The 112445-nt window shown below is 45.0% G+C and carries 136 protein-coding genes (1 of these 136 running past the window's edge); 26 read left to right on the top strand and 110 right to left on the bottom strand.

The features are described 5' to 3' along the window. Positions 1-165, top strand: partial view of a hypothetical protein gene (locus VKA52_RS16875; protein WP_326316539.1) — the 3' portion only. The gene continues 39 nt to the left of window position 1, outside the view; only the last 165 of its 204 coding nucleotides appear in the window; its start codon lies off the left edge, out of view; its stop codon occupies positions 163-165. An 11-nt stretch (positions 166-176) separates the two neighbouring features. Here the strand turns inward: VKA52_RS16875 and uvsE are convergent, their stop codons facing one another. The 9 genes from uvsE to VKA52_RS16830 form a co-directional block, all read right to left on the bottom strand. Continuing rightward, on the bottom strand, positions 177-1145 hold the full coding sequence (gene uvsE / locus VKA52_RS16870) for a UV DNA damage repair endonuclease UvsE (RefSeq protein WP_326316538.1): 969 nt from the start codon (positions 1143-1145) through the stop codon (positions 177-179). 135 nt (positions 1146-1280) lie between these two features. Continuing rightward, entirely contained in the window at positions 1281-1445 is a 165-nt protein-coding gene (locus VKA52_RS16865; RefSeq protein WP_326316537.1) for a hypothetical protein, read from the bottom strand. 113 nt (positions 1446-1558) lie between these two features. Further along, the gene (locus tag VKA52_RS16860; protein ID WP_326316536.1) at positions 1559-2197 is read right to left on the bottom strand and encodes a class D sortase; all 639 of its coding nucleotides are present in this window, start codon (positions 2195-2197) and stop codon (positions 1559-1561) included. 60 nt (positions 2198-2257) lie between these two features. Beyond that, on the bottom strand, positions 2258-3166 hold the full coding sequence (locus VKA52_RS16855) for a DUF6612 family protein (RefSeq protein WP_326316535.1): 909 nt from the start codon (positions 3164-3166) through the stop codon (positions 2258-2260). A gap of 338 nt (positions 3167-3504) precedes the next feature. Next, positions 3505-4185: a DUF421 domain-containing protein gene (locus VKA52_RS16850; protein WP_326316534.1), complete on the bottom strand. Its 681-nt coding sequence runs from the start codon at positions 4183-4185 to the stop codon at positions 3505-3507. A gap of 127 nt (positions 4186-4312) precedes the next feature. Beyond that, on the bottom strand, positions 4313-4576 hold the full coding sequence (locus VKA52_RS16845; protein WP_326316533.1) for a hypothetical protein: 264 nt from the start codon (positions 4574-4576) through the stop codon (positions 4313-4315). 11 nt (positions 4577-4587) lie between these two features. Then, entirely contained in the window at positions 4588-5037 is a 450-nt protein-coding gene (locus VKA52_RS16840) for an NUDIX hydrolase (protein ID WP_326316532.1), read from the bottom strand. 149 nt (positions 5038-5186) lie between these two features. Beyond that, a complete protein-coding gene (locus tag VKA52_RS16835) occupies positions 5187-5471 on the bottom strand; it encodes a hypothetical protein (protein WP_160915807.1) in 285 nt (94 codons plus the stop codon). Between the two features lie 63 nt (positions 5472-5534). After that, on the bottom strand, positions 5535-6371 hold the full coding sequence (locus VKA52_RS16830) for an alpha/beta fold hydrolase (protein WP_326316531.1): 837 nt from the start codon (positions 6369-6371) through the stop codon (positions 5535-5537). Positions 6372-6577: 206 nt separating this feature from the next. Here VKA52_RS16830 and VKA52_RS16825 point away from each other — a divergent pair, with 206 nt between their 5' ends. After that, complete coding sequence (locus VKA52_RS16825) at positions 6578-7216, top strand: FusB/FusC family EF-G-binding protein (RefSeq protein ID WP_160915803.1); 639 nt, start codon at positions 6578-6580, stop codon at positions 7214-7216. A gap of 44 nt (positions 7217-7260) precedes the next feature. Here VKA52_RS16825 and VKA52_RS16820 read toward each other — a convergent pair whose 3' ends face one another. Further along, positions 7261-8694: an MDR family MFS transporter gene (locus tag VKA52_RS16820; RefSeq protein ID WP_326316530.1), complete on the bottom strand. Its 1434-nt coding sequence runs from the start codon at positions 8692-8694 to the stop codon at positions 7261-7263. Positions 8695-8733: 39 nt separating this feature from the next. Beyond that, positions 8734-9276 (bottom strand): GNAT family N-acetyltransferase, encoded by a 543-nt coding sequence (locus VKA52_RS16815; RefSeq protein ID WP_326316529.1) that lies wholly within the window; start codon positions 9274-9276, stop codon positions 8734-8736. Positions 9277-9405: 129 nt separating this feature from the next. Between VKA52_RS16815 and guaC the strand changes: the two genes are divergently transcribed. Beyond that, positions 9406-10389: a GMP reductase gene (guaC, locus tag VKA52_RS16810; protein WP_326316528.1), complete on the top strand. Its 984-nt coding sequence runs from the start codon at positions 9406-9408 to the stop codon at positions 10387-10389. Positions 10390-10420: 31 nt separating this feature from the next. Here guaC and VKA52_RS16805 read toward each other — a convergent pair whose 3' ends face one another. From VKA52_RS16805 to VKA52_RS16750, 12 genes are all read right to left on the bottom strand, one after another. Continuing rightward, positions 10421-10891: a GyrI-like domain-containing protein gene (locus VKA52_RS16805; RefSeq protein WP_326316527.1), complete on the bottom strand. Its 471-nt coding sequence runs from the start codon at positions 10889-10891 to the stop codon at positions 10421-10423. A 107-nt stretch (positions 10892-10998) separates the two neighbouring features. After that, entirely contained in the window at positions 10999-12420 is a 1422-nt protein-coding gene (locus tag VKA52_RS16800) for a glycosyltransferase family 2 protein (protein ID WP_326316526.1), read from the bottom strand. Next, positions 12417-13466 (bottom strand): HEAT repeat domain-containing protein, encoded by a 1050-nt coding sequence (locus VKA52_RS16795; RefSeq protein WP_326316525.1) that lies wholly within the window; start codon positions 13464-13466, stop codon positions 12417-12419. The genes VKA52_RS16800 and VKA52_RS16795 overlap by 4 nt, the downstream gene beginning before the upstream one ends. A gap of 209 nt (positions 13467-13675) precedes the next feature. Continuing rightward, positions 13676-14053, bottom strand: a complete 378-nt coding sequence (locus tag VKA52_RS16790; RefSeq protein ID WP_326316524.1) for a hypothetical protein — start codon at positions 14051-14053, stop codon at positions 13676-13678. A gap of 228 nt (positions 14054-14281) precedes the next feature. Next, complete coding sequence (locus tag VKA52_RS16785) at positions 14282-15145, bottom strand: cupin domain-containing protein (RefSeq protein ID WP_326316523.1); 864 nt, start codon at positions 15143-15145, stop codon at positions 14282-14284. A 120-nt stretch (positions 15146-15265) separates the two neighbouring features. Beyond that, positions 15266-15724: an SRPBCC family protein gene (locus VKA52_RS16780; RefSeq protein WP_326316522.1), complete on the bottom strand. Its 459-nt coding sequence runs from the start codon at positions 15722-15724 to the stop codon at positions 15266-15268. Further along, the gene (locus VKA52_RS16775) at positions 15721-16065 is read right to left on the bottom strand and encodes a MerR family transcriptional regulator (protein ID WP_326316521.1); all 345 of its coding nucleotides are present in this window, start codon (positions 16063-16065) and stop codon (positions 15721-15723) included. The genes VKA52_RS16780 and VKA52_RS16775 overlap by 4 nt, the downstream gene beginning before the upstream one ends. 48 nt (positions 16066-16113) lie before the next feature. Then, complete coding sequence (locus VKA52_RS16770; protein ID WP_326316520.1) at positions 16114-16563, bottom strand: GyrI-like domain-containing protein; 450 nt, start codon at positions 16561-16563, stop codon at positions 16114-16116. A 56-nt stretch (positions 16564-16619) separates the two neighbouring features. Continuing rightward, positions 16620-17072, bottom strand: coding sequence for a GNAT family N-acetyltransferase (locus tag VKA52_RS16765; RefSeq protein WP_326316519.1), 453 nt, complete (start codon positions 17070-17072; stop codon positions 16620-16622). A 13-nt stretch (positions 17073-17085) separates the two neighbouring features. Next, complete coding sequence (locus tag VKA52_RS16760; protein ID WP_326316518.1) at positions 17086-17385, bottom strand: hypothetical protein; 300 nt, start codon at positions 17383-17385, stop codon at positions 17086-17088. Between the two features lie 24 nt (positions 17386-17409). Next, positions 17410-17589, bottom strand: a complete 180-nt coding sequence (locus tag VKA52_RS16755) for a hypothetical protein (RefSeq protein ID WP_326316517.1) — start codon at positions 17587-17589, stop codon at positions 17410-17412. Positions 17590-17603: 14 nt separating this feature from the next. Beyond that, entirely contained in the window at positions 17604-18029 is a 426-nt protein-coding gene (locus VKA52_RS16750; RefSeq protein WP_326316516.1) for a DUF4871 domain-containing protein, read from the bottom strand. A 279-nt stretch (positions 18030-18308) separates the two neighbouring features. Here VKA52_RS16750 and VKA52_RS16745 point away from each other — a divergent pair, with 279 nt between their 5' ends. The 4 genes from VKA52_RS16745 to VKA52_RS16730 all read left to right on the top strand — a co-directional run bounded on the left by VKA52_RS16745 (position 18309) and on the right by VKA52_RS16730 (position 22042). Next, positions 18309-18809, top strand: a complete 501-nt coding sequence (locus VKA52_RS16745; RefSeq protein WP_160915785.1) for a peroxiredoxin family protein — start codon at positions 18309-18311, stop codon at positions 18807-18809. A gap of 115 nt (positions 18810-18924) precedes the next feature. Then, entirely contained in the window at positions 18925-20766 is a 1842-nt protein-coding gene (locus VKA52_RS16740) for a terpene cyclase/mutase family protein (protein ID WP_326316515.1), read from the top strand. Positions 20767-20911: 145 nt separating this feature from the next. Next, on the top strand, positions 20912-21139 hold the full coding sequence (locus tag VKA52_RS16735; RefSeq protein ID WP_160915783.1) for a YuzF family protein: 228 nt from the start codon (positions 20912-20914) through the stop codon (positions 21137-21139). Positions 21140-21151: 12 nt separating this feature from the next. Beyond that, the gene (locus VKA52_RS16730; RefSeq protein ID WP_326316514.1) at positions 21152-22042 is read left to right on the top strand and encodes a manganese catalase family protein; all 891 of its coding nucleotides are present in this window, start codon (positions 21152-21154) and stop codon (positions 22040-22042) included. 28 nt (positions 22043-22070) lie between these two features. Here VKA52_RS16730 and VKA52_RS16725 read toward each other — a convergent pair whose 3' ends face one another. The 5 genes from VKA52_RS16725 to VKA52_RS16705 all read right to left on the bottom strand — a co-directional run bounded on the left by VKA52_RS16725 (position 22071) and on the right by VKA52_RS16705 (position 26549). Further along, positions 22071-22547, bottom strand: coding sequence for a DMT family transporter (locus VKA52_RS16725; RefSeq protein WP_326316513.1), 477 nt, complete (start codon positions 22545-22547; stop codon positions 22071-22073). Positions 22548-22558: 11 nt separating this feature from the next. Then, positions 22559-23254 (bottom strand): Crp/Fnr family transcriptional regulator, encoded by a 696-nt coding sequence (locus VKA52_RS16720; protein WP_326316512.1) that lies wholly within the window; start codon positions 23252-23254, stop codon positions 22559-22561. Between the two features lie 16 nt (positions 23255-23270). Continuing rightward, on the bottom strand, positions 23271-23696 hold the full coding sequence (locus VKA52_RS16715) for a DMT family transporter (protein ID WP_089652086.1): 426 nt from the start codon (positions 23694-23696) through the stop codon (positions 23271-23273). 285 nt (positions 23697-23981) lie between these two features. Then, entirely contained in the window at positions 23982-25496 is a 1515-nt protein-coding gene (locus VKA52_RS16710; protein WP_160915779.1) for a potassium/proton antiporter, read from the bottom strand. A 162-nt stretch (positions 25497-25658) separates the two neighbouring features. Continuing rightward, positions 25659-26549: an NAD(P)/FAD-dependent oxidoreductase gene (locus VKA52_RS16705; RefSeq protein ID WP_326316511.1), complete on the bottom strand. Its 891-nt coding sequence runs from the start codon at positions 26547-26549 to the stop codon at positions 25659-25661. Between the two features lie 109 nt (positions 26550-26658). On the opposite strand from VKA52_RS16705, the gene VKA52_RS16700 reads away from it, so the two are divergent. From VKA52_RS16700 to VKA52_RS16690, 3 genes are all read left to right on the top strand, one after another. Next, on the top strand, positions 26659-28215 hold the full coding sequence (locus VKA52_RS16700) for an ABC-F family ATP-binding cassette domain-containing protein (protein ID WP_326316510.1): 1557 nt from the start codon (positions 26659-26661) through the stop codon (positions 28213-28215). Between the two features lie 146 nt (positions 28216-28361). Then, a complete protein-coding gene (locus VKA52_RS16695) occupies positions 28362-29000 on the top strand; it encodes a YczE/YyaS/YitT family protein (protein WP_326316509.1) in 639 nt (212 codons plus the stop codon). Positions 29001-29073: 73 nt separating this feature from the next. Further along, complete coding sequence (locus VKA52_RS16690) at positions 29074-29748, top strand: NAD(P)H-dependent oxidoreductase (RefSeq protein ID WP_326316508.1); 675 nt, start codon at positions 29074-29076, stop codon at positions 29746-29748. Between the two features lie 52 nt (positions 29749-29800). Here the strand turns inward: VKA52_RS16690 and VKA52_RS16685 are convergent, their stop codons facing one another. The 11 genes from VKA52_RS16685 to VKA52_RS16635 form a co-directional block, all read right to left on the bottom strand. Further along, entirely contained in the window at positions 29801-30208 is a 408-nt protein-coding gene (locus tag VKA52_RS16685) for an NUDIX hydrolase (RefSeq protein ID WP_326316507.1), read from the bottom strand. Continuing rightward, a complete protein-coding gene (locus tag VKA52_RS16680; RefSeq protein WP_326316506.1) occupies positions 30159-30953 on the bottom strand; it encodes a metallophosphoesterase family protein in 795 nt (264 codons plus the stop codon). Before VKA52_RS16680 ends, VKA52_RS16685 begins: the two co-directional genes overlap by 50 nt. A gap of 316 nt (positions 30954-31269) precedes the next feature. Then, entirely contained in the window at positions 31270-31983 is a 714-nt protein-coding gene (locus VKA52_RS16675; RefSeq protein WP_326316505.1) for an alpha/beta fold hydrolase, read from the bottom strand. A gap of 10 nt (positions 31984-31993) precedes the next feature. After that, positions 31994-32347 (bottom strand): VOC family protein, encoded by a 354-nt coding sequence (locus VKA52_RS16670; protein WP_326316504.1) that lies wholly within the window; start codon positions 32345-32347, stop codon positions 31994-31996. A 22-nt stretch (positions 32348-32369) separates the two neighbouring features. Then, positions 32370-33167, bottom strand: coding sequence for an SDR family oxidoreductase (locus tag VKA52_RS16665; protein ID WP_326316503.1), 798 nt, complete (start codon positions 33165-33167; stop codon positions 32370-32372). A gap of 70 nt (positions 33168-33237) precedes the next feature. Next, positions 33238-34251, bottom strand: a complete 1014-nt coding sequence (locus VKA52_RS16660; RefSeq protein WP_326316502.1) for an NAD-dependent epimerase/dehydratase family protein — start codon at positions 34249-34251, stop codon at positions 33238-33240. Further along, complete coding sequence (locus tag VKA52_RS16655; RefSeq protein WP_326316501.1) at positions 34248-34673, bottom strand: NUDIX hydrolase; 426 nt, start codon at positions 34671-34673, stop codon at positions 34248-34250. Before VKA52_RS16655 ends, VKA52_RS16660 begins: the two co-directional genes overlap by 4 nt. Then, entirely contained in the window at positions 34666-35169 is a 504-nt protein-coding gene (locus VKA52_RS16650; protein ID WP_326316553.1) for a GNAT family N-acetyltransferase, read from the bottom strand. Before VKA52_RS16650 ends, VKA52_RS16655 begins: the two co-directional genes overlap by 8 nt. Then, a complete protein-coding gene (locus VKA52_RS16645; protein WP_326316500.1) occupies positions 35159-35656 on the bottom strand; it encodes an NUDIX hydrolase in 498 nt (165 codons plus the stop codon). The genes VKA52_RS16650 and VKA52_RS16645 overlap by 11 nt, the downstream gene beginning before the upstream one ends. 12 nt (positions 35657-35668) lie before the next feature. Further along, positions 35669-36058: a VOC family protein gene (locus VKA52_RS16640; protein WP_326316499.1), complete on the bottom strand. Its 390-nt coding sequence runs from the start codon at positions 36056-36058 to the stop codon at positions 35669-35671. A gap of 444 nt (positions 36059-36502) precedes the next feature. Continuing rightward, positions 36503-37363 (bottom strand): AraC family transcriptional regulator, encoded by an 861-nt coding sequence (locus VKA52_RS16635; protein WP_326316498.1) that lies wholly within the window; start codon positions 37361-37363, stop codon positions 36503-36505. 232 nt (positions 37364-37595) lie between these two features. Between VKA52_RS16635 and VKA52_RS16630 the strand changes: the two genes are divergently transcribed. Then, positions 37596-38165, top strand: coding sequence for a DJ-1/PfpI family protein (locus VKA52_RS16630; protein WP_326316497.1), 570 nt, complete (start codon positions 37596-37598; stop codon positions 38163-38165). Positions 38166-38206: 41 nt separating this feature from the next. Here VKA52_RS16630 and VKA52_RS16625 read toward each other — a convergent pair whose 3' ends face one another. The 13 genes from VKA52_RS16625 to VKA52_RS16565 form a co-directional block, all read right to left on the bottom strand. Further along, positions 38207-39073 carry a LysR family transcriptional regulator gene (locus VKA52_RS16625; RefSeq protein WP_326316496.1) on the bottom strand — a complete coding sequence of 289 codons (867 nt, stop codon included), beginning with the start codon at positions 39071-39073 and terminating at the stop codon, positions 38207-38209. Positions 39074-39088: 15 nt separating this feature from the next. Further along, on the bottom strand, positions 39089-39370 hold the full coding sequence (locus tag VKA52_RS16620) for a putative quinol monooxygenase (protein WP_160915739.1): 282 nt from the start codon (positions 39368-39370) through the stop codon (positions 39089-39091). 61 nt (positions 39371-39431) lie between these two features. After that, positions 39432-40100: a type 1 glutamine amidotransferase domain-containing protein gene (locus tag VKA52_RS16615; protein WP_326316495.1), complete on the bottom strand. Its 669-nt coding sequence runs from the start codon at positions 40098-40100 to the stop codon at positions 39432-39434. A gap of 191 nt (positions 40101-40291) precedes the next feature. After that, positions 40292-40636: a hypothetical protein gene (locus VKA52_RS16610; protein ID WP_326316494.1), complete on the bottom strand. Its 345-nt coding sequence runs from the start codon at positions 40634-40636 to the stop codon at positions 40292-40294. A 106-nt stretch (positions 40637-40742) separates the two neighbouring features. After that, a complete protein-coding gene (locus VKA52_RS16605; RefSeq protein WP_326316493.1) occupies positions 40743-41297 on the bottom strand; it encodes a hypothetical protein in 555 nt (184 codons plus the stop codon). A gap of 282 nt (positions 41298-41579) precedes the next feature. After that, entirely contained in the window at positions 41580-43163 is a 1584-nt protein-coding gene (locus tag VKA52_RS16600) for a BCCT family transporter (protein ID WP_326316492.1), read from the bottom strand. Between the two features lie 362 nt (positions 43164-43525). Beyond that, positions 43526-43729 (bottom strand): hypothetical protein, encoded by a 204-nt coding sequence (locus VKA52_RS16595; protein ID WP_326316491.1) that lies wholly within the window; start codon positions 43727-43729, stop codon positions 43526-43528. A gap of 156 nt (positions 43730-43885) precedes the next feature. Then, positions 43886-44920 (bottom strand): HAAS signaling domain-containing protein, encoded by a 1035-nt coding sequence (locus VKA52_RS16590; RefSeq protein WP_326316490.1) that lies wholly within the window; start codon positions 44918-44920, stop codon positions 43886-43888. Continuing rightward, positions 44907-45251, bottom strand: coding sequence for a PadR family transcriptional regulator (locus VKA52_RS16585; RefSeq protein WP_326316489.1), 345 nt, complete (start codon positions 45249-45251; stop codon positions 44907-44909). The genes VKA52_RS16590 and VKA52_RS16585 overlap by 14 nt, the downstream gene beginning before the upstream one ends. Positions 45252-45407: 156 nt before the next feature. After that, a complete protein-coding gene (locus VKA52_RS16580) occupies positions 45408-46352 on the bottom strand; it encodes a ribose-phosphate diphosphokinase (protein ID WP_326316488.1) in 945 nt (314 codons plus the stop codon). 91 nt (positions 46353-46443) lie between these two features. Beyond that, a complete protein-coding gene (locus VKA52_RS16575; RefSeq protein ID WP_326316487.1) occupies positions 46444-47214 on the bottom strand; it encodes a putative hydro-lyase in 771 nt (256 codons plus the stop codon). A 95-nt stretch (positions 47215-47309) separates the two neighbouring features. Beyond that, positions 47310-47963, bottom strand: a complete 654-nt coding sequence (locus VKA52_RS16570) for a DUF429 domain-containing protein (RefSeq protein WP_160915726.1) — start codon at positions 47961-47963, stop codon at positions 47310-47312. Positions 47964-48314: 351 nt separating this feature from the next. Then, the gene (locus VKA52_RS16565) at positions 48315-49685 is read right to left on the bottom strand and encodes a copper amine oxidase (RefSeq protein ID WP_326316486.1); all 1371 of its coding nucleotides are present in this window, start codon (positions 49683-49685) and stop codon (positions 48315-48317) included. A gap of 346 nt (positions 49686-50031) precedes the next feature. Here VKA52_RS16565 and VKA52_RS16560 point away from each other — a divergent pair, with 346 nt between their 5' ends. Further along, positions 50032-50367 carry an S-Ena type endospore appendage gene (locus tag VKA52_RS16560; protein WP_326316485.1) on the top strand — a complete coding sequence of 112 codons (336 nt, stop codon included), beginning with the start codon at positions 50032-50034 and terminating at the stop codon, positions 50365-50367. 26 nt (positions 50368-50393) lie between these two features. On the opposite strand, the gene VKA52_RS16555 is transcribed toward VKA52_RS16560, so the two are convergent. Beyond that, on the bottom strand, positions 50394-51602 hold the full coding sequence (locus tag VKA52_RS16555) for a hypothetical protein (protein ID WP_326316484.1): 1209 nt from the start codon (positions 51600-51602) through the stop codon (positions 50394-50396). A gap of 231 nt (positions 51603-51833) precedes the next feature. Between VKA52_RS16555 and VKA52_RS16550 the strand changes: the two genes are divergently transcribed. Both VKA52_RS16550 and VKA52_RS16545 read left to right on the top strand, forming a co-directional pair. Continuing rightward, entirely contained in the window at positions 51834-52202 is a 369-nt protein-coding gene (locus tag VKA52_RS16550; protein WP_326316483.1) for a DUF3992 domain-containing protein, read from the top strand. A gap of 29 nt (positions 52203-52231) precedes the next feature. After that, positions 52232-53068, top strand: a complete 837-nt coding sequence (locus VKA52_RS16545) for an S-Ena type endospore appendage (protein ID WP_326316482.1) — start codon at positions 52232-52234, stop codon at positions 53066-53068. Positions 53069-53122: 54 nt separating this feature from the next. On the opposite strand, the gene VKA52_RS16540 is transcribed toward VKA52_RS16545, so the two are convergent. The 3 genes from VKA52_RS16540 to VKA52_RS16530 all read right to left on the bottom strand — a co-directional run bounded on the left by VKA52_RS16540 (position 53123) and on the right by VKA52_RS16530 (position 55083). Then, positions 53123-53638, bottom strand: coding sequence for a DNA topology modulation protein FlaR (locus VKA52_RS16540; protein WP_326316481.1), 516 nt, complete (start codon positions 53636-53638; stop codon positions 53123-53125). Between the two features lie 18 nt (positions 53639-53656). Continuing rightward, positions 53657-54472 (bottom strand): lipid II flippase Amj family protein, encoded by an 816-nt coding sequence (locus VKA52_RS16535; protein WP_326316480.1) that lies wholly within the window; start codon positions 54470-54472, stop codon positions 53657-53659. Between the two features lie 119 nt (positions 54473-54591). Further along, complete coding sequence (locus VKA52_RS16530; RefSeq protein WP_326316479.1) at positions 54592-55083, bottom strand: GyrI-like domain-containing protein; 492 nt, start codon at positions 55081-55083, stop codon at positions 54592-54594. 253 nt (positions 55084-55336) lie between these two features. Between VKA52_RS16530 and VKA52_RS16525 the strand changes: the two genes are divergently transcribed. Continuing rightward, positions 55337-56056, top strand: coding sequence for a DUF4386 domain-containing protein (locus tag VKA52_RS16525; RefSeq protein ID WP_160915722.1), 720 nt, complete (start codon positions 55337-55339; stop codon positions 56054-56056). Here the strand turns inward: VKA52_RS16525 and VKA52_RS16520 are convergent. Further along, positions 56036-56623, bottom strand: a complete 588-nt coding sequence (locus VKA52_RS16520; RefSeq protein WP_326316478.1) for a Crp/Fnr family transcriptional regulator — start codon at positions 56621-56623, stop codon at positions 56036-56038. The genes VKA52_RS16525 and VKA52_RS16520 overlap by 21 nt on opposite strands. 285 nt (positions 56624-56908) lie before the next feature. Between VKA52_RS16520 and VKA52_RS16515 the strand changes: the two genes are divergently transcribed. Then, positions 56909-57076, top strand: coding sequence for a hypothetical protein (locus tag VKA52_RS16515; protein WP_160915718.1), 168 nt, complete (start codon positions 56909-56911; stop codon positions 57074-57076). An 11-nt stretch (positions 57077-57087) separates the two neighbouring features. Here the strand turns inward: VKA52_RS16515 and VKA52_RS16510 are convergent, their stop codons facing one another. The 14 genes from VKA52_RS16510 to VKA52_RS16445 all read right to left on the bottom strand — a co-directional run bounded on the left by VKA52_RS16510 (position 57088) and on the right by VKA52_RS16445 (position 70590). Further along, positions 57088-57621, bottom strand: coding sequence for a phosphatidylserine decarboxylase (locus tag VKA52_RS16510; RefSeq protein ID WP_326316477.1), 534 nt, complete (start codon positions 57619-57621; stop codon positions 57088-57090). Positions 57622-57633: 12 nt separating this feature from the next. Continuing rightward, entirely contained in the window at positions 57634-57873 is a 240-nt protein-coding gene (locus VKA52_RS16505; protein WP_326316476.1) for a hypothetical protein, read from the bottom strand. A 40-nt stretch (positions 57874-57913) separates the two neighbouring features. Then, positions 57914-58408, bottom strand: a complete 495-nt coding sequence (locus VKA52_RS16500) for a GNAT family N-acetyltransferase (protein WP_326316475.1) — start codon at positions 58406-58408, stop codon at positions 57914-57916. A 194-nt stretch (positions 58409-58602) separates the two neighbouring features. Beyond that, complete coding sequence (locus tag VKA52_RS16495) at positions 58603-59346, bottom strand: L,D-transpeptidase family protein (RefSeq protein WP_326316474.1); 744 nt, start codon at positions 59344-59346, stop codon at positions 58603-58605. Positions 59347-59493: 147 nt separating this feature from the next. Next, complete coding sequence (locus VKA52_RS16490) at positions 59494-60297, bottom strand: anti-sigma factor (RefSeq protein WP_326316473.1); 804 nt, start codon at positions 60295-60297, stop codon at positions 59494-59496. Next, positions 60290-60856 carry an RNA polymerase sigma factor gene (locus VKA52_RS16485; protein WP_326316472.1) on the bottom strand — a complete coding sequence of 189 codons (567 nt, stop codon included), beginning with the start codon at positions 60854-60856 and terminating at the stop codon, positions 60290-60292. Before VKA52_RS16485 ends, VKA52_RS16490 begins: the two co-directional genes overlap by 8 nt. A gap of 167 nt (positions 60857-61023) precedes the next feature. Next, positions 61024-61344, bottom strand: a complete 321-nt coding sequence (locus VKA52_RS16480; protein WP_326316471.1) for a hypothetical protein — start codon at positions 61342-61344, stop codon at positions 61024-61026. Positions 61345-61442: 98 nt separating this feature from the next. Beyond that, a complete protein-coding gene (locus VKA52_RS16475) occupies positions 61443-61685 on the bottom strand; it encodes a hypothetical protein (RefSeq protein WP_326316470.1) in 243 nt (80 codons plus the stop codon). 116 nt (positions 61686-61801) lie between these two features. Further along, entirely contained in the window at positions 61802-64765 is a 2964-nt protein-coding gene (locus VKA52_RS16470) for a carbohydrate binding domain-containing protein (protein WP_326316469.1), read from the bottom strand. A 216-nt stretch (positions 64766-64981) separates the two neighbouring features. Then, entirely contained in the window at positions 64982-66328 is a 1347-nt protein-coding gene (locus VKA52_RS16465) for a GH1 family beta-glucosidase (RefSeq protein WP_326316468.1), read from the bottom strand. A 30-nt stretch (positions 66329-66358) separates the two neighbouring features. Continuing rightward, positions 66359-67372 (bottom strand): LacI family DNA-binding transcriptional regulator, encoded by a 1014-nt coding sequence (locus VKA52_RS16460; RefSeq protein ID WP_160915704.1) that lies wholly within the window; start codon positions 67370-67372, stop codon positions 66359-66361. An 81-nt stretch (positions 67373-67453) separates the two neighbouring features. Next, positions 67454-68287: a carbohydrate ABC transporter permease gene (locus VKA52_RS16455; RefSeq protein ID WP_326316467.1), complete on the bottom strand. Its 834-nt coding sequence runs from the start codon at positions 68285-68287 to the stop codon at positions 67454-67456. Continuing rightward, on the bottom strand, positions 68284-69192 hold the full coding sequence (locus VKA52_RS16450) for a carbohydrate ABC transporter permease (protein ID WP_160915849.1): 909 nt from the start codon (positions 69190-69192) through the stop codon (positions 68284-68286). Before VKA52_RS16450 ends, VKA52_RS16455 begins: the two co-directional genes overlap by 4 nt. 111 nt (positions 69193-69303) lie before the next feature. Then, entirely contained in the window at positions 69304-70590 is a 1287-nt protein-coding gene (locus VKA52_RS16445) for an ABC transporter substrate-binding protein (RefSeq protein ID WP_160915701.1), read from the bottom strand. A 318-nt stretch (positions 70591-70908) separates the two neighbouring features. Between VKA52_RS16445 and VKA52_RS16440 the strand changes: the two genes are divergently transcribed. Continuing rightward, a complete protein-coding gene (locus tag VKA52_RS16440) occupies positions 70909-71094 on the top strand; it encodes a hypothetical protein (protein ID WP_326316466.1) in 186 nt (61 codons plus the stop codon). 40 nt (positions 71095-71134) lie between these two features. On the opposite strand, the gene VKA52_RS16435 is transcribed toward VKA52_RS16440, so the two are convergent. From VKA52_RS16435 to VKA52_RS16415, 5 genes are all read right to left on the bottom strand, one after another. Beyond that, entirely contained in the window at positions 71135-71530 is a 396-nt protein-coding gene (locus VKA52_RS16435; RefSeq protein WP_326316465.1) for a hypothetical protein, read from the bottom strand. Positions 71531-71716: 186 nt separating this feature from the next. Then, positions 71717-72445 carry a P-II family nitrogen regulator gene (locus tag VKA52_RS16430; RefSeq protein WP_160915695.1) on the bottom strand — a complete coding sequence of 243 codons (729 nt, stop codon included), beginning with the start codon at positions 72443-72445 and terminating at the stop codon, positions 71717-71719. Then, the gene (locus tag VKA52_RS16425; RefSeq protein ID WP_160915693.1) at positions 72399-73169 is read right to left on the bottom strand and encodes a DUF1538 domain-containing protein; all 771 of its coding nucleotides are present in this window, start codon (positions 73167-73169) and stop codon (positions 72399-72401) included. Before VKA52_RS16425 ends, VKA52_RS16430 begins: the two co-directional genes overlap by 47 nt. After that, on the bottom strand, positions 73166-73858 hold the full coding sequence (locus tag VKA52_RS16420; RefSeq protein WP_160915692.1) for a DUF1538 domain-containing protein: 693 nt from the start codon (positions 73856-73858) through the stop codon (positions 73166-73168). Before VKA52_RS16420 ends, VKA52_RS16425 begins: the two co-directional genes overlap by 4 nt. A gap of 173 nt (positions 73859-74031) precedes the next feature. Next, a complete protein-coding gene (locus VKA52_RS16415) occupies positions 74032-74514 on the bottom strand; it encodes a hypothetical protein (protein WP_326316464.1) in 483 nt (160 codons plus the stop codon). Between the two features lie 158 nt (positions 74515-74672). On the opposite strand from VKA52_RS16415, the gene VKA52_RS16410 reads away from it, so the two are divergent. Next, the gene (locus tag VKA52_RS16410) at positions 74673-75671 is read left to right on the top strand and encodes an LLM class flavin-dependent oxidoreductase (protein WP_326316552.1); all 999 of its coding nucleotides are present in this window, start codon (positions 74673-74675) and stop codon (positions 75669-75671) included. 188 nt (positions 75672-75859) lie between these two features. On the opposite strand, the gene VKA52_RS16405 is transcribed toward VKA52_RS16410, so the two are convergent. Then, entirely contained in the window at positions 75860-76336 is a 477-nt protein-coding gene (locus tag VKA52_RS16405; RefSeq protein ID WP_326316463.1) for an HIT family protein, read from the bottom strand. A gap of 67 nt (positions 76337-76403) precedes the next feature. Further along, on the bottom strand, positions 76404-76598 hold the full coding sequence (locus VKA52_RS16400; protein WP_326316462.1) for a hypothetical protein: 195 nt from the start codon (positions 76596-76598) through the stop codon (positions 76404-76406). Positions 76599-76722: 124 nt separating this feature from the next. Between VKA52_RS16400 and VKA52_RS16395 the strand changes: the two genes are divergently transcribed. Beyond that, on the top strand, positions 76723-76860 hold the full coding sequence (locus VKA52_RS16395) for a hypothetical protein (protein WP_160915682.1): 138 nt from the start codon (positions 76723-76725) through the stop codon (positions 76858-76860). A gap of 33 nt (positions 76861-76893) precedes the next feature. Here VKA52_RS16395 and VKA52_RS16390 read toward each other — a convergent pair whose 3' ends face one another. From VKA52_RS16390 to VKA52_RS16335, 12 genes are all read right to left on the bottom strand, one after another. Then, entirely contained in the window at positions 76894-79971 is a 3078-nt protein-coding gene (locus VKA52_RS16390; RefSeq protein ID WP_326316461.1) for a hypothetical protein, read from the bottom strand. A 183-nt stretch (positions 79972-80154) separates the two neighbouring features. After that, complete coding sequence (locus tag VKA52_RS16385; RefSeq protein ID WP_326316460.1) at positions 80155-81159, bottom strand: LacI family DNA-binding transcriptional regulator; 1005 nt, start codon at positions 81157-81159, stop codon at positions 80155-80157. 201 nt (positions 81160-81360) lie between these two features. After that, entirely contained in the window at positions 81361-82083 is a 723-nt protein-coding gene (locus VKA52_RS16380; RefSeq protein WP_326316459.1) for an exonuclease domain-containing protein, read from the bottom strand. Then, complete coding sequence (locus VKA52_RS16375; protein ID WP_326316458.1) at positions 82080-83045, bottom strand: DUF294 nucleotidyltransferase-like domain-containing protein; 966 nt, start codon at positions 83043-83045, stop codon at positions 82080-82082. Before VKA52_RS16375 ends, VKA52_RS16380 begins: the two co-directional genes overlap by 4 nt. 26 nt (positions 83046-83071) lie before the next feature. Continuing rightward, complete coding sequence (locus tag VKA52_RS16370) at positions 83072-84337, bottom strand: ammonium transporter (RefSeq protein WP_326316457.1); 1266 nt, start codon at positions 84335-84337, stop codon at positions 83072-83074. Between the two features lie 204 nt (positions 84338-84541). Further along, positions 84542-85297 carry a polysaccharide deacetylase family protein gene (locus VKA52_RS16365; protein WP_160915675.1) on the bottom strand — a complete coding sequence of 252 codons (756 nt, stop codon included), beginning with the start codon at positions 85295-85297 and terminating at the stop codon, positions 84542-84544. Positions 85298-85402: 105 nt separating this feature from the next. Next, complete coding sequence (locus VKA52_RS16360) at positions 85403-85702, bottom strand: hypothetical protein (protein ID WP_326316456.1); 300 nt, start codon at positions 85700-85702, stop codon at positions 85403-85405. Positions 85703-85803: 101 nt separating this feature from the next. Continuing rightward, a complete protein-coding gene (locus VKA52_RS16355; RefSeq protein WP_326316455.1) occupies positions 85804-86166 on the bottom strand; it encodes a rhodanese-like domain-containing protein in 363 nt (120 codons plus the stop codon). Positions 86167-86178: 12 nt separating this feature from the next. Beyond that, positions 86179-86559, bottom strand: a complete 381-nt coding sequence (locus tag VKA52_RS16350; RefSeq protein ID WP_326316454.1) for a rhodanese-like domain-containing protein — start codon at positions 86557-86559, stop codon at positions 86179-86181. A 221-nt stretch (positions 86560-86780) separates the two neighbouring features. Beyond that, positions 86781-88355: a long-chain-fatty-acid--CoA ligase gene (locus VKA52_RS16345; RefSeq protein WP_326316453.1), complete on the bottom strand. Its 1575-nt coding sequence runs from the start codon at positions 88353-88355 to the stop codon at positions 86781-86783. A 181-nt stretch (positions 88356-88536) separates the two neighbouring features. Beyond that, positions 88537-89463, bottom strand: a complete 927-nt coding sequence (locus VKA52_RS16340; RefSeq protein WP_326316452.1) for a ferritin family protein — start codon at positions 89461-89463, stop codon at positions 88537-88539. A 191-nt stretch (positions 89464-89654) separates the two neighbouring features. After that, positions 89655-90290, bottom strand: a complete 636-nt coding sequence (locus tag VKA52_RS16335) for a putative glycolipid-binding domain-containing protein (protein WP_326316451.1) — start codon at positions 90288-90290, stop codon at positions 89655-89657. Between the two features lie 242 nt (positions 90291-90532). Between VKA52_RS16335 and VKA52_RS16330 the strand changes: the two genes are divergently transcribed. After that, positions 90533-91669, top strand: coding sequence for a DUF2515 family protein (locus VKA52_RS16330; RefSeq protein ID WP_326316450.1), 1137 nt, complete (start codon positions 90533-90535; stop codon positions 91667-91669). Here the strand turns inward: VKA52_RS16330 and VKA52_RS16325 are convergent. From VKA52_RS16325 to VKA52_RS16255, 15 genes are all read right to left on the bottom strand, one after another. Next, positions 91666-91863 (bottom strand): hypothetical protein, encoded by a 198-nt coding sequence (locus tag VKA52_RS16325; protein ID WP_326316449.1) that lies wholly within the window; start codon positions 91861-91863, stop codon positions 91666-91668. The two genes, VKA52_RS16330 and VKA52_RS16325, sit on opposite strands and share 4 nt — an antisense overlap. 33 nt (positions 91864-91896) lie before the next feature. Continuing rightward, on the bottom strand, positions 91897-92031 hold the full coding sequence (locus VKA52_RS16320; protein WP_326316448.1) for a hypothetical protein: 135 nt from the start codon (positions 92029-92031) through the stop codon (positions 91897-91899). Positions 92032-92065: 34 nt separating this feature from the next. Then, positions 92066-92392 (bottom strand): YnfA family protein, encoded by a 327-nt coding sequence (locus VKA52_RS16315; protein WP_160915660.1) that lies wholly within the window; start codon positions 92390-92392, stop codon positions 92066-92068. Between the two features lie 75 nt (positions 92393-92467). Next, positions 92468-92869 carry a VOC family protein gene (locus VKA52_RS16310; RefSeq protein ID WP_326316447.1) on the bottom strand — a complete coding sequence of 134 codons (402 nt, stop codon included), beginning with the start codon at positions 92867-92869 and terminating at the stop codon, positions 92468-92470. Positions 92870-93371: 502 nt separating this feature from the next. Continuing rightward, entirely contained in the window at positions 93372-93581 is a 210-nt protein-coding gene (locus VKA52_RS16305; RefSeq protein WP_326316446.1) for a DUF3951 domain-containing protein, read from the bottom strand. Positions 93582-93591: 10 nt separating this feature from the next. After that, positions 93592-94353 carry a class I SAM-dependent methyltransferase gene (locus tag VKA52_RS16300; protein ID WP_326316445.1) on the bottom strand — a complete coding sequence of 254 codons (762 nt, stop codon included), beginning with the start codon at positions 94351-94353 and terminating at the stop codon, positions 93592-93594. A 59-nt stretch (positions 94354-94412) separates the two neighbouring features. Further along, positions 94413-94808, bottom strand: coding sequence for a hypothetical protein (locus VKA52_RS16295; RefSeq protein WP_326316444.1), 396 nt, complete (start codon positions 94806-94808; stop codon positions 94413-94415). Between the two features lie 58 nt (positions 94809-94866). After that, a complete protein-coding gene (locus VKA52_RS16290; protein WP_326316443.1) occupies positions 94867-95130 on the bottom strand; it encodes a hypothetical protein in 264 nt (87 codons plus the stop codon). Between the two features lie 7 nt (positions 95131-95137). Continuing rightward, a complete protein-coding gene (locus tag VKA52_RS16285; protein ID WP_326316442.1) occupies positions 95138-95440 on the bottom strand; it encodes a TIGR04104 family putative zinc finger protein in 303 nt (100 codons plus the stop codon). After that, entirely contained in the window at positions 95430-95603 is a 174-nt protein-coding gene (locus VKA52_RS16280) for a hypothetical protein (RefSeq protein WP_160915648.1), read from the bottom strand. Before VKA52_RS16280 ends, VKA52_RS16285 begins: the two co-directional genes overlap by 11 nt. A 196-nt stretch (positions 95604-95799) precedes the next feature. Next, positions 95800-96024 carry a YqkE family protein gene (locus tag VKA52_RS16275; RefSeq protein ID WP_160915646.1) on the bottom strand — a complete coding sequence of 75 codons (225 nt, stop codon included), beginning with the start codon at positions 96022-96024 and terminating at the stop codon, positions 95800-95802. Then, a complete protein-coding gene (locus tag VKA52_RS16270) occupies positions 96021-96353 on the bottom strand; it encodes an iron-sulfur cluster biosynthesis family protein (RefSeq protein ID WP_160915644.1) in 333 nt (110 codons plus the stop codon). The genes VKA52_RS16275 and VKA52_RS16270 overlap by 4 nt, the downstream gene beginning before the upstream one ends. A 61-nt stretch (positions 96354-96414) precedes the next feature. Then, on the bottom strand, positions 96415-97689 hold the full coding sequence (locus VKA52_RS16265) for a Y-family DNA polymerase (RefSeq protein WP_206945634.1): 1275 nt from the start codon (positions 97687-97689) through the stop codon (positions 96415-96417). Between the two features lie 201 nt (positions 97690-97890). Beyond that, positions 97891-98685: an SDR family NAD(P)-dependent oxidoreductase gene (locus VKA52_RS16260; protein ID WP_326316441.1), complete on the bottom strand. Its 795-nt coding sequence runs from the start codon at positions 98683-98685 to the stop codon at positions 97891-97893. A 5-nt stretch (positions 98686-98690) separates the two neighbouring features. Continuing rightward, positions 98691-99656 carry an MBL fold metallo-hydrolase gene (locus VKA52_RS16255; RefSeq protein WP_326316440.1) on the bottom strand — a complete coding sequence of 322 codons (966 nt, stop codon included), beginning with the start codon at positions 99654-99656 and terminating at the stop codon, positions 98691-98693. A 223-nt stretch (positions 99657-99879) separates the two neighbouring features. Between VKA52_RS16255 and VKA52_RS16250 the strand changes: the two genes are divergently transcribed. Beyond that, positions 99880-101403, top strand: a complete 1524-nt coding sequence (locus VKA52_RS16250) for an AbgT family transporter (protein ID WP_160915636.1) — start codon at positions 99880-99882, stop codon at positions 101401-101403. A gap of 50 nt (positions 101404-101453) precedes the next feature. Here VKA52_RS16250 and VKA52_RS20805 read toward each other — a convergent pair whose 3' ends face one another. From VKA52_RS20805 to VKA52_RS16240, 3 genes are read right to left on the bottom strand one after another with little or no spacing between them, the layout of a single operon-like run. Further along, on the bottom strand, positions 101454-101648 hold the full coding sequence (locus VKA52_RS20805; RefSeq protein WP_442788856.1) for a hypothetical protein: 195 nt from the start codon (positions 101646-101648) through the stop codon (positions 101454-101456). A 55-nt stretch (positions 101649-101703) separates the two neighbouring features. Then, positions 101704-102018 (bottom strand): RNase adapter RapZ, encoded by a 315-nt coding sequence (locus tag VKA52_RS20800; protein WP_442788855.1) that lies wholly within the window; start codon positions 102016-102018, stop codon positions 101704-101706. Then, complete coding sequence (locus tag VKA52_RS16240) at positions 101990-103615, bottom strand: M20/M25/M40 family metallo-hydrolase (protein ID WP_160915632.1); 1626 nt, start codon at positions 103613-103615, stop codon at positions 101990-101992. Before VKA52_RS16240 ends, VKA52_RS20800 begins: the two co-directional genes overlap by 29 nt. A gap of 82 nt (positions 103616-103697) precedes the next feature. Here VKA52_RS16240 and VKA52_RS16235 point away from each other — a divergent pair, with 82 nt between their 5' ends. The 5 genes from VKA52_RS16235 to VKA52_RS16215 all read left to right on the top strand — a co-directional run bounded on the left by VKA52_RS16235 (position 103698) and on the right by VKA52_RS16215 (position 109025). Beyond that, positions 103698-104444: a glycerophosphodiester phosphodiesterase gene (locus VKA52_RS16235; protein ID WP_160915630.1), complete on the top strand. Its 747-nt coding sequence runs from the start codon at positions 103698-103700 to the stop codon at positions 104442-104444. A 1-nt stretch (position 104445) separates the two neighbouring features. Then, positions 104446-105606: a glycosyltransferase gene (locus VKA52_RS16230; RefSeq protein ID WP_326316438.1), complete on the top strand. Its 1161-nt coding sequence runs from the start codon at positions 104446-104448 to the stop codon at positions 105604-105606. After that, positions 105603-106619: an NADPH dehydrogenase NamA gene (gene namA / locus VKA52_RS16225; RefSeq protein ID WP_326316437.1), complete on the top strand. Its 1017-nt coding sequence runs from the start codon at positions 105603-105605 to the stop codon at positions 106617-106619. The genes VKA52_RS16230 and namA overlap by 4 nt, the downstream gene beginning before the upstream one ends. Positions 106620-106724: 105 nt before the next feature. After that, positions 106725-107648 (top strand): ribonuclease Z, encoded by a 924-nt coding sequence (gene rnz / locus VKA52_RS16220; RefSeq protein ID WP_326316436.1) that lies wholly within the window; start codon positions 106725-106727, stop codon positions 107646-107648. Between the two features lie 15 nt (positions 107649-107663). Further along, positions 107664-109025, top strand: coding sequence for an aldehyde dehydrogenase (locus VKA52_RS16215; protein WP_326316435.1), 1362 nt, complete (start codon positions 107664-107666; stop codon positions 109023-109025). Between the two features lie 113 nt (positions 109026-109138). Here the strand turns inward: VKA52_RS16215 and VKA52_RS16210 are convergent, their stop codons facing one another. Continuing rightward, positions 109139-111376 (bottom strand): ABC transporter permease, encoded by a 2238-nt coding sequence (locus VKA52_RS16210; RefSeq protein WP_326316434.1) that lies wholly within the window; start codon positions 111374-111376, stop codon positions 109139-109141. Beyond that, positions 111373-112074, bottom strand: a complete 702-nt coding sequence (locus VKA52_RS16205) for an ABC transporter ATP-binding protein (RefSeq protein WP_160915619.1) — start codon at positions 112072-112074, stop codon at positions 111373-111375. Before VKA52_RS16205 ends, VKA52_RS16210 begins: the two co-directional genes overlap by 4 nt. Between the last annotated feature and the right edge of the window lie 371 nt (positions 112075-112445).

Below are 112445 nucleotides of genomic sequence, written 5' to 3'. Positions count from 1 at the left end.
GAAGTCATCGTTCTGACACCGGAAGAAAGACAGGAATTCGCTCACCTGACTTATGAACTGATGAAAGAAGACCGACTCATCCCTTTTCTAAGAATCAAACGTCGTCTGAAAAAATTGATTAAACGGGGCCTTGAACGTGCGAAACACCAGGATTCTCATAAGTGAGTCTGGTTCAGTTATCCTTTCCAAATAAACGAACTATCATCCTGCATCTCAACTTCCGGATGCTGCTTCAACTCTTCCACAAGTCGGAATAACGCTTCATCCTTCTGCTTTGCTTCAATCATACAGTCGATTTGGTCTGTGGAGCCATTCGTTTTCTTTACAAACTCGAGGAACATTTCTGCATCCACAAAATCCGCATGACTTTTGAAATCCTTTTCGCTTTTCGGACTGGAAATATGCATTTTCACAGGAAGGGGTGAATGACGCCAAGTATCCACGACACGCGCCCAATGATCCTCCCATTTCTCCCCTTCATGGTTGGCATAATGATGATGGAGATCAAAGACGAGAGGGATGTTCAACTTTTCACAGACATAAAGACCATCCGCTAACGTGTAGGAGGTATCATCATTTTCAATCATGACGGTCTTTTGAATGCCTGAAGGGACCAGGGCCCAATTTTCAATGAACCGCTCCAGCGATTTTTCCTTATCCTTGTATCTGCCTCCGAGATGGAAAACACAACGATGAGTTGGATCTAGACCCATATGATGAAGCAGCAGGTAATGATACTTCAGCACGCCCATCGAAGCTTTGAAAATTCCCTGATCCGGAGAATTGATGACAACGAAGTGATCGGGATGAAAATCCAGCCTCATCTCATTATCCACCGCATACGCTCCCAATTCCCTCAAATCTTCCTTAATCGGATTCAAATAATCCCACCCCTGTAGCTCTTCATGTGTAGCAAGAGGCACAAGCCGTGAACTCAATCTGAAAAAGTGGATATCATGAGCTTTATTATGTTTCAGTAACCGCAGACAGTTGTGAAGGTTGGATTTCGCAATCCGTTCCAGCTTCCGTCTGGCCGCCTCCTCATCACGAATCTCTGAAAATCGTTTATAGGTCATCGTTTGAGATGGCGAAGCGTTTTGCAAATGGACACTCATCGCTACATAACCGAGCCGGTACAAAGTCATGATTTCACCTACTCCCCGTTTTCCTTAGCTTGTGCGAAAAGCCTTTCGCTTATGTAGGTAAAGGAGTTAGTCTTGTTCACCTCTCACAAACAGATCCGTATTCGTCCATTCAGATGTGCTGGACATGATACATTGCTAAAAAGATAAGGAGAGGCATAACCCCATGACCAACAAAGGCAGGAATACAAAAAGCACGATCCATAACTTCACATTCCGCTCATCAGAGAAAAAGCTTTTTCTTGTGATATAAATGTAAACAATCAACCCTAGGATACCTATGAATAGAAATAATGCAGACATTTACAAACCCTCTTTCTTCACTAATGATCACTAAGGTTTATAAAGGACCCGCGTTGGACCCACAGGAAAAGTTCGATTATGTTAAGTACTGATGAGCTTCAGTTACTGCCAAATCACTCGATTTCCTGCACATCGACTAATCTTGACTGTACAATAAACCTTTCCGGGGCACTCCCTATGAAATCAAAAGGATAACAGGTCGTTAATGTAAGCGTCGGATCCTCATGATCAACGATGACCGAGCGGTCGTCTTCATCCGTCACCCATGTTTTCTCCACCTCATACTTGTACCTTTTCCCTTCATATTCATAAAAAAGCGGGGCGCCTTTTTCAATTTCCCCAAGCTCTGTGAAAACGGTCTCACGGTGTCCGCTCAGGACGGTATGACGCTTCTCATCAGGTGTCGTTGTCCACTTGCTTATGAACATCCCTACCCCTTGATGAAGCGACTGTTCATCCGTGCCCCAATAGGTGGCATAGCCTTTATTCAAATGAGGAATGACCAGTCGCCCCACTTTTTCACCATCGTCAAACATATGTAGTTCATTCGAATATCGAGGGGTTTTCGTTTTCTCTTGTTTTTTAACAACCACAGGTTCAGGTTTCTCTGCCTGTCCCTGGGAGTGCCATTCGTTGATTTCCTCTTCGGTCACCTTTTCAACAGCCTTCGTAGAGTCCCACCATTGAAAGGTGAAATATGCAGTGCACGACAAACCGATCACGACAAGCATGTAAAGGACTTTGTTCAGCATGATGGCCTCCTCATCTATGGAAAGATTGAAAGAGCCAGGCCTGAGCCCGACTCTTATTTTTTACTGCAAGGATCTCTTTCTCACGAACAAAACACTTCCGGCAAGCAATACTACAGTTGCGCCAAGTAAAGCATACATCAAATCCGGACTTGCGGTATCAGGCATTTCGCCTCCGATGGCATCTTCAATCGGTTGAGCCTCATCCAGCACCTCTTGTGGAATTTGAATTTCTCCGACACCATTAAAGTTTTCCAGTGTCATTTCAGTTTCCTGAGTGATCGGCATCGGCTGGCCCTCTTCGGTTTCGATTTCCATTTCCAAATGAACGTAGCTGGAAGTTAAATAGTGATTTTCTTTGTCGATCGTCATTTTATAGGTCACATCATTGATGGTCATTTTATCAAGGATTTCTTCACCCAGTTCTTTTAACCCCTGCTCACCTTCACTGGAACCCATACCTTGCTGCAGCATTTTCATCGACATTTTCAAAAGTTTCTCCCCGTCACCCTCATAATGGAGGACGTAGGAATCGTCACTTTCTTCCACACTCATATCCTCAGCTAATGGAAGCGCCTGTGCCATCTGCCCTTCCGCAAGCATCGACTGCATCATTTCCTGACTGGAATCGTCAGAGAGCTGGACCCACCCTTTTCCTGGCAGTTCACTGTAGTAGCCTTCTTCTGTAAAATAAGACTCCGTCGTCTCTCCTGCCAATTCTGTTTTCAAATAGATGGCGAAAGGATCCATAGTCACATCGGACATCGTTGTGGTTTCCATTCCTTCTCCTTCATTCATCATCGGCATTTTCGCCTTGGAGACTTGTTTCATAGAGTAGCTGTCCAGGTTTTTCATCGCTTCATTCGATTTCTTCAACACGTCTTCTGCTGACATGTCCGCAGCGAATACCTGAAGAGGAAACAGGAACAGCACCAGAAAACTCAACAACAACAGGTTACACTTTTTTAACATCCAAACACTCCCGAATTTTATTCGGTAAAAAAAGAGGCTGGTCTATGTAATGACAAAAGCTGACTTCCACATCCCACTATTTTCCACCTAACTCCCTATATCCTTTCTCCCACAAAATTAAACACATTTTTCCAAATTCCTGCAAAAGAATGGCCCTCCTCATTTTGACGAAGGTTGACCATAAAAAAGCAGACAATCGCTCGTATTGTCTGCTTAAGTCCTGTTATTCTCCGGCTGGACTATCATTCTGAAGGACGGATGGCTATGGTTTCTTCCTGCTTCTACCGGCGACATGCGCATTCTCTTTGCAGTAAAAAGCTTCTCAAAAAAACATAGACCTATTCTACTGTTTCTACAAAGATCGTCCCATCAGGATTGACCTGTGCAACCAGCACTTCCTTCACATTGGAAATCCCATGCGCCTGCAGTTGATCCTGCAGCCAGGCTTCACTGTAACCACTGGCATTCAATTGGTGACGGAGAATTTTCCCCTGGACCATGACCACGTGTGAATATTTTGCAGGGGCTGTTTCTAACTTCATATCACGAGAGGTGACAGGGGTTGCCTCTGATTTTCTTAGAACACTTACAGAACCATCCGTTTCCAAGATCGCTGTCTGAACATCACTGAACTGGAACACTCCCGCTTTTCTTAATTCAGCAATGAGTTCATCGACATTGAATCGCACTTTTTTCATATTCTTTATAAGAATTTTCCCATTGTCCATCAGCAGCGTAGGTTGACTGTTCACAAGCTTTCGGATCGTCAAACTTTTAAGTGTGAGATAGTCAATGACAAGAACAAGGGCTGCGAAGGTCAGTAATCCAAGCGCACCTCTGGAGAGCGTCACATTATCAGCAAGGAAGGTGGTAGCAGTCATTGATCCCAGCGTGATGCCTGCGATGAAGTCAAAAAGCGTCATTTGGGAGATCAGCTTCTTGCTTAGAATTCTCGCTAAAACGTACAATATAATAAAAACGATGATACCTGTTCCGACGAATTCCAACCACTCATTCATAAGCGTCCTCCTACTCTTCTCTTATTATTTCATTTTCCCGTCACAATTATGTTGAACAGGAGAGTATAAGGGATACATTTCCAAAATAAAAAAACAGCAACCTTGAATGGTTACTGTCCTGTGTCCGTCAGCCTCCTTTCGGCTCCGGCAAATATTTTGTGAAAAATGCTCCGGTAATAAAGCAAACACCAAGGATGAACCAAGTGGCAATGCCTCCGAATTCAAATAGATAGGAAAACAAGGCCACTAATGGTGCAATAACAAAAGCCCCCGGCGTCACGTAGCTCTTCCAGCCATATTCCTTCTTCAAATTTTTCCTCTTCTTGTAAATCAAATAAATATAACCCGCTACTAAAACAACGGTTATGACCAGCATCAACAGTTCAAGCATCGAATCCCCCGTCATCTATGTTTTTTCAAATATGGTTCCAAATAATCACGGTATTCCCTGGTTAGATCTGCGGGTAGATGATTGATAGAAAAGAAATTGATTTGATGGGATTCTTCCTCATCCACCTCTACCTTTCCTTTGTACTCGTCCGTCCTGTAGACCGCCGTCACCGAGTACAGTTCATCTCCATTGGAAATCTTAAAAAAGTAGTCTTCTCCTGAAAAGATATCCAGTAGTTCAAGTTCCCCTACATGGAGGCCGGTTTCTTCTTTCACTTCACGTCGCGCCGTTTCCTCCAAACTCTCGCCGAGCTCCATTAAACCCCCAGGAAGTCCCCACCCGCCATCTTTGCGATGTTGGAGTAGAATCTTCTGCTGATCATTGACGATAATCACAACAGCCCCGGGTAGAATTAACGGTCTTGTTCCTACTTCTTTTCTAAGCTCTTTGACATACTCCATTTAGAATCCCCCCTTAATGGGTCTCTTTCCTTTGAAACCTCTGTGCTATCCCTTCATTCATTCAAATCGAATCATCGTTTATGTATGTGTGCCCTATCAAAATGGAAGAAACGAAACTTTCATCCCCATGATCCCCTCTCCCTTTTCCTTTATGGGATCAATAACGCGCCGAGCACGAAGACACCAGCAATGTAAAAGCCGATCAGCGATCCCCAGGACAATGGTTTTCTCATGAACACGACGACCTTCCGCAGCCAGCGGAACAAGGTATACATCACCAGAAACAAGAGGCTGTAGCCGATGAAGCTCCACCCCTCACCGATAAGGATGACCATCGTGTTATGAAAGAGTGTAAACAAAAGCATGAACAATAGAAACCACAGCTCTTTGAACTTCGCGAAGTCACTTCTTCTTTGTTGTTTATCCTGCTGCATCCCTAATCTCCTTCCTTGTTAAAACGCTGTCATCATGAGTAACTTTACCACTCTCCGTTTGTGCTAGTCAAAGTAGTCGGTAATCATTTGCCTGTATTTCAGTCGCTCTTCAAGATGAGGGTAGTGATTACTCTCTAGAAACCTATGATGGACAGCACCGGGAATAGCTTCGGCGATTTCTTCCGAATAAGAAGGTGGACACTGGACATCATGCGCACCAGATACAACCATCACCTCGGCATCTATGAGTTTCAGCTTCCTTGTCACATCAAACGTGTGAAGCTCTCGGGAAAAGAAGTTCATGCGGACGGCTGACATCTCCTTTTCAATCCCTTGATTAAAATAGCGTTCATAATTTTGAGGCTTCCATAAGGAAAGTTTTGTTCGTTCAACGGTTAATTCTTTTCTTGCTTCAGAGGAAAGGTCTTCTTTTTTCAACCCCTCGATCATTGACTGCATGTTATGGAATTCCGGGTGGGATTCATTATAAATACAATCCTTTGAAAACGTCATATACTCTCGTGCAGCTGCATTAGCAATGATAAGTGTGTCCAGGCTCCCCGAGAAATAGATCCCATACACACAAGCAAGCATGCCTCCCGTAGAGTGACCGGCAAAGTCCCAGGATTCATACCCTAATGTACTTCGGATGGCTTCAAGATCGAGGACACTTTCAAGCATTGTCAGTTCGTGAGGGGCCGAAGCCTTATCAGAGCTTCCACACTCTTTCAAGTTTATTAAGTAGACGTGATGGCTCTCTACAAAAGCTCCTGCAAAATAGTCTCCCGTTTCGTTGAACTCTGAATACAAATGAGTGACCGCAAGCGGGCGCCCCTGTCCTTTTTCAAAAACTTCGAAAGTACCGCGGCTGGTTTCTACCATCGTTCGTTTCCAAGTCATCTTCCTCCCCCTCCCATGTCTTACAGGTACTTCTACGATTCCCCACGGGTAAATGTTTCATCATTTCAGCTTTTGGTACTGGTATCTAATCAAAGAATCCAGGTGTCAGGTTTACTGCTCCCTTATGAACCTGGGAGGCTTAACGTTTGATTGAAAAGACGCGCTCTGAAATAATAAGAAGAAAATCAATGAACGGGGGTTTCTTTATGGAACGATTTATCCGCTCCGATCAGTATCATTTTATAAAAAATCAGGCTCATAACCTGTTGAACAGTCATATGACAACGAACGATGCCTCAGTCACTCAGGCCTTACAATCGATCACGCAGGAAAAGGTGCTGGATTTGTTTACAGAGCTTTCATCAGAACAGGAACAAATGATTGCACAAGCCAGTGACGTCAAAGACGAAACCGATGCGATCCTTTACTTTTCCCGCCTGAAGCAGTACGTGGTCCCTTTTCCAAAACTGTCAGAAGCTGATATTCAAAAATTGTTCCCGAAAGTGAAAAAGCTGAGGGTGCCGGCAATTCCGAATGAAGAATGGACCGAGCTTTCTTATATTGGATGGAACGATGTATCAGCAAACAGAAAATACATCATTACTACCGTGGACGGTGAACTTACAGGGTTGTACGGTCATTACAAACCATTAAGACAGAAAAGCATTTGTTCGCTTTGCCATGAGCATGAAAAAGTGGGCATGTTCACAGCTACCTTCAAAGGGGAAAATAAGGAGGAAACAATCAGCCGCGGGAACTATATCTGCCATAACAGCCAGAAATGCAATCAGAACATCCAGTCCCGTCAACCACTTGAATCCTTCATCAAACGGATGCAGGCATAAAAAGAAGCAGGACCATTCCTTCTTGGAATGGTCCTGCTTCTTTTTTATTGCTGTTCTGCTGAATAATCCGGTGCGACCGCTTTTCTGATGAACAAAGCCACCACAAAGGTGAGGACGGCAAGCCCTAAAGCGAACCAATACGCCTGATGGACCCCTGCTGTCATCGCCTGTTCCATGACTTCGCCTGTCACGTCTCCTGATACATCATTCAAATAGCTTCTCTCTCCCTGAGTCATGATGCTTACGAAAATGGAAACGCCAAGGGCTCCACCAATCGGCTGCAAAGTATTTGCGATCGCCGTTCCGTGCGGGTATAAATGCTTCGGCAGTTCATTCAACGCATTCGTCTGAGAAGGCATGAGCACCGCTGAAACGGCCAGCATCAATAACACATACGCCAGAATAAAGGACCATACAGGAATGGAAGGCCCGATGTTGCTGAAGAAGATCATGACTCCTACCAGCACTAGTGTACCCGGGATGATTAGTTTCCTTGGACCGAATTTATCAAAGAGCGTCCCCATCACCGGAGACATCAAACCGTTCAATAAGGCACCGGGAAGCAGCAGCAACCCAGCTGTCTTCGCTGAAAACCCTAAAGGTCCCTGCAGATACATCGGCATGACGATTTCAGAAGCGAACATCGCCATGATGACGATCACGAAGATCGTAATCCCTTTTGCATAACTTTTATACGTAAAGACACGAACATCCAACAAAGGTTCTTCCAATTTCAATTGCCGGAGGACAAAAAGAGTCAAACTGAGAAAAGCCACGCCTAAAATGATGAGGATGTTGAGAGAAGAGAATCCTTCTCCACTTTCCCCTGCGCTGCTGAACCCATAGACGATGCCCCCGATCCCGATCGATGACAGGACAATCGAGAATAGATCCGCCTTCGGACGCGTCACTTCCCCAACATTCTCCAAATACTTCACGGCAAATAATATCGAAAATAAGGCAAACGGAATGACGGTGATAAACAACCATCTCCAGCCCAGGAAGTCTACAATGACGCCTGAGAGCGTAGGCCCGATGGCTGGGGCAAACATGATGACAAGACCGAACGTCCCCATGATCCGGCCACGGACTTCCGGTTCATAAAGCAGTAATAAGGCATTCATAATGACAGGGATCAATAGCCCCGTCCCGACCGCCTGAATCATCCGTCCTGTCAATAGCATCGGAAAATTAAAGGCCGACGCTGCAATGATTGTTCCTGCTAAGAACACAGTCATCACACCGATGAACATCTGTCTTGTTGTGAACCATTGGATCAGCAACGCAGAGACCGGCATCAACACACCCATGACGAGCATGAACCCGGTGGCCATCCATTGGACCGTAGGCGCATCGAGACCGAACACCTCCATCAGCTCCGTAAGTGCAATATTGAGCAGCGTCTCATTCAGGACGGCAAAAAATGCCCCGATCATGAATGTCACGAGTATGATTTTTCTATTGTATTGCGTTTCCATCTTTATCCCTCTACTTTTCTTTATTTATAATCCAACCATTTACTTCTTCCATTCTTCCGCCAGGATTCCATAGATGGTGTGATCGACATAATGGTCGTACAGCCATTCCGCACCCCTGATGGTGCCTTCCTTCTTGAATCCAAGACGCTTCGGAATCGCCGCGCTTTTTTCATTGCCTTCCGCTACACGGATTTCCACTCGGTTCATGTTCAGTTCCAAGAATGCATAGTCCGTCAACGCCTGGGCCACACGTGTCATGATTCCTTTCCCTTGGAATTCCCGACCGAGCCAATAACCGATTTTCACGATTCTGTTCGTGTGGTCGATTTCATTGAAACCTGCCGTACCCGCAATGGCACCATTATAGAGTACCATAGTTGTCATGCTTTTGTTTTCTGAAAAGCCTTGCCTTCCTGATTGAATGAATGATTTCGTGTCTTCCACAGTTTTCGTTGAATCCAGCCATGGCAGCCATTCACGCAAATGCTCACGGGATCCATCCGTCAGATGAAAGAGCGCATCCGCATCTTCCGGACCTGCAAGTTTGAGTGACAGCTCACGATCGATCTTATGTACAAACATACTTCCCCCCCCTTTTTTCATCATTTTACCATGAACCTTTGACAACAGAACAAAGATAAGGTAAATTACTAATGTACGAACAATAATTTTAATTAACCTTTTAAATATTCGGTTTTAGGAGTGAAATCCATGGAAAATGTATTTGATTACGAAGATATCCAACTAATTCCCGCGAAATGTGTCGTAAACAGCCGTTCGGCCTGTGACCCATCGGTTAAACTCGGCAACCATACATTCAAACTGCCTGTCGTACCCGCGAACATGCAGACGATCATTGATGAAACCATTGCTGCTCAGTTAGCACAGGAAGGTTACTTCTATGTGATGCACCGTTTTGAGCCTGAAACTCGTTTGTCTTTCGTAGAAAAAATGCACAGCGAAGGATTGATCGCTTCCATCAGCGTCGGTGTGAAACCTGAGGAATACGAATTTGTCCAGATGTTGGCTACGAAAGAACTGGTGCCGGAATACATCACGATTGATATCGCCCACGGACATTCCACGGCGGTCATTGATATGATTCAGCACATTAAACAGCACCTGCCGGAAACATTTGTGATTGCTGGTAACGTCGGAACGCCGGAAGCCGTCCGGGAACTCGAAAACGCTGGTGCGGATGCCACCAAAGTCGGGATCGGTCCAGGGAAAGTTTGTATCACGAAGATTAAAACCGGCTTCGGCACAGGAGGCTGGCAGTTGGCAGCCCTAAGGTGGTGCGCGAAAGCAGCAAGCAAGCCTGTCATCGCTGATGGCGGCATCCGTACACACGGGGACATCGCCAAATCCATCCGTTTTGGAGCCACGATGGTCATGATCGGCTCTCTGTTCGCAGGCCACGAAGAGTCCCCTGGTGACACAGTAGAACGAGACGGTAAGCTTTACAAAGAATACTTCGGTTCCGCTTCTGAGTACCAAAAAGGGGAAAAGAAAAACGTTGAAGGCAAGAAAATGTTCGTGGAACATAAAGGCGCCCTTCAGGATACGTTGACGGAAATGGAACAGGACCTGCAATCGGCCATCAGTTACGCCGGCGGCACGGATCTTGACAGCATCCGCCACGTCGATTATGTCATCGTCAAAAATTCCATTTTCAATGGAGATAAAGTCTATTAAAAAAGAGCCCCGTGAGGGCTCTTTTTCTATTCTATGCTTTGATCGGAATGTAAATATCAAAATGGGGGTCCTCGAAATCCCGGTCAACCGGATACTTTTCGAATTTCAACGGCAGTCCATCAAAATATTTCGTACCAGGTTCAAGGTAGGGCTCCCCATTCCCTTCCCGAAACCATTGGTAAATGGCAGCGTAGGTTTCACCGATGTCTCTGCCTTTCGGGTGATGGACGTTCAAATATGTGTGTGGCGGTACGCTCATTTCTTCATACACTGCCTGACTGAGCCCGAGGTCCACCTCGAATCCGCTGAAATGGACAAAACCATTTTCAACTGTATGAATCGATAAACCCCACTGGAATTCTGGGTCTACAGGCTTTATTTCTTCTTTTTCGTTCTCTACCTTTTTAATCACTTCTTTTAATACAGGGACTTCTTCATACTTTCCTTCCCATTTACGTCCCCGGACCTTAAACGCGGGTAAATCAAGAATCGTGACTTCCACGACATGACCTCCTTTACTTATCCATAGATTCTCCATGTCTGAAGTCATTTCCTTCAGAAATCTGTTCATAGAACGATGGATTTTAAGATTCAGGCCAAGGAGGCTACCTAATAGTCCTGTGATAAACCCTTCCGGTTCATATTCCCCCAGGAACTCTTTCTTTTTGATAGAAACAGGAATAAACCTTCGCACCTCCACCATACCAGGAGTGGCCGATACCAAAAGCTTTCGGAGAGAGCCCACCCATATAACAATAGGACACTTTTCGGATCAGGGTTTTTATGATAGGTCCACTCCTCCAGTAAAACGGCGAGAGAGGAGATCATAGAACCATAGAAGACGGTCAACAAACTGACGACGATGGTTATTTCGATCGATACAAATGAAAAGAAAATCCCGGAAATGATGATGAAGTATCCGATCATTTCAAAAATCGCACTCAATAGTTCGACGAAAAGATAATAAGGGAGCGAGAACATGCCGATCCCCTTGTATTTTGGATTGAAAATCATTTCTCTATGCTTCCAAAGGGTTTCCGCAAGCCCTTTCTGCCATCTCTTCCTCTGCGCTCTCAAGGAAGAAAATGTAGACGGAGCTTCTGTCCAGCAGACGGGATCCTGGATATACTCAATCCTCTGCCGTGACTTTTCATCTTTCAACGACCGATGGATGCGGACAATGAGTTCCATATCCTCCCCGACGGTATTCGAATCATACCCTCCTGCTTTAATGACTCGATTTTTTTCAAAAACACCAAAAGCCCCCGAGATAATTAACAGGATGTTCAGTTTGGAAAGTCCTAGTCTGCCAATTAGAAAGGCGCGGAAATATTCCACGATCTGCATCAGGAGCATCGGCTGTTTCGGTAAACCGATCCGTTCGACAACCCCTTTGATGATTTTGGAACCATTAGCGATTCTCACTGTTCCGCCGGTCGCTGCAACGGCACCGTTCGAATCGATGATCGGTTTCATCGTCTTCAACAGTGCATCACGGTCGAGGATCGAATCCCCATCGATCGCTGCGAAATAAGGATATTTGGAAAAATTGATCCCTGCATTGAGGGCATCCGCTTTTCCCCCATTCTCTTTTCTCAACAGGTAGAGATTCGGATGGGTCGTCGATTGATAGCCTTCCAGGATGTCCTGGGTTTTGAAATGCCGCCGGACGGCGAGTTCCATTCGTTCCATAGCAAATGTATCGATCATACGCTTGGCTGTTTCATCCTTCGAACCATCATCAATGACGATCACCTCGGACTGAGGGTAATTCAGGGCCAACATTGACCGGGCCGTACTGACGACACCGACCTCTTCATTATAAGCAGGCACCAGGACGGAGACCGGAAATGTATCTGTATTGATCGCGGTATCCTCAATGAGTTCCTCCCTATGAAGCCCCCGCTCTTTCCTGATATTAGGACTTGCGATCAAAAATAAAGCGAGGTAGACGACGGCAACGACGATCATATAAATAATGACGAGGTACCCCATCATTTCCAATGTGGTATAGAACAGATCAACATTCATATCGTATCCCCTACTTTCACTGTCAAATGCTGCCTTGCCATGGACCGTGCGAATTTATCCTCATGATGCTTGTGTGTATAATCCAGCAGCCGTGTTCCATCCGGGAGGTTTTTCATCGCTTCGCACGCCGAATACCTTACCCACCAGTGAGAGTCTCCCGCCAGTTTAAGCAAGGCATCCTGGGCAGATGCCAATTTTAGACTGCCCGCTATTTTAGCTGCATACATCCGCTCCTCCCAAACGTCTGACTCGTAGAACTTCTCCAGCTGATGGTGATCAGTGCAGGCCCTCAATTCCATGAGACTTCGAAGAGCTTTGAGACGTATTTCTTTTGAAGGGGATAGAAGCATCCCTTCAATGAATGGAAGATAATCCAAAGAGCCCTTCTCTCCACAGAATGAAACGATCGCCAGATGCACAGGGGCAGGCACTCTTCCTGGTTCATCTTCTACCACCTTCACCATCTGTTGAAAGAGGTCCTCTTCGAAACGACGCAGGACTTGCTTGACAAGACGTTGAGGAACCGTTTCCTGTTCCAGCAACCATCGAATGATACGCTCGTCCTGGAAGGAAGCAAGCACCCTCACCGCCTGCCTGTATTCTTCGTCCATTACCGTGAGACGTTTAAAATAGTCCCAAACTTCGATTTTCATATCCATCATGCCGAAATCTTCTATATAATGAAGGGTGTTCACCCGTTGGGACCAGCTTCCTTTTTTCAAATAAAGACGATAGGCCTGAGAAAGATACGTCCGCGCTGTTTCGCGCACTCTCGTATAATCGGTCCGCCCCTTCGCCTGGTCCACAAAGTGATTCAACAGCCGCTCGACGAGCCGAACGCGGTAGCGGATGTCGCTTGGAAGCTCAGGACACTCCTCTGTTTCCCTCTCCAAGTATTGAAAGAATGGCTTTTCGCAGGTTTCTATGTACGTTAAAATCAATCGTTCATCCTTCAAACTATGGATCTTGGAAAGGACCAGGCCTCCCAACAGAAACAGTTGAATGATGAATAGTAGAATCACAGTCCATATGACAACAGAGACCAACACAATCCCTCCCTAACCGTTCATAGGCGATTATAATGAACACGCAAGCAATCATCTTCCGTATAAAGACGCCCGCTATCCCTAGTATGACAGGACCATTGCTTTTTTTCTATCTATATCCTGGGGAATTCACCTGAGAATCTCCCTTTGAAAAGCCAAGCTTTGAATCTATCATTCCTCTCATTTTCCAAGAATAACAAACAGCCTTATCAACCATTCAAAGCCGTGAGCAGAAAACAAATGGCTGTGATCAACGATAAGGGTGTCATGATCATTTTTTCCTTCTTACTTCTGGAAAAAGCATTCATGATCGTATTGAAGAATAAATAAACCGCGAAGAAGTAGCACACGCCTTTTGCCATAGGGGCCAGGAAATCAACGGAAATGATATTGCCCATCTGTAAGAGGAACAAAATCGCTGTCCATTGTATCAAAATGGATAGGGCGGTGGCGATGCGCATCTGTTTTGGTAACCTTATATATTTTCCACCCATGGCAAACTCTCCATAAGGCAGACCTAAAGCAAGTAGCACGTACAAAATAGACACCGCGAAAAGACCAATACTTCCCATCCATGCTGAGATCACTGGCTCACACCCCTTTGGTTAATGATGACTCCTTCCAGGACTTCGGAACAGACCTTCGTTAAACTCTCCACCTTATTCCACGTGAAATACAGAAAACCCTTTTCGTTGATCAAGAAATGATTCCCTATAGTTACGGCAGAGATATTTTTTGACCTGGAAAAACCATGAAAAAGACCAAATCTATTCGATTTGGCCTGTTACTCCTATACGTGCATGAATGGAGCTTTATTATTCCTCGGCAGCCATAGCGTCTGCTTTCGTTCTGTGAACCGTACCAAAAGGATGTTCCGGCGGGGCATAAATCGAATAAAGTTTTAACGGCTGCTGTCCTGTATTGGTCAGGTTATGCCATTTCCCTGCAGGTACCATGATCGCAAAATCATCAGAAACTTCCTGTTGGAAGTTCAACTGATCTTTGCTATCCCCCATCTGCACGAGCCCCTGTCCTTGTTCTATTCGCAGAAACTGATCCACATCCGGATGGAGTTCTAACCCGATATCCTCCCCGACACCAATACTCATCAAGGTTACCTGCAGATGATCTCCGGTCCAAAGAGCCGTTCGGAATGTACGGTTTTGTGTTGTCGCTTCTTCGATATCGAGAACGAAAGGCTGCCCTCCATAATCTCGAATGACCATACGGCCTTCCCCTCTTGAAAAAGCAACGATTTTATTAGTCGTGACGGCTTTATCATGACAAGCTCTGTAAAATACATCCCCAAGCTGATTCCCCTGGTTTTCCAAATAAGCTTTCTGGTACGTTTCAAATTCCTCCACTCCATGATCATAGCCGACTCTCAACCCTTCTTCAAAGGTTCGGAAATCCGCTTCTTCCCTTTCATATTCCGGTTGCTCGCCTGTGAAGGATGTATATAAATTCTTAAAATGATCCAGGTGCCTTTTTTCATTCTCCAGCGCGTGACGAATTTCGTTTTTATAGGACTCATCAGGAGCTACATCAGCCAATTGACGAAAAATCTGAATAGCAGAATCCTTCCTTCTAATTCCTTCTAAAATGTCTTGGGTGTTTTGCTCAGCACTTCTAAACGCCCCCGTATGCGGGTATCCATATCCATATGGAGTGTGACTCATACACCTCATCCCCCTCTCCAAACTATAAACATTTCTATGCGGAGAGAGAGAAAATCATACATGTACACCTTTTTATATGGTCGAGTTTATGAAACAAAAAACCTGTCCATGGACGGGTTTTTACACATTCGAGTGCGTGGCTTCTTTTTCAACACGATCCAAAAATTCTTCGACCACACGCTCATTCCCTTTTTTGTTCGCCAGTTTCATCATCGCTTTTCCGACGAAATTCACTCCTCTGTTTTGTCCGGAGTAAGTCAATCGTGTATGTTCCTCATCCACTTTCTCTAAAAGGAAGGACGCCGTCACTTCAAACGCTTTCCCGATGACGAAAGCGATTTTTTTGTGCTTGCGCTCAGGAGATTCTTCATAGGCAAGCGTCTCGACCGTATAGGTTTCCAGACGCTTCCCTTCCCTGTACGTCTGTCTATGTTTGGCCCCTACTTCCGTTTCCGTTTTTTCTATCAATTCATGCTCTTCTACTTTAGGCATGATCCGCTTGATGTTGGCGTCTCTGAAAAGCACCCATACTTCATCGATGGGTGCGGCAATCACTCTGTCGTTTTCCCATTGAATCATTCGTCTTCCTCCCTGCCAGATTCTAAAAAGGCATCAATGTCAGCAAGTCTACTCTGAAGATAGTGAATCTCCTTATGGATCTTGCTGCGTTTTTCCAGTAGCAGTTGTTCCAGTTGCAAAAAGGATTCATCATCCATCACTTTTTTCATTTCCTGAATAGTGAACCCAAGCGCCCGCAGCTTCCCGAGCATGAGCGCCAAAAAATAACTGCCATCATCATAATACCGGTAATGGTTATCCGGATGAATGTACGCAGGCTCAAGCAGACCGACCTCTGCATAGTAACGGAGCGTTTCTTTACTGAGTCCGGTCAGTTGTGAAAATTCGCTGATTTTATACACCGTGCTTCCTCCCACTTTCTATAGTAAACCGTGGGGTGCACCACAGAGTCAAGTCCTTACCGTTTCCCACAGTTCCATGTGAAGGTTTTCCTTATCCTGCCATGAATGATAGACTTCCACGTGCCAGGCCGTCAATTCCCGGGGATACCCCTTCCTTTCCATCCAGTGGTGCAGGGATTCATAAGCTTCTCGGATTCGATCGTTTGAACCTTCATATGTAGTGATCGCATACGTTTGTTTTTCTATGAGCAATGGCTCCATATCATCCGGTACGGCCGTTTCAGGACTCTGAGGGACGCCGATCCAATACCCGTCATTCTCTTCCTTACACTCTCCGGGGATAAATGCTCCTATTTGAACGTCTGCTTCCGGGAAACGGTGGTGAAGTTTTTCTGCTGCTTTCGGGATTTCCACAATATAATTTTCGCCATCACAGACCACCCTGTATCCTATGATCGCCAATGCTTCTTTCTCTTCGACTTTCGTGTTCCTATTCATATCTTGACCTCCTTTCCTATTCCAGTTTGGGGGTAGAGAAAACGATCGCTCCCCCCTCAACTGCCACGGTCATCCGGAACGGCCTTCTTGTAAACATAACTGACCCGCTCGTAGTCCACTTTCCCTTCATAAAATCGGTGGGCCCTGAGCCTACTGACACCAGTAGAAATGGCAACACTCTCCCTACCATGTTCCTGTGCCCAGTTTTCAACAAAAGTCAGCAGCTCTTCGCCGTACCCTTGTGAACGATGGTTGGAAGATGTCACTAAATCACAAACCCAGACAAAGCGACCGTAATACAGAGTCGTCATCTCTTTGAACCCCGTAACAGCAACGATTTCTTCATCTGCATATAAAGCGAAAAGGTGGTAGCGGTCCACGTCCATCGCCTCTTTCACCAATTCGATATACTGTTCTTCACTTACATGCGATCTCAATTCCTTCATGACGGGATAAGCCGCTTTAATCTCTTCTGTGGACTTCAACTCGATGACTTCCTTACGTTTCATGTCTTTTCCCTCCTCAATAATTGAACATAGCCATTACCCATGGAGATGCGATCAGAACCATCGACCCAGCAATAATAATTCTAGTCAAACTTAAGGGGAGCTTCTTTCTCCCTTTGCCCTTATACCACCCGGAAAACTGCCAGCGATTTCTATAAAACACAAATAGAATTCCGTACACTCCGAGGACGCCAAGCCATTGATACTCTCTGGATAAAGGATGGACGTTATAGAAAGGAGCGAGCACAACCCAAACCAGCGCCCCTCCGAAAATAAATAGAAAAACGATGCGCACTAACTCTAACAAGACTCTCATATTATGAATACCTTTCTATCAAACTTACAGACTCATACCGATGTAGATCACCATCGCTGCTACAAAAAAACTGACCAGAAATAAACCTCTCTGCAAGCGCGTCCAGTTTTTCATCCAGCCCCACCGCTTTCGATCACGATCGAACCAAAAGTAATCAAGAGCAACAGCGATTGCAATCATAATCATAACTCCAACCGTTTCCACATGGACCCCTCCTTTTATTCCTTCACATTCACAAGGATCGTCCCAAACGCTTCACCATCGAGACTCGTTTCCAGTCTCCAATCACCGCTTTCAGGCAAGGACATATTCGACGGAAGAGACGCATCGGCGCCATTTACCGGCCCCGCGACTTCTGCAGTTTCCAGAACGGTGACGGTTTCACCTGTTTCCATATGTGTGCCTGATACTTTGAAGGGACCGTCCAATTCATCTTCACTTCCCCAAAAATGCCACATGTACTTTTGCACCTCACCTTCGATCCATGGGGCATCAATGAAGGCGACTTTACCAGGAATTCCTCTCATCGTGTAGGAGCCGGCTTCAAACTCCTCGGTTTTTGTGGTAACCGATGACTCTTCATTTCCTGCTTGCTGACATCCCGCACAAAGGATGAACAAAATGATCCAAACAATCTTTTTCATCAAACATCCTCCTTTCCATCTTCCCCCATCATATCAAAAAATGGGTATTATTTCCTTTTTTCAAGAATGAAGAAAAAGTATTTCGCCACAGCTTCTATAACTCTATTGGACTCACTACTATATTGATTTCAATACCAACGGTGTAATTCCTTTAAAAAGACAGCGACTTGCAGAAATGAACAACCTCTTATCATTTAATGTCGAAATAAATAATTACATTCCGCCGGATAAGGGTATGGGGATGTATGAAGGATAAAAATGAAAAGGGAGTGTCATTCCATGAGCTTTAAATTATATCAACATGCCCCGGACTTCAAACTGTCTTCTGTCCAGGGAGAAGAGTTCCATTTTTCCGAGGATCTAAAAGAAAACCATCATTGGTACTTATTCGTGTACTTCCGCGGTTCATGGTGCCCTGTCTGCATGAGCGAGCTGGACGAGTTCCAAAACACGTTGAGTTACTTCGAAGAACATGACATCAAATTCGCCGCAATTACTCACGAAAGCAAAGATAGTCTGGAAAAAATGGTAAGTGAACATGACTTCACCTTCCCTATTCTGATGGATGAAAATTTAGAGTTTCTATCCAACTACCATGTGCATTATCATGATGAGCATGCCCCTTATGAAGACCATGGGACCCATGGGGAACCAGCTTATTTTCTTACAGATGAGCAGGGACGTGTCCTTTATCAGCAAAGACAGACCAGTCCATTCGGCCGTCCGCATCCAGATGAAATCAGAAAGATCATCAAGTATATCCGCGAGAACTTGAAATAGTGACAAACGAGCTTCTGAACAGGAAGCTCGTTTTTTTATGGAAAAAACAGTCCCTTCTGAATCCGGCATTTGTTTCATATAAATCAGAAGGATGGAATCAAAGAGGGTGAACAATATGAACGATCGGATCAAGGATGCAATCAAACAACTGGAGGCTGAAATCCAAGGCCGCCAGACGGATGACGGGTGTTTTCATTTTTGTTTTGAAAACAGTCTGATGACCGATGCCAATATGATTCTTCTGCTTCAAACGTTCTCGAAAGAAAAGGAGCTCACCATACAGTTGTGTGAGCGGCTCTCTTCCCTTCAAAACGAAGAGGGATACTGGAAGCTTTATGAAGACGATGAAGGAAACCTTTCTGCAACCATCGAAGCAGTTTTCGCTCTTCTCTATGCTGGATATTATTCAAATGGTGACCTAGCGATTAGGAAAGCCAAGGCTTTTATCCGGAAGCATGGAGGGTTGAACCGCGCTCATTCTATGACCAAAATCACATTGGCTATTCATGGGCAGTATCCATGGCCGAGTCTACTCCACTTGCCGGTTCACATCATTTTGCTTCCCGCATCTTCTCCTGTATCTTTTTATGATTTCAGTAGTTACGCACGTGTGCACATGGCACCTGTTCTGCTCTTATCCGATCAACCTTTTGTACTAAAAAATAAACAGATTCCCGATATGAGTGACTGCTTTTTCAGAGAGGAGGAAGATTTGCTTCCAGAGGCAAGCCGGTCCTTGTTAACGAGTGTGCAGAGTGAGGTTAAAACGTTGACCGGACTTCCTCATCGACTCTATCTGCTCTCAAGGCAGCGCCTTCTTACCTACATGCTGCAGCGCATCGAGTCAGATGGAACACTCTATAGTTATTTCTCTTCCACTTTTTATATGATCTATGCTCTGGTGAGTTGCGGGTATCAAAAACATGACCCCCTCATCAAAAAAGCCATCCAGGGCCTCATGCAGCATGCCTGCCTGACAGAACGCGGCGTCCATATCCAAAATTCGCCTTCTGATATATGGGATACGGCGCTGATCAGTCATGCCCTTCAGGCGCATCCGGCATCAGGTATCCCTTTACACAAATCCGAACAGTTTCTTTTAAAACATCAACAAACCAAATTCGGAGACTGGATGGTAGCTGTCAACCATACCGAACCAGGGGGATGGGGTTTTTCCAAAAGCAATACCATCCATCCGGATGTCGATGACTCCACAGCTGCATTGCGGACGCTTCGCAAAGATCCCTCTCTCCAGAGCCATTACACGAGAGGCTTAAAGTGGGTACTCGCGATGCAAAATGATGACGGTGGATGGCCGGCGTTCGAGAAAGGAAAGACCAATTCTCTCATGAAATTCGTTCCTATAGACGGGGCCGAGTCGGCAAGCATCGACCCTTCCACAGCGGACTTAACGGGTCGGACACTCGAGTTCCTAGGTGAAAATGCTCATTTCCCTCTCACCGATCCCCGCATTCAGAAAGCGTTGAACTGGCTGCGATCACATCAAGAAGGGGATGGATCATGGTATGGCCGTTGGGGAGTCACCTACATCTATGGGACCTGGGCCGCTATTACTGGGATGCGTGCCGTAGGAGTAAGCAAGGATGACCGTTCCATCAGAAGAGGGGTCCAATTTTTGGAGAACATTCAGAACGATGACGGTGGATGGGGAGAATCGTGTAAAAGTGACCAGGAGAAGATTTACATTCCTTTAGGAGAGAGCACTCTTCCACAAACTTCCTGGGCTCTGGAAGCCTTGATGGCTGTGCAAGAAAGACGGACGCCGGTCATTGAGAAAGGTATCTCATGTGTGCTGCGAAAACTGGAAGAGAAGGACTGGACGTATGAATACCCAACAGGGGCAGGTCTCCCCGGGAACTTTTACATCTACTATCACAGCTACAACTATATTTGGCCGCTCCTTGTGCTAAAGAAATACTTATCACTCAGCCCGTAGAAAATACGCAAGTTAGCTCATATACCAAAAGCCACAGGGGCGAATACACAAACCTTCGCCTCTTTTCCCAGCGATTGGATACTTAAATGAGAGGTTTGTACATATACATCTTTAAATGAGACTACCTGTGAAGGGAGCAGAAAAAATGAATTCTCAAAACGTGTCTATGAATTCCGCCATCGATCCATACGTGTACCAGACACTCTTGTCCATCCAGGGCTCACCTGTCGTCGTCCAGACGACGCAAGGATCTGTACGCGGCGGGTTGAAGACGGTCATGCCGGATCATATCGTCGTCGAGGTGAGCGGAACCCCATTTTTCGTGAGGACCCAGCAGATCGTCTGGGTGTTTCCTGATCAACGCTACAAATAAAAGGAGGATGTTATGTTTAAGCGACTCGACCGGATGCAGATTGCTCTGACCATTCCTGAACACGGCGACGCGAATGCGGCGGCTGCTGTTCAGGAACTTTTAGGCGGAAAGTTCGGCGAAATGTCTACATTGAATAACTACATGTTCCAGTCCTTCGCTTTTCGCCAGAAGAAAAAGCACCGTCCATTCTATGATCTCGTTGCAAGTATCACAGCGGAAGAATTCGGACATGTGGAACTCGTGAACAATTCGATCAACCTTCTCACTCGCGGCGTGACTTTTACCGGTGATCCCGATATCGCTCCCCTGCAAAATGGGTTGAACAAAAGAAACACCTATCAATTCATCGCCACCGCACAAACGGCCCTCCCAGGCGATTCGATGGGACGAGCCTGGACGGGGGACAACGTATTTTCCAGTGGCAACCTGGTGCTGGACCTTTTACACAACTTCTTCCTCGAACTCGGTGCACGGACCCATAAGATGCGTGTCTATGAAATGACCGATCATCCGACCGCCCGTGAAATGATCGGCTACTTACTTGTCCGCGGGGGTACGCATGCCCTTGCTTATGCGAAAGCATTAGAGATCGCAACAGGTGTCGATGTAAAAAAAATGCTCCCTGTGCCTGACCTCGACAACTCGAAGTTCGATTATGCCCGCCCCTACCTTGATCAGGGACTGGATAATATTCTCTACACGTGGAGCGACTATGATTACGAGGAGATCAGGAAGATATGGAAAGGGACGAACCCGGAGAACGGACAGCCCCTTCAGGTCATCCAAGGTACGCCAAAAGGAGCACCGATTCCTGACCTCGATGACCTTCCTGAAGAATTCGCCCCTGGCATCGACCGGGATGATTATGAACGGATTGCCAAGAAACTGATGGAAAATATGTAAAAAAAAGAGCGTGATCCTCTATAGGAGGTCACGCTCTCATTTGTTCTATTTCCTCCTGTTCTTCTTCCCCAGGCGTTTTTTCCAATTTATATACCAGCACCCCGCCGATCAACAAAGCGATGCCTGCAAGTTTCGTCACAGAAAGAGGCGAAGCATCAAAGCCGAACCATCCTCCCGTATTGATGACAAAAGCGATTACGATCTGCGATATGAGGGCGATGGAAATCGCATAGGCCGGACCGATCAGTGTTACGCCACGCATGAGGCAGAACACGATTCCCACTCCGAAAACACCACTGAACAGAAAGATTTTGTTCACATCACCGAAATCAAACAAGCTCCTCTCTTCCATGGCATAGAAGACGGGTAAAGAACAAACAAGCCCTAAACCGAGCACGAGCGATGTCGTCGCCCACGCTCCTGTTTTCTCACTGACACGTGCATTGAACACGTTCTGCATACTTATCAAAATCCCGGCTACGACTGAAAATATGACACCGAGCATGGGATCCCTCCTTACTCATAAATGTTTCCGTTCGCAAGCTCCCGGAGTTTTTCTAAATCTTTAATCTTAATTGAGCCCTTCGCTCGTTCAATAATCCCATCAGAACCCATTTTCTTCAGCACCCGGTTCAGATGGCGGTAACTCGTCCCCACCCATTCGGCGAGCTCTGTAAGATTCGCCGTCCGCATCTCCTGATGAAAAAGTGTCCCTTCCCCATCTGAAGAGATGGATAGGAAATAACTGGCCAGCCGCACTTCGACAGGATAGAGCATATGCAGGCTCGACGCCTGGGATTCGGAATAAAACTTGTGCGCCACCGTCTCCAGTAAAAAACGAATGAATGGCGGATGGTTCCTTTCGAGATCCTTCAAATCCTCAAAGGATGCAGCAAGCATCACCCCATCAGAGACCGCCTCGACAGAATTGATCACAGAGTTCCCTTTGACATATTCCACATCTCCGATAACCCCGAGTGGCCGTTTGAAACGGTTGATCAAAGACTTCCCTTCCGGTGTAAGGGTGAAAATTTTGATCTTCCCCTCCACGAGAAGGTACATGTCATGCAACGTTTCCCCAGGTGCGAAAAGAACGTCCCCTTTTGAGAAAGTGTACATGCTCATTTTCGGAATAAATTCTTCAGGGAAAATCCGTTCCAGCTCGTACCTCTCGATATAAGGATGCGGATTGATTTTTTTGTTTTCTTTCATAAAAAATGAGCTCCTTTTACAGTTGGAAAAGGATGACACCCACGAGCATCATAGCGATTCCGATTCCCTGCCTTTTCGTCACAGGAATTTTGTTCTCACCGAACCAGCCTTTGGATTCGATGACAAAAGCTGTACCGATTTGTGCCACGAGTAAAATGGCGATGGCACTTGCCGGGCCGATCATTTTAATGGCCGTCAATTCTGCAAAAACGACGACAACTCCGAACGTCCCTCCGATCAGATAAAGGAAGGGCACTCGTTTAAAGCTTTTCCCTTTTCCGTCTCTGACATAAAAATAAACGAGAATGGATATCGTGAAAGCGACCAGATGGACCATCGAAGTGGTATGCCAGCCGCCTATGGAGTCACTCATCCTCGCGTTGAAGATGCCCTGCATCGTGATGCACAAGCCTCCGAGTAGTGAAAATAAAGCACCTTTCATCGTTCATCCTCCTGTTCTGAAATCCATTTAAAAGGATGACGGCGATTTCGGAAAGGACATATGTCCTAAAGACTTAAATTTATCACATATTCATCAAAGTGGCAGATGTGTAGAAGACTCAATTTCAATGTTTTTTTGGGGTAGGTTTGCCGTATTGAGCGTAAGGGGTGGCTGGAAAGCGAGTCATTCCCCGCAGCCCCTACCCACTCAACAACAATCTCGAAACTACCCCTTCACGAAAAGCAGCCTTTAGTGAAGGGGATCTATTCATAAGAAAAAGACGCTTTAGGAGGAAGCGTCTTTTTCTTTCATGAGCTGTTCACTTTTTTGTACACGCTGCTCCAACGTTTTCTTGAGCTGTTCCTTGTACTTTTCTTCTACGAGAATGTAGAGGAAATCTCCGGCTTTGATTTCTGTTTCACCGTATGGAGTAATGACTTCATTGTTACGGATGATGGCACTGATGTTGGCGCGGTTCGGGAAGCTGACTTCATGGAGTTTCTTGCCGACAACCGCTGATTCGGCATTGGTCTGGTATTGAATCATTTCTGCCTTGGCTTTCCCCATGGATATCAATTCAATGCTGTGGTGAGGGATGTCTTTTTTCGGCCCCACCAGGTTCATCTTTTTCGCCACAAGCGAAATTGTAGATCCTTGTACGAGTGCTGAGGTCAGCACAACGAAGAAGACGAGATTGAATAAAGCCTGGCTGTTCTGAAGTCCCTCCACGATCGGAAAGGTGGCGAGTACGATCGGTACAGCCCCTCGCAGGCCTGCCCAGGAGATGAACAGTTTTTCTTTTGTTGAATAGTTCATCTTGAACAGCGATAAGAAAACAGCGATCGGTCTTGCGATCAAAATAAGTACGATCGATAGCAATATGCCGTTGACGATAATACCAGGTGTGAACAATTCACTCGGGAATACATAAAGACCGAGGATGACGAACATCAGAATCTGCGCCATCCAGGCAAATCCTTCATTGAACTGGAAGATCGAATAGCGGTACGTCAGTTCACTATTTCCGATGACCAATGCGGCTACGTAAACCCCCAGGAAGCCACTACCTCCACTGAAAGCGGTGATGCTGTAAGTCGCGAGAGCGAATGCTACAGAAAAAATCGGATAGAGGGCACTGGAGTCCAGTTTGATGCGGTTAATGGACAAAGATGCAAATTTTCCTAACGCTAGACCAATGATCAGGCCAAGCCCCATCTGCAAAAAGAACGTCGGGATCAGCATCCAGAACGATGATTGCTCTGAAGTGATCAATTCAATAAGAGATAATGTCAAGAAGACGGCCATCGGATCGTTCGTTCCGGACTCCGCTTCTAACGTGGCCCCCATTTTCGCCTTGATGTTTCTTTCTTTCAATGCTGCAAAAACGGCCGCTGCGTCGGTGGAGCCAACGATGGCACCGAATAAGAACGATTCCAGCCAACTCAGTTCGAACAGGAAATAGGCGGCAAGTCCGACAATAAGAGAGGTGATCAACACTCCAATGGTAGCAAGTGACAGCGAAGGGACAGCAACAGAACGCACAGTTCCCCACTTCGTATGTAGACCACCTTCGAACAGAATAATGACGAGGGCAAATACACCGATAACTTGAGCCGTCCCGGCATCACTGAAATAAACGATTCCGAGTCCCTCACTGCCGAAAGCCATGCCGACCATAATGAAAAGGATCAATGCCGGGATACCCCACCGGCTGGAAAATTTGGCTACAAGCACGCCGCTGAATAATAATAATGCCGTTAATAATAAAAATGAATCCGTCCCAAAAGCGTCAAAAAACATGTAGGTTTCGATTCTCCTTATGCACTCAATTTGGTTTGAATGTTTTGGATTTAAGTTATAAAAAAGTAGGTAGAGCGTGGATCAATTCGTTAAGAAGTAGGATAGGAAGCTTTTAATGTATATCCATCATTATCCTATATCCATGGTATGAAATCAAAGATATCACCTTGTTCCTTTCAGCCATTTGTGTATCCAGACAGCCGCCTGAGCCCCTTCGCCCATGGCTGTTGTGACAAATTGTGTGTGATCCACCACATCCCCCGCTGCCCATATGCCATCAATATTCGTCATTTTCGTTCTAGGATTTACAATGAGGTGGCCTTTATCGGTGGCTTCCGCTCCAATTTTAACCGCTAAATCCGATTGAACTCGATTCCTTCCGAAAGCAAGGAAAGCTTTATCCATATCCCAGCGATGATTGCCAGCTGTTTCAATGGCTTCCAGTAATCCTCCGTTGTGAACGAACCTGTCCACTTCCGTTTGCTGGACAAGGATTCGCCGGTCTCTCAACTTCCCCTGCATTTCAAGCGATACAGGGGCACCGCCATGGTTGAAGAAGATAATCTCTTCGCTCCAGTCTTTAAGCGCTATCGCAAGCTCCGCTCCCGTTTCTCCACTTCCAATGACAGCCGTCTTCTGGCCGATGATTTCGTACCCATCACAGTCAGGACAAACATAAATAGATAAACCTAAGCATTCTTTCATACCAGGTATGGAAGGGAAATTTTCTTCAATCCCTGTAGCGAACAAGACGGTCTGAGTGTCTATGGATCTCCCTTCAGCCGTTTCAATGATGAAGTTCGAATGCACATCGACGACTTTACTTTCCAGCGTTTCCACCCCGAAGGACCTCGCTTGTTTAACACCCGCATGACGGAGATCCGGACCACTCACGCCATCAGGAAACCCGATGATATTATTATACTTCCGGCACAGATTCGACCGTCCTTTACCACTATCGATGAGCAAAACCCTGTGCTGATATCTTCCGAGCATGATTCCTGCTTGCAAACCCGCAATCCCTCCACCGATGATGACGCAATCATAAGACAAACCTACCCACTCCTTTCTCAACTCTTCCTACTTTTCCCCTATCGTTTCCCCTCATTCCCCTTTATAATATAGAAGGACGAATCTAACGATAGAAAAGGTGTTAACGAAAATGAGCTTACTCACAGTGAAAAACTTGAGCCACGGCTTCGGTGATCGCGCGATCTTCGATGACGTGTCTTTTCGTTTGTTAAAAGGAGAACACATCGGCTTGATCGGAGCGAATGGTGAAGGCAAGTCGACGTTCATGAATATCATTACAGGAAAACTCGAGCCGGATGCCGGAAAGGTCACGTGGGCGAAGCGGATCCGTATCGGTTACCTCGACCAGCATGCCGATTTGAAACAAGGCATGACGATCCGCGATGTTCTGCGGACGGCGTTCCAATACTTGTTCGACATGGAACAGGAAATGAACGACCTTTTTGCCAAGATGGGCGAAGTGGAACCGGATGAACTTCAGGACTTGCTGGAAGAGACAGGCGTGCTTCAGGATATGCTGACGAACAATGATTTCTACACGATTGATGCCAAAGTGGAGGAAGTAGCAAATGGACTTGGCCTTAACGAAATCGGCCTTGACCGTGATGTGCATGATCTCAGTGGCGGTCAGCGTACGAAAGTACTGCTTGCGAAGCTGTTGCTGGAGAAACCGGAGATTCTGCTTCTCGATGAGCCGACAAACTACCTTGATGTTGAACATATCGAATGGCTGCGGACGTACCTTCAGGAATATGAGAATGCCTTCATCCTCATTTCCCACGACATCCCGTTCCTGAACAGTGTCGTCAATTTGATCTATCATATGGAAAACCAGGAGCTGACCCGCTACCCTGGCGACTATGACGAATTCCTCCGTGTTTATGATATGAAGAAACAACAGTTGGAAGCCGCTTATAAAAAGCAGCAGAAAGAAATTGCCAACCTGAAGGATTTCGTCGCTCGAAATAAAGCGAATGCGGCGACAAGTAAAATGGCAATGAGCCGTCAGAAGAAGCTCGATAAGATGGACGTCATCGAACTCGATGCTGAAAAGCCGAAACCGCAATTCAACTTCAAGCAGGCCCGGACTCCAGGGAAGTATTTGTTTGAAACAAAAGACCTCGTGATCGGTTATGATGAGCCGCTGTCCAGGCCTCTTAACCTTTCGATGGAACGGGGACAGAAAATCGCCTTGTCAGGGGCGAACGGCATCGGTAAAACGACCTTACTGAAAAGTATACTCGGTGAGATTCAGCCCGTTTCAGGCTCCGTTGAGCTTGGCGAGCATCTGCACATCGGTTACTTTGAACAAGAGTTGAAAGAGATTGGAGACAACACTTGTATCGAAGAAGTATGGGAAGAGTTCCGTCACTTCACCCAATACGAGGTGCGTGCGGCCCTTGCGAAATGCGGACTGACCCGTAAACATATCGAGAGTAAAGTCCAAGTATTGAGCGGTGGCGAAAAAGCGAAGGTCCGCCTCTGCAAGTTGATCAACAAAGAAACAAACCTGCTCGTACTCGATGAGCCGACGAACCACCTGGATGTGGATGCTAAGGCTGAACTGAAGCGTGCGTTAAAAGAATACAAGGGAAGTGTCCTGCTTATCTCCCACGAACCTGAATTTTATGAAGATATCGTCACGGATGTATGGAACTGCGAAGATTGGACGACGAAAGTCTTTTAAAAATCGGAATTCCTCCATGCCGGGACTCGGTTTTCTTTCCAAATTTTTTTGATTGACCTATAAAATCATCGCTAATAAAATGTGGTCACGAATTAGAGAAATTTTCTACTCGTGACCACTTTTTTTATGGAAAGGAGGCATTTGTCATGCTTTATCGTGCCACGGTTTACCTTGTCGGGATGTTCATCAATTTCTTCGGAGTCGCCCTTCTCATCAACGCGACGCTCGGGGCCGGTTTCTGGACCTCGTTTTTCATCGGAGTGTCCGATCACTTCGGTTATACGGTCGGATTTTGGTACGGAGCTTTTCAACTGATCATCATCTTCATCAATGCCAAATTGATGAACTCATTACCTGAATCGAGGGCGGTCGTGCCTGTGTTCCTTGAAAGTTTGATTTTGGACTTTTGGCTGGAAGTTGTGTTTGCTCCGGTCAACTTGTCCGCCGCCCCATTCGCCTTGCAGGTCGTTACCCTACTTCTTGGAGTCGGATTCATCGGATTGGGAGTCGCAATCTACATCCTGCCTCAATTCCCTAGAGCTCCGGTCGATCAATTGTTCCTTGCAGTAAGTGCCAGATTTCAGTTGAGTCTTCAGACAGGGCAAACGGTGGTAGCGGTGATCATGACAAGCCTTGCCTTAGCCATTGGTGGCCCGGTCGGACTCGGCACCCTTGCACCGATGCTCTTTCTTGGCCCGGTTATTCAATTTTTCTATACAAGAGCTTATCCGTTCTATTACCGCTTACACCCTGGCGGAGAAGCTGCCTACCAGGAAGCAGTCTAAAGCATAAACCATGAATCTATTCCCTCCTCTGTGGTATATTACTTTTGTAATTTAAAGGAGGAGGGAAAGAAAGATGAGTGACAAAGAAACGAAAAAGCAGGAAATTTTAGAAGCCGCCAAATTCAGGCATGCAACCAAGCAATTCAACCCGGATAAAACCATTCCTGAAGATGACTTTAACTTCATCCTTGAAGTCGGCCGGTTATCACCGAGCTCGTTCGGATTTGAGCCGTGGCGCTTTGTCGTCGTTCAGAATCCTGAACTGCGACAAAAGATCAAAGATACGGCCTGGGGAGCGTATGGCAAACTGCCAGATGCCAGTCACTTCGTCATTTTCCTCGCAAGGACGAGGAAAGATACCCAGTATGATTCCGAATACTTGCAGGACCACTTCAAGAACGTTAAACAGATCCCCGATGATAACCTGAAAAAATATTTGAGCCGGATCGAAGAATTCCAAAAAGAAGACTTCAAACTGCTGGAAGGCGATCGTCCACTTTATGACTGGGCTGGTAAGCAAACGTATATTGCTCTATCCAACATGATGACAGCGGCAGCTGAAATCGGTATCGACTCCTGTCCGATTGAAGGATTTAATATGGAGAAAATGAATGAACTCCTGGAAACCGAAGGTCTACTCGAGGACGGAAGCTTCGGTATTTCCGTCATGTGTGCGTTCGGGTACCGCTCTCAGGAGCAGCCTGAAAAATCACGTCGTTCTTTCGAAGATGTCGTGAAGTGGGTGTAAAAGATAAAAAGGAACTTCCTCTTGGGAAGTTCCTTTTCTTATCAGTAGAAAATCAGAAATCCACTAAAAATGGCTGGCGGCTTTCATCTAAACAAAATTCAATCCTCTCCCAAAAGTTTCCCCATGTCACCATCTTCCGTGCTATATCAAGGGGGAAGAAACCGACTTCCAAAGCTTCATCTGTCGTTCTTAACGTTCCTCCGACCGCTTTTCCTAAGAAAAGGGTGTTACAAATCGATCGATCGACGTTTTGGAACACCCCGCAAAACTTTGTAAGCTCCACTTCCAATCCGCACTCTTCTTTCGTTTCTCTGATGGCCGCTTCTTTTAAGGACTCCCCTTCCTCCACTTGACCTCCAGGCATCTCCCAGCCACGCTTCGGCCCTTTAATTAGAAGTACTTCATTTTCTTCATTCGTTATAATAGTCGCTGCTGATACGATGTGTTTCGGTGGTATCATGATGCGTCCTCCTGTTTTTTTGAAAAATCTTCAGAATCACTTCCTTACGCGGGAAGTCGATACGATTCAATTGTTCTACGTATGTAGCCATTGGATAAGGCACATGACGCTTGATGTATCGCACATCTCTGCCATCGACTTCAATGATGGCATAACGCGCAAAAGGTTCATTGTTACATCCCAAAGCGCCGGGATTGAAGAATACTTGCTCGTTCATGGAAAAATGATGACCATCATGGTCATGACCGAAGCATACAATCTCTTCTCTTTCCAATTCCTCCAACTGTGAAAAGTTTTCTCCATTCGGTGGGCCGATCTGGTCAAAGGGATCTTCACTAATCGGCAGAAGACTCGCTTTCGTGTCCATCGGATAGTGTGTGAACTGAAACGTACGTGCTTCTACCTCTTTCACAATCTTTCTTGGCAGCGTTTCCATCCACTTGGCATATCTCTTGTACAAACGATCGGCGATCCACTGATGATGCTCCTTCACATCAGCCCTGCTTTCAGGATAAGGGTCATCATTCATCAGGGCAAGTACAGCTTCATCATGATTCCCTCTGACAATAATCGTGTCCTTTAATGCGTATAACCTTTCGCACACTTGATTGGAAAATGGACCGATCCCAATCAGATCACCTGTACAAACCGTAAAATCTACATGCTGATTTTTGAGATCACGAAGGGCAGCTTGTAGGGCATGGATATTCCCGTGAACATCTGTCATGACAGCAAACCGTTTCATCCTCCAGCCTCCTTCCTAAATTCACAGCTATATGCAAACATGGGTCCAGGCTTACCTTTTCTCATTTTCATAGAATAAATGATCCCTCTTTAATGAAAAGAGGTGATAGATGTGTTTGTTACAGGAGACCGCATTGAAGTCTTCGTCCAACTCAGTTCCGACAATGCTGCACTCACCCTCAACAATAATTTCCTATTTCGGGGCGATGATAAAGATCAGTCCCCCCATCTGACAGATAGGAGTACCATTAATATTAGAAAGTTCAATGGATCACCCTGACCGTTCGGTTTCCCTTCATTCTATGCCTGGTTTGCCTTTAGGATTCATATTTAGAAAGGAACACTTCCAACGTCTTATTGTATAAATCAGGCTGTTCTGAATGAACCAAGTGCGAAGCGAACGGAAGAACGGCTGCATGCAGGAATTCTGATTGTTCTTTGTAAAAAGTCACACCTTTGAGCTCGTGTTCCAACCCCTCCCCGATCAAATATAGGACAGGCATGGTGAGCGCCTGTATGGAGTGGACTTCATCAAAAGGATACCAGTCTTCGTCCTTTCCCATATGAATAAACCTCTGCCAGCCTTTTCCATGAAGGGAGTCAAAGTAAGCGCAGGTTTCTTCATCTTTTAAAAGATTCATACGGAACTTGGATTCTTCTTCATTCATAATCTTCCAATTGTCCGGTTTAAGCGGAGTCACTCCTGAGATAGTCAGGGTCCGAACAAATCCAGGATAACTTTTGGCTAAAAACAGCGCTGCCAAGGCTCCGAATGAACAACCAACGATATGAGCGCTTTTAATTTCCTTGGCACGGAACGTTTCTGCCAGATCGTCAGCCGCCTGATTAAAATAATCATCCAAATCATCAGAAGAAGATTTCCCATGCCCTCTTAAATCAGGCGAAATCACCTGGTATTCGGAGGAAAAATACTCGCGCTGCTTCTCAAAATCCGTCTCTCCTGTTTGTAAGCCGGTGTGCAGAAAAACGAGGGGCTCCCCGTCCCCTGCCACCTCTGTATGTAAAATCATCGTTCCCCTCCTAGCATTTGCAGATCATCAATAGATTGCCATCAGGATCCTTGAAATTGAAAAAGTGTCCGAATTGAATATCAGAGACCACATCGATGCCTTTTCCCTTCATATACGAGTAAGCTTCCTCAATGTCTTCTGTATTAAAATGAAAGGCAGGCGTTCCATATACCACTTCTTCTGAATAAATCTTACTATCCAGCACAACTCCTGCATGTTTCATTGGTAAAACATAAAGGTGACCGCCTGGGAAATCATCTTCCGCCGGCACACCAAGCAGATCACAATACCAGTCGCGGGCTTTCTCAATGTCTTTGACCGGGACAAAAATGGCTCCTACTTCGTTTTGAATCGGGCTTTTCATTGGAAACGTCCTCCTCTTATGTTTATCGACCTAAAAAACCGCCGTCCGAATGGATGACCTGTCCAGTCACCCAAGAAGCATCCGGGCTCACAAGGAAACGAATCAGCTTGGCAGCATCGTCTGCCTTTCCCAAGCGCCCTTTAGGGAATAATGGCAGAAGGCCTTCCTTCGTCTCCTGATCCATCCAGCCGGTATCAGTCGGGCCGGGGTCGACAGCATTCACGTTGATTCCTATGGGGGCAAGTCCTGTGGCTAAAGGTGGAGTGATCGCCTTCAACGCCCCTTTAGTCGCAATATAAGCCAGGTTATTCGGATCCGGCCCTCCGGATACTAAAAAGACGATGCTTCCTTCTTCTTCCGTTTGGAACGTTTTCTCAAATAAATTCGCGAAGGCCTGAGTTAACAAAACCGGGCCTTTATTATTGATTTCATAGTGATGATCCAGAAGCTCTGAAGTCAAATCCTTATAGTTCGTATTCACACTGAATGTAGCATTATGGACGAGGATCGAAGGTACTCCAATTTCTTCAACTGCCTTTTCTAATAATTTCTTTGGCAGATCTTCATCCCTCAAATCCGCTTCCATATGAGCGGCTCGAACCCCTATTTCATTCAGCTGTGCCGCAAGATTTTCCGGCCAATGTTTTTCTACTCCTTCTCCATGGGATTCATCATAAGGGCAGTAATGAGTGAAAAAGAGGTCCGCCCCTGCTTCGGCGAGTCTATAACACGTACTTGTCCCAATCCCACGTTCACGACTTACGCCTGTGACAATGGCGACTTTTCCTTTTAACGGCTGACTTTTCTTTTCATTTTTCATTCCATATGAACCTCCAAAACCTTTAAAACCATTTTTCGCATCATTCAAAATTGTTGACTATGGAATCGATTCAGTTCTCCTGCAGTCTCTTCCACTTTTTCAAGACATCAGCTTCTTGATCCCTAGTTATGCCTGCACCTCTTTCCCCATTCGATCGGTGCTGGTCCCAGTGATACGTGTCCAGAATGGTTTCTTTTAACGGCCGGAACTTCAATCCACACTGAATCGCCTTTGACGCATCCTGACTGAAATCTTTTTCAGTCGGAATCCAGACGGGAAGGTCCTTCCAGGGCTGAATACCTTCCTCCGTCAAAAAAGGTGCAGGTATCCAAGTAAAGGTCACCGCTTCATTCAATGTGGAAGCACACGTGTCTAAAAACTTCTGTATAGTGAGCTTGTTTTCAGGACCGTTGGCATTGAAAATACCTGTGTGTTCTGTTGCAGACAGATGGACAACCCACTCTGCCAAATCCCTGGCATCAATGAACTGAATCTGTTGATCCTTCCGGCCAGGAGCGAGCACTTCCCCTCCCTCAGAGACTCTTGAAGGCCAGTATGTAAAGCGATCGGTCGGATCATGAGGACCTACAATCAACCCCGGTCGGATGATGATGCTCTTATCTTCCATCCTGGTTTGGACTTCCTGCTCACAATGAGCCTTTAAAGGTCCATATAAGGATGGATCAAACGTTTCTTTTCGTTCCGCCTGTTCCAATTCCTCTTTCGTCAAGATCATCCGTTCTGCTGTTTCCTCCAGGTCAGGAACATCCGTAATATCCGGATACACCGAAATAGTCGATATGAACACATACTTCTTTGTCAATCCGGAGAGAACGTCCAGACTCCTGGATACCGTAGACGGTTTGTACCCACACGTATCGATAACCGCATCCCAATTTTGGTCAGCCAGTTTTTCCAGGTCCTCAAGGTTCTCCCGATCCCCGTAAATATTTGTCACCTCTTCAAATAATCCAGGGTTGGTCTTCCCTCTATGAAATATCGTCACCTCATGACCATCGCTTAAAGCTGATTCAACGATGTGCCTCCCCAGAAATTTCGTCCCGCCGATGATAAGCAGCTTCATATACCATCCACTCCTTGTTTCTTTTTTGTCAGCCATTGATTTAAAAAGGGCTGATCTTCAGGAAAAGAGAGCGCGAATTCGATCAAATCATCTTGCGAAACCCAGCGAACCTCATGAATCAGATGGTCAGGATCCTGGATTTGCATTCTTCCACCCGTCACGGTGCAGGAAAAGTATTCGACATGGATATCCGTCTTTCCAATAGCTCCTCTTTTCGTTTGCAAACGTTCCGTCACACAAATGATGTAACCCGTTTCTTCTAAAGTTTCTCTCTCGCAGCATTGTTCAAAGCTCTCTCCATGAACCAGACCTCCTGATGGAACGGTCCATGTTTTCTTTTCTTCCGGATTGCCCTGGAGAACCATCAAAAGTTCATGCTGTTCGTTGATACAGACAGCTGCTGCTCCCCGCCACTCAGCCATCACTTAACACACTGAATAGCAGAGAATCACGGCGCCCTTCTTTCATTTTCAAATGGCCCCGCAAACGTCCTTCCATCTCCATGCCGCACTTTTCCAACACCCGTATCGAACCTTTGTTATCAGGGTGACAAGTCGCCTGAATACGCGCTAAATGAAACGACTGGAAACCTTCACGGATCAATATTTGCGCTACTTCTGTCCCTATGCCCTGGCCCCATTCATCCGGATGTAGGATGTAAGCCATTTCGCCAGTCTGATGAAAAGCATCCAAAATCGTCAGTTCCGCAACTCCAATGAGGTTTTCATCCCCCTCATGCAGGATGGCCCACGCGTGTTTACGAGGTTCCGGCTGCCTGATTTCGTGGACTAAGTGCTGGACATAGTCCTGGGTATCCTTTTCCGTATTCGGCCCCCATGGCTGGTATTGAGAGACCTCTGCTTTCGAAGCATAGGTATGGATCTTCTTCCAATCTTCCTGTTTGAGCTCACGGAACATCAACATGCAGGCTCACCTTCCTTTTCCCATATTCCATGATCTGACCTTGATGGATGGTAAAAAGATGATGGAATGGTTGTTTTTCATTCAAAACAGTATGTAGATAATACGAAACCATCGGGCTGACCCCGTAATTGTCTTCGGAAAGGACCCAGGAAATGTCTTTCCATGCCAGAATACCCTCATCCATCTCCACTGGCTTTGAGTAGACATCATCATCGATGCGAACGACAAACGCCTCCATCCCGCCTGTTCTCCCCCCATCTATTGCCCAGGAAATGGTCCCTTTATATTCGAATAGATGCGCTTCGAGAAAAAGTTCCGTTTCCTCTGCGACTTCACGCTGCATACTAGACAGCGTGGTCTCTCCTTCTTCTATTTTTCCTCCGACACCGTTCCACAACCCTTGGACGGGAGGTGCGTTTCTGTTCAACAGCAGCAATTTTTCGTCCCGCTGGATAAAACAGATGGTATATCCGATTTCCATATTTCTCTCTCCTCAACGATAGGACTTGAATCGGTCTTCCTGGTAGAGACCGGGTACATAGGCTTCCAATAGATTTCCATCCAAATCCCTGAACTTGAAATGCCCTTCACTTCCGCCTTCTAAGACAACGACACTACGATTCACTAGGGTTTTCCTGCAAGCTTCCACGCTGGTAGGAGAGATGCTGAAAACAGGGTGGGTCCCCTCCAGGTTGTCCGGAAGCTCGGTGTGCGTAGACTTTTCGATCAAACAAACCGGGACGCCTCCCTCATGCTCGAGAACCACTGTTTTTCCGTAATCCTTCAACACCCGTAAACCTAGGATCTCTTCATACCACTCCACAGCTTTTTTAATTTCCTTCACTCTCACATTGATTTGATAGACTCCTGTAAAAAGGCTCACGGTCTTTCCTTCCTTTCCCCTATGATCCTTACGATGTTTTTACGATCCCGTTCCTTCATCATATAAAGGGTATTGGTATGATTTTTTTCCTAACATAAAAGAATACTTAGGGTGACAGATAAGATATCAGACGTTAAAGATTCCCTGCCTGCGCCCCACATGACCTGCTTGGACTTTGCGGATGTTCTTTTTATCAGCAATGACGATGCTTAGCCTTGTTTCTTCTCTTCAAAAATTTCCATCTCATGGATGATGACCTTGTCAGTAATCGTTGCAGAAAGCGATGAACACGAGGATAGAAAAACAGCAAGAAACAAAAAATAGGACCTCACGACTCCTCTACCCTTGATAACATGGATACATGATATCTTCTACATTTTTACAATAAAATCCTTTATTCCATAAGAAAAAGCACAATCCGACAAAGGATTGTGCTACTCCGATCTATTTGACTGGAATCCATATTTCCGAGTAATAGTCTTCCTTGTTCGGATTGCCATCGTGATAGACTTCAAGCTCCGGGCCACCGGCATTTTCATAGCCGCTGGATGGAAACCATTCGGAATAGATCTTCTTCCACGTTTCCTGCATGGCATGTGGCATAGCGCCATGCACACCGAAAACCGCCCATTTTGCTTTTGGAACATGCAAAGACTCTAAACCTTGGACCTCTCCCCCTTCATGGGAAGTAGCAATCCAGTAGTCAATGTGGTTCTCTTTTACAGCCGTTTTGTCGACACAGATTCCCAGAAGTCCTTTTACAGGTCCATTGTTCTCTTTCAACAATTTCTGATCGGTGCCATCTCCATTGACTTTCCCCCACATCTGCGGGATGCCTTTCAAATTCTCGCCGTTCACACAGGAAAACTCTTCTTTCATACCAACCACATGAAACGCTTCTTTTTCCACCACTTCATACTCCATCGGATCAGCTCCTTTTAAATTCACCTGGATAACCAGGCGGTTGTATGCGGTCATCTTCCCCCTGTAACTCCGTGCTTCTCGAGGTGATATGCCGTGCTGCTTCCGGAAGGCCCGGGAAAAAGACTCGGGAGTTTCATAGTCATACTTGTAAGCGACATCGACGATTTTCCGATCCCCTTTTCTCAGTTCCTGTGCTGCGAGTGTCAGCCTCCGTCTTCGCAGATATTCTGCAACTGTCGTATCGGTCAGAAGGCTGAAGATGCGCTGGAAGTGATAGGGGGAGGTATAGGCTACCTTTGCGACTTCATCCATGGAGAAATTCTCCAATAAGTGCTGTTCCATGAAGTCGATAGCTTTCTGCATCGATTGAATCCAACTCATGGCTTTCCCTCCCTATGTCTCATTCTATCCATACTTTATCATGAAAACCTGACAGCAAGTGCTTACTGCTGTCAGGTTTAATAAAAAAGACTATTATCAAGGGAAACTTCATATTCAAAAGTCCATGGATATTTTTAGAAAAGAAAAGCCTTTATGACGGAAATATGTGGTTATCCGTGACGAGAATAAGGGTACTAAACCTTAATGTAATTCTACTTTAGGAGGTTGAAAGATGACTGCAAAGAAAGTGTTGATTGTCACCGGAGATGCTGTCGAAGCGTTGGAAGTGTATTACCCTTATTTCCGTTGCCTGGAAGAAGGATTTGATGTCGATATCGCCGCACCTCACAAAAAGAAATTGAATACGGTCATCCACGATTTTGAAGACTGGGAAACATACACCGAGAAGAAAGGGTACATGATTGATTCGGACATGACTTTCGAACAAGTCGATCCGAACGATTATGATGCACTGATCATTCCAGGAGGCCGAGCCCCTGAACATATTCGTATGCATGAAGACCTGCCGGGAATCGTCAGCCATTTCTTCATCGCCGAAAAACCGATCGCTGTCATGTGCCATGGCAGCCTTGTGTTGACAACGATCGCTGACGTCGTAGAAGGTCGCAAGATGACCGCCTATCATGCATGCCGACCTGAAGTAGAGAGTATCGGCGCCACATACATGGATGAAATGAATTATGTTGATGACAACCTCATTTCCGGACACGCATGGCCGGACCTGCCTTCAATCATGAAAGAATTTGTGAAGCAGGTGAAAGGAACAACCGTCAACTCATAAAACAAAGACCGTGTCTTCTCCTCACCAGGGAAGCCACGGTCTTATTTTTTCCACTGTTGAACAATGGACTTGATATTCGGATCCTCGCGCTGATCGATGCGGTAAGCAGCGTATAGAGCGTTCTCTACAGAGGTTTCAGGAAAGAGAATCTGTACTTTTCCTTCTTCTACAGCTTCTTCAATCAAGTATAGCGGCAGCACACTGATGCCCATCCCTCTAACGATTGCCTTCAGGATCGACTGCAGGTTAGGGATGATGTGCTTCGCTTTCACATCCGGGCGTTTGTTGAAATGTTCCCGCCAATACCGGCGAATGATTGGAAGGTCAAGACCGTAACTCAGCCACGCCTGCTCTTTGAGCCAGCCTTCGATATCCTCCAGCTCTTTCTCCACCCTCATATTCATCGGGGCAACAATGACGAATGTCTCTACTTCCAAGTGGGTGTATTCAATGCCTGTGACCGTCTGTTTCTGCGGAGTCATGATCAGATCGACTTCTTCGTTGATCAGCTGGTTCAGAAGCGTGGGAGCCGTACCGAAATGGACAAGATAGCGGATATCCAGGGAACGGACCTTCTCAAGGACTCTCCCTGTAAAAAACTCGACCGGTGAACCCAGCTTGACCAGCGGCATCTCTGAAGGATGGTTAGACGTCTGTTTGATTTCCTGTGTTGTGCTTTCCAGGTTTTCAATAAGAGGCACAAGCTTCGTGTACAATTCCTTCCCTTTATCGGTAGGCACCATTTTTCTTGGTGCCCGAGTAAACAGCGGTTCTCCGACTTCTGACTCCAAGGCAGCCAAATGCTGACTCATCGCCGGCTGGGTCATGAAGCGCGCTTTGGCAGCCGCGGATACCGATCCATGCTTATAGATCCCGATGAAACTACGGTACCATTCAAAATCAATCATCGATTCCTGTTCCTTTTATAACTTCTGCAGTTTATGAACCGTGCGCGATTCGGTGAGTTCGGCTGTCGCCTCACGATAAGCTTGATAATGCTCTGAATCAATATGAGCTTTCAACGCCGCTTCATTTTCCCATGTTTCATAAAAGACAAAGGTCCCGTCATCGTCCAACGAACGGTGAAGGGTATATTCGAGACACCCTTCTTCTGATCGGGATGGTTCAACCGCTTTTTTCATTTCTGCAAGAAGTGCTTCTTCCTGCCCCTGTTTCGCTTTAATAATAGCATTAATTGTAATCATCACTTTTCTCCTTTACCACGAAAGAACCTGCGAGTTAAACTCACAGGCCTCCCGCATTCCTTTATTTTTCAAGCTTGTTGATAACTTCTTTGGCAACGCTGATGGTTGATTGAGGATTCTGGCCAGTAATTAAGTGACCGGAAACTTTCACGTGATCGGACCAATTATCTGCCCCGACGAAGTCTGCGCCAAGCTCACGCAAGCGTGTTTCCAATAGGAAAGGCATGTGTGCATCTAATGTCGTTGCACGCTCCTCTTCATCGGTAAACGCCGTAACCGTTTGTCCTTTCACGATTGGCGAACCATCGGAAAGTGTCACACCAACAAGACCTGCAGGACCATGACAAACCGCTGCCACCACCTTGTCCGCTTCATAAAGGTCACGGATGATTTCATGCAGTTTTTTGTTGTCCGGTAGATCGAACATTGTTCCATGGCCACCCGGCAGGAAAATCGCATCGAACTTGGAAACATCGGTGACGTCATCGATTTTCACCGTGTTTTCCAAATGCTTCGCCGTATCAAGAATTTCCTGAGGCGTTTCGCCACCTTCCAGACTGCGGTCATCCACAGGTGCTTTTCCACCTTTCGGGCTTGCGATAGTCATATCATACCCTTTCTTTGCAAATTCTACATAAGCTTCCCCGAATTCAGAAAGCCAAAGACCTGTGTCCAACTCGTCATTCATCTTGTCTGCCGTCGTAACGACCATTAGTATATGTTTACTCATTTTTCATTCCTCCTGAGGATTTGAATTGGTTTACGTTTCTAATTGTAGAACGGAGGCATGTATAATACAAATTAGTAAATATAGGTTCTTGTATAAATATTTTTATATATCAATCAGTATCCTGCGCGACTGTGTTAACCATCTTCATAAAAAAAAGAAGGCTTAGCTTAAAAGCCAGCCTTCTTCATGTTTTATGCTAATTGACGCTCATAAACGACTTCCTCCGTATTCAAGTCAATCGCATCCACTTTCATATTCAATACTTCATCGGTTTCATTGTTTTTCGAACCAAAGAGGCGGATGAAGTTATGGGAGTTCGTATCCAGGAAATTGACCTGGACGGTTCTGACTTCCCCTTCTTCCACTTGCTGATCCTGAATCCAGCACTCTTTAAACTCCATGGTGGCCTGGCTTAGTATGTAGTCTTCCATCATTTTTTTGAGTTCGGGAAAAGCTAGTCCGTCGTTTTCAACGCAGACCCGGTTGAAGTCGCTGGCGTCTGTGATATGGAAGGTTTGTTTGGTTTCGTTAGGCATGTTGATTCCTCCTGAGTAACGTTTTATAACAACCATTTTCCCCAATAAGAAAAGGCGGAAACCTACTCTACCTTCATACGGAGGACAGGTGATGCTCTCAATTTTGCTAAATACTCAAGTCCCTCATCGTTTTATCTAAGTGGTCCATAGCGTCCTTCACACCATGGGAATATTCCTCCCAGGATTCAGATGGAAACCCACTTTCAAAATTCGCCTCTAATACAGAAACCGCCACATAGATGTTCTCTAATTCCCTATGCAGCTCCAGGAGCTTTACAATCGTTTCCGGAAGAAGCTTACTTGAATCTATCTCTTCTAAAAAGTTAAGTTTTTCTGCTAACCTGTTTATTCTCCACTTGAACATTTCACGTTCCATAGAATTCCATCCATTCCCCTGCTCCATCATATGGTGATTGTTTTCCAAAGAGTATCTGATATCCTTTAAATTTGATTTGATTAATAGAAACTTTGGATAGAGCATAAGAAGCGTTTTATGTTCATTCACTTCATCTTCCTGTAGTTTGTTTCTATTTTGGAAATTAAACGTCAGCAAAACACCTGCCAGAGTCATCAACCCTCCAATGATCCCACCAAGGTAACTTCCATAAAAAGCAATCCAAGTTTCCTCATCCCCGACAACATGGAACCAACGGAATGTCATCAGCTGGTTGGTTAGAATAGGAAGTACTAAAATAACAAGGGAACCAAGCGTTAAGAATAATCTTTTGTTCGATTTCCAGATGGTTTGTCACTTCCTTTTTTAAAAAAATCCTCTTGTTATCTTATGTGTATGAGCTCCGTACACACCTCTTCCCTTCCTGCTGAAATTATTTCAACTGATTAACATCCATTTTATGATGTACGACAAGATTTAGGTTCGTATGTAGATAAAAAACCGCTATTCTATCGATTTTTCAAAGATAGAATAGCGGCTTGATTACATTTAAGATGTTTTCCGTTCTTTTTCCTCAACAGATGCAGGTCTATGACTCTCCGTAATCAGTCCTTGTTCCTCTGCCATCCGTTTTGCAACTTTCGGTGCCAGCCAGACAGGTGGCAGCAATAGCAAGGAAACCGGAACAGCGGTAACGACGATGAAGTTTTGGAGCGTTTGAATACTGCTTTCCCCAATACCGAGAAGGGTTGCAGCGATTCCCCCGAACAACAGCGCCCAAAACACACGAAGGACACGTGGCGGGTGAGTATCACCTGTAATCGTAACTGCGACGGAATAAGACATCGAATCGGCCGTTGTCGCGACGAAGATAATCGTCACCATTAAGAATCCAGCGGCCATGACCATGCCGAATGGTACTTGCTCCATAATCGCCATCACGGCGGCAGGCATGCCTGTTTCATTCAAAGCCGTTGAGACTGCTCCAGGTGATTCCAATTCGTAAAACAAACCAGATCCTCCGACAACGGCAAACCAGAAATTACTTACAATCGGAGCGATGATGGCTACAGCAAGAATCAGCTCACGGATGGTACGACCTCTGGAAATTCGGCTGATGAACATCGCCATCGCCGGTCCGAAACCGAGGAACCATCCCCAGAAGAAGACGGTCCAATAACCGAGCCAGCCACTGTCACCCCGATAAAGACTCATACGCAGGAAGTTCTGGATTTGAAAGGCTTCCGCAGCAATGAATGAATCGATGATGAACATGGTCGGTCCTAAGATGAGCATCCCGATCATTAGAACGACGGCAAAACCGACGTTCAGACGGCTCAGCAGTTGAATCCCTTTATCCACGCCTGAAGCAGCAGAAACGGCAGCAATTGTCACAAGGAAAATGATTACCAGTGACTGCGTGAACAGGGTATCCGGGATGTTGAATAAATAATTCAAAGCATAACCGACCTGTAGACCTAAGAAACCAATCGGTCCAATTGTTCCAGCGGCTACGGCAATGACAGATACAATATCCGCGGCAGCGCCGATGACACTTTTTTTATTAAAGATCTTTTCTCCGACCATCGGATACAAAATGGCCCTTGGCTTCAATGGATACCCTTTATGATAGTGTGCATACATGAGGACAATCGTAGCTACAGTACCTAAACACGCCCACGCGGTAAAGCCCCAGTGGAAAAAGCTCTGGGCTAAACCAGGGACCACGGCCTGCGCACTTGTCATTCCCTCATCAGCGAAAAGTGGTGGCGTCGTTAAGAAATGGTAGATCGGTTCTCCGGCTGCCCAGAAAACACCTCCACTCGCAAGCAATGTGCAAAGGATCATAGAGACCCAGCGGAACCAGCTATTCTCCGGCCGGTCCAATTTTCCTAACTTCACTTTTCCATATTTCGATAAGGCCAGCGAAACGCCCACTACGAAAGTAGCCAGTAGCAGCAGCTGCCAAAAGGCACCAAAGAATGTAACAGAAAAGTCGAACGAGCTTGAGATCCATTCTCCCATCAGGTCTTTATTCAAGAGCGACAAGAGTAAAAATAAGACGAGAAAGCCCCCGCTGATGCTGAATGTGATCCAGTCAATTCTCGTTCTCCTATTCGTTTTTTCGTTCATTATTTTCCTCCTAGGTTTTTTTAACCTGTGATAGTTAATGTATTTTTAAATCTATGACGGATTTACAATGGCTTTGTTCTTTAGACGTTCAGAAAACGAATACTCCTCTTGTTCTGAGACTTTTTTTAACACATAGGGATTAATTATAGAGATGTTCGTACAACTCGTCAAATGGAAGTGAAGCAAGGATTGATAGGATGTGAAAGCATTTGACAGCTGAGGCACCCTAATTTCCTGTGAGCCATAAATCTATAATGTCATGGGGACTGGCCTCTGCATTTCATAGAAAAAAGCAGCTCATGGTGTGCATGAGCTGCTTTTTTCTATGTACAATCCTACTCAATCACATGGAATGTTGAACCTTACTCCGTTTGGCATTCAAAGGAGTAGCTGATCGCCAAAAAACTACTTTCCACTTCTGGAGTCCCTCCGATGTCATAACATTGATTACTAGCGTTGTCGATTTCTTTGCTATTGAAGTAGGACTGCGTGCCTACTAAGAAAATACCCATAAGGATCGTTATTGTACATAGTGTGGATACTACCCATTTTGTTCTATATTCCATAGTCATTGCCCCCTCTATTCCTAGCCCGGTACGAGTGCTACATTTTTGTTGCTCCTTAACCAACTGTTCCCCTTTATCTTAACATCAATAGGAATATTTTGGGTAATACACCCAAAAGATGACCCTGAACAAATCGGGTCACCTTTTTACTCCACCTTACTTTACGAATTCATGATTTAACTTCGTCTTCTTCACGCCTCTTTTGTATTTGATGAATCCATCTATGATGTTCCATAAAGAAAAAATGATGAAGATCGCGGCTATTCTCCAAGCCAGACCAGTCTCGACTTGAGCTGAATTCCATTGGAAAAGATCCGAAATATAGTTGATGAATGACGAAGCGAACAGCTTTTCATCTGTAATGATCCAAACGAATATCCCTATGGATACGCCTTCTTGAATAGTATTGAACCACATGATGCCTTTGCTCCATTCTCTCTTCAATAGCTTATAGAGAGCCAATGCAATTTCCAGCCCGATCACGAGAACGACTCCGGGCCAATAGCTGAGCAGGACTTCCTGGTTCAGAGCCGGAGTAATGAAGGTCAGTCCTTCTCCTTGGTTTTCATAGATTCCTAACAATTGATCCGCGTGGAAGTAGACCGTTCCCCAAATCGCTGTCCAAAGAAATGCTCCATAAACTTCCCACTGGGATATCGACCGTCTCCTTGGAGCACGAGCAACTTTTTTCAAATCTGCGGGTGTCCATTTTTTGCGCGGAGACCTTCTTTCTTCATCTTCTATGCCGATGTCCACACGTTCAATCAGGGCGAAAATGATCGTGATCCAAAAAAATACTTGCATGCCGACGGAAATCACTCGCCAGACGCCCTCACCGACAATAGCTAGGATCATCGTAATCACGTTGCCTTCCTCCACCGTCCCCAAAATATTCTCAGCGACCAGAGTGATTAATGAAATCGTAATCGCAATCGGCAGGATCATTTTTATAAGGGAGATATAGGTATCATAATAACGAGGGCCGATCAGATGCATCGGCTTCTCACTGTATCCATGGGCAAGCTTTACAGGATCGCCCAATTCCTGAAGCACCCCTTTGACGTCCTCCTCTGAAGGGTTCTCAGGAAGCATATCCTCGATCGTCGATCGGATCTCAAGTAAGATGTCTTCACGGTTCTTCTCTGGCAGCCGGCGTTCAACTTCCTGTAAATAGACATCAATCCATTTCATTGTTCTCCTCCTCCAATAAGCGGAACAATTCATTCGTCGCTTTTTTCCATTCTTCCTTCAACGTTTGAAAAACATCTTCCCCATAATCACTCAATACATAATACTTCCGGGGGCGGGACTCTGAAGTATCCCAGCTGCTCGTGACCAGTTCCTTTTTCTCCAACCGGCGAAGCAAAGGGTAAAGCGTACTTTGGTCAATGGTGATGCCTGAATCTTCTAATCGTTTTACGAGAGAGTACCCATATTGCGGCGTCCGCAGCTGACTTAGGACCGCCAATGTCAGATTCCCCCTCCGCTGTTCGGTCAGCAATGAGTTCAGTAGTTGACTCAAAATCTTCACTCCTCTATATACTGTACGACAAACACTATCTACACTTAGTATATGTCATACAGTATTGTATGTGCAACTGTATTTTCATAGATCTATAATAATTGTTCAAACAAAAAAAGCACCTCTTCGGAAAGAGGTGCTTTTGAACATTAAAAATTAATCAAACAGGACACTCACGGAGTGCTCGTGCTGGACGCGCAGCAATGCATCTGCGAGCAGAGGCGCAACAGAAAGCAAGGTCATTTTATCAATCTGTTTTTCTTCCGGCTGGAAGATGGAATTCGTGATGACCAATTCTTTAATTGGAGACTGCTCAATTTTAATGACGGCCGGATCGGATAATACCGCGTGCGTACCGCAGGCATAGATATCATTGACTCCATTTTCATGGAGAATATCAGCAGCTACAGTCACGGTACCTGCTGTATCCATCATATCATCAACGATGATGACATTTTTGCCTTCCACTTCTCCGACGACGTCACGGACTTCTGGTTCCCCGGGTTCTGCTTTTCGTTTATCGATGAACGCAAGGGGGGCATCAAGGATGTTTGCCATCTTTCTTACACGGTTTAAACCGCTTGTATTAGGAGCGACCACAACAAGATCTTCAATGTCTTTCGTTTTGAAGTACTCTCCCAGGATCGGGATTCCCTGCAGCTGATCAACCGGGATGTTGAAGAAACCTTGGATCTGCGGGGCATGCAAGTCTAAAGAGATGACTCTGTCAGCTCCTGCCTTCTCCAGAAGGTTGGCAATCAATTTCGCTGTGATCGGTTCACGGGCACGGGCTTTGCGGTCCTGGCGAGCATACCCGTAATAAGGGATGACCACATTGATCGTTTTAGCGGAAGCGCGCTTCAATGCGTCGACCATGATCAACATTTCCATCACATGCTCATTAACCGGCTGGGAGGTGGACTGAATCAGGTAGATATCGTCACCGCGGACACTTTCTTCGATATTGATCTGCACTTCTCCATCACTGAAACGGACGACTTTACTCTTCCCTAAGGGGACTTCCAGGATTTCTGCTATTTCCTGAGCCAATGGTTCATTGGAGTTTAATGTAAAAAGCTTCATCTGAGATTGTGTATCCATATGTATCGCTCCTGTTTTGTAAAGGTTTTGTTAAGAAAAACTTATCACTACAGGGGCTTTGTTGCAAGTTCGGAATCTCGTTTGGTAAGAGTTACCCATTTTCATAATTCGGATCCAATTGATCGGTAATCAACATATGACCCGGAGCATGGGTAATCATGATTGGTGGCTTCGCTTGAAGCGCCGCATTTTGCGGGGTCACCCCGCACGCCCAAAAAACAGGCATTGCTTCTGCAGCGTCGAATTCGACGGCTTCTCCATAATCCGGATTCTCAAGATCCTTGATGCCGATTTCTTCCGGGTCCCCGATATGGACAGGACTGCCGTGTGATTGTTCAAATCGTTCGGATATGGCAAGGGCCTGATCGACTAAATCGTTCGGGATCGCCCGCATACTGACGACCATATTCCCTTTGAAAATTCCGGCAGGCTCGAGCGGTATGGTTGTGTCGAACATAGGAACGACTTTTTTTTGCTGCTGGTGGAACAAAGGGATTCCTCCATCAAGGAGCGCTTTTTCAAAAGTGAAACTACAGCCGATGAGAAACGTTACGAAATCATCCTGCCATACGTCGGAGATGTTCAGGACTTCTTCTGAAAACTTTCCATCACGGTAAATGCGGTAACGCGGCAGGTCGGTCCGGATATCCGCCTCCGCCACTTTCGGTTCGGTCTGCCCCGCTTCCATTACTTCGACCAAGGGGCAAGGCTTCGGATTCCTCATGCAGAACAACAAAAAATCGAAGGCATACGCTTTCGGGAGGGTCACCATATTGGTTTGAATATATCCTTCACATAAACCGGATGTTGTACCGGTGTTTTCTTCGTTTCGAATGGATGTTCTTTCTTTCAATGGTTTCATGTTGATTGTGTCTCCTTTCCTATTTAAAACTTCCTAGTCATTTAAGGCCCCCACTCTTGCAGGGAGCGAGTGTTCATTTACGCCATTTGAAGGTATCAACAACAAAATTCATAAGGGTGAAGAGGCGGGCATGCCCTGAACAGCCAGGCGGGTTCGTGGTCAGGATCCTGCCAGTGCCAGGCCGCAAGAGCAGCTGCACAAGCGTCGATGGTGTGAGATTCTTCAGCCATTCTTTCCGGTACACCCAGCATTTGTTGTGAATCGAACCATGTTCTTATTCTTTTACGAATCGAGTGGTCCTGTTTGTAGTAAAGCACATCATCGATATTTTCCATTCTTGCTCCCAGGGCGGCTCCAGGATGGACTTCCACGAGATGAATCTCATATGGCGTGGAAAGGCGTTCAATTTCTCTCGTGATCCGGATCCCTCTCAAGGATAAGTACACCATGCGCATCATCGTCGGCGGCATGATGGAGGCCCCTTTCATACCCAGCTCAGTTACAAAGCTTCTCAAGGCTTTGTCGCTTTCCCTGTCTCCTCCCCCGTCTTCATAGGATAATGGAGCGTCTATCCCTATCGTGACGGAATCTCTATTCGCTAAAGACTCTATGTATGTAAGTAAACCATGGTCATTCACAGGTGTTTCATGTTGTTCATAATAAAGCTTGTCTCCCTGCTTCTGAAAATGAACGAGTACGGTGTCTTTCGTGTTACTGGGTCCTGATAAGTCCAAGCCTATGTATTGCATCTGCGGACCTCCTTGTCACTGGTTATGAGAGGGTAAATAATGCAGGATGGATACATTTCTAATCTTTGCTGAAAGTTAGATTGATTATCGACCATCATATCATGATTCACAGGAGTAGATCAGTTTTTTCAGAAATCGGCCTGGATTTCCTTGAAGACTGCAGACGAAAAAAAAACAGGCATCTATATAAAAATAGATACCTGTTAACCCTCCCCCTGTACAAGTGAATAGGTTAAATAATCATCCATGTGAGAGACCAGAAACCTTGTTGACCATGACAAAGCCTTCTGTAAATAATGGAAATATCTATATGACCTGGTGTGGTAAATTTAGTAAATCAAAAACTACCTATTAAGCATTGTTTTTGCTTTTGCGTACGCCGATCATTGCGGCGAATAGGACGGCTGCCATACTTGCGAAAGCGATCATCCAAGCGTTCAATCCCTCATCTGCCGTTCCACCAAGACCTGTGTCCGGCATTTCAGAAGGCATGTCTGAGGCGAACATGTCCGGGTTTTGCGCGACGATGGCACCAGATAGTCCTTCACCTACCCCATACATGTGAGCATACGCTTCACGAAGCTGATCATAAGCAGCATCAAAGTCACCATCTACATAACTGTCAAACGATCCTGTCAATTGGTTTACGTGCATTTGAAGGCCTTCAGCAGTCGCTTCTGCTTCTAATCCACCTTCTGTCGCTGTATCAAGGAACTCGGAGAAATCTGCACGGTAACCGTCGAGAGCCGTCAGTGCTTGTTCTTTGGCTTCTTCATCTCCGGCCCCTGTCGCTTCTACATAGTCAACGAAGTATCCAATATGCTCAGACCACATATCTTCAAACTGCTGTCCGGCTTCATCGCCATAAACAGACGTGATAGCCGCTGTCAGGTCCTCGGTATTATTGCTGAGCGCAGCTGCAGCATTTTCAAAGTCCTCCGCACCATCTCCGCCTTTTTGCATCGCAAGGACGGCAAGGGCTGCGTGCTCAGATAGCAGATGGTTCAAGTCTGCACGAAGATCAGCTGCCGGGGTCGCTGGATTCGTGTTTTCAAATTTATCAGGGAATTGGTCCGTAATCGCAGTGGATAGACCTTTTCCTACTCCATACATATGGTCGATACTCGTGCGTAGTTTTTGATAGGCTTCATCAAAGTCGCCTTCTTCATAATTGTCAAAAGCACCGATCAGCTGATTGACGTGCATTTGCAGACCTTCAGCCAGGGAGGAAGCTTCTAAGCGTTCATCGGTAGCTGATTCCAGGAACATGGAGAAATCTTCACGATAGTCATCCAAGTTACTCAACGCTTCTTCACGTCCAGCTTTATCTTCTTCAGCTGTCGCTTTCACGTAGTCTACAAAATATCCGATATGTTCAGACCACATCGATTCGAACTTCTGGCCAGCTTCGTCTCCATAAACGGAAGCAATCGCTGCGGTCAAATCCTGTGTATTTCCTTCAAGAGCTGCTGCCGCTGCATCAAAATCCTCGGCTCCCTCGATTCCTTTTTGCATCGTTACAACGGCAAGGTAGGCGTGCTCGGAAAGGGATTGATCAAGGGTTGCGCGTAAATCAGCAGCCGGCGTCGATACCGTTACATCTGACATTTTTTCGTGATCTCCGTGATCATCGGCGAATGTAACCGTGGCTGTCGGCAACATAAGTGCTGCAGACATCGGCAAAGCGATTAAAGACTTTTTCCAATTGATTTGTTTTTTCATTTCCAACCACTCCTCTTAATTTTGATTTCACTAAGCTAACGAGAGGAGATGCCATTTGGATCACAAAAAAACAAAAAAAGTTTAAAAAAACCTCAAAACCCCCGTCATATCAACGCATTTCTTCTGAAAAAAAGAGAAAACCACTCACGGAAAGTATCTCTCCGTGAGTGGTTTTCCTACTACCAGGAGGTCATCTTAAGCAATGCATTTAGAAAAGTTTCAAGGATGCAGCCAGGGAGTAGAACAGGAAACTATGAATATTCTATACAGTAAAAAAGACACTAGTCCATACCAAAATGACCTTTTTAACATCTACTAGTAAAGAGAATAAATAAGGAGGATGTGTATGAGTTGTTGTCCTGAACCTCAAGTTGTGACGGTTACTACGTGTAATACATTTAACACGACGGAAGATGCTGCAGGTACGCCTGTGCTTGTTTTCCAACAGACGACGGGAAGTCCATCAGGTTATGTGACGTTGGTTAATTATAATGCAAGTGGTGTTTCTGCTAACGTTAGTACGGACAGCGCCGGAGCGACTATTATCGCAACGGCAGATCCTGATAACAGTGTTACTGTATATGTAGAAAGCCTTCAGGAACTTTATGTATTTTCTACTACAGCTGGAACGCAAGTACTTGGGCAGGTTGTAGTAAACGCCATTCAAACAGCAAGACCATAAAAGAAGAGCCCCTCGGGGCTCTTTTTTTACCATTCTTCTTTTAGAGACAAAGTAGATAAGATTTGGTTTGTACCGGATATCGTTTCTACCACGAGTGTAATCGGATCCGTTCCCGCGAGTTCCAAGTCTAAAAGTTCAGCGGATGCAAGTACACGATTCCCGCCCCCGCCTGCAGCCACTCCCTTGAACACACTGATGCCTCCCACTGGAACGCCCGGGGTCAGGTTTACTTCAAGTGCAGTCTCATTTACGGGGATCCCAGGTACTGCTCCATAAGCTCCTGCAACGGTCCCCCCTAAGATGACTTCATATAATAAGGGAGCGGCCGGAGCAAGATCAAGGCTCTGTAGTTTGACGCTCACCGAGTTCGTACGATTCGAACCAGCTGGAAAAATCGGTTTTCTTCGAAAGCTGATCAATGCCTGTGTAGAAGGAGATGGAGGGGTGGTGTTTCTGGATGCAGCCGTTATACGAAACTCGGGATTCACGTTCCCTAAGATGCTGTACTGCCTGCCCGATACCAGGAGTTCCAAAGGGTTATCAGGTGTTCCTCCATTATCAGCCTCTCCCCGCAGTGGCAGGTTCGGATCTGTAAAACTTGTTTCCATCACAGGTTTATACCGGTGCACCGTGACTACATCCTGGGCAAGAGTGTCCGGATCCTGGACAACTACCCGAAACTCAATGACTCCATATCCGTACCAAGTAAAAACAATTTGAAAGATGTTTCCGTCTGATAGATTCAACGTTAACCCACTCGGACCTGTACCATCCAATGGATCAATATTCCAATTCGTTTGATAGATGATTAAGTCATTAGCTACCGGCGGAGGAGACGGATTCTGCCTGCGGATGGCTACAAAAATACCAGTACTATCCACTCCGAAGAAAGCCCCGTTTTGATCGTCAAACAACCCCCACCTCATAACCTGGTCGCCAGTAGGGACACTGTCTGTTCGAACACCGATTCCAGCTTCTGCTGCAAAACCTGCTAAATAGCGCCCGCGTTCAATGCTTTGTAAATAGGAAACATCGCCTCCAGCCGCTCCTGTCGTAATCTCGTACTCGACTGAATTATTCGTCACTGTTCCTACAGTTATATCCCTTAATTCACTCAAACCATAGACAGACTTCAACTCTACGATTGTATTTTTTTCTGCTACTCTCAAATCGTTAAATTGTGAATTCAATTCTGGACCAATATTTGTAAGCGTGGAAGATTCAACATTTTCCACAGTACTTACACAGATGCACCTTCCGTCATATCCACAATAGGAACAACATGCCATATCAACACACCTTTTAGCTTTTTTATTACTATATTCAAAAGGTAGTTGCACGTGTCCATGCTTATCTCCTATCCATGTTATATCTTTTTGAAAGAGACAAAATCTATGTAAATCCCCAATCAAAATTTTCATCACTACATAAAATGCTACAAAGTGACTGTGTAAGGAGGGCTTCTAATGGTGAGATGTTGGTGTGAGGAGGACGGGGACATGTTCTACTCTGATGATTTTTGTGGAAACTTCACGATTGATTGCGGGGAGGAGCCGGAGTCTGTATGGGAGTCTGAACTTGTAGTCACAGGGACAGTCAGTGTATATTACGCCAAAGGATGCAGCGATGGATTACTGGTTACCATCCTCTTAGATGGAATTCTCCAGCAGTCCTTCATCGTTCCTTTAGCCATAGAAAGTGCTTACGGAAACACGCGGTCTTTCACTGTCCGGGAATTCAACGAAATTCAGATTACCTGCATTGGAGAGGGAGAACAGAGCTGTGCAGGTACTTATTGTATCAATGCCCACTACTTCAGAGATCAAGAATCGTGAAAATATAGAAAAGAAAGGGGAGAGATGGTATGGATGTGAGAGAACAACACGGCCTGCAAGTTCAACAAGTGTATGATTGGGTTACCCTGCCTCTCTCCTTTCGTAAAACGATTTGCCTCCCGATCCCCCAGAGAAAAGCGAATGATGAAATTTGTGGGAATTTTTCAGAGCTGACAGACGAATTTACCACATTATGGGAAACAGATGTGAATCATGTTTCAGGCAGGGTGACCCTTTCGCTATTCAAAGGCACCTTCGCTGATATCACTCTTTCTATTAACGGAGCGATTGTTTCAACAGGAAGCGGAAAAACATTCACCCAGGTTTTCAATACCCTATCAAGCATTGAAGTTAAGCAGAATTCATTATCAGATATAGAAGGAAGGTATTGTCTGGACTTGGAATACTCTTTAAGGGATCAAGGGCAAGTATTAGCATTTAATTCAGACCAAATGACGGACAACTGTTATTTATCGGACGCCACCGGGAATCCGCTCAGCTTAGAAGATGCTGTTCAATGCCGTGAAGTCGGCAGCAGAAAGAGCGTCCCTATAACTCTTCCAACCCAGCAAGCGGTCACCCTGCAACAGATCCTCATTCGTTTTGAGGGATACATCAGTTTCCAGACTTCTGCAGGGAATTGCTTATGTGTCTTTCCTTTTTGCATCGTTCGTGAGATACTCCTTTGCGCCCCTGAAGGTACACAAATTTCATGTCAGACGTTGCTTGCAGATTGTCTGATCCATCCCTCCTCTGATGAGCCGAATTGTATAGATGTCCAATTGGAATTGTGTGAATCCATTCAAGTATTGAGGGACGTTACAATTGTTTTAGAAGCTGATTATTGTACACCTCGAAGGAGTTAACCTTTTATACTAAATTATGATTCGAATGGAACCAATCTCCTCATAATTCTGGGGTCACAAGGAGTAAAGTCGGTCTCTTAACTCTCTGACTGTATCCACCTTGATCACCTTATCCTGGAACTCCTGATACTCTTGAAAAAAGTGCGGCTTCCCATTCTCTTCAAAATACTTATTCCATTTGAACATTTTGAGAAAGATTCTAAAGGTAGGGGTATAATGGGCCTTCTCCAACCGTAATTTTTGTAAAATGAACCGTTTAATGATGCGGTACGTTCGGACGGAATAGTTGGTATCAAGGAAAATGATAACATCCGCATGACGGAAGCTATCTTCCACCCACCATTCATTATGAACGCCTTCCACAATCCACCCCTCCGAGCAGGCCACCTGTTTCAAATATTCAGCCCGCTCCTCCTCTGTCCTCCGTATATCTCCAGTCTGATGCCTTTCCCAAACCACATTATCCAGCTCATAATAGGGAAGCTCCCATTCTTTAGATAGTTTTCTTGCGAGTGTCGTTTTCCCACTCGCAACGGAACCTATAATATGAATTTTCTTTATATCTCTCACTAAACTCCCCCTTTACGGTTAAACAATGAACTTTGTGAACCAGGCGATATATTTTGCCCCGGGAATGAAAACGAGTTGAGCCAGCAGCGTTCCGAACAGTCTGGATGTGATCATCATAAGCGATACATTTTTCAGTTTGCGGTAATCTCCTTTTTTATTGATGACATCGTCTGCCATCACAGAGATTTTAGGATCGACGAAAACGACTAATAGAATGGTCGCGATTCCGTTAATCAACCCGGAAGCCATGATCGCTGTTGATGCTCTCTCCGGTACTAATAGAGCTGCATATAAGGCGGATAATACACCCACAGTATAAATTGAGGTGACCAGCATATTGATGAAGAACAACCGCTTCGGGATCTGTTCTAAAGAGAACCCTTTCAGGTAACTCCTTTTCGGAAGATGGATTTGATGCAGCCCTCTCTTTATGTAATCGATGGAAAACAGCATACGAAACAAGGAAGGAATCGATCCTCCCTTTTCTGATAAACGAATGATGGAGCGAGAGAACAAGGCGACAAAGGTTGGCAGTAGAATCATGCCTATGATTGTTCCTACAGTCGATGCTCCCAGAATGGCTCGATATTGACTTTCAACAAATGGGAGAGGATCTGCCGAAGGGGCTGTGTCAATCAAACTCCCCGTAAACGGCTGCTGCATCATATTGGCCATCCTTGAGACGATGACCATCAAATTGAACAATGATAACGCGGAAGCGATCAATCCTACTCGAGCTCCTGATAATCGTACTGCATAAGCCAGGGTTTCTATGGTATGGATCACTAAAATGAATAAAGCAATATAGAGGACTTTCACTGTAACAAATTCCATACTACGACTCCTCATCCTTACATATGCGTGCCTCCTGAGAGGAAGACTTCAACTGAAATGACCGAAATCCACAAAAGGACACTTCATTTAATCATCCTTGCAGAGCCATGCTTCCATACTTATTCGTGCACCGCTTTAACAGGAATCCATACTTCCTCCACAGCTTCAGGATCAGCTGGATGATAGTCAATGGTGAAGCGTTCGAAATGCGCCCTGTCATCCAAATCGTAGGCAGAAGCTGGGAGCCACTCTTCAAATATGTACTGCAACGTTTGATTGAAACGATCAGCAGGACCTCGATGCAAAAATACGGCATACAACCCTCCCTTTAAAACAAGGGTTTCCATCCCAGGGTCCTCATTATGAGTTCGTGGCAAAACCTCCACAGCTGCCCACTTCACAAAAGGGGTGGAAGGATGAAATTGTTTTGGGTCGAATCCTTGATCAAAAACTTTCAGGTTGTAAAGCCTTTCATCCACACGATCCGGAATGGATTGCCGGTGAGGCATAAAACTTTTCCAAAGCTCCTGGGTAGCGTCTTCAGCCAGGGTCATCCGGATTGATTTACCGACCATTTTCTTTTCCTCCAGTACAATCATTTTCGGTTCCATTCATTCACCTCCCTTTCATTTGCTTTTGCACCATTCGAACTCATTCTACATCAGATGCCAGAATCCTCCATCAAAACCAATTCGATAATCACGAACCAATCATTTTTTTAAAGACTGAGTATCAAACATTTCCATTGAGATGATCAATATTGATGGGCAACATCTGGCTACTCTTTTGAATCTATTGACTTAAGTCAATGTGGGATTTCGCAGGCCGGCGTACAATTAGATCAAACAGACAAGGAGGTTTATAATGAAAACAGTTAAAAGAAAGGAAGATTTCCAACCAAAACCAGCAATGATAGCCGGCTTAAGTTTGATGCTGATGACCATTGCTGCTTTCTTCTCCTATGGATACGCGCACAGCTCATTGGTCATCTACGAAGACGCAGCAAAAACGTATGACCTCCTGCGGCCTTCACTTTCCTTATTTCATATGGAAATCGCCGGCTGGGGCGTTATTATTCTTACTGATCTCATCGTAGCCTGGGCACTTTATAAAGTCTTGAAACCTATCCATCCCCTTTACGCATTACTGGTAGGAGTTCTCCGTCTCTTCTACACGATCATCCTTGCCATGGCTGTCTTCCATCTAGTGATTGTAAGCCGGATCATTCTAGACAATTCAGGTACAGTTGAACAAGTGATGGACAGTCTTCTTCTTTTTGAGAAATTCTGGTCGATAGGACTGATCGTATTCGGATTTCACTTGATCATGGTGGGCATTTTGGCTCTAAAAGCTCCTTTTATTCCCAAATGGATAAGTATTTTGTTAATCATAGCGGGAGTAAGCTATACTTTGATCCATTCCATGTACAATGGACTTCCTCAATATGAGACTATGACAGCTGACATGGAGATCTTTTTAAGCCTTCCTATGATGATTGGCGAATTAGGACTCGGGATCTGGCTGTTCTTCAAAGGAATCCAGACTCTACACAACTCCCGACCTTCATATTTGGGAGCTTCCTAACCGCTTCTTGATGCGACTCAGGGATTCAGGCGTTATCCCCAGGTAGCTGGCCAGCTGATGCTGTGGGACCCTTTTTAACAATTCTGGCCTGTTTTCAAGAATGGATTGATACCGCTCTTCTGGAGTGGATGAAATGAATGCCGCAAAATGATCATGGATTTCACCCATGTCGCCCTCCACCATTTTGAGGATCATCGTTTCAAGACCTGGATTGGTGTCGTACACCACCTGCTCTTCAGATAAATCACCTACGACCAGGACACAATCTTCAACGCATTCCAATGAATATTTGGAAGGTTGATCAGATAATCCATGCGGATGGAAGATGGTTACACTCTGTTCTTCCGTATAAAATTCGACGGTCGTTTCTTTTCCGGATTCACTCACAGAAAACTTACGGATACAACCTTTTAAAATAAAGAAACACTGCTCAATGACCTCCCCCTGTTGCAACAACACCGTCCCTTTATTGAATGGAGTGATAACGACATCAGAAGCGACCTTATCCAATTCCGCTTCACTCCGATCACTATATTTTTTCATATAATTGATGAGGATCTCCTTCATAAGCCTTTTCCTCTCCGTCTTTTCTTTTATACTAATCTAGCACTTCATTCTATTATGGGAACATTCTTCCTTTCTATTGGTTCTAAAAGCAGACGATGTTAAAGTTAAGTATCAGTGATCAGTCTTTAATAAATGCTCTTCCATCATCAACCGCAACAGTTCTGTAGAATAATCACCTGACGTAAAATAAAGAATCATCGTTATCGAGAGATCTGTTTCATCCAACTTTAAAGAACAAGTTAGATTAGTGCCAGTGCAGAAATTTTTATCCAGGGGGGGTAATCTATGGACCTGTTTTTATTTATTATCATCATTGTTGGCTTAACCTTCTTATTTTTAGGATTTGTCATCAACTTCGACTTGAAAAAGAAGAAACTCGAACTGGAAGAAAAAAAGGTGGAGTTGGAAAAACAAAAGCTGGAACTCAATAATCAAGGTCAAGGGGAAGAATAAACAAGCTTTTCCTATACTTTTGATTTTACAGCCAATGGTTCTCCAGCCTTGATGGAACGTTGGATTTTTAAATCCGGGTGAAACACCACTTTTCCATTTTCGAACAAAAGCACAACGGTTGAACCGAAACTGAAAAAGCCGACTTCTTCTCCTTTTCTCAGCCTGGAGTAGGGATGAATCCATTCAATGGTATTGACCCACATGGCACCTATTTTAATAAACGCCATGTACATCCCTTCCTCCAGCTTCAATTCTGTAATGATACGATAATTGGTTGAGAGGGGTGATTTCCCCAACGTTAATCCCCATTTGTTTACAGGGGAGGACTTCCCACCAAGGTCAAACTGTTTTTCAACAACGGCATGAGCTGGAGAATGAATCCGGTGATAGTCGCTCGGGCTGAGATACAAAACAAGAAACAATCCATTCCGGTAGCGTGTCATCATTTCCTGATCCCTCAGCAAGTCTTGGATAGAATAAGAGATTCCTTTCACTTGAATCCTCTTATCCTGTACTTCACCGAACTGCTCCACTCGGGCGTCCACAGGACTAACAATTTACTCTTCCAAACCCTTCACGGGCCGTGCGCCTTCTTTCAATTCTCTGATAAAAAACTCCTCCAATGAGGTGAAATCCTTCAATGGTTTATTCAATTCTCCCGTAGGAACTTCAAACAGTTTCACGTAAAGAGGAATCAACCGCCTGCTTAAGGAAGAGCGGCTTAATTTACGTATAAACCTGCCAAACGTTTTGGAATTGAACATACGAATGATGCCCCGGTATACATACGTTTTCACTAGACTCCCCCTTAACATGAATAATCATCCCCCTGGACTTTCAACGCTGTTCGCTTGGAATTAAAGTATAAATGCATTGCGTTTCACCAAAACGAGTAATCGTCTTATCTAATTTCATCCCTGCTTTTTCTAAGAGCCTGCAGGAATAAACATTGGCCATTTGTGTTTCAGCCGTAAGTTTTTGAAGGTTGAGCTTATGAAAAGCATAAGCTGCGACTTCTTTCACAATTTCTGAGCCGTACCCTTTCCCCCACCAACGGGGCAGGAATTGATAGGAAAGCTCGTTATTCTCCCCATCCTGATGAGGATCAAGGGAAACGAAACCGATGAAATGTTGAGTGCCTTTCTCCCGGACTACTAAATACAAGGAGTTTCCATCTGAATTCCGGATGCCCTCAAAAAGAGCAGGAAGGCTTTCCTCATCACGCGGCCCTCCGAGGTACTTCCTGACTACGGGACTTAAGTAAAGCTCTTTGACCTCTTCAAAATCTTTCTGCTGTATCTCTTTCATCACTGTTCGATCTGTCGTTAACACGCCTATCTCCCCCTTTACTTCTGTTCATAATAGCGTAATGAAATGATCCTTCTCTTGATTATAGGACGCTTCTATTATGTAAAAAGTTACAATTACATAAATTTTTTCCAACATAAAGAAAGAAGCTAAATACTCCAAGGAATGTTTAGCTCCTGAAAATCGTTGTTCATGCATTGTAAAACGTTCTTCTTCGCCTATTTACTGAATAATGCTTTCCTTGTCTTTGGCCCCACGATTCCATCAGCTTCCAACCCTTTAGAAGTTTGAAACTTCTTCACAGCTTTTAAGGTCTGCGGACCAAAACTTCCATCAGCCGTTATCCCGAGCTTCTTCTGAAGAATGACCACGGAAGATCCTTTGCTTCCATACCTTAACGTTTCATCAAAGAATTCGTAGCCTGCAACTGCTTTATTGACCCCCACTCCATACTTTTGTGCTAATGCCGTGAATGAAGAAGAGGAATTTGTGATATAAACAGGGATATTCTTATCCGCACGTTCAAACAACCAGATGACATCTTCGTTATACATGCGAATACAACCACTGGAGGCGTAGGTTCCGATGGAGGAGGGCGCATTCGTTCCATGGATGCCGTACATATTTCCAGACGTATGCCCCCAGTCACCTGGCACTTTTATGCCAAGCCATCTTGCACCCAGAGGATTCCTGGGGTCACCGCCTGGGATGCCTTCTTTATACCATGGCCTGTTTTTCACTTTATTGACTAAAGAAAACTTCCCTTCCGGCGTCATAGCTCTCGTTCTTCCCGTTGCTACAGGAAACACTTTCTGAAGAGTTCCATCTTCATAAAAGGCCAGTTGATTATTACTTTTGTTAATAATAATGGCTTCCTTCTCAGCAGCCTCCGCCGGCTTAACCATCAAACATGATCCCAGTAACAACACCGCAAATATGAACACAAGTTTTCTAATCCCCATTTTCTTTCCTCCATTACTCCCTTAATGAATATGGCAACATTATACTCCCGGGAGCGAGGCAATCCTTGTCGAACGGAGCTGTCGAAACAAAGAAATTTTAGAAAAAATTAAAGAAGGGCGGCTCCATGAGCCCCCTTCCATGCCTTCCTATAGTTCCGCCTGTAAAACGACTTCACCTTCAGGAAGCTGGTTATTCGGTTGTGGTTCTTTGGTGATGGCGATCGCATCCCAGGATTTCTGATTTTCTTCATCAATCCGGAAAGTAACCGCACCATTACCTTCCCCATCTGTTGTAAAAGCACCGGCCGGTTCAGGATTTTCCCCTTCAATCAGCCACACTTGATAGACCTGGTCCCCTTCAAGTTCACTCAACTCTTCCACTTGGACAAGCAGTTCAGAACCGATGCTGCGATCAACAAGGGTCGCGACTCCGGAGCCTGCTTCACCTGTTGAGGCAAGCTGCGTCCGCTCGGTCGGTGTCATCGTATCTCCATTCTCACTTTCACGATCCTCGAGTTCAGATAGAGCGACTTGGAGGTCGGAAAGGTTCGACTCAAGATCTTCATTTTGTGTAGAAAGCTCTTGAAGCTGCAGTCCTGCAAAAATATTTCCACCTACAGACAGGAGGAGACCTGCGGCCAATGCACCAGCCCAAACCTTCCACTTGTTCGGCTTTTCAGGCGAAATCAAGGGCGCCTGTCTGTCTTCTGTTTCATAGGTTTGTTCTTCTTCATCTTTGAAGACACCATCCAGGACACGTTCTCGCATACCGGCGGGAGGTGCCGCTTCTTTCATATAGGCAGGGAGGTCTCCCATCAGGTTCTCCAATTCCTGCACTTCTTCCTGACAATCGGGACACTCCCGTAAATGCTGTTCGAATTCTTTTTTCTCTCTTTCTGTTAACTGGTCATTCAAATAATCAAGGACATTCTCGCATTGTTTGTCATTCATCGGTGTTCCCCCCTTTCTCATCCAAATGCTCGCGCAATTTTTTCAATGCGAGCCGGACCCGTCCTTTGACTGTACCAAGGGGAATGTCACATTTCTCAGCGATTTCCCGTTGTGATAATCCCTGGAAATAAAAAAGGCAGATCATACGTTGTTGTTCGTCCGGTAATGTGTCGATGGCATTCCGCAACTGGTCGCGTTCCTCTTTATCTGTCACGACTTCCTCGACACCGGGCATTTCTTCATGCACGGAATCTCTTTGATCCCATTCCACTTCCTGGACTTTCTTTTTTCTGATCAAGTCGATGGAAGCATTTCTCGTGATGGTCAACAGCCAGCTTGAGAACTTGCCGCGTTCCTTCACATAATGGCCTGCCCCTTTGCCTCTCCACAACTTGATGAAAACATCCTGCATCACTTCTTCTGCGGCCTGCTGATCTTTCATCATTCGATAAGCAAAAGAATATAATAATTTCTCATATCGGTTGTAGAGGGTTTCGAGAGCAGCTTTATCTTGATTGCGGATTTGTTCGTAAAGCTCATAGTCCGTCGGTTTGCTCATTCAAATTCCCCTTTTTATGCCATGGTCTCTTTAGTATATCTTTTTAAAGGAGATTCTTCACGTTTCACAAAGCATACGAAAAGAAAAGGGGATTGGATCATTTTTTATAAAATTCTCCTGCCCATGTTTTGCAGCTTTACAAAAAAAAACACCCTGGGCAGGTGTTTTCATTGATTCTCGTATTTTAAATAATTATAGTGCGTAGTTGGTATTCTATTGAGGACCTTTCCATCTCGATCTTTGTAAACTTCGTATTCCCGATATGCTTCCACTTTCGTTCCATCCACCACCTTCGTCCCTTCATAGACGAGTTCTAACTCCAGATTCATGGGGGTATTATGTTCCTCCTGTGCCACAGCTTCTGTTTCACTTTCTTCCGTACTGATCGGATAATGGGAAGGCTCTTCTGGTTTCACCCGGGGAGACTCCATATAACCGATTAAAGCAAAAATTCCCAAAAGGATTAAGAAAGAATACATCTTCTTCATAAAATCGACCTCCACAAAAGTCTATGTACAAGCATCTTATGCATGCGCTCATAAAAAAAGGAACTCCCAGGCATGGAAAGTTCCTTTTTTCTATCCATTTAGTAGTGAAACCCACCCTGACTATGGTGATAACCTCCGTACCATGGATTGTAACTCCCATGTCCTTGATGATATCCATAGCCGGGCGAGTAGGTGCTGTGCCCGTGTTCATAACCGTAACCTGGAGAATATGTCCCTTGACCATGGTGATATCCGTAACCGGGAATGTACGTGCCGTGGCCATGATGGTACCCATACCCAGGGATATAGGTGCCGTGACCATGATGATAGACTCGATCCAAACCGATCGCCCCTTCCTTTCCCTCTCATTAGCCTATGTGGAGCGGAATCTGTTGGTCTGGGCAATTTTTTCATAAAAAAATAGACACGCTCTTATAGAAAGAGCGTGTCTACCCCATTATTTCGCTTCAAGATTTACATTATCGATATAGATATCATGGGAATCTGCAAATTGTCCCATTAAGAATTTCAAAGATGCGACATCATCTTTACCCATCTCAAACTCATACTCATAACGCTCCATGTCTTCAGTTAAAGAGACCTTTTGACTGAGGAAGCGCGTATAAGCCGCGTTCTCGATCGTCACCTCGATCTCTCTCGCTATGGTTGATCTAGCATCAAAAGATAAGGTGTAAGTGCCCCCTTTGCTAAGAACAAGACCAGGCTGCTCGGCTAAAACACTCCATGCTTCATTGCCCGCATTTTCTATCGCTACTTTGAGTTCTTCATCCATAACGTCAATATTCGCACTCGCATCAAAGTGAATATACTTGGACCACGATTCCATTCCTTGTGAAAAATCACCATTTTGGAAATTGATCGGAGCAACGATGACCGACGTTTGAATCATACGAACGTTATCTAACGTCACATCCCCGTCTTCTCCCCCTAAAAGAAACCTCAGCTGACCGACTTCACCAGACAACTCCTGGGGCAGTTGGAATTCCAACGTATGACTCGACATTTCTTTCGTCCAAGAAACCGCTTCTTCACTGAAGTACTGGACAGAACCATCTTCACTAACCACTTCTACTTGAAGGCTTCTTGCTTCTGATGCCTTCGCATCGAAGGTCAATTTGTATTCCTGATTCTCAGCAAGCGGAATGCCGCCTTGAGTAAATAGGATGTCTTCGGATTGTTGACCGGAATCTTGAACGGTAATTTCAGCTTTCCGCGTTGACTCCGGTACAACCACACTGGCATCCGCACCATCTTGCGAGGACAGTTCCCAGTAGTTGAGACGCGTCATATCCCCCTGGTCGAAAGTACCGTTATAAATGAGGTTGCCATCACCGAGAGCCGGCTTCGAAGTGTCCTCTCCGATTTGATCGGTAATATCCTCCACTCGTACATTGCCCATCCATACAGGTGCAGTTCCATTGCCACCCAGATTGAATTCCAGACGCGCGGCTAAATCTGTATCCTGTTTAAACGTAAATGTATAGTCATAAGACTGAAGGTTCTCCGTCAACTCCACCGTTTTTTCACCAGAGTAATTCGCATAACCTCTTTCGGATCCACCGGATACTTTTGACATGATGTTCCGGGTCGTATTGGATTTTGCATCAAACGACACCTTGTACGTGTGTCCTTTTAGAACCGGAAGCTTTTGAATTTGCTGCAAAGACCACAGCGCATTTCCCGGATTTGTAATTTCCGTTTTTGCATAATTTTCTCCATCTACATCTTCAATGGTCAGATTTCCCTGCCCTTGGAAATCAGGAAGCTTAAGGAAATTCCAATAGGTTGGATCGAGCGTTTTTTCTGGGGAATCTACCACAGTTATCTCTTTTTCATAATTCTGATCATAGATGAAGTTCCCATCTTCTAGTGGCTGCTTGGCATCTTCCGGAAGGGTCTCCTCTTCCACGACAGGTTCGACCGGCTCTCTGTAATCTCTTCCCGTCAATTCATACACGCGCACATAGTCGACTTCCATTTTGCCTGGAAATTCTGTCGTTTCATCTGGATCACCACCGTACCATCCGCCGACAGCAAGGTTCAGGATCATATAGAATTCCTGATCAAACGGAGCAGGATACGCATACTGATCTCCTTGATTTGTCCCTTTACTGAACCAATCATTCAACGTTTGGTAAAGTTCTCCATCCACGTACCAGCGAATCTCCCCTGGTTCCCATTCGACGGAATACGTATGATAGTCGGTAAAGTCTTCTCCTTCAGGGAAGTGATACTCTTTGCCTGTATACGTATTGTTCGGCCATTCTTCACCGTAGTGAATCGTCCCTCCGATGTTGCTCGTGTCGCCCCCAGCCGCTTCCATAATATCGATTTCTCCTGAAGTCGGCCACGGTCCATACACATCATCCTCCGGCATCATCCAGAATGCCGGCCAGAAACCTTGACCTTCAGGAAGTTTCATTTTCGCTTCGAATTTTCCGTACTTCTTACTGAAGAGACCTTTGGTTTTCAGTTTAGCAGATGTATAATCATAGCTTCCAAACTCATCTGTAACCGGTTCTTCTTCCTTCTTCGCTTTGATGACTAAGTGGCCATCTTCGGTATAGGAGTTTTCGCTGGAATCGGTATAATATTCTTTCTCATTGTTACCCCAACCAGCAGCGACACCCTCTCCATTTTCATCGACTATCCAGTTACCGATGTCATACGTCCACTTGTCTGAATCGATTTCTTCTGCTAAAAATTCATCGTTCCAGACGAGCGACCAATCTGTAGCTTGTTCAGCTGCATCGTATACGACCACATTGTTCAAGTCAGCGTCCACCGTAGACACTTCGTTTTGGATCTCTTCATTAATATAAACCGTCCCGGAAACGGTTACATTTTCTAAAAGGATGTGCTCACCGTTGGCAATGATCAAATCACCACCGAAAGTAGAATCTGAGATCGTTACATCAGAGGCATTGATCCATCCATTTCCTTTAATGTCCTGACCTGTGTATTCTCCTTCTTCATGATAGTAAGCATCCACGACTCCACTCACTAATTGAAGGACGTCTTTACGTTTCACCGGCTTACTGGAACCGTCCCAGGCATCCAGTTTTCCTTCCAGTTGATAAGGAAGAAATTCAGTTAAAACGTTCTTCGCTTCCTCCTGCTTTATAGCAGAACGAAGGTTGATGTCAGAGCCAGCTGCTTCTTTTGTTTTTTGAACAGCCTCTTCCTCATCCACGCCAAACCAATGACTTAATACAACAGAATACTCTTCATAACTCATGGAGGCGTTTTCATTTTTCTTGTTGTTTAATCCATCGAACAGTCCCGTTTCATACCATCCTTGTCCAGTAGCCTTTTTGCTTTCTGACTTTTCAGCCTGTACAGACGTGAAACTTCCTAAAACGATAAACAGCACCATAAAACAATAAAAGGTTTTCTTCAATCTGTCTCCTCCTTTGATATTTAAAAACTAGGTGTGATTATCCTCTATGATGATTTTCTTGGCTGAACACCTTAACCATTCAACGATAGGTTCCAATTTCGAGACTGTTGGTTGGAGAGTGCAGCGGCTGATTCCATCCAGTAATGGAAGGAGGGAATACTCCCTCCTTATTAAACTGTTGGTTACGAAACCGGTTTCCAAATCGATCAAAAAATTTTATCTTTCAAAGCTGTGATTTTCTACCGTGTCTTTATACCAATAGTAACTATCTTTTCTTGTGCGTTCGAACGTCTCGAAATTCACATGAATGATTCCAAACCTTTTCTCATAACCTTCTGCCCATTCGAAATTATCAAGAAGTGACCACACGATATACCCGACGATTGGTACGCCAGCTTCCATTGCGCGGTTTAGAGCAGTCAAGTGTTGTTTAAGGTAATCCACGCGTTCTTTGTCGTGTACATTTCCATCTTCTGCTACCTCATGGTTATAGCAGGCGCCATTTTCCGTAATGTAAATAGGAACATCCCCGTATGTCTGATGAAGGTCTGTAAGGGTCTTGTAAAAGCCTTCCCCATAAATCGGCCAGCCGATATCTGTGCGGCGTTCATCGAGCGCGATTTCTTCGACTTGGAACAATCCGCCGTCTTCCTTGTAGCGGCCAAGACTTCCTGAATAATAGTTGATCCCCATCATATCGATTGGCTGGGAGATGATTTCAAGGTCGCCCTCTTCCATGTTCAAGGTGGCATTGTGCTCAGCAAACAAATTCACCAGAGTTTCTGGATATGTACCTTTGAACACGGGATCCATAAACCATTCCTTCTGCCACATCATCCCGCGTTTACACGCATCCACATCTTCTTGTTTCGGGCTGTATGGCTCAAGCCAACCCATGTTGGGGGCATATCCGATTTCTCCATCCGGAACGAGCGTGCGGAACGATTGGACCGCTTTCCCGTGAGCGAGCAACAAGTGATGAGAAACATCCACAGCCGCTTGTAAACTCGTTTTTCCTGGAGCGTGGACACCTTCATAGTTTGATAAGAAGGATGCGCACCATGGTTCGTTGATCGTCAGCCACTTTTTCACCTGACCGCCGAATTCCTGGAACATCGCGTTTGCATAAGCCAGGAATGCCTCCGTCGTGTCACGGTTTTCCCAGCCACCTTTTTCCTGAAGGACTTGAGGAAGATCCCAGTGATAAAGTGTAATCATCGGCTCAATTCCGTTATCAATCAGTTCTTGAATCAGGTTTCGATAATACTCGACACCTTCCGGGTTCAGTTCTCCTGTCCCTTCAGGAATGACACGGGACCATGAAATTGAAAAGCGATACATGTCGACACCCAGATCCTTCAAGTGCTGGACATCTTCTTTATACATATGGTAGCTGTTGCATGCGTGATCGCCATGATCGCCGTTCTTCACATTGCCGGGGGTGTGGGAGAACACATCCCAAATGGATGGTGTGCGTCCTCCTTCCTTTGCGGCTCCTTCAATCTGGTAGGAAGCTGTCGCTGCCCCCCATTTTAATTTGTCAGGAAATTGAATCGTTGTCATTGCCTTTACCTCCAGTTAATCTTTAAGAATCTAGCGTTCTTTCGTAGATGCACGTGGTACCAGCTCCGGGTCCACTTTGACATCCTGGATGTCGTGATCATCCTTGATCAAATCTTCCAGCATGTACGCCGCTAGCTTTCCTAGTTTTTGTTTATCTTGCTTTACAGTCGTCAGTGGTGGATCACTGTAACGGCAGGCCTCGATATCATCGCAACCGACCAATTGGATATCTTCGGGAACCGACAACCCTTCTTCCTTGATGGCTTTCAATGCGCCTAGGGCCATCATATCGGAAGCTGCGAAAACCGCGTCCGGAAGCTGGTCTCCTTTCAGAATTTCCTTCATTCCTTCATATCCACTTTCTTCGAAAAAGTCGCCGTAATAGATCCAGTCTTTATGGATGGGAAGTCCGAATTGATTCATGGCGTCAATAAAGCCGATGTTCCGGATACTTGACACGAGGGAATCCTGCTTCCCTCCGATGTACGCGATCTTGCGGACTTTGTTCAAATAAAGATACTCCACGACTTTCGCACCGATTTTTGCGTTGTCTGTCATAATGTAGCTGGACCTCGGACCCTCGAGCTTCAAGTCAATCCCAATGCATGGAATCTCACTTTTCGCAATGTCATGAACCGCCTCTTCAATTTCATCACCAGCGATGACCAGGCATCCATCGACATGGAAATGCTTACACCTTTCCAGGTACTTGCTTTCCCCTTTATAAAATTTTTCATTTGAGAATAGCAGCAAGTCATACCCTAATGCCCCTACGGCTCTTTTAAATGAATTGACGACTTCATTGAAAAAGGGGTGTGTAAAATCGACATTAATCTTACCGGCATAAATCAAACCGATCAGATTCGATTTTTTCGTAGCCAGAGACTTGGCTGAAAATGTAGGTTGATATTTTGTATCTTCGATAATTTTATAGACTTTCTTCCGCGTCGATTCACTGATGCCTCCATAATTGTTGATGATTTTAGAAACAGTGGCTGGAGAAACACCTGCCATTTTTGCTATGTCACGTATTGTTAAATCCATATCTTGTTCTCTCCTTAAAAAGCTAGCCGCTCTGTGATTACCATCTATTGTATCAACAATTCATAGAGGTTGGCATAAGATTTACTTGATCGACCCTTCTGTAATACTTGAAATGAACCAGCGATTGAAAATCAGGAAAATGATGATCAATGGAACGGTTGCCCAGAATACACCTGAAAGTAGCATACCGAAGTCAACACGGAACGCATTGTTCAATGAAGCAAGCGCTACTTGCAATGTGTAGGATGCTGGATCACGCAATACCGTAAACTGCCATAAAAATTCTCCCCATACAAGCGTGAATACGATGATTCCTAATGTTGCAAACGCCGGCTTGATGATCGGAAGCACAATGCTCCGGAAAATTCTGAAGTTCGAGCAGCCATCAAGTTTCGCCGCTTCCATCAACTCATCAGGTACAGACTCGCTGATGTATTGGCGCATTAAGAAGATGCCCAATGGATTCAGTAAGAACAGCACGCCTGCCCCAAGCAACGTATCCAACCATCCTAATTGAGAAACCAGATAGAACTGTGGAATCAATCCCAATTGAGGAGGGATCACCATCGTCAAAAGGATCAGGATGAAGAAAAAGTTTTTACCTGGGAACTCGAACTTCGCAAAGGCGAATCCAGCCAGAGAGCTGATCAATAATACCGCGATGGTTACTGTGGTACATAATAGGATTGTATTCCACATGGCCTGAAAGAATGGAATCGTATCCAGGACTTTCATAAAGTTTTGGACTAGTTGGTCACCCGGCAGAAGTGTCGGCGGAATGGAATTATAAGCAGCACTCGGCTGGGTCGCCATAACAAACATCCAATAGAATGGAAAAATGGATAAGATGGAAGCGATCCATAAGATGATGTAAACGGGAAGCGTCCCTTTTTTCAATCCTTTAGATTTTCTCATTTCTTAAACGCCCTCCTTTTCTGCTTACGACCGACACCAGAAGTCAACCACGTATTCAAAGCTGCTGCACCGACAATGATAATGAGTAACAATACAGCTGTTGCTGATGCTGTACCGAATGAACCTAAGTTGAAGGCATCACGATATAGATACATTACGACGGTCATGGCTTCATCACGGTTGAAAGCAGAAGATCCAAGGAATACCGCTGGTTCCGCGAACAATTGCAAGGCACCTACGGTAGACATGAAAACCGTCAGGATGATGAATGGTTTCAGCATCGGAATGGTAATATGAAAGAACTGCTGAACCTTGCCGGCACCGTCGATGGTTGCTGCTTCATACAAGTCTTTCGGAATACTTTGCAAACCTGCTAGATAGATGATGGTGTTATAACCGACCCATCGCCAGAAAACCATCAAGGAGATCGCGATTTTCGCTCCCCACTCGGACGTTTTCCAGCTGACAGGATCAACCCCGAATAGACCGATTACATAGTTAGCGAGAGCTGTCTCACTACTACTAAAAAACACTCCGAACACTAATGCCACGGCTACCATGGACGTGATGTAAGGCATAAAGATCGTCACACGGAAAAAGTTAGTGAAACGGATGACGGCCATATTCAGGAAGTAGGCCAAAATAATTCCTACGATCAATTGTGGAGCTGTTCCCATTAAACCGATGATGACAGTATTATAAAGAGACTTCCAAAACAACGGATCCTGAAGGACGACCACGAAATTCTTCAATCCAACAAAGTCCATCTCCCCGAGACCGTTCCAATCCTGAAAGGCCAATACGATACTAAAAACAGCTGGATAAAGACCGATGATTCCAAAAATGATGAAAAAGGGTGCAATATATAAATATCCAGACAGCATATCTTTTTTCTTTTCAGACATTTGGGTAGTGGATTTCACTTTTGAGGCATGCTGACGTTTTTGTACGTTCTCCACTCTATTCCCTCCTTTATGTAGGAGGGCCGGATGGAATCCATCCAGCCCATAAAACCTTTAGCGACTCACTAAACCTTCAATACGTTCGACAGCTGCTTCCCATTCTTTTTCAGGGTCTGCACCTTCTTGAACATTTCTTAGAGCTGTCAGTACTTCATTGTTTACCGTTACATATTTCGGTCCTTTGTACACTTCTGGAATTTCTTTTGCCGCTTCGGCAAAGTAAGCAGCTGTGTTCTGTCCGCCGAAATACTCATCGGAGTTGTTTACGAATTCTTCCATTTCGTACACTTCTGGAGCAGATGGGAACAAACCACTTTCTACGAAGGATTCTAATTGGTTCTCTGGAGAAAGCATCCATTTAGCGAATTTGTAAGCTTCTTCACTATGTTTCGTTTCAGAAGGAATCGCTACATATGAACCTCCCCAGTTTCCGGCGAAGTCTGTTGGAAGTGTCGTAACTCTCCATTTACCTGCGCCTTCTGGTGCGTTTTCAGTCATGTAACCTTTCAACCAGGCCGGTGCCATTTCAACCGCAAATCCACCTTGGTTCAAGGCATTCGCCCACTCCGGTGTCCACATTTCGAATGAACCTACGACACCTTTATCATGAAGTTCAACCGCATAGTCATACGCTTCTTTTACTCCGTTATCTGCTTCACCGATCAATAGTTCACCATCACGGTTGAAGTAGCTGACTTCAAGAGCATCCATGTTTGCACGGAATGCCATTTCCATACTGTCGACCATTGGTTTTCCTGTTTTATCTAAAACGGTGGTCGCTGCATCTGCAAATTGTTCAGGAGTGGAAATCATTTCACTGACTTTATCAGGATCTGTCGGTAGTCCAGCTTCTTCAAATACTTCTGTGTGGAAGTACATCGCTTTCGGACCTATGTCTGTCGGTAAGCCGAACAAGAAATCTCCTTCTCCATTTTCAGCCATCTTCCATTTCCAATCTAAGTATTGATCTTGAATTTCATCCGCACCTAAGTCGTATAAGTTAACAAAGCGATCCTGCGCTTCGCGGTAACGGTCCAATTGATCGACTTCGATCATCGTCAAATCCGGAGCCCCTGTTCCAGCTGAAATCGATGTGAACAAGCTATCGTGGTGATCGCCAAGCTCAGAGTTTTTGATATTGATTTTGACATTTGGATTCTCTTTTTCATATTCTTTCGCTAAATCTTCATAGTTGGTAGCACCGAAAACCCAGAAATCAAGGGTGACTTTGCCTTCACCATCACCTGAAGCCGAGTCTTCCTCGCCACTGCTACACGCATAAAGGAACATCGATAAGACTAACAACATAACGACGAATAAATTCTTTTTCACTTTCACCATTCCTTTCGTATTCCTGTCTAATTTCTCTTCCCCCTACATTAACGAAACCGGTTTCGTTAATGTTTAAAAAAAATCAATTGATTTAGTAGGTTAGCTTGATTATATCGACAAATGTATTCGTTTTCAATGGTTTTTTTAAATTTTTTCACAATTAAACCTAGTTTTTAGTAAACCGGTTTCCTTATATTTCATATGAAGGATTTATTTCGTTTATTACATGGAACAGTTCCTTAGACGCATTTCTTGTCATAACAGCATGAAAGCCGATCAAAAGGGAATAGAGTATTGTAAGCCAAAAACATCGAGGAGGAAAGAAATATGTTATGGCTCTTACTATTCATTCCAATCGTATTGATTGCTCTCTCCCTCTACTTCGCCCGAAAAAGAAAAGCTCAGCCTCATGTCAATATGGCCAATGAAGACAAAAAAGCCTTTGAAGAAATATATTATGACCAGGGAGCTGCCAAAAAATCAGCCGACCCTAAACATACGAAACCTTTTTAAAAAGCACACAAAAAAACGGAAGCTCTTCAGCTTCCGTTTTTCAATGCTCATGAGAGGAATATGGATCTTCACCCAGTAGAAACCTTTCCAAATCCTCAATATGGGGGGTTCTGAAAACAATCTCTTCGGTATCTAATACAATAAATTGTGGCAGGTCCTCAATGTTCAAAAGTTTTTTATAATCATAAGGTTCCTCCGGCACTTCCTTTAGAACGTTGAAAGAATAGAGTCTGTTCTCCCAGACTTCCGGATCGCTGAACATTTGGTTGATTTCGCTTTGGAAGGCTTCCAAAGAACCCTTTTCACTATTAAATGCCAACACACTATAACGACCTTCTACCCCTGACGTTATTTCGTCCATCAGCTCCTCTTTTTCTGAGCTGCAACCGGCAAGAAGGACAAACATACCAAACATAAAAACGAGAAACGTCCTCAAGTTCTCTCCCCCTCTATGGCACATACTCTACCGATCCTTCTATTAATAAAAAGGGTTACCTTCCTTATGACGCTTTTGTGTTAGGATGCCGAAAAGTCATAAAAGGTTCCTGGAACCTTTTTAACGACCACAATAAAAAGATATGGAAGGGGATTCTTAGATTTTTGACATCCGAGCGTTCTGCTTTCACTCTTTCATTTCTTCACTCCACTGTTGGTTCAATAGATGATTGATCCCAACCGTCCTTTCCACATCCAGTACAAAAGCAATCCCTCTGCCCGGCTCATCAAGTCTTGCTCCTCGTTCAATCGCATGCAGGACGCCATCACACTTTTCCTTCACGATTAATGTCAACACCACTTCTTTTTCAGGTTCGATTAATATATTAAAGAGCTTCGCCTTTTCATGTATACCTGTTCCACGTCCTGTGATGATGGTACCTCCCTCTGCTCCTGCTTCTTTAGATGCATCCACGACTTTTTCTGCATCTCCTTTATTCACGATTGTCACAATGAGATCATAGGAAAGTTTCTGCTTCTCCACCTGCATCACATCCTCACTTGCGTTTTGTTCTGATTCAAGCCCTAGTCCGATCATATGATTGATGCCGCTGATATTTTTCGTGTCGATGACAAATCCTATGCCCTGTCTCGGACGGTTCAGTTTTGCTGCATGGATGATGGCATCCATGACCGAATCATAAATAGAATGAGAGACAAGAGTTAAAATGACTTCCCGCTCCCTTTCTACAGGTATACCAAGAAAACGCTTCTTTTCATCCATTCTGAAACCTTTCCCAAAAAGAGTCGTCCCTCCCTGTGCGCCTGCAAGAGTCGAGGCATGTACGACTTTTTTAGCTTTTTCTTTTTTAACGATCGTTACTATGAGCTTTTGTCCGGATGTTTTCTTTGTCATACTGTTCCTGCTCCTTTCTCCTGTAGATCACACCTAGTGTAAGAACTGAAATAATGGGTGCCAAAGCTACGAGAGCCACCATTCCAAACCCATCTAAGAGCGGATCGCGACCTTCGGTAACAGAAGCTATGCCTACGAATAGACTCAGAATAAAAGTGGCGGTCATCGGACCTGTGGCTACTCCACCAGAATCAAAAGCGACCGATGTGAACGTTTTATTGGAAAACCGTACGATGATCAAGGCGAACAGGTAACCAGGGACCACAAAATACCAAATAGGGATTCCGATTAAAATACGCACCATGGAGAGAGCTATGGAAATGCCGACACCAAAAGAAAGGGTATAGAGCAATAATTTATGAGGGATATAACCTCCAGAGACTTTTTCAACCTGATGGGTCAACACGCTGACCGCAGGCTCTGCATAAATGGCCACAAAGCCGAGAACAAAACCGATGGGTACAAGCAGCCACGTGTGCTCTATCGTTCCAAGTTTCTCTCCCATCATGCTTCCGACGGGTAGAAAGCCGATATGAACCCCTTGCAGAAACAAGGACAGACCTGCATAAGTCAAAAAGAAACCAACAAGGATGTCCTGTAATTTTTTCCATGGAAGCTTTAGAAAGACAAGTTGAAAGAGAAGAAATAAGAAGAATAGTGGAATGAGTGCTGTAGCGACATCAAACAGGACGTGCCAGAAACCATCGAAAATTTTAATGTTCACCCATAAATCACCCCTAAAAGGAGAACCGATAAAATCGGGCCGATCGATGCCAAAGCGACAAGTCCAAATCCATCACCTGATGAAGTTTTGCCACGCATAACCGAAGCCACACCCACCCCGAGTGAAAGAATGAATGGTACGGTCAAAGGACCCGTGGTGACTCCACCTGCATCAAAAGATATCGGGACAAAAACACTTGGTGTAAAGGCCGCCAGGAAAAAGACGAGGCCATATCCTCCTGCAAGTAAATAAACCATGTTGATACTGAAGATGATCCGAAACATGGCGAGTGCGACAAACACTCCTACCCCGATCGCTACGGAAAGGATAAGAATGTCCATTGGAATCTGTCCACCAGAGACCTGATCGACCTGAGAGGAAAGTACACGCACATCAGGTTCTGCTATGGTCACGACAAGACCTAGAAGAAATCCGAAAAAAATGATCAGCCAGACTCTTTTCGTTTTAGACAAGGCCGACCCGATCATTTCCCCTATGGGTAACAACCCAATATTGACTCCGAGCAAAAACAACACCAAGCCGGCACCGACCATCCCCGCGCCGATGATGAATTGTAAGAACATGTCCAACGGAAGCCAGACTAAAGTGAATTGAAGGATGGTGATGACAATCGTGATGGGGAGAATGGAGAGGACGACTTCAAGAAACGTCTCTTTAATATTGTCCATCTAAAGCCTCCTAGGAAAAAGTTGAGGAGCTTGTCTATGGATGTTCCGTTTCTAAAAAGTTTTTCTGTACTCATTATATCATTAAAAACATGCAATCATGATAAAGATCCGCGACTTACCTTTTTTACAACGATAACCGCTCATTATAGGTCATACAGACGAAGACACCAGACTCACGTCCCTTTACGTTGAAACAGATAAATCGTCCCAGCGAGGACGATCAGGAAGCACAAGAATAGATATGTACCGAGTGCGAGATCCTCCTGTTCCACCGGTTCTCCTTTGTCCAGGAAAGAATCTGATGCTTCATTCTTTTCACTTCGGTAGGTGTAAGCAGCTTCCCGCTCTGCTTTTCTATAAACACCCTTTCGTTCCTCAACAGCAATCATGTCTGTTGTGGGATGGCCGGATAATTTATAATAGTCCGTCCCTTTTTCAAAAACGTTGGAGAAATTCCCTTCATACTGTTGCATATCCGAATAAGCGGTCACTTCGCCGATCTTCTCTTCCACTTTCACTTCTGTGGCTTCTTCTTCAACTACATAAATGTAACCATCATAGACGACAAAAGGATTGGCCCACGATGTGGCTGAAGCCGTTATTGATAAATAGAAAAATGGGAAAAGTAAACAACAGAGCATAACCAATAGCCTCATCGTCTCCCTCCTTTTCAACATAGTCGTCTGAACATGGAATAAGTTGCAAACAAATTATTTTGAGACACGAAATACAGCTGATATGATAAATGTTGTTAAAGAAGAAAAGGGGCATTCTTGCCCGTATATTATAAGTGAAACAGAAAAGAGGTTATCCTATGTCTGTAAAAGGATTAGCAAATACGAAATTCTCGGTCCTCGACCTTGCCCCTGTGATTGAAGGCGGGACGCCGGCGGATTCTTTCCGAAACACGGTTGATCTTGCCCAGCATGTTGAAAAATGGGGATTCACAAGATACTGGATGGCCGAACACCATAACATGCCATTTATCGCAAGTTCCGCCACTTCTGTTGCCATCAGTCATGTGCTGCACAATACGGACTCCATCCGAGTCGGCTCAGGCGGAGTCATGCTTCCGAATCACGCGCCGCTTGTTGTCGCAGAACAATTCGGCACACTGGAAACCCTGTTTCCCGGACGTGTAGATTTAGGTCTCGGACGAGCTCCAGGAACAGACGGAATGACGGCTCGGGCTCTAAGGAGAAATTTGGATTCTGATCCTAATGAGTTCCCTGCGATGCTCGATGAGTTAAGAGGCTATTTCGCCGGAGATCACCACATCCGGGCGATTCCTGGAGAGGGACTCGACATTCCGGTTTGGCTGCTCGGTTCTAGTGGATTCAGCGCACAACTTGCGGGACAACTTGGGCTGCCTTTCTCTTTTGCCAGTCATTTTTCACCGAACAATACACGCGGTGCTTTGAATTTGTACCGTTCCAGTTTCCAGCCTTCGGAAACGCTTGATGAACCCTACGTCATGGTAGGCGTGAATGTAATCGCTGCAGATACAGATGAAGAAGCAGAAAGACTGGCAACTTCCCTGCAGCAACAATTCCTGAATCTCGTACGAAACACGAATCATTTGCTCCAGCCCCCGGTTGATGACATGGACGAAGTATGGACAGCCCAGGAAAAAGCAGCCTTAAGACAGCAACTTGGCGCTTCCATTATCGGAAGTAAAGAGACAGTGAAAGAACAATTGAAGAAATTCCAGGCGGACACCGAAGCTGATGAGATGATGGTCATTTCACAAATCTACGACCACGACGCACGTGTGCGCTCCTATGAAATCATTTCTGAAATAATAAATGAATGATTGCGAAAGCTTTCATTTTGCACAAAAGTCCCTCTGTTCTTCAGAGGGACTTTCCTTTATGTATAAAAAAGAAGACAAAGATCCTGCACTTTCAGGAAAGGAAGAATAGCATAAGCTCCATTGCCCTTTAAGATTTCATCATCCGGTATGTTTTAAAAAAGAAGACCACAGAAAACAGGAAAATGACCCTACTCATTCAGCACCTTCGTTAACAATCGAATGCCTTTCAGCACTTTTGCATGATCTCCGCCGTTATTTCTGGCATGAAGCAAAACAGGACGGACCGATTCCACCGAACGTCCAAATTCATACATCCAGTCGTATCGGGGCACCATCCATAAATGAAAATGGTGGGTCGTGTCTTCGTTGTAAAAGTAATAGACATGCTCAATTCCTAACACTTCTCTTTGCGCCTTTCTGATCTTCGTGATGAACGTGATATAATCGTGTTGTTCCTCTTCTGTCAATTCATCAAGGCCCTTAATATGCCTTTTGGAAGCTACAATAACTAACCCTCTAATCGGATAAGCGACATCCTGGTGTGCATGGAAATGCACTGTTTCTGCAATGACTCCACCTTCCGGTTCCACTTTACCGCTTGTCAAAGCGCAACTAAGACAGTCCACTTCCACCGTATTTCCATTCGCTAATGTAATTGTACGCATACTCTTCCCCCTTTTTCATTTTTCTGTTTATAGGATCATTAACGTTAATGATAAAGGCTGACCTCTATTAAGTGAGGTCGGAAATAAGACCAATCATCCTTCCAATCCCTTTTATTAACCAAATAACCATTCGAATTGGGAAAATGATCAGTTCAGGTAACCAGAGCACCAGCTCAAACAGAACGTCAAAAACACTTGATCTTTCCGTGTTTTGTCTTCGTCGTTTCAACACTTCCTGCTTACTTTTCAACCATTGTCTCATTTGCGGTTCCTCCCTATCTATCTTACGGTTACTTTTTATGGAAGGTTTCACAGATGAAAAAATTTCCTCGTTTTACCTCTATTCATTATATACAAACTATGTACATAAGAGGAGGTAGATGTTGATGGGAAAAAGAACGTCACAGATGAACGCAGCGAAAACGAACAATAAAACTCCGAAAGAAAGCCTGCCGATTGAAGAAGAAGTCGGGCACCGCACCAACAGGAATCGACCGAAGCAGGGACCGGGAGCGAACGAATGAAAAAAATCCAGAGGAATCTTCCTCTGGATTTCTTCATTCGAGCTTTATTTGAATTTTTTCCGTTTCATCTTCCGGGACGTTCACCCACAGTTGTCTATTTTCTTTATCATAATAATAAGCCTTCGGTCTAGCCCACAAATCACTTTCTTTTGCGACAAGTTCGTATTTTCCATCAGCCGCATGTATTTTTCTCGGTGTGTCCACATCTTCCAAATGCAGTAAGGACATCCCTTCCATTTTTTCCTCTCTTTCCACTTCAAGCTTCATCTTGTTCCTTTTCAGAATGCGAAAATGTTCATTATGATTATCACTTTTCTCCAATCTGACGTTTGAAAGGCGCACAGCACTTGCCCCAGCCCCGTCAATTGAAGCTCCTATTTTCAAAACCTTGTCTCCTTTAGAAACGACATTGTGAATCGTGACTTTTTTTGTATCCGGAGTAAATGTCCGCTTGTGAACCTTTTCCCCATCCCGGACATACCATACCCCTTTTGCTTCCCCTTCAATATCCACATCCGCGCTCACCGTATAAAAGCCTTTCCCCACAGCTTGGTAGTACCATGATTCTGAGACATAGGCCTTGTTCCCTTTGAAAACCATTTGATCCTCTTCCAGGTGCGTGTTCGATATGTTGCCTCTGGTCCATTGAGAGAGATCCAGCGTTTCAACCCCATTGTGAGGACCAGCTTTCCTGATGGAAACAGAATCCAGACTGAAGTTCCCTTGCTCTGACCCTACTTGAACGATATTCGTACCCTTATTTAATTTGATCTTCACGGTTTGGTCCGCCCAATTCCCGTCTGCTTGAGAAAGCATGACCGATTCACGATCGATCATACTTCCCTCCTCTTCATTTCTCACTTGAACGAAGGCCTCTGTCTCTCCAGTCGCAAAATATTTCAAATCTATCATGTAATCTCCTGTTTCATTGGCATCGATCGCATAGGTGATCTGCTCATCGTTCGGACCTACATCCTGTAAATAACCGAACCCTTCATGACTGTCTTCCGCTTTAGAAAATACGATTCCTTTCGAATAAGAGGCTGTTTCTGCTTGTAATACTTTCTCCGTATGCTCAGGCGTCACTTTCAGAACGACACTATCATGTGGTTCAAGCGTTACCGCATGACCCGACTGCATACCTAAATCTTTCTGTTTCCAGACATCACGGACGAACCCCCGTTCCACGCCTATTTCTTTATGAAAGTCGAATTGATACGAGCGCATTTCATCACTTCTGTTAAACAAGGCGACAGCCCATGAACCGTCCGGAAACTGCCCGACCCACCGCTCACTATCCCGGCTTCCGTCTTGACTATAATGATCTCCTGTATAATAAATGGGTTTGCCTACGAACCCTCGTCTGTTGAATTCAATCAACTCCGAGTTTTGGTAATACTTATAGTTGTCGCCAATCGTATCAAATTGGTCTGCGATGGCAATCGGTGATCCAGCCATGGTATAGAGGGAGAGGGTCGTCTTCTTTTCATTCTCTGAATGATCTCCGCTGAAAGTATTCAACTTAAGAAAATCACCATCCAAAATCATGCTTGATCGACCGCTGATGTCCGAAAAGCCGGTAAAACCCTGGAAAGAATTGGCCCACTGGGACCACCCTTCCTGCCATCTCTGCCTGCGGGCACTAATATGATCCCACCCACCTCCGAATGAATCTTCATTGATGCGGATCATATCCCCATATTGAAGCTCAAGTTCTCCATGATTGTACAAATGCGGCATGACAAGGCTTAAGAACATTTCATTTTCCTTTGCCGCTTCTGACATCCACTTTAACTGGGTTTCATAATGTTCTCTTCCATGAGCTTTACCAACTCGACCGATATTCGGGTCTGTTCCATCCTCATACCAGGAGAGGAAATCGACGCGCAGAAAGTCCGCTCCCTGCTCCTTGAAGAAATCAATATATCCTTTGATATATTTCTCCGCATCGGGGTGCTCTACATTCACCCAGTACAACGCGCGAGCATTCCCCTGTCCTCCATTGAACCGGTCCCCATCTGTCGGGTCATCCGGATCTCCCTGGTCGATCAATTCAGCGACATAGGTAGGCCCGTCCGGATTATTTTCCGTGCCTTTGACAATGTATTGATCCGGATTTTCCACGACTTCCGGACTCACCCACAGAGGGTTATAATAAATGCCGAAGTCCATGCCTCGCTGTTTGATGTAATCTCCCCAAAACTTCCACGTATGGCCTTCCGGATATTTTTCTGCAGGATATTGAAAAGAGCTTTCTTCGTCTTTCTGTCCTGCTTTATAGAGTTTCACATCATCAAGTTGAAAAGAACTGTGCTCACCGGCTGCATCAATGTCGAAGGCGATGGTGAGCTTTCCGTCCACCACATCTGCATCCATTGTAAATAGTCCATATCGAGGCTCATCGTATTCATTGGTCAAACCTTCATCCAAACGTAACACATGCTCCATGCCCCCATTAAAACCGTTCAGCTTCATGAAAGCTTGGCTCGTCCCGTTGGTATAATTGTCCGTATCATTAGGAAACTTCACCCGGGCCTCTACTGTGTAACTTCCATTTTCTAATCCTTCTACTGTCTGTGAAACTTTTGCTGTGAAAGGATCTGGATGATAGACATATAATTTTTGTCCATCATAAGCATCATTCGCGTCCACTCCGGAAAAAGCCTCCGTCTCAATGGTCCATCCTTCTGCATTCCCAAGCTCAAAGTCACCGTTAAGCAGCAATCCCTTCCTTTCGAATTCACCTGTTTCCATATTCAACGGTCGGGACATCCAGTTATCGTTATGAGAAACGACATACCCATTCTTATTGAGTAATGTTGCGCCTTCAATCCATCCATCCGTAGCAATCATGTCGTATCCATAAGCTTTAAAGTTTTCCGCCATCCAGTCGATATTCGCTTTGAATCTGTCTTCCGGCATGTATGTATTTTTATCATGCTGATGTTCATAGGTAGAAAAATACATCGGGCCTGCACCTTGTCTAGTAAATGAACTATCCTGAGCAGAAACGGAGGTGGTAATGCATGTTGAAACAGCAATGGCTGACAAAACGGCAAGAGGTACGCGCAGGTTAGATTGCCCCTTCTTCACTTGTTTGGGTGTGGCCATGAGGATTCTCCTTTATTATAATTTTGGAAATCAAGGTAAACGTTTACTCTAAACTTATTGTAAGCGGTTACATAAATCTTGTCTACCAAATTCTGAAAATTAAAACAATAGTACTGTGTCAGAAGATCATCGCAACTTCTGCTTTCGAGTAAACGTTTAACCTCACCAAAATAAAACCGCGACCTAAGTAAGGTCGCGGACGGTATGTCGCTCGATTATTTGATGGGGCATGATGATGCTCTGAGGGTTCGTCCCTGACTTCATCATTCCAGACAACATTTCCACCGCTTTTTCTCCCATTTCTCTAAGCGGCTGGGCGATGGTCGTGAGAGGAGGGATGGACATTTCAGCTATTTTACTATTGTCATAACCAATAATCGAAAGATCCTCCGGGACTGGAATCTTCCACTCATAAGCAGACGAAAGGGCCCCCACCGCCATTTCATCACTCGCTGCGAAAACTGCCGTCAAGAGCGGGTGCTCTCGTATAAGTTCAGGAAAAGCTGCTTTTCCATGTTCAAAAGAAAACCCACGCGCATCAATCACGGCATCACTCCGAAGATCATGATCTTCAAGAGCTGCTTTGAACCCTCTGATACGAGGGCTCCCCGCAATAGGATCCTCTTCCATACCACTGATCATCCCGATCTCTTTATGCCCTTTTTTTATTAAGTAGGAAGTTGCTGCATACGAAGCATCATGGTCATCTACTTTTACGTAAGGAAGAGAATACTTCGCAGACTTTGTCGAAACAAGCACTGTAGGAACATGCATTTTCTTTAAAGCTTCGTAGTACTCATCGGTCAGGACTTCGCTTGCGAATACCATTCCTTCCACACGCTTTTCATCAAGGAGGTTGAGGTACTTTAACGTCTTTTCACCTTGAGATGCCGTGTTGCAGACAATCACACTCTGCCCAAGATGATGAGCCATTTCTTCAATCCCATGCAGGAGTTCGGAAGTGACCATCCCTGATATTTCCGGGAATAATACCCCGATGGTTTGTGTCTTCTTATTAATCAAGCCTCTCGCAAGCGCGTTTGGTCGATACCCTAGTTCATCCACAGCCTTCATCACTTGCTGACGTGTTTGCTCTGAGTAGCCTTTGGAAGACTGATTCAGGATTCTTGAAACGGTCGCGATGGAGACGTTCGCCTGCTTAGCTACATCTTTGATTGTTGCATTCATCTTCATTCCTCTTTTCCCTGCTGCTTCCCTAACGTAGTCATTCTACTTCCGCATGCGTTTCTCCTTTTTCTAAAAAGGAAAACGAAGCTCCAGAGGGGCTCCGCTTCTCTTCTATCCTATGAATACCATTGGTGCAACACATGGCTAACCAAAGATGGTTCCGACTACAGAAATGCGATTGTCCCTTTTGGGACAATCGCCTCATTCCATCGTAGCAATTTTTGTGTAGATTTCATTCAAGTTGGTATATCCTTCTTTCTTTAATTGTTTGATACAGGCCACCCATAATTCAGCGGTTGCCAAACTATCATAAAGCGCATGGTGCCTTTTTTGAATACCAATCCCAAAATGCTCACAACATTCATCTAGCGTCAACAGCCCTTGCTGGTTAGGAAGAACCTTTGTTAAAAAGGCGGTATCGACAATTCTATGCTGAAACCTTTTTTTCAAGGCGATCCATGTCGCATGATTCATGAATTGCTTTTCATGATTCGCATGATGAGCGACAAGCAAATCCGCTTTCACATACTGATAGAAACTCTTCAAAGCGTCACGCAGTGGTGGGGCGTCTTCGATCATGCTGCTTGTAATCCCCGTCAACTCTTCAATATCCTTAGATGGCGCAGCATCTGTTCCGACCAAGGTGTAAAACGTTTGGCTGTCGATTATTTGATCTCCCTTTACTTTTACCGCCCCTATAGACAAAATCTGATCACCATTGTAAGGATAAAAGCCGGTCGTTTCCAAATCGAAAACCGTAATACTTAAATCATCAAAAGGAAGGTCGAGAGTATTTGCGTTTTTCATCTCTCTCTCAAGGTTCCTTAAATAAGCCATATTCGACGGATCATTCTGATTCAATGAAGAGAAACCACCGCCGATTTTACCGGACAAATCTTTTACAAACTGTACAAAAGGGTTCATCTTCGACCCTCTTTAATGATGGTTTTCGCCATTTGATGGAGTTTTTGAGCCCGTTTGACCTGCTTTTTCAATTCCTGTTTTTCCTCTTTCATTAACTGTTCCACTTTGATCACGTGGACATGCTGGTAATCCTCCGCATCTTTTTTCAGTTTCAATCTTTGCTGCAGGAATTGTCGGAAATCATTTTCATATTCAGAAAGAGTGGGATAAAGAGAACGCAGCGCTTCAAATCTTGATAACGTTGAAGAACTAGTGACATGGTGAAAAAGGGACAGAATTCTTAAAGCGTTAATGTAAGGAAAGTAGACCGTCTGTTTCAGATTGAAATGCCCCTTTTTCTCACCACTGTAATCCGGTAGCAGCTGCCCAAAAACTCCTACACCCTTTTTTACGTAATTGACATTATCCAGCAACCTAGTCAAAAGCGCTGGTTCTTCATCGATCACCGCAAAAGATGCCTTTTTGACTTGAAACAGCAGATCTCGTTCCCCCACCAACACTCTGGAGTCAAAGAATATAAGGAAATGACGCAGCGCCTGCCACTCCGCCTCTTTCAACCACTCTGTAATCTGCACCGTGAACAATTCCACGGACTGACACCATAATGGATTGGAAGCCATCACATTCCCCTCGCACCTCTCATAACCGACGACAGCCATCCCTTCTCTGATTTCTTTCCCCAACACTAAATAATAGTCCTGGTGCTTCTCATCCCCATCAAAAATAATGCCATGATCTTGATCACTCCATAACGACTGCTCATATCTTCCGGCACTTCCCATCAAAAAAAATGCAAAAGGAGCAGGAGGAGGCCCCTGCTCACGTTCAACCTTTTCTTTTGCCAGATGGAAAGTATGATGAATCAATTGGTCGTGAAAAGCATTCAACTGCAAATGATCACCGCTTACAGATTCAATCATCTCTTCCCGCCATACTCTGATTTCTTCATATGTCTTAAACATTCATTCCATCCTTTTTCATTACGTCTTTATGCTCCTGATTTCGTCTTTTGAGGAGGCGTTAAATTCTCTGGATAACCATAGCCACCGTGCTCACTTAAATCGAGACCCATGATTTCTTCCTCTTCAGATACACGAAGTCCACCCATCGCCTTATCCATGATTTTCAGAATGATGAAAGAAACGATAAACGCATACAACCCACTACTTACAACTCCGAGCGTCTGTACCCAAAGCTGCTCGAATCCACCACCGTAAAACAAGCCGGGGCGACCTACAGAAGCAAGCTCTGGTGTTGCAAACAGACCGTTCGACAGCGTTCCCCATACACCGACGACACCATGAACAGAGAGAGCGAAGATCGGGTCATCAATTTTCCTTTTATCAAAGAAACGCATGCTGAAGAATACAATTCCTCCACCGATCAAGCCGATTAATACCGCGGCCCAAGGTTCAACGAAAGCACACGAAGCTGTAATCGCTACAAGACCGGCAAGAGCACCATTCAGCGTAGTCGGTACATCCGCTTTTCCTGTGACGGCCCAAACCATCAGCATCGCACCGATAGCACCAGCACCTGCTGCCAATTGGGTGTTAAGAGCGACATAACCAAAGAATGCATCTGCAACGCCGAATGTACTTCCTGCATTAAATCCGAACCAGCCGACCCACAAGAGGAGGACACCTAATGCTGTAAACACTTGGTTATGGCCGGCAATTTCATTGGAAGAACCATCTTTGTTGTATTTCCCGATCCGGGGTTTCAAAATAATCGTTGCCGCTAAAGCTGCCATAGCACCTGTCAAGTGGACAACCGTTGAACCGGCGAAATCCTGCTTCCCGTGTTCACCTAACCAGCCGCCGCCCCAAATCCAGTGAGCAATCACAGGATAAACGAGAATAGAAAATAAAATAGCGAAAATGACGTAGGCGACAAGTTTTGCTCTTTCAGCAAATCCACCGAAAGCAATCGTCATCGCAATGGCCGCAAACGCTAGCTGGAATAGAAAGTCTGTGGATCCCGCAAGACCTTCTCCCATCGTCGTTGCATCACCATAAAAGAAGTTAGAGAAGCCAATAAATCCATTTCCTTCACCATAAATCAGGCCATATCCTAATGCCCAGAATACCACAGAAACAATACCTATAGTAAAAACCGTCTTCCCTGCAATATGACCCGCGTTTTTCATTCGTGTCGACCCGGCTTCCAGTAATATAAATCCTCCCTGCATCAATAAAACGAGGATCGTACAGACGATGATCCAAAGATTGTTCATTAAAAAAGTTGCATCCATTCTCTTGACTCCCCTTATGTTAGATTTTATAACATTTTATGTTATTAAGCATTGTATCAAAGTCGCAATATTTACACAACTATAAATGTCAGGTTTCTTAACATAGGGTATGATTGGGATTTTCTTAAGTTTCCTGGAAAGGCAGTCCCATCGTGTTTTTTATTAAAAAACAAAAAAAGATCCCCATCTTTTAAGATCAGGGGATCATTCTACTCCATTGACTCCATGGAGGAGATTGTATTTGGAATGTTTTTGAAGTAATTCTGAGACAGTTACGAATTGATACCCTTCCTTTTTCAATTGAGGGAGAATCTGCTTTAATGCTTCAATCGTCTGCGAACGATCGCCACCAAAATCATGAAAAAGGACAATGTCCCCATTCCTCGTGTTGTTTAATACGGTTTTTACGATATTGTGGACACCAGGCCTTTTCCAGTCTCTCGTATCTTGATGCCACGACCACATAACAACCATATACCCTTCCTCATTGGCTGTATTGACAATAATGTCGTTATACACACCTCCTGGTGGACGAAACAACCTCGGAGGAGCTCCTGTCAAACTCTCAAGAACTTCTGCTGTATTGTCCATTTCATGAATCAGCTCTTCTTTCGTGATCCCTGTAAAGTCAGGGTGATGAAAGCTGTGGTTAGCAAGCTCGTGACCACTTTTCACCATCGACTTGATGATCGAGGGATTCTCCTGAGCTCTTGATCCAACTACAAAAAAGGTGGCTTTTGCGTTGTACTCCTGTAAAATATCCAGAATTTCAGGCGTGTACTCAGAACTTGGACCATCATCAAAAGTAATGGCGATATACTTTGATGAAATCGGAACATCCCAAATCGCCGTCCCCTGCTGTTCATAATAATTTCTTGTATGGTTTTTTGCGTAAACGCTTACAACACTCAATTGAAAAACAATGAGAAAAAGCGAAAGATACAGGATGATTTTCTTCAAGGGAAGCCCCCTTTCTTTTTTAATTAGTTTGCGGGTAAAAAAGCTCTCTTATCCAAGCTAAAAAACGGAAAAAACCAGCCCCTTACCGGAGCTGGTCAATCCTCATCATTTTTGAGGTTTCAGTATCGTCCGCTGTAAAGGAACGCCCCCCATAGGAACATTCCTTTCAAAGAATACATAAGCTTTTCCGTCCACAATAAAAACATGGTCTCCCTTATAGTGGACGTCTTTATATCCTCTATCCCTTAATTCTGCACTAATCGCTTCAATATACGCTTGATGATTCATATAACGTTCATCAAAATCCATTTGTATATGGCCTTTACGATACCCCATCAACCAGTTAAAAAACAGAAAAACGCCAATACCGGAAGCAGTACCAAGTATAATATAAAGCCAAAACATATCATCACCCCATTACCTGTATGTACGATAAGTCTCAAGTGAAAGTTTCAGAAAAATAAAAAAAGACCAGGATTTCCCCTGATCTTTTTAGAGGGTATTTCTCAGCCCCAAGCACTCATCCCGCCTCGTACATTGGTGATGTTTTCGAAACCTTTCTTTTTCAATACTCTCGCTGCGTTTGTACTTCTCATTCCGCTTTGGCAGATTAAGACGACTTCTTTGTTACGGTCCAGCTCCCCTGTTCGTTTTGAAAGATCGGAGAGAGGTATATTTTTAAACGGTTTTTTATGATTTGTCCGATACTCTGCGGGCGTACGGACATCAACCCATTGGACATTTTTTTCTTTCAAACGCTCTTTTGCTTCCTGGACAGTTATATTTTGAACACCTTGGGCTGGCAACAGCTTTCTAATGATGAACCAACCGAGTAACAATCCGATTCCCCACGGGAGAATAGCTTCCATTTGTTTCACCTCTTATTTTTCAATCATACATGGCATCGCCCGGCACTCCTGTTGCTGGGTTGGAATGGTATAACCAATCACTTCATACCCTTTTCTCTTCAGTAGTCTTGCTGCCAAATTCTTTTCAACTTCATCTGAACAAATGAGTACAATCGGTCGCTGTGGTATATCTTGATGATGTCTTTCTAAATAAGCCAGCGGCAGACAAACAGCCTGCCCCAATTTATCCTGAGATGACGTTTGATAATCTCTCGTATCAACGGGAACGACCATGCCATCTTCAGACGTTACTTCGGACATATCCATCTTTTTGACATGGGAAGCCGGCAAGTATCTATGAAGGATGAAGAGCCCCGTCCCCACGATTAACGTTACGATCAACACGAATGACATGATGTTCCTCCTTTGTCTTGAACTAAGATCATTTTATACCCTGCACGGTATGTATGTCAACAAGTAAACCTCCTCTTGTTACCAATGAATATTTAAGCAGAGAACGAGGCTCTTTTCCAGAAAAAGGGCTTATGCCTAGCCCACCACCTGCTGAATTCGATTAGAAGCTGTTCATAACAAGAAAAGCCTAAAGCAGCAGCTTTAGGCTAATGGAACATTCTTTAATTGATCATTCGATTCTGGTCTTTCCAAAACTTCTTGCGGATGATGACTTTCTGGATCTTTCCAGAAGCAGTCTTTGGTAATTCTTCGATAAAAGATACACTCTTTGGTGCTTTGAAATGCGCCAACTTCTCCCGGCAAAACAGAATCACTTCTTCTTCAGAGAGGATTTCTCCTTCTTTCACCACCACTACCGCATGGGGTACCTCGCCCCACTTTTCATCTGGCACAGCTACAACAGCAGCTTCAAGTATGGAAGGGTGTTCGTATAAGGCCGCCTCCACCTCGATGGAAGATATGTTTTCTCCTCCGCTTATGATCACATCTTTTTTACGATCGACGATTTCAATATTCCCGCCCTCATCAACCACTGCCATATCTCCCGTATGAAGCCACCCATCCCTTATCGTCTCATTGGTCGCTTCCACGTTTTTATAATACCCTTCCATCACGTTGTTTGATTTTGTCACGATTTCCCCAATGGATATTCCATCACTCGGAACTTCATCTCCCAGCTCATCTACGACCTTCACCTGGCTGCCGATCATGCTGTAACCAGCCTTTGCTTTCAACCGGTAACGTTCTTCCGCTGGCCGATCGATGTCCATCGACCGAAGTTCCGAGGTAGTAATGAGCGGTGAGATTTCCGTCATCCCGTACACCTGAATGAATTTCCATTTCAAATCTTCCTCCACTTTACGGACAAACGCCGGCGGCGGAGCAGAACCGGCGATCACGACTCTTACGTCCTGATCAATGGATGGCCGCTTCTCTTCGTAAGCGCCGATCACCATGTTTAATACAGTCGGCGCCATATGTAGCACGGAAACTTGGTGCTCCTCTACTTTATCCAGGATCAATTCAGGATCTGTTTTTCGAAGCATCACTTGTGTCGCACCATTCGCCGTATAATAAAAAGGAGATCCCCAGCCGTTGACATGGAACATAGGCAGCACATGGAGGAGAGTATCCTGATCCGTAACCCTTAGGTGATGCATGGATGATAAAGCATGGAGATAGTTGGAGCGATGACTTAACAATACCCCCTTAGGATTTCCCGTCGTTCCACTCGTATAGAGTAAAGAGGCGATGTCTGTCTCTTCTACATGCTCCCGTTCAAAACGGTCGGATGAAAACTGGGAGAGCCACGACTCATACCCTTCACTGGAAGAATCCCCATGAACAATCACTTTTTCTATAGAAGGAAGCCCTTGTACAACCTCTTGCACCAGCGGCAGGAGAGTATGATCGACGAGAAGCACTTTACTTTCACTGTGCTCTAAAATGAATCGATAGTCTGCCGGTTTCAATCTTGTATTTAACGGAGTCATCACCGCCCCCAGTTGAAAGACACCATAGAACCCTTCCAGCATCTCCGACGAATTCGGAGCTAGATAAGCAACCTTGTCCCCTTTCTTTACTCCCAAAGATTCAAGCCCTCTTGATAACTGATTGACGCGAGCGTTCAATTCCCGGTAAGTCAAAGTCCAATCATCATCAATGATTGCCGGTTTCTCCCCATATAACTGTACCGCTCTGTCCAGAAACTCTGTCAATATCAATGGAACATGCATCGGATACCCTCTCCCTTTAACTTTATAATTAAGCGCTTACATATTATTCTAATTGTAATACTGTTCTACATCAATAGTCGATTTATATCCGTGTACACAAACAGATAATTTTTCCGCAGTCCACAGGCATTTGCTTCTGATGGGTTCAAAGACTTATGTAAAGAGAGCTGTCATGCAGCTCTTATGAATCTTCAAAACGTGCAAGACCTCGCCGGAAGGCTGCGAGGTGATTCAATGATGCATTCCTTAACTGTGTAAAAACCGTTCTCACATCCTCTGGCAACTCATACAATAAGAACTTCTCATACATGGAAATGTTTTCGATTTCCCCCTCCACACCAGCAGCATATGCCGCTTTGACACTGTCAGGAGTGATTACATATTGACTGGCATTATCGGACGGTATAGGAAATTGATACCTTGTGAAAAGTGTATTCAGAGCAGTGATGTGCCGCTTCTCCGCTTCCTGTATACGGACGAACGTCTGGATATCACCAAACTCCCTTCTGATAGCATCATACCGGGCCTGGGCAAGGTATTCATCCTGGATGGCATAAGTCAACATGTCTTGGAATGTTAATGAAGAAGCATTTAAAGCACCTGTTGCCCCATAATCCTGCTGTCTGATCTGGGCACGATCCTTTTTGGGATGCGAAAGAAAATAAAGAAACCATACCGCATGGTTCTGCTCATCAGCCGCCGCCTGGCGGAACGTTTCTTTGATGGAAAGATCCTGCGCTTTCCGTTCTATTTCATGATAGAAGTCCGTCGTCTTTTGTTCATCAATAAATGCTGCATCTATCCCTTCCCTGTATTGTTCGGAGCAAGGGGCATCGATTTTCGGGGAGGGTTGTTTTCCGGTCAGTTGCTTATAAATACTAGTGAAAGCCTCGTAGTGACGAATTTCATCCTGACGAATCTCATAAATCTGCTGTCTTGCCTGCTGTGTAGGAGCTAAATCAGCCAATTTATTGTAGCAGGCAATCGCACTGTACTCCCCGTTAATCGCTTTTTCAATATCTTTGACGATTGATTGGTCACTTTGGACGCGAAAGTAACCATCATACCCATAAGAGTTAAATGTATATCCATATTGATTCCGATACAACCCAATCAACCTCCTTTTAGAAGTCATCAACCTATCCTATGAAAACTGGGCTTTTTTTGTGTGCAAGTCAAATACCCAGAACTTTGATAATGGATCACTTCACACAGAAAAAAACGTAATGAAGAATTCCTCTTCATTACGCTTCTATGTGACATGTTTTATTTTAAAAACCAAGAACACCCTTACAAATTTCAATAAAACCCTTCCGATCCTGAGGGGGCATTGGCTAGTAAAGGCTGCGGTTGTTTTTCTATCCTCCGGTTACCATTCGTAAGAAGAGCTCTGCGTTCGAAGGCACCAGGATATTCAACGACCCAACCTTGTTCATCAATGACTAAAGCGGTCTCATAATCTCTACAACGGTATTGAAAAATCCTATAGCCATCGTTGTCTCCTAGATACGTGTATACTTGGAGCAGTGGACATACTTCTTTCCTTAATACATCGATAAAAACCATTTTGAACGTCCGTCGTTCTCCTACATGCCAAGTCACACGATTGATCGGCAAGGTGTTCGAAAAAGGAGTAATGGTCATATCGACGTTCGTCGCACCATCCAGGTTCTCATCGTATTTTCCATTGATCCACCATTTATCCTGATTTTCCGCCTGGACAACAAAAGGTTCCGTCTCCTGATCTTGATAAACCTTCACCTTTTTGGTCTTCCAATCCAATCCGAGCTTCAACTCATAAGAAAGATGGTGCGGCACTCCCTGATCAACAAGCAATACCGTTCCTCGTACCTCCATGTGATTGGTGAACGTTCTCAAAGTTAAATGTTCCGCCCCAGCCGACTCCAAATGATTCCACATCACACGTTGCTCCATATGATTCCCTCCTAAATGGATTTTTCAACAGACCCTTTCCTCCGAATGACTGTCCAACCAGGTTAAGAACCGACCATTTTCATCCCTCTCTGAATCCCATCTCGCTCCTCCTTCTCTTAAAATTCGCTACCTGTTTTGAAATTCCTTCCTTTTTTTACATAGAGAAGGATAGAGGTCAAATACTAAGTTAATCATGTTGCTATCGTTTCAGAAATATATTCAGAGTAGGAGGTGAGAAGGAAGTGTTTTCATCCAAGTGGCGCATGCTGAAAAAAGACCTGAAGGCCGCATTGAAGTCAAGCCCGTCTTCATTGACGACAGAGGAAGAAACGCTGGTGAGGGAAATTAGGAGAATCACTCAGGAGAAAAATCGGAATAACGTGACACGTACGATGGCGTACCTTCATTTTTTTCAAAAGCATCCTGAGATTCATTGGGCATTGCTCGCCCATCTTGTATCTAGAAACGCCGGCTGGAACATGACTGACCTGAAGGGTGAATACCTGCCAAAGCTTTTGACAGGAAAGGAAGGAACAGACTTTTTCGTTTTCTTAGAACGGGGAAACTGGCTCATTTTTCAAGATGCCTATCCACAACTATTGTTGTATGATGCCAGCTTGAAGCATGGACGCCCTCTCTACCACCTATTAGATGCGTTGAATGTTTCCAAATTCATGAAGCCTTTTTGGGAACGCTATTGGAAAAACGGAAACAGCGAAGAACTGACTAAAGCGCTAATCGTCAATGAACAGCATTATATCGAAAATCGGGTCATAAGAAATCACCTGTATATGGCGACTGTTATGGATAAAGTGATGTTCAAGCTTCAAGATGTGCTTTCCATGAACCATATCCTTTTCCCTTATGTGACACCCATTCAGCAAAAGATAAACCTTGTAGGTGGAACAGTCCACCACTTTTCGGCCGTGGATGAACGCATTCTCCTCGGAAGATCCCTTTATGAGCTTCTTTATGGTGTTCGGTCACGCTTAGATCAAATTGCACAATGGTGCTCCGCTCATGCACACACAGGCTCGCGCAAGGATTATTGGCCGCAGCTGTTCAATGATATCAACGAAACACCACCGGGTCACGTTCATGAAATGACCGTGAGCCCATGCAAACGAAAGCAGAACGGTCCTAAAATTTACAGTCCCAGGCTTGAGATTGTGTGGGAGGATTGGGTCCATGCAGAAGCGGAAACAGGGGATTGGTTCAGGAGTGTACACGTTCTGGATTTGATGAAAAAGAATGCAAAGGAATTGAGTGGAGATATTGAACCGGAGTATTGCCGGACGTTGGAAGAAATCGAGTTCGCCTCCCAAACGAAGCACACGTTCTTCCAGAAGCCAGAAGAACGATTCGAAGACCGCCCTTAACTATGCCACTGATTTTTTCGTGAAGTTTGTTGGATTAGTTTAAGAACCTTACCAACGATGAGGTCCGGGTTCTCTAAATGAACAGAGTGGCCGGTATCAGCGAAAACCTGATCTGTGCACAGGGTCAGTTCTACTAATAACTGCTGATACTCCCGCCAATGTTCAGAAGGATGATTAGCGCTAATGACAACCACTGGCAGAGATTGTTGTAAGGGCTGGGCTTCCCTTCAATATCCCTGCACTTCTCTAGCGTATTGATATTCTTCATACGCTGCAAGGAAGCTTTTCGGACGATAACCCATGTAGTGTAATGCTTGTTTAACTTCTTCATTCCATTCGTTACGGCCCACTTTCTGCGTCATGATCCTTAAGTAATCTACATTCTGTTCTCATCCCCTATTGTCTTGGCGCAAATAACATGACACATACGCCTATAAGGCAAATCCCCGCACCAATCCAGTCATAAAAATCAGGGGTCTTACGGTCCACGCCCCAACCCCACAACACAGAAAGAATGATGAACACCCCGCCATAGGCGGCGTACACACGACCAAAGGATGGGAAGCTTTGAAACGTAGCGATCACCCCGTACAAGGCAAGGGTGAATCCTCCGGCAATCCCCCAGGAAAGCGGCTTCCCTTCACGGATGGCGAGCCAAATCAAATACCCTCCTCCGATTTCAGCTACTCCTGCTAGTAGAAATAAAACGAATGCCTGGATCATTACGATCCCTCCTGTAAAACGACGATATCTATAAATTTTAAGGGGATTCACCTACCTGTCACAAGCCAACAAGTATCATCCTCCATAATCAGGACTTAACTCACTCCAGACATCCAAACGATTTCCGTTTACATCCTCAAATACAAAATTCAAACCAGGGTGACCCCTGTCTTCGATTTCTCCCACTTCGACGCCTTTGTCTTTTAATTCCTCCTGTAAAGACCTCAAAGCTTCTTTTCCATCCACTTCAAACGTGATAGCAAATCGATCGCTACCATCCTCATCTACAAAGTTGGATGTTTGTTCCGGTGAAGACTTTACCAAGAAAATACTGATGTCCGCTAAGCCAATGATTGCCTTCTGCTCATCCTTATAATGGATGACTGCTCCAAGCTTTTCTTTATACCAGACTGCGGATCTATCAACTTCCTGGACGGGTAAGTAAATGGTTCCTACTCGGATTAGTGGATGGTTCATGATACGTCCTCCTATCGATTTACGTATTCCACCAAATGCTAGAAACTCCTTCTTTCAATAAGTTTCTCATGTTAAAAAAACCCCCTTTTCTTGAAGACTCAAATTCGAGACTTTTGTTAAGGGGGTGGGTGCTGCGGGGAATAGCTCGCTTTCCGCGGGAGCGCCATTCCCCTCCGCCCCTTTGCTATATGAGTATCTCGAAACCACGCCCGGAAAAGGAAGCTTTTATCTTGTAAGGAAAGTAGAACATTCTGTATATTATCGCTTTTATGAATGGAAAAGCTTGTTATAAGCGCTTTTTGACTATAGGTCAGGATTTGTGAAGAGAACTTCTGCTTGGCAAAGGGGTGGTTGGGAAGCTGCGAGACTCCCGTGGGAGAAAGGAGGCAGGCGAGATCCCTCAGGACGTAGTCCGAGGAAGCCCGGCGCTCCCCCACAGGAAAGCAAGTTGCTTCCCCTGCCATATTCGTTAATAACTCAAGTCTAAAAAACAGGGCAGGCGTTAGTCATAACGCTGCCCTGTTTTGTCATTTTCTTCTTCCTCTTCCCTATCTTCTTCATGAAAAGGCGTTTCTGTTTGTCCGCTCACATAATCGAATGGTGTGTAGGAATTATCCGGGTACTGTTTTTTCACAAACATACGATAGCCGGTGCGTAGTACAACGGCAACGATTAAGCAGGAAAACAACACCGTAATGATTGTTGAAACCATAAACCGCCCCTTATATCTTTAATTTAACGGCTCTTGTCGCGAGCATTGTTTTAATGTGATGATCGATGGTTCTTCCTCCACCGAAATCATCTTCATAGATTCCTGCAATGACAAACCCTGCATCTGTCTGTCCCTGAAGCTGATCTTCCAGTGTGTGGCCGAACTCAAGCGTTTCGCCTTCCCTCACTTCTTCCTCTTCAAGTGCGGAGTAAGGAATCTTGTGTGCCACTTCCAACTTTCCTTCATCCTCTTTTTCTGCATCAAACAAGTAGAGGACGGGATTCATAAAGCCTGAAATGAGTGTTCCTTTATCCTTCAAAACACGTGCCGCTTCTTTCCATACCGGGCGGACATTTTCGATGAATACGTTGGCCACAGGGTGAACAATGAGGTCGAAGGTTTCATCAGCAAATGCTGATAAATCTGTCATATCCCCTTTAACGGTTTTCAAATCGAGCCCTTCTCGTTGAGCTACCTCCACGTCTTGTTGCAGTTGTTTCTCTGACAAATCAAAAACCGTAACATTAGCACCTGCGGCAGCAAGGACCGGTCCTTGCTGGCCACCTCCGGATGCGAGGCAGAGAATCTTTATGCCTTTGATCGATTCAGGAAACCAATCTCTTGGCACCTGACGATCTGCGGTCACACCGATAGACCACTTGCCGCAACGAGCTTTTTCGATTGTTTCAGGGGTTTCGCTTTGGGTGTAACGTACCCCGTCTTCCACTTTCTTGTCCCATGCTTTACTGTTATGTTCTGTCGTTTGACTCATCTTTTTATTCCTCTCTCTGTTCAATCAGTAAGGTGCTTCCATCTTCAAATGACGGTAGATCAAGCTGGATGACCGCTTGTGTGCATGCGGTTTCCATAGTAGTGCTTTAACTCGTTTAAAAGAGCTTCTGCGTCCTCTTCAGATAAGTTTTCTAAGTAAATGTTCTCGTCCTCACCTTTGGCTGATTTTATAGAAATGACATCATCCATTTGCTGGATACGCTCAATTTCTTCATCTGCCAGACGAGTATTCGGATCTGCAATGCCCAGCCGAATCTCGAGGATATCATCTTCCAAGCGCACATAATCTCGCTCAGGCATTTTGTAATAGTGAATCATTTGCCAAATCCCTAATAGAAAGATCACACCTGATCCGAAAACGATAAATGGCTCGACACGGCCGTGCAAATACAGTGAAATTTCTACCGGTAATACCCCTGTGAAAATGTTAACCAACGAACCCCGCGCTTTTTTCCCCCATAATTCTGTGTTGCTATATTTATAATTCAAGACATCACCCTCTGAAACCTCTCGCTGCGAGACTGATTTGTCGTATGTAGCGTTGAAATGATTGCTTCAAGGTTAAAAATCGACCTTTTTCCTCGTATTCTTCCAACATGACCCGAATGAGGGGCAAACCATAGAGTTTTTGGTTCCTTCGTTTATCAGATATTTTCATGCCCATTTTTTTATGGTCCTGGATTTTGATGAACTCTTTTGAATAGCGCTTGATCTTCTTTGTTTTTTGTCCTTTGAGAAGAGAAAACAAATCTTTCAACAAACACTCACTCCTTATGCAAGACTTCCTCATCCGATAAGTGAATCACCAGCGGTTGGATAAATAGGACGAGTAACAAAAGGAAGACAGCGAAAAACAGGGCTGATGTCAGTCGCATTTGAAACGTTTCTACTAATAACATAAACACAAAAAATGCCGAAACCGCTAATATCCCTGAACGATGATAGGACCGTTTCGTAGAATAATGTTCCTCTCCGCAATGCGGACATTCTTTCTTGCCGCTGACTTTTATCGATGAAAGCAGTGCTCTTCCAAATGGCCAACTGCGTCCGCATGCCTTACACCTCACCTTGTTCACTCTCCTTTAATGCTTCCACTTCTTTTTCCAAGTGTTGAATCCGCTCCTCCTCGCCTGTTGATCGAATGTTACGGACAATCGCAAGAACACACCCGATGACAGCGATTGTCACACCTATCGTTCCAATGAAGAATACAAGGAAAAAATCGATCATTTTGTTCCCTCCTGCTTTTCTATACGGTCGATATGGTCCGAATGTTTCAATTTTTCCGAAAGAAAATTATGGATAGCTCCCTAACTAAAAGGAATAACGTCCGATGCGAAAACAAATAACGACCTAACGGAGCGCACTAGCCCAACGACTTAACTCAAAAATCCTCACAAAAAATAAGCACTCCATAGCGGAGTGCTTATTTTTTGAAGGATTTCCAGTTGAGATCACTTTCATTCAACAGTTCCTCAAAGCTTTTGTTTGCTTCTGCTCGCTTGCGCTCTTCGATACGGCGCTGCTTTTCCTGTTCTTCACGTTCATCGGCCTGCTGTTTCAGCTCTGTCTTTTTGGATTTCAGCTTTGATAAAACATCAGCATTAAGCTGATCGCCAAGAGAACCGGGTTGCGGCTTTTTCTTACTCATACGGTCGCCCCTTCTTTCACGTCTTTGATCGGGATGATCGGGTTCAGGATGCCGTCCGGGCTGGAAAGGCGGAACGTGCCTCTCATGAAATCAAGCTTCATTTCTTTTTTGAAAAAAGTGGCTTGCTGATCATCGATAATGACGGAATAATCATCATTTTCTACTTTGAGATCTGTAGGGCGTTCTTCTTTTTCCAAACGAATGGTTGGCAGTCCATTCACGCCGCATCCACATCCTTCGGTGTCATAAAAAAGACGGATGAGTGGACGCTCGGGATCCTGAATGTGTTCTAGCTGCTGCTTCGCCTCTTCTGTGATGCGTAGTTTCATCGTTCATCCCTCCTGTTTCTTCTATTGTAAGAAAACTCAGCCTCAGAGGCAACGGTTATGTTTATTCTGCATAGTGTCCACCGACCAGACGACTGCGGTGGCGGGCGGTTCCTGCATTTGTCCAGGACACTGCCCGGAGAAGCATATCCTGCCCGTAACGCTCGCGAATCTCATCCATCGCATAGCCGAGGTCCCTTTTTTTATCGCGGCCGTCATCAAACAAGTCCAGTTGGACATTGGCATCTTCTGTAATGTTTCCAAGAGTGACGGAGATGCGGCGGACGACTCCGCCATTATAAAAGCGTTGGAACAAAGTGAGGCAGGCGTGATAAATATCCATCGTAATGCTCGTCGGATGTTCAATAGATACAGAGCGATGAAAGCCACCCGCCCCTTCACTTTTGCTATAGCCGATCCCAAGAGAAACCGTTCTCCCTGCATGGCCTTTTTTCCTTGCACGTCGAGCGACTTCTTCACACATCTCGAGGATGACGTACTTTACTTCTTCAGGATCCTGGTAATCGCGAAGGAGAATCTGACTTTTCCCATAGCTCACCTGACCGTGAATAATCGGAGCTCCGGGGTCGGACAAGTCGATACCATTCGCGTGGTAGTACAGCTGGTTTCCCATCACACCAAACGTTTTTTCCAGACGATCGAGCGGGAACTTCGCCAATTGCCCGACAGACCAGATGCCCATACGATTCAACCGATGCTCAAGCCGCGGGCCAATGCCCCACATTTCCGACAAGGGAGCGACCGGCCATAACTTCTCTTGAAAGTCATCAAACGTCCAGCGGGCGATGCCTTTCTTTTTTGCTTCAAGATCGAGACAGAGTTTGGAAAGCAGCATGTTTGGGCCAATGCCGATCGCTGCATCCAGATGGAACGTTTCTTTTAATTCATCGACGATCATTTGAGCCGTTTCTTCGGGGACACCGAATTTCCCTTTATTATCTCCTACCTCTAAAAAGCTTTCATCGACGCTGTACGTATGGATCTTTTCTTTCGGGACGAATTTGTGAAAAAGGTTCGTCACTTGAGTAGACACTTCCAAGTATTTTCTCATTTGCGCGGAGACGATGACAATTTCCGGCGCGGAAGGAATTTCGAACAGGCGGCTCCCTGTGCGGATCCCATATTTCTTTTTCATTGCCGGGGTCGCTGCCAATACGACACTCCCCTTCCGGTTCGTATCCGCAACTACAGCAAGCGGGACTGTGAGCGGATCAAGCCCGCGGTCAATGGCCGCACAGCTCGCATAGAAACTCTTCATATCCACACACAAAATCCCCCTGTCCGGATACCTCCCATAATCAATGCTCGGATGCCCCATGTCGTCTCCACCTCCTTTACCTAGTATATCCTCATTATGCGAATATACGTTCGCTTTTGCAAGTGGCAATTCCTTCTACCATTTCCTGTCTGACCAGGTCTTACATATATTGGCGGTACCAGGTCATACAGATTTTCCCACCTCACCCAACCAAAAAACCTCTTCCCTTAATGGGAAGAGGTTTTTTGGTTGGGGGGGCCGTTATTTTTTGTTGAACTGTTTTTGCATGAGTTTTTCCATCGCGACTGGTGCGAGGGAGTAGACTTTGCTTCCCGAATCCATCCAGGAAGGCATATTGATTTCCCGCTGTTTCGTGAATAAATGGTGGACGACAGTCCTTGCTACACGGTTCGGATCAAGCATAATCTTATCGACCGACTTCTCATACTTTCCGCTCGGGTCCGCTTGTTGAAAGAAATTGGTCCTCACAGGTCCTAGATTAACGGAAGTAACATAGATACCTAATGGCTCAACTTCCATCCTTAAAGCATTCGTAAACCCTAAGACTGCATGTTTAGTCGCTGCATAGACCGCTGATTTAGGTGTGGCAATTTTGCCTGCCTGTGATGCTATGTTGATGATGTGTCCCTCTCCATGCTGGACCAAATGAGGGAGCAGCTGATGCGTGGCACGGAACAAGGACTTCACATTAACCGAGAGCATACGCTCAATATCCTGCCAATTCGACTCTGCTACATGATCGAACACGGCGATTCCCGCATTGTTGATCAGCCCATCAATGGATCCATGTTCATAGCAAATCCGGTCAATCGTATCTTTCCATTCTGCATCATTCGATAAATCCGCAGGGTACCATGGACATTTGACACCAAAGGCCTCTTCAATCTTCTCGGCGATGATTTCCAATTTGTGGGCGGTCCGTGCCACAAGAATCGGCGTGCCGCCTTCCTGCGCGACGTGTATCGCGAGAAATTCGCCAATTCCGCTTGAGGCTCCCGTGATCAATACTTTCTTTCCTTTTACTCGTTCATTCATCCAAATCACCTATTTGCTTGATAGAATTTCTCTCCGTCTACGTAAGAAATCTTAAGCTTTCCTACGCTCTCTAAGTAGTCCAGTTGTCCGATTGTTTCAGACATCGTCAAACCGAATTGATTCTCGATGTGTTTCGGAAAGAGACGCTTGCATACGTCATATGCACGTAATGGGCCCTCGCTAAACATCAGAAGCACCTTCTCCGCCCGCTGTTCCTGCTTTTTCAAACGTTCGGGAATCAGCTCGTGAGCATGATTGAAAATTTTCCCGTGCCCTGGATAAACTGTACTGATTTCCCACTGCAACAACTTTTCCATAGAATGGCGATAATCAAGCAAAGGTCTTGGGCGCTCCTCTCCTTTGTTGTGAGGCGGCTCAAGTAAAGGGTTCGAAGAAATATGGGACAGCAGGTGATCCCCACCGATCAAAGCCCCATCACCTTCTCTGTAAAAGGACAAATGGCTTTGGGCATGGCCGGGCGTTTCAATCGTCACCCATTCTTCATGACCTGGCAGCCGGTCGCCTTCGATCAACTCATGCGTAAGCTTTCCTTCTGACGTCCACTTCAACGTTTTCCTCAATCCTTTTAACAATGGAAGAAAGCGCTCAGGCACTCCAGATTCCTTGTACATACCTTTGAAAAATTCCTCATAATGAGAGAAGTAGGATTCGTCACGCTCAAGCCAAGGCTTCAATTTCGTGTGGCCGGCGATAGTATTCACGTTCGGTAAACGTTCAACAAGCCCCATATGATCCGGGTGATGGTGAGTCAAAATCACTTGTTCAATATCTTCCGGCTGGTAGCCCACTTCCTTTAACTGATCAACTAAGGCTTTCCAGCACTCCTCCGTCTTCACACCTGCATCGATAAGGGAGAGCCGGTCACCTTTTACTAGATAAACATGAACATCCCCCACCGCATACGGGGTCGGCAATGTGAACTGGGTAATGGTATCCTTCAATGTCTTCATAACACTTCCTCCATACTGAATGATCATTCACTTCTCTACATTGTAGCATGATTGCCAGATCTTTTCCTCCAATATGACAAAGATTACAGACGTCTCATTATTCATAATTCTTTTTCTAGTGGGACTTTTTCCAAAAGACTTCAAATAAAAATTACTTCCCATTATACTTTAACGCGTCATTGTAAATTTTAAAGAAATGTAAAGGTCAATAAGGAGGAAGATCATGGAACAACAAGAAAAGAAAGGGTTGACAATGCGCATACTCGACTGGATTGAGCGCGTCGGGAATAAATTGCCTCACCCTGTCACATTGTTCGCAATATTTGCACTCATGGTTGTCGTCGCTTCCTGGATCTTCTCCACGATGAACGTGGAAGTCGAAGACCCAGCGACCGGCGAAACGTTACAAGTCGTCAACTTGCTTTCCAGTGACGGTATTCAATACATGTTTGAAAGCATGGTAGAAAACTTCGTAGGCTTCGCGCCTCTCGGTACCGTTCTTGTGACAATGCTTGGTATCGGAATAGCTGAACGCTCAGGGCTGATTAGTGCGATGCTTCGTGGACTCGTTACATCCGTACCACGTTCATTGATGACAGCAGCGCTCGTGTTCGGTGGTATCATGTCCAGTATGGCTGCTGATGCGGGTTACGTTGTTTTGACACCACTCGGAGCCGTTTTATTTGCTGGTCTTGGCCGTCACCCACTTGCGGGTCTTGCCGCAGCATTTGCCGGGGTTTCGGCTGGTTTCAGTGCCAACTTGCTCCTTACGTCGTTGGACCCATTGCTTGGTGATTTGACGATTCAGGCAGCAGCAACCATTGATCCTGCCTATGCGGATACCATCCTTTATACGATGAACTATTACTTCATGATTGCATCTGTTTTCGTCCTCACGATTGTAGGTACACTAGTGACAGACAAGATTGTTGAACCGCGTTTAGGAGAATACAAAGGTGGCGTGAAAGAAGAAGTCAATTACCTTTCTCCACTTGAGAAAAAAGGGATGATCGGTGCTCTGATCGCGTTTATCGTGACCATTGGGCTGCTTTCTCTGCTCGTCGTACCATCCTGGGGGCCATTGCGTAACCCTGATGATTTCTTAGCATCTCCATTTTTCCATAGCTTAGTGCCTGTCATTCTGATCATGTTCTTCGTTCCTGGTTATGTTTACGGGAAGATTACAGAGGAAATCAAGAATGATAAGGACGTAGCCAATCAAATGTCTGAAACGATGGCGAGCATGGGAATCTACATTGTCCTCGCCTTCACGGCAGGTCAATTCGTTGCCTACTTCAACCATACGAATCTCGGAAAAGTCATTGCTGTCAGCGGTGCCGAGTTCTTGGATTCCATTGGTTTCACAGGCATCGGTCTCATCATTGCTTTCATGTTCGTAGCTGGTTTCATCAACCTGTTTATCGGAAGCTCGTCAGCAAAATGGGCGATTATGGCGCCGGTATTCGTACCGTTGATGATGCAGCTCGGTTACTCTCCGGAGCTTACGACACTCGCTTATCGGATCGCCGACTCAACAACGAACATCATTTCACCATTGATGCCGTATTTCGCAATCGTCATTGCGTTCGCACAGAAGTATGATAAGAAGGTCGGTATTGGTACATTGATTTCTACCATGCTTCCTTATTCCATTGCATTCTTTGCCATATGGACACTGATGCTGTTGATTTGGATGTTGACCGGTGCACCAATCGGTCCTGGAGCAGGATTCGAATACAATGGTTAATCCATCATAAACAAAAGGGTCCGGAAATGATTTCCGGACCCTTTTGTTATCTAAATCCTGACCTGATGTGCCAGGATCATTAAACTTTTCAGACGATCGGCCGTTTCAGAAATGCCCACCTTTGAAGTATCAATCACCACATCTGCCCCCGCTCTCAGTTTTGGCAGCACATGAGTAAAACTTTCTATGATTGCCTTTCTCTCCTCTGGATGCTTTCCGTAAGGATTTGTCTTTCTTTTATTCACACGATCAAGCATGACATTTAAAGGAGCTTCAAGAAGAATGACATAATCAAAAGATTTATAGAACTTCCCTTGATTTGAATAACACCCGGAAAGGATTAAATGAGTGTGCCTTTTTCTTTCGATGAGATGGGAGATTTTTTCTCCATCCCATACGATTTCCTCCCCTTCTCCTGAAGCGATTTTTTTGTGAAACCATGATTTGATTATCAGTATCCACCACGTAGTACCCTTCATGATGCAGCCTTTGCAGGGCACTGGTTTTACCAACACCAGATAACCCTGTCACAAAAATAACCCCCACTCTACCACCGACTTTCCAAAAAAATAGTTCTAATATCCTTTCATTCCCGCTCTTTCTTAAAGAACTCATGAATAACCTGTGTCAAAATCTGCGGCAGTTTTTCAAAGCTGTATGATAATTCCAGTCGCTCCGTCCATTGATGCGGATCTCTTCCTAATGGTCCGATGTTGATGATCGGCATTGTGATCGATTCCATCACTTCTGACGGCCATTCAAACCCATTTCCGTGAATCGGCATCTGCTTTGTCAAATCTGACAGGGAAGAGGTGGAAGATGTCGGACCGATAAAACTCAAATCGCTCAACCCTGTAAAATACTCCACCACTTCAAGATCTTCGTCAAACTTTTCCTTCGCATAATCGATGGCAACCTTGGCCCCATGCAGAATGAAAGGATCATCATTCGAGGACACAGCTGGATAAAAGGGTGGGCTGTAAAAAAGGACGATCATCGGACTGATATCTTTACATAAGGATGCCAGACTCTGGACCAGTGTTGTTGAGAAATCCCGATCACCCTGGTCTCTCAAATTGACTAACCGGTTTTGACGGCGGTCCACTTCCATTTTTCCGTAACGTGCGACCGCTTCCTTGTATAACTGATCATAGGTCAGAATCGTGATATCCGGATGGAAAGCAGATGTCTGGGTACCTTCCAAATAAAAGGAAGCCTGATGATGGTAATGATTGATGATTTTCGCCTTCGCTCGCTGGGCTGCCTGCAGAAGCTTTTCATTCAATTCAGCAATGGACTGCTTCATATACAGGACATTGTACATCGCGACCGCTGCCTGAGGTGTCTGAACCGAATACTCAAATTTCAAATCGCGCTGCATCAGACTGAGTGGAGGCGGGGTCCGCTCTCCGCCGACCTTTTCAATAAAAGCTTCATTCAGTTCCATTTCCTGTGCCAGGTAACTGACCATCAGGTTGGCGTTCAAACCTCCAAAGGGCTCACCAGCATGTGTTTCTTTTCCATAGCACAAAAAGCCCGGCAGCGTCTTTCCGATAGAACCCGTGTACAAATAATAAGCAGGATCGCCAGGGTATTTGCTGAACATCGGTTCGCCGTTCAAAGCGGCTTTATAGACAAGTCCCTCTTTATCACGAATGTCTGCAAGAGCAGGAAGAGCAGCCAGCATTCCCTCCGAATTCACTTCTTCGTCCGGAACAGCGACGAGAAGCAGGTTCCCGTCAAACTCACCGGCCATCGCTTTTTCCAAAAGGGATAAATGTACGGTAAGTCCTGCTTTCATATCCATCGTTCCACGTCCGAACAACCAATTCCCTGACTCCAGATCACGGGCAGCTTCTTTCGGCAGATCTTCGATATTCTTATGTAGCTCCTGGGTGAGCTCACGGGGATAAAAAGCAAGGTTCTGATAGGATCCATAATCTTCGATTCCCACGACATCCACATGGGAAATCAAGACGAGCGTTTCCTTGGATTCGTCTTTTTTCACTAAGGCTGTCAGTAATTGACGCCCATCGTCCAGCGGGTGCAAGTTGAGGTGGCTGGGCCGTTTTTTATAATAATCGCGATCTTCTAAAATATAATATAAGTATTCGATGATTGCGATTTCCTCATTGCTGTTCGTTATACTAGGGTACTCTACAAGGGAACATAGTAGATCCGTCAACTGCTCTTTCGTCTGCCAAACGGTCATGGGGTCTCACTCCTTATTGACTTTTCCTGAATTATCAAACACAATCAAACTCATAAGCTACTTGGAAGAGGTGAACGTCACGATGAAAACCCTTATCTACGCTCATAGAGGAGCAAGTAAGCTGGCTCCGGAAAATACGATGCCCGCGTTTGAGCTGGCGCGTGCAGCCGGAGCTGACGGCATCGAGACCGATGTGCAGCTTACCAAAGACCAAATCCCCGTCCTCATCCATGATGAGAACCTGAGACGTACTACCAACGGAACAGGGTTCGTACAAGACTATACATATGCTCAGCTGCGCCTGCTTGATGCAGGAAGCTGGTTTTCTCCTAAATTTTCTGACATTTATATTGTAACACTGGACGAGTTTCTTCGCTGGTTTCGTGACCAGCCTATGTTCTTAAATATCGAACTGAAAACGAACGTCATTGCCTATAAAAACATTGAACGGATTGTCTATGAAGCCCTAAAACGTTATCACGTTCTTGAGCGGACCGTTATTTCCAGCTTCAATGTTGATTCCCTCACACGCATGAAAGAAATCAACCCATCGGTTCAGACCGCATTCCTGACATCGACCAAGATGCGTAACCTCCCTCAGTATGCCAAGTCCGAGGGGTGTGACGCACTCCATGTAAAACACCGTCTTCTGGATAAGAGGCTCGTCAAACGCTGCCATAAAGAAAATCTCGAACTCCGCATCTATACGGTCAACCGTCCTTCCATGATGAAGAAGTGCTACAGCCTGGGTGTCAATGGAATTTTCACAGATGTCCCTCATCAGGCTATCGAATACCGTGACTTTTATCGAAAACGGAGAAACCGTTAATATGTTCTGGGTGTTTGCTGGGCTCCTTTTTGTATGGGTGATTCTGCTGATGGACTTCCTTATAGGAATGAGAAAAATTCCAAAACTCGAACAGACCCATCCTTCTCAAACGCGTGAGCTTATTTCTGTAATTATTGCGGCTAAAGACGAGGAAGATTCAATTCACGAGACGATTCATACACTGACAAAACAGGAAGGGGTCATGTTCGAAGTCATAGCTGTGAACGACCGCTCCACTGATCGAACAGGTGCGCTCATCGATGAAGCATCTGCGTTGTACCCTGATGTCCAAGCCGTTCATATCCGCCACCTGCCGGAAGGATGGCTAGGGAAAAATCATGCTCTAAAAAAAGGCGCCGAGCTTGCCACTGGCGCTTATTTACTTTTTACAGACGCAGACATTCAATTTGAAGAACAGACCCTCGCTAGAGCAATAACATTCATGAAAGCAGAAGAACTGGATCACCTCACAGCAGCACCGGATCTAAAAGCCCGCTCTTTTGCGTTACGCGGCTTGATTTCCTACTTTTTGTTCGGTTTCGGTTATTTAAAACGACCATGGACGGCGAACCAGAAGAAACCTAAAGGTGGGATGGGGATCGGAGCTTTCCAAATGATGACCCAATCATGTTATCAAAAAATCGGGACCCATGAGGTGGTGCGTTTCCGACCCGATGATGACCTTGCCATCGGACAGAAGATCAAGGCAGCTGGCTTCAGACAAAAGCTTGTAACAGCCAAGCACCTTCTCTCAGTCGAGTGGTATCCTGATTTCAAATCTGCACTGAAGGGTTTCGAAAAGAATGCATTTGCTGGATTGAATTATTCTATTGCCCTCTCCTTGTTTGCCCTTTTCGGTGTCCTGTTTTCCCAGGTACTTCCCTTTATTTTCGTCTTTATCGGGAGTCCCCCCGTTCAAATCATTAGCGCAATCAACATCCTTTTGTTATTTTGTTTATATGGTTTAACCACCCGTTCATTCACAAACTATCCATGGTGGATGGTATTCGGCCTGCCGATCTTTGCCATCCTGTTTGTTTTCATGCTTGCAAGAGCACTCATCCTGACATGGATTCGTGGGGGAATTGAATGGCGTGGGAACCGGTATTCGATCAAAGAATTGAAACAATTTTTCCGTAACTCGGAGGAGGACCATCATTGAAACATAAATTATTTGAACCCTATACAGTAAAGAACGTCACGTTAAAAAACCGGATTGTCATGTCTCCCATGTGTATGTATTCGTCAGACAACCAGGACGGTTACGCTCAGCCTTTTCACCTTGCCCATTACGAAAGTCGTGCGGCCGGACAAGTTGGATTGATCATTACAGAAGCCACTGCCGTTTTACCTGAAGGCCGTATTTCCCATGAAGACCTTGGAATCTGGAGCGACGAACATATCGAAGGTTTACAAAAAATCAATGAAGGCATTCACCGTCACGGAGCTAAAGCGGGGATTCAACTGGCTCACGCCGGAAGAAAGGCCAACTTAAGGGATGAAATTTTCGCCCCTAGTGCTGAAGCTTTCAGTTCATCCATGAAGGTCCCGACAGAAATGACAAAAGAAGACATTAAACGTACAGTGGAAGCTTTCCGCGAGGGAGCTCGCCGGTCTGAAAAAGCGGGCTTTGATGTAATTGAACTTCACGGAGCACACGGGTATTTAATCAATCAATTCGTCTCCCCTCTTACGAACAAGCGGAACGATGAATATGGAGGCACCCGTGAAAACCGGTACCGTTTCCTGCGTGAAGTGATTGAAGGCGTTAAACAAGAATGGGAGGGGCCTTTGTTTGTCAGAGTCTCTGGAGAAGAATATCATGAAGATGGAAACACGATGGACGACTTTATCTATTTTGCCCGTGAGATGAAGTCTCAGGGTGTGGACCTCATCGACGTAAGCTCAGGTGGTGTCGTGCCTGCAGCAATTGATCCCTACCCCGGATACCAGGTCACGTATGCTGAACAAATTAAAAAGGGAGCCGACATCGACACGGGTGCCGTTGGTCTGATTACAAGCGGCAACCAGGCAGAAGAAATTTTGCAAAATGAACGGGCCGACTTGATTTTCCTTGCCCGCGCGCTCCTAAAAAATCCTTATTGGCCAAAAGAAGCAGCAGATGAACTTGGCTACTCCTTAGAAGGACCCAGACAATACAATCGTGCTTGGTGAACAATTGTGAACTGCCGGAAAAACATCCGGCAGTTTTTTTATGGCTTTTCAAGTGTGTTCTCCCCCTTCTGGTGGTATCATGATAAGTGTAGGAGAGTGTTGGCAATGGAACTATTTTTTTTAGGTACAGGATCTGGTGTCCCATCAAAAGAAAGAAATGTCTCCTCCCTTGTCCTCCGCCTTCTTGAAGAGCGAGGAACGACTTGGGTTTTTGACTGTGGAGAAGGCACACAACAGCAAATATTGAATACAAACATACGACCGCGACGAATTGAAGTAATTTTTATTACTCACCTTCACGGGGATCACATTTACGGACTGCCCGGATTATTGAGCAGCCGTTCATTCCAAGGTGGTGAAACACCTGTAACCGTTTACGGGCCGCGCGGGTTAAAAGATTACATTGATATCAGTCTCGAATTGAGCGGAACGCACCTTCGCTATCCCCTTTACATTGAAGAAGTGGAAGAAGGAGAACTCTTCGAAGACGAACAGTTTGTCGTTGAAGCCGTCAAACTTGAACATGGACTTGAAAGCTATGGATATATCCTTAAAGAAAAAGATCAGCTTGGTGAACTTCAGCCGGAAAAGCTGAAGGCGCTTGGGATCAAACCAGGACCTGTTTATCATAAAATCAAGAATCAACCACGGACAGTCCTGGAAGATGGAAGAATCATCACACGCAAAGATGTCATCGGGCCGCCCAAAAAGGGACGTAAAGTCGCCATATTGGGAGACACACGCTACCTGCCGCATCTTGAAGAAGTCTTAAGAGACAGCGACGTTCTCGTCCACGAAGCCACATTCGCTGGAAATGAGGAAAAAATGGCTTATGATTATTTTCATTCCACCGTCAAACAAGCCGCTACCCTTGCAAAGAACGCAAATGTTGGGGAACTGATTTTGAATCACGTCTCTTCCAGATACCAGGGAGATTCCGTGGAGGAGCTCCTGGAAGAAGCACAGAATTTGTTCCCAAACACCACGATTGCACACGATTTTTATCAACATCCCATAAAACGTACTTAACGAAGGAGGAGCTGTATGCACGCAACGGTCAAGCAACAAAAAACATGGTTCCAGGAAGGACATACGAAAAGCTATGCTTTCCGAAAAGAACAGCTGTTAAAAATGAAGAAGATGCTGACGACCTTTGAGAAACCGATTCTCAATGCATTAAAATTCGATATGAACAAATCGGAATATGAAGCGTACGCATCTGAAATCGCCTTTTTAAAAAGTGAGATCGATCATCATGTGAAACAGTTGAAAACATGGATGCAGCCGACTAAAGTGAAGACCCCACTTACCCATACAGGCTCAAAAAACTTCATTCGAAAAGAACCCTATGGCACGGTATTGGTCATTGCCCCTTGGAACTATCCTGTCCAGCTAGCCCTTGCTCCGGTAATCGGCGCGATTGCAGCAGGAAATACGGTCATCATCAAACCATCCGAACTAACACCAACCGTTTCATGGGTGTTGAAAAAAATGATTGAACAGTACTTTCCTCCCCACTATATTGCCGTAATCGAAGGCGATAAAGAGGTGACCCAGGAGCTGCTTGAACAACCGCTAGACTATATCTTCTTCACAGGGAGCGTCCCCGTCGGTAAAATCATTATGGAGAAAGCGAGTAAACAGCTCATCCCGGTCACATTGGAACTTGGAGGAAAGAGCCCGACGATTGTTCACAAAGATGCGAACATCGACCTTTCTGCGAAACGGATTGTATGGGGTAAATTCACCAATGCAGGTCAAACATGTATTGCACCTGATTACCTTTACGTACACCATGAGGTGAAAGCGGACTTAATCCGTGCCATGAAAAAGTACATCCAGCAGTTTTACGGAGAAAATCCTTTGAACAATGAAGAATACACCAAAATCGTGAACCAAACGCACTTCGAACGCGTATCTTCTTACCTTGATTCCGGAACGGTCGTGGTCGGCGGTTCTTTGGATGAATCTAAACACAAAATCGCACCTACCATTCTCGACCAGGTGTCCTGGGAGGATCAGGTTATGAAAGATGAGATCTTCGGACCTGTGCTTCCTGTCCTGACTTACCATGACCTTGATGAAGCGATCGAGAAGATCAACAGCCGTCCTAAGCCACTTGCCCTCTATTACTTTGGGGAAAACGAAATCGAACAGCAGCGCATCCTCAACTCGATCTCATTCGGCGGTGGATGCATCAACGACACCCTTTACCATATTATCAATCCACACCTCCCATTCGGAGGCGTTGGTGAGAGCGGCATGGGCAGTTATCATGGCAGACGGAGCTTTGAAACCTTTACGCACGAGAAAAGCATTACAAAACAAACCACCCGTTTCGATCAAAACTTCCGCTATCCAGGATCCCAACTTGGTCTTGCGGTGCTAAAGAAATTCTTTGGTTAGAAAAAAAGCGAGCATTACGCTCGCTTTTTCTATGTGCATTTTTGCATTCTTGCGCGCGTTCCTGGCTTCTTGCGCGCGAAAAAGGACAGCGGCCGGGCCGCTGTCCTTTTTCTCTAGTCCTGTTGCTTTTTCAATGCTTCCTGTAAAGATACATCTTTCAACTTTCGTTTCGATAATCCAAGAGAGAGCCAATACGTAAGCATGATTACAATGAATCCTGTCAGGACCATCCACCATGCTACATCTGTCGGCATAAGAAAACCAGTCTCTTGAACTAATGTATTCATCGTTTGCTCCAAACTCAAACTCGCCAGAGGTATGGACACAAAGTAGGCAATCAAAACGATAGGAGTGTACACACTTAAAACAAGTTTGGATACTTCTCTGTCATGATAGCCCATCACTTTAAACAACGATATAGAAGGTGAGTTTTCTTCAACGATTAAATTGGTGAGCAAAGTAAGAACAATTACACCAATCAATACAGCAAATACAGCCATGCCGGCAACAGACGCTCTCGTTGCTCCTGTTGTCGATTCAAAACTGTCTATAGCCTTCTGCTTATCTTCTACCATATAAATATTTCCGCTGTTTCGTGGAGATTGTTTCTGCCATGTTCCTGTATATCCTTCATCGGGAAAACCTAGAAAATCATTCAATTCAACACGCGGAAGATACAAGTTATTCCCAATATAAAGGTCAGCAACGGCAGCGACTTCCACCCTCATCGTCTCCGAGTTCAATGAGTTCTCGAGGTTGATGTCATCTCCTTCCCCCACACCAAGTACAGCAGCTAAAGGAGCACTAATAATCGCTCCTTCAGATATTTGCGATTCTAGACTTTCCCCATCAGTACTCAACTGAATATATCGATTCTCTTTTTCCATTCCATATGCCGTAATTTTCACATCTTCATCAACGACACCAAGTTCGTTCATTGTAAAAGGACTCTGTTCTTCATCCGTTTCTTCCGTCATTAATGATTGATAATGGACCGCATAGTCGTATTTCAAAATATCCTTATACGTCGTTTCTACAAGCTGGTCCATGCTATTAAAAGTAATGAACCCGAACAATAATAAAACGGTTGAAAACATCACTCCAATAAAGATATACAAACTTCTCGCTTTATTTCTCACCAGTAACCTCAACCGGAACCTGCGGATAAAACCTCCTTTTTGCAAAAGCGGAAGTTTTTCCAGCCAGGATTTTTTCCCACTGGACATCTCCTTCGGTCTAAGAAGCGTCAGCGGTTCTGTACGCAATGTCCGATTAATAACGAAGGTCGTGAGTAAGATCAAAAGCAATATAGGAAGGACAAATCCTATTACAAGAACGAAAGGATTCCAGTCAAACCTGGATAGAGAAGGTAAGTTAAAATAGTTCGCATACAAGTTCGAAAGCGGTACAGACAGGCCAGCACCTGCAGCTAAACCACCGACTGTGCCCGCTAATCCGATCACCCAGGCATAACCTAAATAATGACGGACCAATTCTTTCTTACGATACCCAAGGGCCATAAGCGTGCCGATTTCTTTTCTCTGCATTTCCATCCGACGCTTCATGAGCATCAGCACCATGGCAATAGAGAGAGCAAGAATGAACAATGGCAATGTTGTCGTCATGCTCTTAGCGCCTTGGATTTCTGTTTCCACAAACCCAATGCGTGGATTATCTTCTGAATGAACAAATTGCAAAAGAGCCGTTTCTGCACTTACCGCTTCCCTAAACCCCTCGGGCACAGCTCCATCATCTGTCCATCCTAAGATCTGTGTCTGTCCATTCACCTCTGAAAAATCGGAACCGGAAACGACGGCGACTCCGAATTTCTCAGCATCCGCTAACAAATCCGTCATTTGTTCGACCATATAAATGTAATCAGGCAAGTAAACGAATCCTGTAATTTCAAACTTACGATCACCCAATGTTATGACATCACCCAGCTGATATTGATGTTTCTCAGCAAACACTTTGGAAATAGCCAGGTCTTGATCGTTCGACGGTGCTTTCCCTTCAGCGATGTAAGGAATGTTAACTGTGTCAGTAGTCGTGAATGTACGTAATGTCGAATCATCGATCTCAAAATCTGCATAATTCCGTTTTTCTAAAACGACATTGTACTCTTCTTCCCATAAAGAAAGCTGTTCATCGGTCACATCCCCTCCAGCTACAAAATGAAAGCTTTCCTGTCTATAGTCTTCCGTAAATGTTTCATTTCTCGATTCCAGAGTCGTGATGGCCATGGATAAGGACACATAAAGCATAACTGCTAGTAAAAGAAGAACAGCCACCCCGGCATATTGGAATTTCTTTTCCTTTAAAGTGCGGTACACAGATTTCTTTAGAATCATGACCAGGTCACCTTCTCTGGAGGGACAGGATTTTCATTTTCATAGGCATCCACAATTTCACCGCTTTTCATTCGGATAACCGAATGAGCCATCTCGCCAATCCCCTGGTTATGAGTGATGATCAAAACTGTCGTTCCATACTGCTCATTAACGAACTTCAACAACTTCAAAATATTTTTTCCCGTTTCTTCATCCAGGGCTCCTGTCGGTTCATCACAGAGTAAAATCTGCGGGTTCTTAATCAGTGCTCTCGCGATTGCGACACGCTGTTGTTCACCCCCGCTCAGTTGAGAAGGGAATTTATCTTTCTTATCCCACATCCCTACCTTTTCTAAAATATCCTTCATATCAAGCGGTTTCTGACTCAATTCCCGTCCGACCTCCACATTTTCTTCAACGGTCAGTGTCGGTATTAAATTGTACTGTTGAAAAATGAAGCCAACGAACTTCCGGCGGTAATCCGTGAGCTGGCGATCCTTCAGTTGATCGAGGACCGTGTCTCCTACTTGGATTGATCCTGAATCGTAACGGTCAATTCCTCCAATAACATTTAATAATGTTGATTTCCCTGACCCTGAAGGTCCGAGAATCGTCACGATTTTCTTATCTGGTACCTCTAATGAAGCCTGGCGTAGTGCCTCAACTTTTACTTCTCCGCTCTGATACGTTTTATTGACTCGGTTTGCGAAGATAGTCATTTCATCATCTCCAATAAAAGTTTTGTAATGAAATACATCATTTATTTCATTTTTAGTGTACCTCAATAAAAAAAGAAGTCAATAACTTTTTGAAATATTTATATGTATATATTTCATTATTTATCATCACGCTTACTATTTTTATTGAAGATAATGGCAGGATTGTGGAAGACTTGATTTCGAGATGTTTGTGTGGATTTAGGGGCTCCGGGAAAAGGTTCGCTTTCCGCGGGCGAGTGATGAGCCTCCTCGAGCTAACGCTCTGCGGGGTCTCATCTACCACGCACTTCCCACAGGAGTCTCACCGTTTCCCTACGCCCCTTTGCCATATGAGGTTCTAGAAATCCCTCTTATATTACCTGCCTAAAACT

The organism is Halobacillus sp. HZG1, assembly GCF_035818575.1.
GTDB lineage: Bacteria > Bacillota > Bacilli > Bacillales > Halobacillaceae > Halobacillus > Halobacillus litoralis.
The sequence above is the reverse complement of the archived record's forward strand: the minus strand, read 5'-3'. Positions and strand labels throughout refer to the sequence as shown.

Excerpts from the sequence above, each read along its gene's own strand:
- uvsE (WP_326316538.1), bottom strand. The coding sequence starts at position 1,145 with ATGACTTTGTACCGGCTCGGTTATGTAGCGATGAGTGTCCATTTGCAA.
- VKA52_RS16865 (WP_326316537.1), bottom strand. The coding sequence starts at position 1,445 with ATGTCTGCATTATTTCTATTCATAGGTATCCTAGGGTTGATTGTTTAC.
- VKA52_RS16860 (WP_326316536.1), bottom strand. The coding sequence starts at position 2,197 with ATGCTGAACAAAGTCCTTTACATGCTTGTCGTGATCGGTTTGTCGTGC.
- VKA52_RS16855 (WP_326316535.1), bottom strand. The coding sequence starts at position 3,166 with ATGTTAAAAAAGTGTAACCTGTTGTTGTTGAGTTTTCTGGTGCTGTTC.
- VKA52_RS16850 (WP_326316534.1), bottom strand. The coding sequence starts at position 4,185 with ATGAATGAGTGGTTGGAATTCGTCGGAACAGGTATCATCGTTTTTATT.
- VKA52_RS16845 (WP_326316533.1), bottom strand. The coding sequence starts at position 4,576 with ATGCTTGAACTGTTGATGCTGGTCATAACCGTTGTTTTAGTAGCGGGT.
- VKA52_RS16840 (WP_326316532.1), bottom strand. The coding sequence starts at position 5,037 with ATGGAGTATGTCAAAGAGCTTAGAAAAGAAGTAGGAACAAGACCGTTA.
- VKA52_RS16835 (WP_160915807.1), bottom strand. The coding sequence starts at position 5,471 with ATGCAGCAGGATAAACAACAAAGAAGAAGTGACTTCGCGAAGTTCAAA.
- VKA52_RS16830 (WP_326316531.1), bottom strand. The coding sequence starts at position 6,371 with ATGACTTGGAAACGAACGATGGTAGAAACCAGCCGCGGTACTTTCGAA.
- VKA52_RS16825 (WP_160915803.1), top strand. The coding sequence starts at position 6,578 with ATGGAACGATTTATCCGCTCCGATCAGTATCATTTTATAAAAAATCAG.
- VKA52_RS16820 (WP_326316530.1), bottom strand. The coding sequence starts at position 8,694 with ATGGAAACGCAATACAATAGAAAAATCATACTCGTGACATTCATGATC.
- VKA52_RS16815 (WP_326316529.1), bottom strand. The coding sequence starts at position 9,276 with ATGTTTGTACATAAGATCGATCGTGAGCTGTCACTCAAACTTGCAGGT.
- guaC (WP_326316528.1), top strand. The coding sequence starts at position 9,406 with ATGGAAAATGTATTTGATTACGAAGATATCCAACTAATTCCCGCGAAA.
- VKA52_RS16800 (WP_326316526.1), bottom strand. The coding sequence starts at position 12,420 with ATGAATGTTGATCTGTTCTATACCACATTGGAAATGATGGGGTACCTC.
- VKA52_RS16785 (WP_326316523.1), bottom strand. The coding sequence starts at position 15,145 with ATGAGTCACACTCCATATGGATATGGATACCCGCATACGGGGGCGTTT.
- VKA52_RS16780 (WP_326316522.1), bottom strand. The coding sequence starts at position 15,724 with ATGATTCAATGGGAAAACGACAGAGTGATTGCCGCACCCATCGATGAA.
- VKA52_RS16770 (WP_326316520.1), bottom strand. The coding sequence starts at position 16,563 with ATGAATAGGAACACGAAAGTCGAAGAGAAAGAAGCATTGGCGATCATA.
- VKA52_RS16765 (WP_326316519.1), bottom strand. The coding sequence starts at position 17,072 with ATGAAACGTAAGGAAGTCATCGAGTTGAAGTCCACAGAAGAGATTAAA.
- VKA52_RS16760 (WP_326316518.1), bottom strand. The coding sequence starts at position 17,385 with ATGAGAGTCTTGTTAGAGTTAGTGCGCATCGTTTTTCTATTTATTTTC.
- VKA52_RS16750 (WP_326316516.1), bottom strand. The coding sequence starts at position 18,029 with ATGAAAAAGATTGTTTGGATCATTTTGTTCATCCTTTGTGCGGGATGT.
- VKA52_RS16745 (WP_160915785.1), top strand. The coding sequence starts at position 18,309 with ATGAGCTTTAAATTATATCAACATGCCCCGGACTTCAAACTGTCTTCT.
- VKA52_RS16740 (WP_326316515.1), top strand. The coding sequence starts at position 18,925 with ATGAACGATCGGATCAAGGATGCAATCAAACAACTGGAGGCTGAAATC.
- VKA52_RS16735 (WP_160915783.1), top strand. The coding sequence starts at position 20,912 with ATGAATTCTCAAAACGTGTCTATGAATTCCGCCATCGATCCATACGTG.
- VKA52_RS16730 (WP_326316514.1), top strand. The coding sequence starts at position 21,152 with ATGTTTAAGCGACTCGACCGGATGCAGATTGCTCTGACCATTCCTGAA.
- VKA52_RS16725 (WP_326316513.1), bottom strand. The coding sequence starts at position 22,547 with ATGCTCGGTGTCATATTTTCAGTCGTAGCCGGGATTTTGATAAGTATG.
- VKA52_RS16720 (WP_326316512.1), bottom strand. The coding sequence starts at position 23,254 with ATGAAAGAAAACAAAAAAATCAATCCGCATCCTTATATCGAGAGGTAC.
- VKA52_RS16715 (WP_089652086.1), bottom strand. The coding sequence starts at position 23,696 with ATGAAAGGTGCTTTATTTTCACTACTCGGAGGCTTGTGCATCACGATG.
- VKA52_RS16710 (WP_160915779.1), bottom strand. The coding sequence starts at position 25,496 with ATGTTTTTTGACGCTTTTGGGACGGATTCATTTTTATTATTAACGGCA.
- VKA52_RS16700 (WP_326316510.1), top strand. The coding sequence starts at position 26,659 with ATGAGCTTACTCACAGTGAAAAACTTGAGCCACGGCTTCGGTGATCGC.
- VKA52_RS16695 (WP_326316509.1), top strand. The coding sequence starts at position 28,362 with ATGCTTTATCGTGCCACGGTTTACCTTGTCGGGATGTTCATCAATTTC.
- VKA52_RS16690 (WP_326316508.1), top strand. The coding sequence starts at position 29,074 with ATGAGTGACAAAGAAACGAAAAAGCAGGAAATTTTAGAAGCCGCCAAA.
- VKA52_RS16685 (WP_326316507.1), bottom strand. The coding sequence starts at position 30,208 with ATGATACCACCGAAACACATCGTATCAGCAGCGACTATTATAACGAAT.
- VKA52_RS16680 (WP_326316506.1), bottom strand. The coding sequence starts at position 30,953 with ATGAAACGGTTTGCTGTCATGACAGATGTTCACGGGAATATCCATGCC.
- VKA52_RS16675 (WP_326316505.1), bottom strand. The coding sequence starts at position 31,983 with ATGATTTTACATACAGAGGTGGCAGGGGACGGGGAGCCCCTCGTTTTT.
- VKA52_RS16670 (WP_326316504.1), bottom strand. The coding sequence starts at position 32,347 with ATGAAAAGCCCGATTCAAAACGAAGTAGGAGCCATTTTTGTCCCGGTC.
- VKA52_RS16665 (WP_326316503.1), bottom strand. The coding sequence starts at position 33,167 with ATGAAAAATGAAAAGAAAAGTCAGCCGTTAAAAGGAAAAGTCGCCATT.
- VKA52_RS16660 (WP_326316502.1), bottom strand. The coding sequence starts at position 34,251 with ATGAAGCTGCTTATCATCGGCGGGACGAAATTTCTGGGGAGGCACATC.
- VKA52_RS16655 (WP_326316501.1), bottom strand. The coding sequence starts at position 34,673 with ATGGCTGAGTGGCGGGGAGCAGCAGCTGTCTGTATCAACGAACAGCAT.
- VKA52_RS16650 (WP_326316553.1), bottom strand. The coding sequence starts at position 35,169 with ATGTTCCGTGAGCTCAAACAGGAAGATTGGAAGAAGATCCATACCTAT.
- VKA52_RS16645 (WP_326316500.1), bottom strand. The coding sequence starts at position 35,656 with ATGGAAATCGGATATACCATCTGTTTTATCCAGCGGGACGAAAAATTG.
- VKA52_RS16635 (WP_326316498.1), bottom strand. The coding sequence starts at position 37,363 with ATGAGTTGGATTCAATCGATGCAGAAAGCTATCGACTTCATGGAACAG.
- VKA52_RS16630 (WP_326316497.1), top strand. The coding sequence starts at position 37,596 with ATGACTGCAAAGAAAGTGTTGATTGTCACCGGAGATGCTGTCGAAGCG.
- VKA52_RS16625 (WP_326316496.1), bottom strand. The coding sequence starts at position 39,073 with ATGATTGATTTTGAATGGTACCGTAGTTTCATCGGGATCTATAAGCAT.
- VKA52_RS16620 (WP_160915739.1), bottom strand. The coding sequence starts at position 39,370 with ATGATTACAATTAATGCTATTATTAAAGCGAAACAGGGGCAGGAAGAA.
- VKA52_RS16615 (WP_326316495.1), bottom strand. The coding sequence starts at position 40,100 with ATGAGTAAACATATACTAATGGTCGTTACGACGGCAGACAAGATGAAT.
- VKA52_RS16610 (WP_326316494.1), bottom strand. The coding sequence starts at position 40,636 with ATGCCTAACGAAACCAAACAAACCTTCCATATCACAGACGCCAGCGAC.
- VKA52_RS16605 (WP_326316493.1), bottom strand. The coding sequence starts at position 41,297 with ATGACATTCCGTTGGTTCCATGTTGTCGGGGATGAGGAAACTTGGATT.
- VKA52_RS16600 (WP_326316492.1), bottom strand. The coding sequence starts at position 43,163 with ATGAACGAAAAAACGAATAGGAGAACGAGAATTGACTGGATCACATTC.
- VKA52_RS16595 (WP_326316491.1), bottom strand. The coding sequence starts at position 43,729 with ATGGAATATAGAACAAAATGGGTAGTATCCACACTATGTACAATAACG.
- VKA52_RS16590 (WP_326316490.1), bottom strand. The coding sequence starts at position 44,920 with ATGAAATGGATTGATGTCTATTTACAGGAAGTTGAACGCCGGCTGCCA.
- VKA52_RS16580 (WP_326316488.1), bottom strand. The coding sequence starts at position 46,352 with ATGGATACACAATCTCAGATGAAGCTTTTTACATTAAACTCCAATGAA.
- VKA52_RS16575 (WP_326316487.1), bottom strand. The coding sequence starts at position 47,214 with ATGAAACCATTGAAAGAAAGAACATCCATTCGAAACGAAGAAAACACC.
- VKA52_RS16570 (WP_160915726.1), bottom strand. The coding sequence starts at position 47,963 with ATGCAATACATAGGCTTGGACTTATCAGGACCCAGTAACACGAAAGAC.
- VKA52_RS16565 (WP_326316486.1), bottom strand. The coding sequence starts at position 49,685 with ATGAAAAAACAAATCAATTGGAAAAAGTCTTTAATCGCTTTGCCGATG.
- VKA52_RS16560 (WP_326316485.1), top strand. The coding sequence starts at position 50,032 with ATGAGTTGTTGTCCTGAACCTCAAGTTGTGACGGTTACTACGTGTAAT.
- VKA52_RS16550 (WP_326316483.1), top strand. The coding sequence starts at position 51,834 with ATGGTGAGATGTTGGTGTGAGGAGGACGGGGACATGTTCTACTCTGAT.
- VKA52_RS16545 (WP_326316482.1), top strand. The coding sequence starts at position 52,232 with ATGGATGTGAGAGAACAACACGGCCTGCAAGTTCAACAAGTGTATGAT.
- VKA52_RS16535 (WP_326316480.1), bottom strand. The coding sequence starts at position 54,472 with ATGGAATTTGTTACAGTGAAAGTCCTCTATATTGCTTTATTCATTTTA.
- VKA52_RS16530 (WP_326316479.1), bottom strand. The coding sequence starts at position 55,083 with ATGGAACCGAAAATGATTGTACTGGAGGAAAAGAAAATGGTCGGTAAA.
- VKA52_RS16525 (WP_160915722.1), top strand. The coding sequence starts at position 55,337 with ATGAAAACAGTTAAAAGAAAGGAAGATTTCCAACCAAAACCAGCAATG.
- VKA52_RS16520 (WP_326316478.1), bottom strand. The coding sequence starts at position 56,623 with ATGAAGGAGATCCTCATCAATTATATGAAAAAATATAGTGATCGGAGT.
- VKA52_RS16515 (WP_160915718.1), top strand. The coding sequence starts at position 56,909 with ATGGACCTGTTTTTATTTATTATCATCATTGTTGGCTTAACCTTCTTA.
- VKA52_RS16495 (WP_326316474.1), bottom strand. The coding sequence starts at position 59,346 with ATGGGGATTAGAAAACTTGTGTTCATATTTGCGGTGTTGTTACTGGGA.
- VKA52_RS16490 (WP_326316473.1), bottom strand. The coding sequence starts at position 60,297 with ATGAATGACAAACAATGCGAGAATGTCCTTGATTATTTGAATGACCAG.
- VKA52_RS16485 (WP_326316472.1), bottom strand. The coding sequence starts at position 60,856 with ATGAGCAAACCGACGGACTATGAGCTTTACGAACAAATCCGCAATCAA.
- VKA52_RS16480 (WP_326316471.1), bottom strand. The coding sequence starts at position 61,344 with ATGAAGAAGATGTATTCTTTCTTAATCCTTTTGGGAATTTTTGCTTTA.
- VKA52_RS16465 (WP_326316468.1), bottom strand. The coding sequence starts at position 66,328 with ATGACAACGATTCAATTTCCTGACAAATTAAAATGGGGGGCAGCGACA.
- VKA52_RS16460 (WP_160915704.1), bottom strand. The coding sequence starts at position 67,372 with ATGGATTTAACAATACGTGACATAGCAAAAATGGCAGGTGTTTCTCCA.
- VKA52_RS16455 (WP_326316467.1), bottom strand. The coding sequence starts at position 68,287 with ATGAGAAAATCTAAAGGATTGAAAAAAGGGACGCTTCCCGTTTACATC.
- VKA52_RS16450 (WP_160915849.1), bottom strand. The coding sequence starts at position 69,192 with ATGTCTGAAAAGAAAAAAGATATGCTGTCTGGATATTTATATATTGCA.
- VKA52_RS16445 (WP_160915701.1), bottom strand. The coding sequence starts at position 70,590 with ATGGTGAAAGTGAAAAAGAATTTATTCGTCGTTATGTTGTTAGTCTTA.
- VKA52_RS16440 (WP_326316466.1), top strand. The coding sequence starts at position 70,909 with ATGTTATGGCTCTTACTATTCATTCCAATCGTATTGATTGCTCTCTCC.
- VKA52_RS16430 (WP_160915695.1), bottom strand. The coding sequence starts at position 72,445 with ATGACAAAGAAAACATCCGGACAAAAGCTCATAGTAACGATCGTTAAA.
- VKA52_RS16420 (WP_160915692.1), bottom strand. The coding sequence starts at position 73,858 with ATGGACAATATTAAAGAGACGTTTCTTGAAGTCGTCCTCTCCATTCTC.
- VKA52_RS16415 (WP_326316464.1), bottom strand. The coding sequence starts at position 74,514 with ATGAGGCTATTGGTTATGCTCTGTTGTTTACTTTTCCCATTTTTCTAT.
- VKA52_RS16410 (WP_326316552.1), top strand. The coding sequence starts at position 74,673 with ATGTCTGTAAAAGGATTAGCAAATACGAAATTCTCGGTCCTCGACCTT.
- VKA52_RS16405 (WP_326316463.1), bottom strand. The coding sequence starts at position 76,336 with ATGCGTACAATTACATTAGCGAATGGAAATACGGTGGAAGTGGACTGT.
- VKA52_RS16400 (WP_326316462.1), bottom strand. The coding sequence starts at position 76,598 with ATGAGACAATGGTTGAAAAGTAAGCAGGAAGTGTTGAAACGACGAAGA.
- VKA52_RS16395 (WP_160915682.1), top strand. The coding sequence starts at position 76,723 with ATGGGAAAAAGAACGTCACAGATGAACGCAGCGAAAACGAACAATAAA.
- VKA52_RS16390 (WP_326316461.1), bottom strand. The coding sequence starts at position 79,971 with ATGGCCACACCCAAACAAGTGAAGAAGGGGCAATCTAACCTGCGCGTA.
- VKA52_RS16385 (WP_326316460.1), bottom strand. The coding sequence starts at position 81,159 with ATGAATGCAACAATCAAAGATGTAGCTAAGCAGGCGAACGTCTCCATC.
- VKA52_RS16380 (WP_326316459.1), bottom strand. The coding sequence starts at position 82,083 with ATGAACCCTTTTGTACAGTTTGTAAAAGATTTGTCCGGTAAAATCGGC.
- VKA52_RS16375 (WP_326316458.1), bottom strand. The coding sequence starts at position 83,045 with ATGTTTAAGACATATGAAGAAATCAGAGTATGGCGGGAAGAGATGATT.
- VKA52_RS16370 (WP_326316457.1), bottom strand. The coding sequence starts at position 84,337 with ATGGATGCAACTTTTTTAATGAACAATCTTTGGATCATCGTCTGTACG.
- VKA52_RS16360 (WP_326316456.1), bottom strand. The coding sequence starts at position 85,702 with ATGTTTTGGCTTTATATTATACTTGGTACTGCTTCCGGTATTGGCGTT.
- VKA52_RS16355 (WP_326316455.1), bottom strand. The coding sequence starts at position 86,166 with ATGGAAGCTATTCTCCCGTGGGGAATCGGATTGTTACTCGGTTGGTTC.
- VKA52_RS16350 (WP_326316454.1), bottom strand. The coding sequence starts at position 86,559 with ATGTCATTCGTGTTGATCGTAACGTTAATCGTGGGGACGGGGCTCTTC.
- VKA52_RS16345 (WP_326316453.1), bottom strand. The coding sequence starts at position 88,355 with ATGCATGTTCCATTGATATTGACAGAGTTTCTGGACAGAGCGGTACAG.
- VKA52_RS16335 (WP_326316451.1), bottom strand. The coding sequence starts at position 90,290 with ATGGAGCAACGTGTGATGTGGAATCATTTGGAGTCGGCTGGGGCGGAA.
- VKA52_RS16320 (WP_326316448.1), bottom strand. The coding sequence starts at position 92,031 with ATGACGCAGAAAGTGGGCCGTAACGAATGGAATGAAGAAGTTAAACAA.
- VKA52_RS16315 (WP_160915660.1), bottom strand. The coding sequence starts at position 92,392 with ATGATCCAGGCATTCGTTTTATTTCTACTAGCAGGAGTAGCTGAAATC.
- VKA52_RS16310 (WP_326316447.1), bottom strand. The coding sequence starts at position 92,869 with ATGAACCATCCACTAATCCGAGTAGGAACCATTTACTTACCCGTCCAG.
- VKA52_RS16305 (WP_326316446.1), bottom strand. The coding sequence starts at position 93,581 with ATGGTTTCAACAATCATTACGGTGTTGTTTTCCTGCTTAATCGTTGCC.
- VKA52_RS16300 (WP_326316445.1), bottom strand. The coding sequence starts at position 94,353 with ATGAGTCAAACGACAGAACATAACAGTAAAGCATGGGACAAGAAAGTG.
- VKA52_RS16280 (WP_160915648.1), bottom strand. The coding sequence starts at position 95,603 with ATGATCGATTTTTTCCTTGTATTCTTCATTGGAACGATAGGTGTGACA.
- VKA52_RS16275 (WP_160915646.1), bottom strand. The coding sequence starts at position 96,024 with ATGAGTAAGAAAAAGCCGCAACCCGGTTCTCTTGGCGATCAGCTTAAT.
- VKA52_RS16270 (WP_160915644.1), bottom strand. The coding sequence starts at position 96,353 with ATGAAACTACGCATCACAGAAGAGGCGAAGCAGCAGCTAGAACACATT.
- VKA52_RS16265 (WP_206945634.1), bottom strand. The coding sequence starts at position 97,689 with ATGGGGCATCCGAGCATTGATTATGGGAGGTATCCGGACAGGGGGATT.
- VKA52_RS16260 (WP_326316441.1), bottom strand. The coding sequence starts at position 98,685 with ATGAATGAACGAGTAAAAGGAAAGAAAGTATTGATCACGGGAGCCTCA.
- VKA52_RS16255 (WP_326316440.1), bottom strand. The coding sequence starts at position 99,656 with ATGAAGACATTGAAGGATACCATTACCCAGTTCACATTGCCGACCCCG.
- VKA52_RS16250 (WP_160915636.1), top strand. The coding sequence starts at position 99,880 with ATGGAACAACAAGAAAAGAAAGGGTTGACAATGCGCATACTCGACTGG.
- VKA52_RS20800 (WP_442788855.1), bottom strand. The coding sequence starts at position 102,018 with ATGAGTTCTTTAAGAAAGAGCGGGAATGAAAGGATATTAGAACTATTT.
- VKA52_RS16240 (WP_160915632.1), bottom strand. The coding sequence starts at position 103,615 with ATGACCGTTTGGCAGACGAAAGAGCAGTTGACGGATCTACTATGTTCC.
- VKA52_RS16235 (WP_160915630.1), top strand. The coding sequence starts at position 103,698 with ATGAAAACCCTTATCTACGCTCATAGAGGAGCAAGTAAGCTGGCTCCG.
- VKA52_RS16230 (WP_326316438.1), top strand. The coding sequence starts at position 104,446 with ATGTTCTGGGTGTTTGCTGGGCTCCTTTTTGTATGGGTGATTCTGCTG.
- rnz (WP_326316436.1), top strand. The coding sequence starts at position 106,725 with ATGGAACTATTTTTTTTAGGTACAGGATCTGGTGTCCCATCAAAAGAA.
- VKA52_RS16215 (WP_326316435.1), top strand. The coding sequence starts at position 107,664 with ATGCACGCAACGGTCAAGCAACAAAAAACATGGTTCCAGGAAGGACAT.
- VKA52_RS16210 (WP_326316434.1), bottom strand. The coding sequence starts at position 111,376 with ATGATTCTAAAGAAATCTGTGTACCGCACTTTAAAGGAAAAGAAATTC.
- VKA52_RS16205 (WP_160915619.1), bottom strand. The coding sequence starts at position 112,074 with ATGACTATCTTCGCAAACCGAGTCAATAAAACGTATCAGAGCGGAGAA.